The organism is Bacillus sp. EB106-04-02-XG92, from assembly GCF_058791995.1.
Window position 1 is genome coordinate 288,357 of the sequence record NZ_JBYTEA010000001.1, and the last position, 113,945, is coordinate 402,301.

Annotated in this window: 131 protein-coding genes, 1 pseudogene and 3 riboswitches (2 of these 135 cut by a window edge); of the genes and pseudogenes, 44 read left to right on the top strand and 88 right to left on the bottom strand. The window is 35.1% G+C overall.

Going from position 1 to position 113,945, the window contains the following annotated elements; genetic code table 11:
- From ccpC to AC3WVA_RS01425, 6 genes are all read right to left on the bottom strand, one after another.
- Positions 1-545: the 5' portion of a transcriptional regulator CcpC gene (gene ccpC, locus AC3WVA_RS01400; RefSeq protein WP_048530725.1), read on the bottom strand. The gene continues 340 nt to the left of window position 1, outside the view; 545 of the gene's 885 nt are visible here — the first part of the coding sequence; its start codon is at positions 543-545; its stop codon lies off the left edge, out of view.
- 142 nt (positions 546-687) lie between these two features.
- Positions 688-1,131, bottom strand: a complete 444-nt coding sequence (gene cbpB, locus AC3WVA_RS01405) for a cyclic-di-AMP-binding protein CbpB (protein WP_166688101.1) — start codon at positions 1,129-1,131, stop codon at positions 688-690.
- A 170-nt stretch (positions 1,132-1,301) separates the two neighbouring features.
- On the bottom strand, positions 1,302-1,493 hold the full coding sequence (abbA, locus tag AC3WVA_RS01410) for an antirepressor AbbA (RefSeq protein ID WP_000817794.1): 192 nt from the start codon (positions 1,491-1,493) through the stop codon (positions 1,302-1,304).
- A gap of 107 nt (positions 1,494-1,600) precedes the next feature.
- A complete protein-coding gene (locus tag AC3WVA_RS01415) occupies positions 1,601-2,119 on the bottom strand; it encodes a ribonuclease H-like YkuK family protein (protein WP_000896650.1) in 519 nt (172 codons plus the stop codon).
- A gap of 74 nt (positions 2,120-2,193) precedes the next feature.
- Positions 2,194-2,343, bottom strand: a complete 150-nt coding sequence (locus tag AC3WVA_RS01420) for a hypothetical protein (RefSeq protein WP_048530729.1) — start codon at positions 2,341-2,343, stop codon at positions 2,194-2,196.
- Between the two features lie 216 nt (positions 2,344-2,559).
- Complete coding sequence (locus tag AC3WVA_RS01425) at positions 2,560-2,796, bottom strand: YkuJ family protein (protein WP_000055151.1); 237 nt, start codon at positions 2,794-2,796, stop codon at positions 2,560-2,562.
- Between the two features lie 233 nt (positions 2,797-3,029).
- Here AC3WVA_RS01425 and AC3WVA_RS01430 point away from each other — a divergent pair, with 233 nt between their 5' ends.
- A complete protein-coding gene (locus AC3WVA_RS01430) occupies positions 3,030-3,266 on the top strand; it encodes a glutaredoxin family protein (protein WP_048530732.1) in 237 nt (78 codons plus the stop codon).
- A gap of 113 nt (positions 3,267-3,379) precedes the next feature.
- On the opposite strand, the gene AC3WVA_RS01435 is transcribed toward AC3WVA_RS01430, so the two are convergent.
- The 3 genes from AC3WVA_RS01435 to fadH form a co-directional block, all read right to left on the bottom strand.
- A complete protein-coding gene (locus tag AC3WVA_RS01435; protein WP_492321760.1) occupies positions 3,380-3,868 on the bottom strand; it encodes a DUF3993 domain-containing protein in 489 nt (162 codons plus the stop codon).
- Between the two features lie 182 nt (positions 3,869-4,050).
- A complete protein-coding gene (locus tag AC3WVA_RS01440; RefSeq protein WP_048530741.1) occupies positions 4,051-5,268 on the bottom strand; it encodes an EAL domain-containing protein in 1,218 nt (405 codons plus the stop codon).
- Positions 5,269-5,523: 255 nt separating this feature from the next.
- On the bottom strand, positions 5,524-6,288 hold the full coding sequence (gene fadH, locus AC3WVA_RS01445; RefSeq protein ID WP_048530742.1) for a 2,4-dienoyl-CoA reductase: 765 nt from the start codon (positions 6,286-6,288) through the stop codon (positions 5,524-5,526).
- 230 nt (positions 6,289-6,518) lie between these two features.
- On the opposite strand from fadH, the gene AC3WVA_RS01450 reads away from it, so the two are divergent.
- Positions 6,519-7,376, top strand: a complete 858-nt coding sequence (locus tag AC3WVA_RS01450) for a metallophosphoesterase (protein ID WP_098344964.1) — start codon at positions 6,519-6,521, stop codon at positions 7,374-7,376.
- A gap of 96 nt (positions 7,377-7,472) precedes the next feature.
- On the top strand, positions 7,473-7,709 hold the full coding sequence (locus AC3WVA_RS01455; protein ID WP_048530745.1) for a hypothetical protein: 237 nt from the start codon (positions 7,473-7,475) through the stop codon (positions 7,707-7,709).
- 159 nt (positions 7,710-7,868) lie between these two features.
- Here AC3WVA_RS01455 and AC3WVA_RS01460 read toward each other — a convergent pair whose 3' ends face one another.
- Together AC3WVA_RS01460 and ppx are read right to left on the bottom strand one after the other, a co-directional pair.
- Positions 7,869-9,977, bottom strand: coding sequence for a polyphosphate kinase (locus AC3WVA_RS01460; protein WP_048530747.1), 2,109 nt, complete (start codon positions 9,975-9,977; stop codon positions 7,869-7,871).
- A 108-nt stretch (positions 9,978-10,085) separates the two neighbouring features.
- Positions 10,086-11,624 (bottom strand): exopolyphosphatase, encoded by a 1,539-nt coding sequence (gene ppx, locus AC3WVA_RS01465; RefSeq protein WP_071758746.1) that lies wholly within the window; start codon positions 11,622-11,624, stop codon positions 10,086-10,088.
- A gap of 177 nt (positions 11,625-11,801) precedes the next feature.
- Here ppx and AC3WVA_RS01470 point away from each other — a divergent pair, with 177 nt between their 5' ends.
- The gene (locus tag AC3WVA_RS01470) at positions 11,802-12,260 is read left to right on the top strand and encodes a YkyB family protein (RefSeq protein WP_000804864.1); all 459 of its coding nucleotides are present in this window, start codon (positions 11,802-11,804) and stop codon (positions 12,258-12,260) included.
- Between the two features lie 31 nt (positions 12,261-12,291).
- Here AC3WVA_RS01470 and AC3WVA_RS01475 read toward each other — a convergent pair whose 3' ends face one another.
- Positions 12,292-12,954 (bottom strand): YkyA family protein, encoded by a 663-nt coding sequence (locus tag AC3WVA_RS01475; protein WP_098344963.1) that lies wholly within the window; start codon positions 12,952-12,954, stop codon positions 12,292-12,294.
- A gap of 643 nt (positions 12,955-13,597) precedes the next feature.
- Complete coding sequence (locus tag AC3WVA_RS01480; RefSeq protein ID WP_098344962.1) at positions 13,598-14,239, bottom strand: diguanylate cyclase domain-containing protein; 642 nt, start codon at positions 14,237-14,239, stop codon at positions 13,598-13,600.
- A 164-nt stretch (positions 14,240-14,403) separates the two neighbouring features.
- Here AC3WVA_RS01480 and AC3WVA_RS01485 point away from each other — a divergent pair, with 164 nt between their 5' ends.
- Positions 14,404-14,637, top strand: a complete 234-nt coding sequence (locus AC3WVA_RS01485) for a phage holin (protein ID WP_098344961.1) — start codon at positions 14,404-14,406, stop codon at positions 14,635-14,637.
- 32 nt (positions 14,638-14,669) lie between these two features.
- Here AC3WVA_RS01485 and AC3WVA_RS01490 read toward each other — a convergent pair whose 3' ends face one another.
- Positions 14,670-15,170 carry a hypothetical protein gene (locus tag AC3WVA_RS01490; RefSeq protein ID WP_098344960.1) on the bottom strand — a complete coding sequence of 167 codons (501 nt, stop codon included), beginning with the start codon at positions 15,168-15,170 and terminating at the stop codon, positions 14,670-14,672.
- A 403-nt stretch (positions 15,171-15,573) separates the two neighbouring features.
- Here AC3WVA_RS01490 and AC3WVA_RS01495 point away from each other — a divergent pair, with 403 nt between their 5' ends.
- The 4 genes and pseudogenes from AC3WVA_RS01495 to AC3WVA_RS01510 all read left to right on the top strand — a co-directional run bounded on the left by AC3WVA_RS01495 (position 15,574) and on the right by AC3WVA_RS01510 (position 19,482).
- Positions 15,574-17,115: an MDR family MFS transporter gene (locus tag AC3WVA_RS01495; protein ID WP_048530759.1), complete on the top strand. Its 1,542-nt coding sequence runs from the start codon at positions 15,574-15,576 to the stop codon at positions 17,113-17,115.
- A gap of 199 nt (positions 17,116-17,314) precedes the next feature.
- Positions 17,315-17,578, top strand: a pseudogene (locus tag AC3WVA_RS01500) (MerR family DNA-binding transcriptional regulator).
- Complete coding sequence (locus AC3WVA_RS01505) at positions 17,575-18,732, top strand: RNA-guided endonuclease InsQ/TnpB family protein (RefSeq protein WP_098344958.1); 1,158 nt, start codon at positions 17,575-17,577, stop codon at positions 18,730-18,732. The pseudogene AC3WVA_RS01500 and the gene AC3WVA_RS01505 overlap by 4 nt, the downstream one beginning before the upstream one ends.
- Before the next feature lie 159 nt (positions 18,733-18,891).
- A complete protein-coding gene (locus tag AC3WVA_RS01510) occupies positions 18,892-19,482 on the top strand; it encodes a PadR family transcriptional regulator (RefSeq protein ID WP_098344957.1) in 591 nt (196 codons plus the stop codon).
- 150 nt (positions 19,483-19,632) lie between these two features.
- Here AC3WVA_RS01510 and AC3WVA_RS01515 read toward each other — a convergent pair whose 3' ends face one another.
- Positions 19,633-20,064 (bottom strand): NUDIX hydrolase, encoded by a 432-nt coding sequence (locus tag AC3WVA_RS01515; RefSeq protein WP_098344956.1) that lies wholly within the window; start codon positions 20,062-20,064, stop codon positions 19,633-19,635.
- Between the two features lie 330 nt (positions 20,065-20,394).
- A riboswitch (cobalamin riboswitch) is annotated at positions 20,395-20,582 on the top strand.
- Between the two features lie 128 nt (positions 20,583-20,710).
- Between AC3WVA_RS01515 and metE the strand changes: the two genes are divergently transcribed.
- The gene (metE, locus tag AC3WVA_RS01520; protein WP_098344955.1) at positions 20,711-22,999 is read left to right on the top strand and encodes a 5-methyltetrahydropteroyltriglutamate--homocysteine S-methyltransferase; all 2,289 of its coding nucleotides are present in this window, start codon (positions 20,711-20,713) and stop codon (positions 22,997-22,999) included.
- Between the two features lie 37 nt (positions 23,000-23,036).
- Here metE and comJ read toward each other — a convergent pair whose 3' ends face one another.
- The gene (gene comJ, locus AC3WVA_RS01525; protein ID WP_098344954.1) at positions 23,037-23,426 is read right to left on the bottom strand and encodes a competence protein ComJ; all 390 of its coding nucleotides are present in this window, start codon (positions 23,424-23,426) and stop codon (positions 23,037-23,039) included.
- A 35-nt stretch (positions 23,427-23,461) separates the two neighbouring features.
- On the bottom strand, positions 23,462-23,896 hold the full coding sequence (gene nucA / locus AC3WVA_RS01530; protein WP_000811502.1) for a DNA-entry nuclease: 435 nt from the start codon (positions 23,894-23,896) through the stop codon (positions 23,462-23,464).
- A gap of 236 nt (positions 23,897-24,132) precedes the next feature.
- On the opposite strand from nucA, the gene AC3WVA_RS01535 reads away from it, so the two are divergent.
- The gene (locus AC3WVA_RS01535; RefSeq protein WP_000388464.1) at positions 24,133-24,882 is read left to right on the top strand and encodes a DUF3967 domain-containing protein; all 750 of its coding nucleotides are present in this window, start codon (positions 24,133-24,135) and stop codon (positions 24,880-24,882) included.
- 53 nt (positions 24,883-24,935) lie between these two features.
- Here the strand turns inward: AC3WVA_RS01535 and kinB are convergent, their stop codons facing one another.
- Positions 24,936-26,210 (bottom strand): sporulation sensor histidine kinase KinB, encoded by a 1,275-nt coding sequence (kinB, locus tag AC3WVA_RS01540; protein WP_048530774.1) that lies wholly within the window; start codon positions 26,208-26,210, stop codon positions 24,936-24,938.
- Positions 26,211-26,518: 308 nt separating this feature from the next.
- Here kinB and AC3WVA_RS01545 point away from each other — a divergent pair, with 308 nt between their 5' ends.
- Both AC3WVA_RS01545 and AC3WVA_RS01550 read left to right on the top strand, forming a co-directional pair.
- Positions 26,519-26,719 (top strand): hypothetical protein, encoded by a 201-nt coding sequence (locus tag AC3WVA_RS01545; protein ID WP_000929281.1) that lies wholly within the window; start codon positions 26,519-26,521, stop codon positions 26,717-26,719.
- Between the two features lie 122 nt (positions 26,720-26,841).
- Positions 26,842-28,005 (top strand): aminotransferase A, encoded by a 1,164-nt coding sequence (locus AC3WVA_RS01550; RefSeq protein WP_048530776.1) that lies wholly within the window; start codon positions 26,842-26,844, stop codon positions 28,003-28,005.
- A gap of 15 nt (positions 28,006-28,020) precedes the next feature.
- Here the strand turns inward: AC3WVA_RS01550 and malR are convergent, their stop codons facing one another.
- The 4 genes from malR to AC3WVA_RS01570 all read right to left on the bottom strand — a co-directional run bounded on the left by malR (position 28,021) and on the right by AC3WVA_RS01570 (position 32,796).
- Complete coding sequence (malR, locus tag AC3WVA_RS01555) at positions 28,021-29,043, bottom strand: maltose operon transcriptional repressor MalR (protein WP_098344952.1); 1,023 nt, start codon at positions 29,041-29,043, stop codon at positions 28,021-28,023.
- A 283-nt stretch (positions 29,044-29,326) separates the two neighbouring features.
- Positions 29,327-30,169, bottom strand: a complete 843-nt coding sequence (malD, locus tag AC3WVA_RS01560; RefSeq protein ID WP_001022608.1) for a maltosaccharide ABC transporter permease MalD — start codon at positions 30,167-30,169, stop codon at positions 29,327-29,329.
- Entirely contained in the window at positions 30,170-31,471 is a 1,302-nt protein-coding gene (gene malC, locus AC3WVA_RS01565; protein WP_001194989.1) for a maltosaccharide ABC transporter permease MalC, read from the bottom strand.
- Positions 31,472-31,536: 65 nt separating this feature from the next.
- Positions 31,537-32,796, bottom strand: coding sequence for an extracellular solute-binding protein (locus AC3WVA_RS01570; RefSeq protein WP_048530782.1), 1,260 nt, complete (start codon positions 32,794-32,796; stop codon positions 31,537-31,539).
- Positions 32,797-33,119: 323 nt separating this feature from the next.
- On the opposite strand from AC3WVA_RS01570, the gene AC3WVA_RS01575 reads away from it, so the two are divergent.
- A complete protein-coding gene (locus AC3WVA_RS01575) occupies positions 33,120-34,880 on the top strand; it encodes an alpha-glycosidase (protein WP_492321761.1) in 1,761 nt (586 codons plus the stop codon).
- Between the two features lie 40 nt (positions 34,881-34,920).
- Here AC3WVA_RS01575 and malL read toward each other — a convergent pair whose 3' ends face one another.
- Positions 34,921-36,597 (bottom strand): oligo-1,6-glucosidase, encoded by a 1,677-nt coding sequence (gene malL, locus AC3WVA_RS01580; protein ID WP_071757365.1) that lies wholly within the window; start codon positions 36,595-36,597, stop codon positions 34,921-34,923.
- A 260-nt stretch (positions 36,598-36,857) separates the two neighbouring features.
- On the opposite strand from malL, the gene AC3WVA_RS01585 reads away from it, so the two are divergent.
- Positions 36,858-37,958, top strand: a complete 1,101-nt coding sequence (locus AC3WVA_RS01585; RefSeq protein ID WP_098344950.1) for an ABC transporter ATP-binding protein — start codon at positions 36,858-36,860, stop codon at positions 37,956-37,958.
- Between the two features lie 65 nt (positions 37,959-38,023).
- On the opposite strand, the gene AC3WVA_RS01590 is transcribed toward AC3WVA_RS01585, so the two are convergent.
- From AC3WVA_RS01590 to AC3WVA_RS01600, 3 genes are all read right to left on the bottom strand, one after another.
- Complete coding sequence (locus AC3WVA_RS01590; RefSeq protein ID WP_098344949.1) at positions 38,024-38,533, bottom strand: SDR family NAD(P)-dependent oxidoreductase; 510 nt, start codon at positions 38,531-38,533, stop codon at positions 38,024-38,026.
- A gap of 64 nt (positions 38,534-38,597) precedes the next feature.
- Complete coding sequence (locus AC3WVA_RS01595; RefSeq protein ID WP_016077287.1) at positions 38,598-38,696, bottom strand: hypothetical protein; 99 nt, start codon at positions 38,694-38,696, stop codon at positions 38,598-38,600.
- 157 nt (positions 38,697-38,853) lie between these two features.
- Positions 38,854-39,309, bottom strand: a complete 456-nt coding sequence (locus AC3WVA_RS01600; protein WP_048530793.1) for an RDD family protein — start codon at positions 39,307-39,309, stop codon at positions 38,854-38,856.
- Between the two features lie 132 nt (positions 39,310-39,441).
- Here AC3WVA_RS01600 and AC3WVA_RS01605 point away from each other — a divergent pair, with 132 nt between their 5' ends.
- Positions 39,442-39,873 carry a DUF3997 domain-containing protein gene (locus AC3WVA_RS01605; RefSeq protein ID WP_048530795.1) on the top strand — a complete coding sequence of 144 codons (432 nt, stop codon included), beginning with the start codon at positions 39,442-39,444 and terminating at the stop codon, positions 39,871-39,873.
- A gap of 46 nt (positions 39,874-39,919) precedes the next feature.
- Here AC3WVA_RS01605 and AC3WVA_RS01610 read toward each other — a convergent pair whose 3' ends face one another.
- Positions 39,920-40,684, bottom strand: coding sequence for a hypothetical protein (locus tag AC3WVA_RS01610; protein WP_048530797.1), 765 nt, complete (start codon positions 40,682-40,684; stop codon positions 39,920-39,922).
- A 36-nt stretch (positions 40,685-40,720) separates the two neighbouring features.
- On the bottom strand, positions 40,721-41,449 hold the full coding sequence (locus tag AC3WVA_RS01615) for a DUF4184 family protein (protein ID WP_098344948.1): 729 nt from the start codon (positions 41,447-41,449) through the stop codon (positions 40,721-40,723).
- 214 nt (positions 41,450-41,663) lie between these two features.
- Between AC3WVA_RS01615 and AC3WVA_RS01620 the strand changes: the two genes are divergently transcribed.
- Positions 41,664-42,389: an AAA family ATPase gene (locus tag AC3WVA_RS01620; RefSeq protein WP_098519966.1), complete on the top strand. Its 726-nt coding sequence runs from the start codon at positions 41,664-41,666 to the stop codon at positions 42,387-42,389.
- A gap of 85 nt (positions 42,390-42,474) precedes the next feature.
- Here AC3WVA_RS01620 and AC3WVA_RS01625 read toward each other — a convergent pair whose 3' ends face one another.
- The 3 genes from AC3WVA_RS01625 to AC3WVA_RS01635 form a co-directional block, all read right to left on the bottom strand.
- The gene (locus AC3WVA_RS01625; RefSeq protein ID WP_048530803.1) at positions 42,475-43,650 is read right to left on the bottom strand and encodes an acetyl-CoA C-acetyltransferase; all 1,176 of its coding nucleotides are present in this window, start codon (positions 43,648-43,650) and stop codon (positions 42,475-42,477) included.
- A gap of 139 nt (positions 43,651-43,789) precedes the next feature.
- Positions 43,790-44,239 (bottom strand): NUDIX hydrolase, encoded by a 450-nt coding sequence (locus AC3WVA_RS01630; RefSeq protein WP_048530805.1) that lies wholly within the window; start codon positions 44,237-44,239, stop codon positions 43,790-43,792.
- A gap of 110 nt (positions 44,240-44,349) precedes the next feature.
- On the bottom strand, positions 44,350-44,643 hold the full coding sequence (locus AC3WVA_RS01635) for a DUF3928 family protein (protein WP_048530807.1): 294 nt from the start codon (positions 44,641-44,643) through the stop codon (positions 44,350-44,352).
- Between the two features lie 160 nt (positions 44,644-44,803).
- Here AC3WVA_RS01635 and AC3WVA_RS01640 point away from each other — a divergent pair, with 160 nt between their 5' ends.
- Positions 44,804-45,421, top strand: a complete 618-nt coding sequence (locus AC3WVA_RS01640) for an ImmA/IrrE family metallo-endopeptidase (protein WP_048530810.1) — start codon at positions 44,804-44,806, stop codon at positions 45,419-45,421.
- Positions 45,422-45,436: 15 nt separating this feature from the next.
- On the opposite strand, the gene AC3WVA_RS01645 is transcribed toward AC3WVA_RS01640, so the two are convergent.
- Genes AC3WVA_RS01645 through AC3WVA_RS01660 form a run of 4 tightly spaced genes read right to left on the bottom strand, consistent with a single transcriptional unit; the run spans position 45,437 to position 47,662 of the window.
- The gene (locus AC3WVA_RS01645; protein WP_098519967.1) at positions 45,437-45,736 is read right to left on the bottom strand and encodes a DNA-binding protein; all 300 of its coding nucleotides are present in this window, start codon (positions 45,734-45,736) and stop codon (positions 45,437-45,439) included.
- A 51-nt stretch (positions 45,737-45,787) separates the two neighbouring features.
- A complete protein-coding gene (locus tag AC3WVA_RS01650) occupies positions 45,788-46,549 on the bottom strand; it encodes a DUF1129 domain-containing protein (RefSeq protein ID WP_071757359.1) in 762 nt (253 codons plus the stop codon).
- Between the two features lie 13 nt (positions 46,550-46,562).
- The gene (locus AC3WVA_RS01655; RefSeq protein WP_098344944.1) at positions 46,563-47,330 is read right to left on the bottom strand and encodes a DUF1129 domain-containing protein; all 768 of its coding nucleotides are present in this window, start codon (positions 47,328-47,330) and stop codon (positions 46,563-46,565) included.
- Entirely contained in the window at positions 47,330-47,662 is a 333-nt protein-coding gene (locus tag AC3WVA_RS01660) for a PadR family transcriptional regulator (protein ID WP_002111568.1), read from the bottom strand. The genes AC3WVA_RS01655 and AC3WVA_RS01660 overlap by 1 nt, the downstream gene beginning before the upstream one ends.
- Before the next feature lie 194 nt (positions 47,663-47,856).
- Between AC3WVA_RS01660 and AC3WVA_RS01665 the strand changes: the two genes are divergently transcribed.
- Entirely contained in the window at positions 47,857-48,633 is a 777-nt protein-coding gene (locus AC3WVA_RS01665; protein WP_048530820.1) for a 3-hydroxybutyrate dehydrogenase, read from the top strand.
- Between the two features lie 54 nt (positions 48,634-48,687).
- Here AC3WVA_RS01665 and AC3WVA_RS01670 read toward each other — a convergent pair whose 3' ends face one another.
- From AC3WVA_RS01670 to AC3WVA_RS01685, 4 genes are all read right to left on the bottom strand, one after another.
- Positions 48,688-48,825, bottom strand: a complete 138-nt coding sequence (locus tag AC3WVA_RS01670; RefSeq protein ID WP_000393345.1) for a YvrJ family protein — start codon at positions 48,823-48,825, stop codon at positions 48,688-48,690.
- A gap of 66 nt (positions 48,826-48,891) precedes the next feature.
- On the bottom strand, positions 48,892-49,953 hold the full coding sequence (gene mtnA / locus AC3WVA_RS01675; protein ID WP_098519968.1) for an S-methyl-5-thioribose-1-phosphate isomerase: 1,062 nt from the start codon (positions 49,951-49,953) through the stop codon (positions 48,892-48,894).
- On the bottom strand, positions 49,950-51,131 hold the full coding sequence (mtnK, locus tag AC3WVA_RS01680) for an S-methyl-5-thioribose kinase (RefSeq protein ID WP_098344942.1): 1,182 nt from the start codon (positions 51,129-51,131) through the stop codon (positions 49,950-49,952). Before mtnK ends, mtnA begins: the two co-directional genes overlap by 4 nt.
- A 90-nt stretch (positions 51,132-51,221) precedes the next feature.
- Positions 51,222-51,363, bottom strand: a riboswitch (SAM riboswitch).
- Between the two features lie 71 nt (positions 51,364-51,434).
- Positions 51,435-52,298, bottom strand: a complete 864-nt coding sequence (locus AC3WVA_RS01685; RefSeq protein WP_048530826.1) for a carbon-nitrogen family hydrolase — start codon at positions 52,296-52,298, stop codon at positions 51,435-51,437.
- Between the two features lie 14 nt (positions 52,299-52,312).
- Here AC3WVA_RS01685 and AC3WVA_RS01690 point away from each other — a divergent pair, with 14 nt between their 5' ends.
- The 6 genes from AC3WVA_RS01690 to AC3WVA_RS01715 all read left to right on the top strand — a co-directional run bounded on the left by AC3WVA_RS01690 (position 52,313) and on the right by AC3WVA_RS01715 (position 57,308).
- A complete protein-coding gene (locus AC3WVA_RS01690; protein WP_098344941.1) occupies positions 52,313-53,491 on the top strand; it encodes a pyridoxal phosphate-dependent aminotransferase in 1,179 nt (392 codons plus the stop codon).
- A 64-nt stretch (positions 53,492-53,555) separates the two neighbouring features.
- Positions 53,556-53,661, top strand: a riboswitch (SAM riboswitch).
- Positions 53,662-53,725: 64 nt separating this feature from the next.
- Entirely contained in the window at positions 53,726-54,970 is a 1,245-nt protein-coding gene (gene mtnW / locus AC3WVA_RS01695) for a 2,3-diketo-5-methylthiopentyl-1-phosphate enolase (protein ID WP_098344940.1), read from the top strand.
- Positions 54,967-55,626 carry a 2-hydroxy-3-keto-5-methylthiopentenyl-1-phosphate phosphatase gene (mtnX, locus tag AC3WVA_RS01700; RefSeq protein ID WP_071757355.1) on the top strand — a complete coding sequence of 220 codons (660 nt, stop codon included), beginning with the start codon at positions 54,967-54,969 and terminating at the stop codon, positions 55,624-55,626. The genes mtnW and mtnX overlap by 4 nt, the downstream gene beginning before the upstream one ends.
- Positions 55,623-56,261 carry a methylthioribulose 1-phosphate dehydratase gene (locus AC3WVA_RS01705; RefSeq protein WP_098344938.1) on the top strand — a complete coding sequence of 213 codons (639 nt, stop codon included), beginning with the start codon at positions 55,623-55,625 and terminating at the stop codon, positions 56,259-56,261. Before mtnX ends, AC3WVA_RS01705 begins: the two co-directional genes overlap by 4 nt.
- Positions 56,239-56,751, top strand: a complete 513-nt coding sequence (locus tag AC3WVA_RS01710) for a 1,2-dihydroxy-3-keto-5-methylthiopentene dioxygenase (protein WP_071757353.1) — start codon at positions 56,239-56,241, stop codon at positions 56,749-56,751. Before AC3WVA_RS01705 ends, AC3WVA_RS01710 begins: the two co-directional genes overlap by 23 nt.
- A 281-nt stretch (positions 56,752-57,032) precedes the next feature.
- Positions 57,033-57,308 carry a hypothetical protein gene (locus AC3WVA_RS01715; protein ID WP_048530837.1) on the top strand — a complete coding sequence of 92 codons (276 nt, stop codon included), beginning with the start codon at positions 57,033-57,035 and terminating at the stop codon, positions 57,306-57,308.
- Positions 57,309-57,358: 50 nt separating this feature from the next.
- Here AC3WVA_RS01715 and AC3WVA_RS01720 read toward each other — a convergent pair whose 3' ends face one another.
- From AC3WVA_RS01720 to AC3WVA_RS01735, 4 genes are all read right to left on the bottom strand, one after another.
- The gene (locus AC3WVA_RS01720) at positions 57,359-57,691 is read right to left on the bottom strand and encodes a DUF3909 family protein (RefSeq protein ID WP_098344937.1); all 333 of its coding nucleotides are present in this window, start codon (positions 57,689-57,691) and stop codon (positions 57,359-57,361) included.
- 5 nt (positions 57,692-57,696) lie between these two features.
- On the bottom strand, positions 57,697-58,575 hold the full coding sequence (locus tag AC3WVA_RS01725; protein ID WP_098344936.1) for an NAD(P)-dependent oxidoreductase: 879 nt from the start codon (positions 58,573-58,575) through the stop codon (positions 57,697-57,699).
- 4 nt (positions 58,576-58,579) lie between these two features.
- A complete protein-coding gene (locus AC3WVA_RS01730; protein ID WP_128974954.1) occupies positions 58,580-59,716 on the bottom strand; it encodes a serine hydrolase in 1,137 nt (378 codons plus the stop codon).
- Between the two features lie 90 nt (positions 59,717-59,806).
- Complete coding sequence (locus tag AC3WVA_RS01735) at positions 59,807-61,099, bottom strand: GGDEF domain-containing protein (protein ID WP_048530843.1); 1,293 nt, start codon at positions 61,097-61,099, stop codon at positions 59,807-59,809.
- Between the two features lie 331 nt (positions 61,100-61,430).
- On the opposite strand from AC3WVA_RS01735, the gene AC3WVA_RS01740 reads away from it, so the two are divergent.
- From AC3WVA_RS01740 to AC3WVA_RS01750, 3 genes are all read left to right on the top strand, one after another.
- Complete coding sequence (locus AC3WVA_RS01740; protein WP_048530845.1) at positions 61,431-62,048, top strand: nitroreductase family protein; 618 nt, start codon at positions 61,431-61,433, stop codon at positions 62,046-62,048.
- Positions 62,049-62,338: 290 nt separating this feature from the next.
- Positions 62,339-62,557 carry a hypothetical protein gene (locus AC3WVA_RS01745; protein ID WP_000100487.1) on the top strand — a complete coding sequence of 73 codons (219 nt, stop codon included), beginning with the start codon at positions 62,339-62,341 and terminating at the stop codon, positions 62,555-62,557.
- Positions 62,558-62,753: 196 nt separating this feature from the next.
- Entirely contained in the window at positions 62,754-63,125 is a 372-nt protein-coding gene (locus AC3WVA_RS01750; RefSeq protein WP_071757349.1) for a DUF3915 domain-containing protein, read from the top strand.
- Positions 63,126-63,222: 97 nt separating this feature from the next.
- On the opposite strand, the gene ptsP is transcribed toward AC3WVA_RS01750, so the two are convergent.
- The 4 genes from ptsP to glcT all read right to left on the bottom strand — a co-directional run bounded on the left by ptsP (position 63,223) and on the right by glcT (position 68,585).
- Positions 63,223-64,935, bottom strand: a complete 1,713-nt coding sequence (gene ptsP / locus AC3WVA_RS01755) for a phosphoenolpyruvate--protein phosphotransferase (protein WP_000174207.1) — start codon at positions 64,933-64,935, stop codon at positions 63,223-63,225.
- Positions 64,935-65,198 carry a phosphocarrier protein HPr gene (gene ptsH, locus AC3WVA_RS01760; RefSeq protein ID WP_000411080.1) on the bottom strand — a complete coding sequence of 88 codons (264 nt, stop codon included), beginning with the start codon at positions 65,196-65,198 and terminating at the stop codon, positions 64,935-64,937. The genes ptsP and ptsH overlap by 1 nt, the downstream gene beginning before the upstream one ends.
- A 135-nt stretch (positions 65,199-65,333) precedes the next feature.
- Positions 65,334-67,397 (bottom strand): PTS glucose transporter subunit IIABC, encoded by a 2,064-nt coding sequence (gene ptsG, locus AC3WVA_RS01765; RefSeq protein WP_098344935.1) that lies wholly within the window; start codon positions 67,395-67,397, stop codon positions 65,334-65,336.
- 339 nt (positions 67,398-67,736) lie between these two features.
- Positions 67,737-68,585 (bottom strand): glucose PTS transporter transcription antiterminator GlcT, encoded by an 849-nt coding sequence (gene glcT, locus AC3WVA_RS01770; protein WP_048530854.1) that lies wholly within the window; start codon positions 68,583-68,585, stop codon positions 67,737-67,739.
- A gap of 165 nt (positions 68,586-68,750) precedes the next feature.
- Here glcT and AC3WVA_RS01775 point away from each other — a divergent pair, with 165 nt between their 5' ends.
- The gene (locus AC3WVA_RS01775) at positions 68,751-69,557 is read left to right on the top strand and encodes an HAD family hydrolase (protein ID WP_098344934.1); all 807 of its coding nucleotides are present in this window, start codon (positions 68,751-68,753) and stop codon (positions 69,555-69,557) included.
- Between the two features lie 70 nt (positions 69,558-69,627).
- Here AC3WVA_RS01775 and phnF read toward each other — a convergent pair whose 3' ends face one another.
- The 6 genes from phnF to AC3WVA_RS01805 form a co-directional block, all read right to left on the bottom strand.
- On the bottom strand, positions 69,628-70,359 hold the full coding sequence (gene phnF / locus AC3WVA_RS01780; protein ID WP_002194085.1) for a phosphonate metabolism transcriptional regulator PhnF: 732 nt from the start codon (positions 70,357-70,359) through the stop codon (positions 69,628-69,630).
- Positions 70,289-71,077, bottom strand: a complete 789-nt coding sequence (gene nagB, locus AC3WVA_RS01785) for a glucosamine-6-phosphate deaminase (RefSeq protein ID WP_048530857.1) — start codon at positions 71,075-71,077, stop codon at positions 70,289-70,291. The genes phnF and nagB overlap by 71 nt, the downstream gene beginning before the upstream one ends.
- Positions 71,078-71,081: 4 nt before the next feature.
- Positions 71,082-72,224, bottom strand: a complete 1,143-nt coding sequence (nagA, locus tag AC3WVA_RS01790) for an N-acetylglucosamine-6-phosphate deacetylase (RefSeq protein WP_016086448.1) — start codon at positions 72,222-72,224, stop codon at positions 71,082-71,084.
- 208 nt (positions 72,225-72,432) lie between these two features.
- Positions 72,433-73,335 carry a ComEC/Rec2 family competence protein gene (locus AC3WVA_RS01795; protein WP_048530859.1) on the bottom strand — a complete coding sequence of 301 codons (903 nt, stop codon included), beginning with the start codon at positions 73,333-73,335 and terminating at the stop codon, positions 72,433-72,435.
- Between the two features lie 79 nt (positions 73,336-73,414).
- Complete coding sequence (gene scpB, locus AC3WVA_RS01800; protein WP_048530861.1) at positions 73,415-73,987, bottom strand: segregation/condensation protein ScpB; 573 nt, start codon at positions 73,985-73,987, stop codon at positions 73,415-73,417.
- A gap of 157 nt (positions 73,988-74,144) precedes the next feature.
- Positions 74,145-74,888, bottom strand: a complete 744-nt coding sequence (locus tag AC3WVA_RS01805) for a segregation/condensation protein A (RefSeq protein ID WP_048530863.1) — start codon at positions 74,886-74,888, stop codon at positions 74,145-74,147.
- 169 nt (positions 74,889-75,057) lie between these two features.
- Between AC3WVA_RS01805 and AC3WVA_RS01810 the strand changes: the two genes are divergently transcribed.
- Positions 75,058-75,153, top strand: coding sequence for a YjcZ family sporulation protein (locus AC3WVA_RS01810; protein WP_000510194.1), 96 nt, complete (start codon positions 75,058-75,060; stop codon positions 75,151-75,153).
- A 97-nt stretch (positions 75,154-75,250) separates the two neighbouring features.
- On the top strand, positions 75,251-75,769 hold the full coding sequence (locus AC3WVA_RS01815) for a DUF309 domain-containing protein (protein ID WP_098344933.1): 519 nt from the start codon (positions 75,251-75,253) through the stop codon (positions 75,767-75,769).
- 20 nt (positions 75,770-75,789) lie between these two features.
- Here AC3WVA_RS01815 and ribT read toward each other — a convergent pair whose 3' ends face one another.
- The 3 genes from ribT to AC3WVA_RS01830 form a co-directional block, all read right to left on the bottom strand.
- Entirely contained in the window at positions 75,790-76,158 is a 369-nt protein-coding gene (gene ribT, locus AC3WVA_RS01820; RefSeq protein ID WP_000908396.1) for a GNAT family N-acetyltransferase RibT, read from the bottom strand.
- A gap of 67 nt (positions 76,159-76,225) precedes the next feature.
- Positions 76,226-76,408, bottom strand: a complete 183-nt coding sequence (locus tag AC3WVA_RS01825; protein WP_087956828.1) for a hypothetical protein — start codon at positions 76,406-76,408, stop codon at positions 76,226-76,228.
- A gap of 219 nt (positions 76,409-76,627) precedes the next feature.
- Entirely contained in the window at positions 76,628-77,065 is a 438-nt protein-coding gene (locus tag AC3WVA_RS01830; protein WP_048530868.1) for a peptidylprolyl isomerase, read from the bottom strand.
- Positions 77,066-77,252: 187 nt separating this feature from the next.
- Between AC3WVA_RS01830 and AC3WVA_RS01835 the strand changes: the two genes are divergently transcribed.
- A complete protein-coding gene (locus AC3WVA_RS01835) occupies positions 77,253-78,119 on the top strand; it encodes a DUF1002 domain-containing protein (RefSeq protein WP_098344932.1) in 867 nt (288 codons plus the stop codon).
- 30 nt (positions 78,120-78,149) lie between these two features.
- Here AC3WVA_RS01835 and AC3WVA_RS01840 read toward each other — a convergent pair whose 3' ends face one another.
- From AC3WVA_RS01840 to dacF, 14 genes are all read right to left on the bottom strand, one after another.
- Positions 78,150-78,953 (bottom strand): Cof-type HAD-IIB family hydrolase, encoded by an 804-nt coding sequence (locus AC3WVA_RS01840; RefSeq protein WP_048530872.1) that lies wholly within the window; start codon positions 78,951-78,953, stop codon positions 78,150-78,152.
- A 96-nt stretch (positions 78,954-79,049) separates the two neighbouring features.
- Positions 79,050-80,522, bottom strand: coding sequence for a spore germination protein SpoVAF (gene spoVAF / locus AC3WVA_RS01845; RefSeq protein WP_071757342.1), 1,473 nt, complete (start codon positions 80,520-80,522; stop codon positions 79,050-79,052).
- Positions 80,509-81,078: a stage V sporulation protein SpoVABEA gene (spoVAEA, locus tag AC3WVA_RS01850; RefSeq protein ID WP_048530877.1), complete on the bottom strand. Its 570-nt coding sequence runs from the start codon at positions 81,076-81,078 to the stop codon at positions 80,509-80,511. The genes spoVAF and spoVAEA overlap by 14 nt, the downstream gene beginning before the upstream one ends.
- A 5-nt stretch (positions 81,079-81,083) precedes the next feature.
- Positions 81,084-81,434, bottom strand: coding sequence for a stage V sporulation protein AE (gene spoVAE / locus AC3WVA_RS01855; RefSeq protein ID WP_048530879.1), 351 nt, complete (start codon positions 81,432-81,434; stop codon positions 81,084-81,086).
- 3 nt (positions 81,435-81,437) lie between these two features.
- Entirely contained in the window at positions 81,438-82,454 is a 1,017-nt protein-coding gene (gene spoVAD / locus AC3WVA_RS01860) for a stage V sporulation protein AD (RefSeq protein ID WP_048530881.1), read from the bottom strand.
- A gap of 13 nt (positions 82,455-82,467) precedes the next feature.
- Complete coding sequence (gene spoVAC / locus AC3WVA_RS01865; RefSeq protein ID WP_071757341.1) at positions 82,468-82,926, bottom strand: stage V sporulation protein AC; 459 nt, start codon at positions 82,924-82,926, stop codon at positions 82,468-82,470.
- 14 nt (positions 82,927-82,940) lie between these two features.
- The gene (gene spoVAB / locus AC3WVA_RS01870; RefSeq protein WP_000572939.1) at positions 82,941-83,357 is read right to left on the bottom strand and encodes a stage V sporulation protein SpoVAB; all 417 of its coding nucleotides are present in this window, start codon (positions 83,355-83,357) and stop codon (positions 82,941-82,943) included.
- Positions 83,350-83,970, bottom strand: a complete 621-nt coding sequence (locus AC3WVA_RS01875) for a stage V sporulation protein AA (protein ID WP_048530885.1) — start codon at positions 83,968-83,970, stop codon at positions 83,350-83,352. Before AC3WVA_RS01875 ends, spoVAB begins: the two co-directional genes overlap by 8 nt.
- Positions 83,971-84,086: 116 nt before the next feature.
- Positions 84,087-84,185 (bottom strand): methionine/alanine import family NSS transporter small subunit, encoded by a 99-nt coding sequence (locus AC3WVA_RS01880; protein ID WP_000016826.1) that lies wholly within the window; start codon positions 84,183-84,185, stop codon positions 84,087-84,089.
- The gene (locus tag AC3WVA_RS01885) at positions 84,185-85,711 is read right to left on the bottom strand and encodes a sodium-dependent transporter (protein WP_098313540.1); all 1,527 of its coding nucleotides are present in this window, start codon (positions 85,709-85,711) and stop codon (positions 84,185-84,187) included. The genes AC3WVA_RS01880 and AC3WVA_RS01885 overlap by 1 nt, the downstream gene beginning before the upstream one ends.
- A gap of 137 nt (positions 85,712-85,848) precedes the next feature.
- Positions 85,849-86,607, bottom strand: coding sequence for an RNA polymerase sporulation sigma factor SigF (gene sigF, locus AC3WVA_RS01890; protein WP_000350734.1), 759 nt, complete (start codon positions 86,605-86,607; stop codon positions 85,849-85,851).
- Between the two features lie 12 nt (positions 86,608-86,619).
- Positions 86,620-87,060, bottom strand: coding sequence for an anti-sigma F factor (gene spoIIAB, locus AC3WVA_RS01895; protein WP_001243399.1), 441 nt, complete (start codon positions 87,058-87,060; stop codon positions 86,620-86,622).
- Positions 87,061-87,411: an anti-sigma F factor antagonist gene (gene spoIIAA, locus AC3WVA_RS01900; protein ID WP_048530890.1), complete on the bottom strand. Its 351-nt coding sequence runs from the start codon at positions 87,409-87,411 to the stop codon at positions 87,061-87,063.
- Positions 87,412-87,582: 171 nt separating this feature from the next.
- Positions 87,583-88,773, bottom strand: coding sequence for a serine-type D-Ala-D-Ala carboxypeptidase DacF (dacF, locus tag AC3WVA_RS01905; RefSeq protein ID WP_000831992.1), 1,191 nt, complete (start codon positions 88,771-88,773; stop codon positions 87,583-87,585).
- A 166-nt stretch (positions 88,774-88,939) separates the two neighbouring features.
- On the opposite strand from dacF, the gene AC3WVA_RS01910 reads away from it, so the two are divergent.
- Genes AC3WVA_RS01910 through AC3WVA_RS01925 form a run of 4 tightly spaced genes read left to right on the top strand, consistent with a single transcriptional unit; the run spans position 88,940 to position 92,337 of the window.
- Complete coding sequence (locus AC3WVA_RS01910; protein ID WP_000548032.1) at positions 88,940-89,359, top strand: GntR family transcriptional regulator; 420 nt, start codon at positions 88,940-88,942, stop codon at positions 89,357-89,359.
- Positions 89,325-90,206, top strand: coding sequence for an ABC transporter ATP-binding protein (locus tag AC3WVA_RS01915; RefSeq protein ID WP_098344931.1), 882 nt, complete (start codon positions 89,325-89,327; stop codon positions 90,204-90,206). The genes AC3WVA_RS01910 and AC3WVA_RS01915 overlap by 35 nt, the downstream gene beginning before the upstream one ends.
- Positions 90,196-91,260, top strand: coding sequence for an ABC-2 transporter permease (locus AC3WVA_RS01920; RefSeq protein WP_098344930.1), 1,065 nt, complete (start codon positions 90,196-90,198; stop codon positions 91,258-91,260). Before AC3WVA_RS01915 ends, AC3WVA_RS01920 begins: the two co-directional genes overlap by 11 nt.
- Before the next feature lie 12 nt (positions 91,261-91,272).
- A complete protein-coding gene (locus AC3WVA_RS01925) occupies positions 91,273-92,337 on the top strand; it encodes an ABC transporter permease (protein WP_098519971.1) in 1,065 nt (354 codons plus the stop codon).
- 24 nt (positions 92,338-92,361) lie between these two features.
- On the opposite strand, the gene AC3WVA_RS01930 is transcribed toward AC3WVA_RS01925, so the two are convergent.
- On the bottom strand, positions 92,362-92,907 hold the full coding sequence (locus AC3WVA_RS01930) for a hypothetical protein (RefSeq protein WP_048530901.1): 546 nt from the start codon (positions 92,905-92,907) through the stop codon (positions 92,362-92,364).
- A 102-nt stretch (positions 92,908-93,009) separates the two neighbouring features.
- Positions 93,010-93,429 (bottom strand): MarR family winged helix-turn-helix transcriptional regulator, encoded by a 420-nt coding sequence (locus AC3WVA_RS01935; RefSeq protein ID WP_001003309.1) that lies wholly within the window; start codon positions 93,427-93,429, stop codon positions 93,010-93,012.
- 159 nt (positions 93,430-93,588) lie between these two features.
- On the opposite strand from AC3WVA_RS01935, the gene AC3WVA_RS01940 reads away from it, so the two are divergent.
- Positions 93,589-94,260, top strand: coding sequence for an SIMPL domain-containing protein (locus tag AC3WVA_RS01940; protein WP_048530903.1), 672 nt, complete (start codon positions 93,589-93,591; stop codon positions 94,258-94,260).
- A 134-nt stretch (positions 94,261-94,394) separates the two neighbouring features.
- On the top strand, positions 94,395-95,684 hold the full coding sequence (locus AC3WVA_RS01945; RefSeq protein ID WP_048530905.1) for an NCS2 family permease: 1,290 nt from the start codon (positions 94,395-94,397) through the stop codon (positions 95,682-95,684).
- A 34-nt stretch (positions 95,685-95,718) separates the two neighbouring features.
- On the opposite strand, the gene corA is transcribed toward AC3WVA_RS01945, so the two are convergent.
- From corA to spoIIM, 9 genes are all read right to left on the bottom strand, one after another.
- Positions 95,719-96,681: a magnesium/cobalt transporter CorA gene (gene corA, locus AC3WVA_RS01950; RefSeq protein ID WP_048531869.1), complete on the bottom strand. Its 963-nt coding sequence runs from the start codon at positions 96,679-96,681 to the stop codon at positions 95,719-95,721.
- Positions 96,682-96,743: 62 nt separating this feature from the next.
- On the bottom strand, positions 96,744-98,048 hold the full coding sequence (locus AC3WVA_RS01955; RefSeq protein ID WP_098344928.1) for a pyrimidine-nucleoside phosphorylase: 1,305 nt from the start codon (positions 98,046-98,048) through the stop codon (positions 96,744-96,746).
- 7 nt (positions 98,049-98,055) lie between these two features.
- A complete protein-coding gene (locus tag AC3WVA_RS01960; protein WP_001078446.1) occupies positions 98,056-98,877 on the bottom strand; it encodes a purine-nucleoside phosphorylase in 822 nt (273 codons plus the stop codon).
- 12 nt (positions 98,878-98,889) lie between these two features.
- On the bottom strand, positions 98,890-100,074 hold the full coding sequence (gene deoB / locus AC3WVA_RS01965; protein WP_098344927.1) for a phosphopentomutase: 1,185 nt from the start codon (positions 100,072-100,074) through the stop codon (positions 98,890-98,892).
- Between the two features lie 400 nt (positions 100,075-100,474).
- Positions 100,475-101,218 carry a FixH family protein gene (locus AC3WVA_RS01970; protein WP_141539410.1) on the bottom strand — a complete coding sequence of 248 codons (744 nt, stop codon included), beginning with the start codon at positions 101,216-101,218 and terminating at the stop codon, positions 100,475-100,477.
- Between the two features lie 144 nt (positions 101,219-101,362).
- Positions 101,363-102,253 (bottom strand): site-specific tyrosine recombinase XerD, encoded by an 891-nt coding sequence (gene xerD / locus AC3WVA_RS01975; RefSeq protein ID WP_048530913.1) that lies wholly within the window; start codon positions 102,251-102,253, stop codon positions 101,363-101,365.
- 6 nt (positions 102,254-102,259) lie between these two features.
- Complete coding sequence (locus tag AC3WVA_RS01980) at positions 102,260-102,490, bottom strand: YqzK family protein (protein ID WP_001250432.1); 231 nt, start codon at positions 102,488-102,490, stop codon at positions 102,260-102,262.
- Between the two features lie 103 nt (positions 102,491-102,593).
- Positions 102,594-103,049 carry a ferric iron uptake transcriptional regulator gene (gene fur, locus AC3WVA_RS01985; RefSeq protein WP_000392655.1) on the bottom strand — a complete coding sequence of 152 codons (456 nt, stop codon included), beginning with the start codon at positions 103,047-103,049 and terminating at the stop codon, positions 102,594-102,596.
- A 106-nt stretch (positions 103,050-103,155) separates the two neighbouring features.
- On the bottom strand, positions 103,156-103,773 hold the full coding sequence (spoIIM, locus tag AC3WVA_RS01990) for a stage II sporulation protein M (protein WP_229200852.1): 618 nt from the start codon (positions 103,771-103,773) through the stop codon (positions 103,156-103,158).
- A 154-nt stretch (positions 103,774-103,927) separates the two neighbouring features.
- Here spoIIM and AC3WVA_RS01995 point away from each other — a divergent pair, with 154 nt between their 5' ends.
- Complete coding sequence (locus AC3WVA_RS01995; RefSeq protein WP_048530917.1) at positions 103,928-104,479, top strand: GNAT family N-acetyltransferase; 552 nt, start codon at positions 103,928-103,930, stop codon at positions 104,477-104,479.
- Between the two features lie 24 nt (positions 104,480-104,503).
- Here AC3WVA_RS01995 and AC3WVA_RS02000 read toward each other — a convergent pair whose 3' ends face one another.
- Entirely contained in the window at positions 104,504-105,043 is a 540-nt protein-coding gene (locus AC3WVA_RS02000; RefSeq protein WP_048530920.1) for an NUDIX hydrolase, read from the bottom strand.
- A 74-nt stretch (positions 105,044-105,117) separates the two neighbouring features.
- On the opposite strand from AC3WVA_RS02000, the gene mciZ reads away from it, so the two are divergent.
- Together mciZ and lolS are read left to right on the top strand one after the other, a co-directional pair.
- Positions 105,118-105,246: a Z-ring formation inhibitor MciZ gene (gene mciZ / locus AC3WVA_RS02005; protein ID WP_000870298.1), complete on the top strand. Its 129-nt coding sequence runs from the start codon at positions 105,118-105,120 to the stop codon at positions 105,244-105,246.
- A gap of 53 nt (positions 105,247-105,299) precedes the next feature.
- Positions 105,300-106,214, top strand: a complete 915-nt coding sequence (gene lolS, locus AC3WVA_RS02010) for an aldo/keto reductase (RefSeq protein ID WP_098519972.1) — start codon at positions 105,300-105,302, stop codon at positions 106,212-106,214.
- Between the two features lie 29 nt (positions 106,215-106,243).
- On the opposite strand, the gene AC3WVA_RS02015 is transcribed toward lolS, so the two are convergent.
- The 3 genes from AC3WVA_RS02015 to AC3WVA_RS02025 all read right to left on the bottom strand — a co-directional run bounded on the left by AC3WVA_RS02015 (position 106,244) and on the right by AC3WVA_RS02025 (position 108,049).
- Positions 106,244-107,071: an aldo/keto reductase gene (locus AC3WVA_RS02015; RefSeq protein ID WP_098344925.1), complete on the bottom strand. Its 828-nt coding sequence runs from the start codon at positions 107,069-107,071 to the stop codon at positions 106,244-106,246.
- Positions 107,072-107,192: 121 nt separating this feature from the next.
- Entirely contained in the window at positions 107,193-107,717 is a 525-nt protein-coding gene (locus AC3WVA_RS02020) for a GrpB family protein (RefSeq protein WP_492321762.1), read from the bottom strand.
- A 68-nt stretch (positions 107,718-107,785) separates the two neighbouring features.
- Positions 107,786-108,049 carry a YqkE family protein gene (locus AC3WVA_RS02025; protein WP_048530931.1) on the bottom strand — a complete coding sequence of 88 codons (264 nt, stop codon included), beginning with the start codon at positions 108,047-108,049 and terminating at the stop codon, positions 107,786-107,788.
- A 200-nt stretch (positions 108,050-108,249) separates the two neighbouring features.
- Between AC3WVA_RS02025 and AC3WVA_RS02030 the strand changes: the two genes are divergently transcribed.
- Complete coding sequence (locus AC3WVA_RS02030) at positions 108,250-109,839, top strand: bifunctional metallophosphatase/5'-nucleotidase (protein WP_098344923.1); 1,590 nt, start codon at positions 108,250-108,252, stop codon at positions 109,837-109,839.
- An 83-nt stretch (positions 109,840-109,922) separates the two neighbouring features.
- On the opposite strand, the gene AC3WVA_RS02035 is transcribed toward AC3WVA_RS02030, so the two are convergent.
- The gene (locus AC3WVA_RS02035) at positions 109,923-110,375 is read right to left on the bottom strand and encodes a ribbon-helix-helix domain-containing protein (RefSeq protein ID WP_048530935.1); all 453 of its coding nucleotides are present in this window, start codon (positions 110,373-110,375) and stop codon (positions 109,923-109,925) included.
- A gap of 121 nt (positions 110,376-110,496) precedes the next feature.
- Between AC3WVA_RS02035 and AC3WVA_RS02040 the strand changes: the two genes are divergently transcribed.
- Positions 110,497-111,498: an alpha/beta fold hydrolase gene (locus AC3WVA_RS02040; RefSeq protein ID WP_048530936.1), complete on the top strand. Its 1,002-nt coding sequence runs from the start codon at positions 110,497-110,499 to the stop codon at positions 111,496-111,498.
- A 128-nt stretch (positions 111,499-111,626) separates the two neighbouring features.
- A complete protein-coding gene (locus tag AC3WVA_RS02045; RefSeq protein ID WP_098344922.1) occupies positions 111,627-112,946 on the top strand; it encodes a Na+/H+ antiporter family protein in 1,320 nt (439 codons plus the stop codon).
- A gap of 23 nt (positions 112,947-112,969) precedes the next feature.
- On the opposite strand, the gene AC3WVA_RS02050 is transcribed toward AC3WVA_RS02045, so the two are convergent.
- Positions 112,970-113,833 carry a LacI family DNA-binding transcriptional regulator gene (locus AC3WVA_RS02050; protein ID WP_098344921.1) on the bottom strand — a complete coding sequence of 288 codons (864 nt, stop codon included), beginning with the start codon at positions 113,831-113,833 and terminating at the stop codon, positions 112,970-112,972.
- Positions 113,834-113,932: 99 nt separating this feature from the next.
- Positions 113,933-113,945: the 3' end of a GNAT family N-acetyltransferase gene (locus AC3WVA_RS02055; RefSeq protein WP_098344920.1), read on the bottom strand. The gene runs 470 nt beyond the window's last position; 13 of the gene's 483 nt are visible here — the last part of the coding sequence; its start codon lies beyond the right edge, outside the window; it ends in the stop codon at positions 113,933-113,935.

Consider the following 113,945-nt stretch of genomic DNA (forward strand, 5'->3'; position numbering starts at 1 on the left):
TCTTTTATTTCTTTATCCACTAAATAAAGTTCATCTTCAAATAATTGTTGCTTCTGACCTTTATATTCTTGTGTTCCCCTTAATATAGCAACATGAACATCTCCTTCATAAAACTGCTTTTGTACTTCACTACTCCAGCCAGTAAACAGTGATATTTTCACAGAAGGATATTTATGCACGAACTTCTTCAAAACAGGAGGAAGCCAATATTGACCAATAACTGATGCAACAGCTATTTTTAACGTTCCGTGAGTTTCTGTTCTAAAAATAGCTAACTCACTTTTAATATCCTCTTCCTTTTGTAGCATTTCTTTTGCATAATTTGCGACTTTTTCCCCTTCAGGTGTAATTGTCAATCCTTTTTGCGAACGAATAAAAAACTTCATTCCCCATTGTTTCTCCATAGATTGTAATCGTTGACTAAGCGCAGGTTGTGAAACAAATAAACGTTCCGCCGCTTTTCTCATATTTGATTCCTGTGCTAACACAACCATCATTTGAAAATCATCAATTTGCAACTTTCTCCCTCTTTCCTTAGCTTCCATACACCTTATCTCAACAAGCTTTTCATCCTTAATTTAAACACATACTCTTATATTTTTTATCTTTTTAAATATAATACATACACAACTGATATGCACGAAAAAAAAGTGACTTCTCCGCTTCTATGAAGTCACTTTTCTCACATTATCGATTATGTTGTCTTACTTTTTTATTCAACAATTTTAAAATCGCTCGACGTGTTAAAATCCCCTCAAAATATCCCTCTTCATTGACAGCGCAAATAAAAGGATGATCAATTGTCATTTCTAATGCTTTTGCAAAGGAATCTTCTAACTTAAGAACTGGAATATCTTCCTTCATCACCTGTTCTACCTTCATTTCTTCAAGTCTTTCAAACTCAATGCGCTCTAACCCTAACATACCGTCTAAAATCATAGCAGTACTAATTAACCCATGTAATTTGTACATCGGGTCTAAAACAGGTATCGCCGAATATCCAGATTTCACAAGTACGAGTAAAGCATGCTCTAAACCATTCCCTATTTGGACGTGTGCTACTTTTTCGGATGAAATCATTAAATCTTTCACAAAAATTTGTTGAAACTCGTCTTTTGGAATACTAATCATATTACATCCCCCATTTTCCCTTTTTCCTACTTATAATCACCGGCTCTATTCACATTTTATGACAGCGTTTTCATATTATTATTTTGTCCTTACATTATTTCAGGAAAAAACAAAATTACACAGCTATTTTAGCATACAACACAAAAAAAAGACTACCATTCCGGTAGCGCTTAATACCCTTTATTTTTTAATCTGTAAAATAACCTTGTGATTTTTTTATATTGCATCACATCTGTCTTTTTTAAACCATTCTCAATATCTGTAAGTTCCACAGCTAAAATTTCACTCGCATAATTTTGCTGAAATAAAATATCTAGTAACAAACTTTCCTCTTCTTCTGTTAAAACAAATTCCCTTTTCATATACCCCTCTCCTTATACTCGCATCGTTACTCCTATTATATAAAATTTTCAGCCTATTTAATAGATGTAATATTCAGTTTTTAGTGAAAGATATATAAAAATTGTTATTATTTCGTATATCGATTTGCATAACTAAACGCCGCATATGCATCTGGCTTAATTTTTGCCGTTAATCCCATCGCTTGAATTTTCGCTGTCATATCTAGAATAAATTCTTTTGTTAAGCCATCATTTCCGATATCCAAGTGAATTTCCATTATAAATCCAGCCCCATCTTGAGCATATGGATGCAATAAATCCCATATTGTTTGTATATGATTGGGAGTAAATAAGCAGGCGATTTCTTGACTAAACTGTGTTTCTAAATATATCTTCTCACGTAAAGTTGCTGGCTTATCTTTTACTGATTGATGGTGTAAACATCCCCAGGCTCCTTTTCCGACGCGATGAATATGAATTGCCGTAATAAATCTCGTATCCTTTTGATGTGCTTGTGAGTCTGTCCCAATGGATAAGCGATATAAATTTCGTGGATCCTTTTCAATGAAATTACAAATACGGGTAAAGACCATATCAAAATTTAAATGTCTCTCTGAAACATTATAAAATTTATGTTCACCGGCCATATAGTCACGTCCTTTCAATTAGACAGACTTTTCGTATTCTCATTGTATGGGACAAAAATAGAAATTATAACTTCCTATCCTTTATTCGTTTCAATATTCCGAATTACATACTGGCAAACTTGGCACGTATAAATTACATTTTGATTTGATTGAGCCGTTAATACATGAATAATCTCAGCAGCATTGTGACAATTAGGACAAATGACAACTGGTAAACGTTCCATACAACACACCTCCTCATTATGTTTATCTCCCTATTTACTATCCGTAAATACCAAATTGGTGATAGCTACTAATCAGTATAGAAATAAGAATCTCTACTGATTACAATTTCACTTTATTACCATTGTAGGAAAAATGAAAAATCCCTATACATATATGTTAAAAAGTAATAGAACTAAAAAAGGTGTTGCCGTATGGCAACACCTTTTTTATATGTATCAAGAAATGATATCGTAAATCTCAATTGCAACCATGTCGATATTATCGAATTGATACACTTGAGGTTTTTCACCTTGTTGATACACTTCTAACTCATACATTTCACTTTTATCGAAAAATTTCACGCTACATTTGCGCTCACCGTTCACTTCAAAATAGCGTTGTGCTACTTCACCGCTTTCAGCTTGTTCTTGTAGACTAACAAGTCGAGTTAAAATTCCTTGGAGTAGAGACATGAAATCTCTCCTTTCTCTGATCTTCCTACCAATAGGTTTTACAGCTATACTCATTCTATCCGTCATAACAGAAAAAATGTTCCACACTCTAGGATAAAGGTTATTGGCCAGAAACTCAACTAAAAATTTGTCGAAATACGAAGGAAAAAACAGAAAGAACATCTTTTCCCTTCTTTATTGCGATTTTTATACTGGAAGAATATAATAAAAAACAGTAAAAAGGAGGAATTACAATGAAAAAAATTGAGGTTTACACACAACCTGATTGTCCGCCATGTGTCATTGTGAAAGAATTTTTAAAACATAATAACGTTGTATACGAAGAATTTGACGTAAAAAAAGACGCCGCTGCACGCAATCGTCTTTTATATGACTATGATTCTTATTCAACTCCAACGGTTGTAATTGACGGAGAAGTTGTTGCTGGTTTTCAAATTGAAAAATTACAACAACTTCTCAATCTAGAGTAGGAATAGGTAAAGACCTATTCCTATTCTTATCCCGCTATTTTTTTGGAAGTAAACATCCAATTGTGGCGGGTTAATAATTAGGTGATATGTCCCCTACTAAGGAAAGTTTCACTTTATAATTGTTGTAACCTTTTTATTTCACTTAAAAGTTCTTGGCTTTCATGATATCCAGCCATTTTCCATTTCCCTTGATCTCTTTGCAATGTTACAATTTGATATTGTCCACTTTTCGCCCGCTCATATACATATAAAATTTTATGCTCTTCATCATATGACATTTTCGTTTCTGAATTAAAAGAAAATGGCGCTTCTTTTGCTGGAAGTAAATATTCACCACTTTGTTTATCACTTCTACTATTTTCATCTGTAAATACTTGAAGGAAATTCTCTGTAAAATACGGTGATAACGTTTCTATCATCTTATTCATCGGCAAATGCTTCCCACGAAGTGAAAATTGGGTTTCATAGCCCTTTTGTATCGTTGTATACACTTCTTTCCGATCGACTTTCACTTCCTCTTTTCCTAAAACAGTTGTAACACTATAACCAACTAGAAAGGCAACGCATACAAATAGAACTAACCATATTCCATATTTCCTCATTTTTTCACCTTCCTTTTAAGAAAACTTGTCTTTGTAGTATTCATTGTAACAATGATTATGCAAAGAAAGAGCTCATTTCGTTCGTAAAATCTTTACAACGATAGACAGCATTTTTAGCACCATTTTCACTATTACCAATTTATGATAAAAACAAACAAAAAATGCACGAATCTCTTCGTGCATTAAAATAAAACATCTTCTTCATATAAATATTCATACGATAAATCTATAAATAAAAAGTTTTCATCATCAATCGGGAAAGAAAATGTTCGTACCATCTCACCGGTTTCAATATCAGCATATAAATCTGAAAGTCTCGCCTTATTCTCAAAACGCATTTTCATAATATTTTCTAGAAAATACGGACGCCAACTCCAGTTCTTCATATAATACTCAGGCATCACAATCCATTCCCCATCTTTTTTCATAACGTTTCCTGATTGTTGAAAACCATCTTCGTTACAAATAAATATGCGAAAACTACATTGTGATACACTTTGACTAAATTGTAATAACCAATCATTTATATCTTCATTCTTTTTCTGTTTCACTAAAACATCACCGATTCGGTCACGTAACATTTCTGTTAAATTATAAATTTTTTGTAACTTCTTCTTCTCATGTTGAATGAATTGATGACACTCATTACCAAGTCGTTCTTTCAAAACGTTCGTTTCAATAAAATCAGGTAAGCATTCTTTCAAATAATTCCCTTGATAGTATCTACCACCGTTTTTCCAAGCGTATTGCAATTGGTAAAAAGCATCTATTTCTTCATATAACAATGTTGCACCAATTCTTCTAGCAAGTAATGATAAAGAATATAAAATATCTTGATAAGATTGTAAAAGTGCGGTTTGCCTTAAGTTTGTTAAATCTACTTTTAAAATGTCCGGTGCTAACACGCTAATACGTTCTAAATTACTTGTACCCGTTCCGACTTTATTAATCGAAATTTGAATACCATATGTACGATAATACATAAGCAAATGATTAAATTGCTCTATATCTTCTTTACATTCATGTTCTGTAATCTCTAAAACAATGTGTTTCAAATTTAAACCTTGCTCTTCATACATCAATAAAAGTTGCAGTAAACTTTCATCATCATCATTCATTAATACGTTCGCATTCCGATGTATAAATAATAATAGTTTTTGATCACTTTCCAAATAACGATTTAAAGCTTTTTCTACTATAATGTTATCCGCTTCCAGTTGAAACTCACTTGGAATAGAATCATCATGAAAGAAAGAAGCTAAACTTTGTATGCCCTCTTCTGTTTGAATACGCCCTACTACTTCATATCCAATTACAGTATGCTCATCAGCACTAAAAATAGCTTGATAATAAGGAAGGACTTTATCCAAGTTACTCATTACATCTAATGCATCTATCAACGTGCTTCCCTCCCTTTACTTTTCAAAAATTATAACATGATATTTACGGAAAAATAATAAAAAATCCCTTCAGTTTTCCTGAAGGGATTAGAGGGGTAAAATGCTAAGGGGAATTAGCAATTCTACTATGAAGAAAAAAGAGGTCTTAAATATAACTTATATATGACCTCTTGTAAACACTTTTCTTTCATATGTCACAATTCCGTCACATTTAACCGTCGAAAAATGAATCAAACATTCATTTTCTTATCCCTTTTAAAATGGATATTGATGTAAATGTTGTCCTCCATCCATTGTCATGCAAGTTCCATTTATGTAAGCAGCTTCATCTGAACATAAATAATAAGCTAGACCTGCAATTTCTTCTGGCGTACCCAGTCTTCCAAGCGGAACACTTTGTATCGTACGCTTAGCCATTTCTTCTGAAATCCATAATTTATCAGCACCGCCCGTACGTTCAATTGGTCCTGGTGCGATCGCGTTAACTCGTATTCCATATTTACGTCCCCACTCAACAGCGAGTGTCTTCGTCATTGCTAATACTCCAGCCTTTGCTGCAGCTGAATGAATAACTCCCGGACCTGCATCCCATGCATATGTTGCTACCATGTTAATGATATTTCCTTTTATACCTTTTTCAATCCAGTATTTCCCGACAGCATGGCTGCAATAAAATGTACCGTTTAATACAATATTAATGACTGAATTCCAGCCATTCACGGATAAATCTTCAGCTGGACAAATAAAGTTTCCAGCTGCATTGTTTATTAAAACATCAATTCGACCAAACTTCTCATCAATCTGTTCAATCATTTTCTGAATATCGTCCGGATTTCTTACATCCATTTGCACAGGTAATATTTGCCCTGGAAATTGTTCAATTTCCAACTTTGTTTCCTCAAGCTTTTCCTTTGTACGTCCTGTAATAACAACTCGTGCCCCTTCTTTTGCAAAACGAGTCGCCATTCCTTTTCCCATTCCGCTCGATCCACCTGTTATAATAACTACCTTTTCTTTCACATACATCCCCTCCAAAAAATGAATACACATTCATTTTATCATTTTATTTAATAGAAATCTTTATATTTTTAAACTTTTCTGATATTTTAACGTAAAGAGGTTTCTATTCATTCATTTTTTCGTAATATATACTACTTTTTTATTATTTAAAATATATTTTAAATAAACTGAAAGGAGATTTGAGTAACCTATAAATGCAACATAAGTTAAATAGGTGTACTCATATTTTTATGAAGAAAATTACAAGAAGAAATTTTTTAAAAACTGGTATACGCACTTGTTTATATTCATTTATAACCACTAGTATCGGATACTATTATGCTAAATATATTGAGCCTCATTTACTTTCTATTACAGAACATACACTACACTCAAAACTCATACCAAAAAGCTTTCATGGTATGAAGATTCTTCAATTTAGCGATTTACATCTCGGATACTATTTCTCTCTTCACCATTTATCTCAAATCGTTTCTAAAATTAATGCTGTAAAACCCGATATCGTCCTTTTTACCGGTGATCTCATTGATAATTATCAAACATATACTGACACTCCTTTCGTTGCATCTATTTTAAAAAATATACAAGCACCCTTCGGTAAATTTTCTATTTATGGTAACCATGATCACGGCGGATATGGAACAGAGTACTACGAACACATTATGCGCGAATCTGGATTTGAACTGTTACTAAATAGCGAAAAGAAAATTCGTCTAATAGATAATAGTGAAATTTCAATTTTCGGTCTTGATGATATACTACTAGGCAAACCAAAAATAGAGGAGACACTACATCACGCGAAGCAAAATACTTATAACATTGTTCTTGTTCACGAGCCAGATATCGCACCCAAAATTTCTCAATATCCAGTTAACTTACAGCTTTCTGGTCATAGCCATGGTGGACAAGTACAAATTCCCTTTTTAGGCGCAATTATTACCCCATCACTTGCTAAAAACTATGTAGAAGGTTTCTATACGATTGAAGATTTAATTCTCTATGTCAATCGAGGCCTTGGAAGAACACGCGTCCCATTCCGATTTATGTCAAAACCTGAAATTACGATTTTCACACTTCAACATTCGTAATAATCCGCCTATTTTCTTACATAACCTTTCTTGTACGCGCTCATCCATGTTTCATTTACCATATGATAAAAGTGAGTCCAATAAAGGAGGTTTGTCATGTATCCATATTATCAACCAATCCCAGTCCGTTCAGCACCTATTGGTCCAGTAGGCGACTCACGCTTTTTTCCGTTTTTTGGCGTCCCATTTCTAGCTGGTATTGCTGGCGGACTACTCGGCGGAGCATTAGCTTTCGGTCCTAGACCGTATTATCCACCATATCCACCACCTTTCCCACCGCCAGCACCTTATCCTTGTTATGGTGGACCTTGTCAACAACCATTCTATTATTAATGTACCGTAACAATTCTGCTAATGTTATTTCCTTTCTTAACCGATTCATGATCCATTAACATGCTTATAATAAAAAGTATTCTCTCTACGCATCCTTTATAATAAGTAGAGAACAAAGTAAAAAACCTCTTAAAAAAGAGGTTTTTTACCTTGTTCTCATTATTCAGCATCCGTGTTTTGATACGCCATCTTAAATAACTTCACTTGGCTATCAATCTCTTCTGCACCATTATTAATAACATAATAATAGTCACCGTCTTTATTTTGTTCACGCGTTTTCACATTATCAGCTAAAGTCAGCTGTAAAATCGCCTTAATTCTCGCCTTCATTTCAATATCTAATATTGGGAAAGAAATTTCTACCCGCTTCTCCATATTTCGCGTCATCCAGTCAGCTGAAGATAAGTATATTTTCTCTTCTCCATTATGGTGGAAATAATAAATGCGGCTATGTTCTAAATACCTCCCAACAACACTAACGACACGAATATTTTCACTTACATTTGGAATACCAGGCCTTAAACAACATGTTCCTCGAACGATGAGCTCTACCTTTACTCCAGCTTGTGAAGCTTCATACATTTTTTTTATTAACGGTTTATCTGTTAATGAATTCATCTTGGCGATAATATATCCATTTCCATATTGTCTATGATAACGAATTTCTTCATCTATTAAATCGATAAATTGCTCTCTTATATCAAATGGTGCAACCGATAAGTGATGAAAATGTGGCTTTGTTGTATAACCACTCAAATAATTAAAGAAATTTGTTGCATCAACCCCAAAGTCTTTTCGTGATGTAATATACCCGAAATCAGTATATAACTTTGCTGTTGCATCATTATAATTTCCAGTCCCGAGATGTACGAACCTTTCGATTTTTCCGTTTTTTCTTCTTACAACTAGCGTAATCTTACTATGTGTTTTCAAATGACTTACACCGTAAATAACGTGACAGCCTGCCTTTTCTAACTCTTTAGCCCAATGTACATTATTTTCTTCATCAAACCTTGCCTTTAATTCAACTAATACCGTCACTTGTTTTCCTTTTTCAGCGGCTACCTTTAATGCCTGAATAATCGGCGAATCCCCACTTACTCGATATAAGGTTTGTTTAATTGCAAGTACATTCGGATCGTCTGCTGCATCACGCACAAAATCAACTACTGGCTGAAACGACTCAAACGGATGATGTAATAAAATATCATGCTCAATTGCTTTTTCAAATACATCTTCCGCATCCCCTAAGTCTTGAGGTCGTTGCGGAATAAGAGCCGGATATACTAAATGTTCATATAATGGAGCTAGTTTTTTATATAAAGAGAAGAGACATGTTAAATCTAGCGGTCCATCCATTATATATACATCTTCATCTTTTACTTCCAACACCTCATATAATAATGCTAATACTCTTTCATCAATATGCTCTTTGCCAACTTCTAAACGTACAGCAGCTCCCCACTTACGCTTTTTTAATTCTTTTTCAATTACTTTTAATAAATCTCTTGCACCTTCTTCATGAATCGTTAAATCCGCATTGCGTGTAATACGGAAACGAGTAACAGATGATACTTTATATCCAGTGAATAATTTATGAGTAAAACCACTAATTACATCTTCTAATAAAATAAATTTATGCTTTTGCCCTTCGCTCGGCAAAAATATGAAACGTTCAAGTAATGAAGGAACTTGTACAATTCCTAATTTCGTGCGGTTTTCTTCCTCAACTTGTTTCTCATCATATAAAAGTGTAGCTAAATTCAAACTTTTATTTAATAACATTGGAAATGGACGATAGGCATCGATAGCTACAGGTGTTAAGACCGGGAAAATTTGTTCATCAAAATACTCTTCTATAAATTCTCTCTGTTCTTTCGTCAAATCCTGGAATGTTAAACGCTCAATTCCCTCTAGCTCCAGCGCTGGCAATACATAATTTTTAAACGTATCATATTGTACAGTCATTAATTCGTGGGCCTTTATCGCAATTTTATTTAATTGCTTTTTAGGTGTTAAGCCAGCCTTATTTTCTGGTTGGTTAAACCCAGCACTTACTTGATCCTTCAATCCTGCTACGCGCACCATAAAGAATTCATCTAAATTTGAGCTAAAAATGCTAATAAACTTTAATCTTTCCAAGAGCGGATTCGTTTCATCCTGTGCTTCTTGTAGTACACGTTCATTAAATGCTAACCAACTTAACTCTCGATTGTTATAATAAGCTGTATCATTTAAATTTACTATGTTCCCCTTAGATAATTCCATTCTCTTCACACTTCCCCTTGAAACTTTTTTACTATAATTTAGTTACTTTCATTTTAGCAAATTACAATATTATAAAGTGTAAATTTTTCGTAAAGACATCCGTACAACTTAGTGTTTTGATTCGAAGAATAAGTTAATAGTTGTTTTCAATACTCTTTCCAGCTGCTTTTTTTGCTTTTCAGCTTGCACTTTTTCCGCTAATGCCGCTTGCTCACATACAATTTTAAATGTTAATCCTTCTTTACTTTCTGTTATAGATATCGATTCAACAAGCGATCTTTTTCTTATATTTAGAGCTGCTGAAAATTGTAAAACAGCTCCTAATAGGCGAATTTTTTTTTGTTCATTTTTATCAAACCATCCTTCAAACGGGGACAAATGTTGTTTGAATAACATTTTTGATTTATAAGACGCAATAAGGGCTAATCTAACTCGATCTTTATGCATCATACCATCAATTGTTTTATTCGCTAATAAATAAAACGTATGTAAGCGGCTCGCTTCATCGTCTATATATTTTCCTATATTAAATACTTTCGCTGCTTGCTGGAATACTTCCCAGTCTTTTTCTGACATAGAAATGAGCCCTGTTTCTTCAAGCTGTTGACAAATGATTCTTCCATGTTTAATAAGCTGCATTACAAATTCCATATCCATTTCATATTCATGTGATAATAAATATAAACTTTCTTCGACTACATTCGGATAATATGAAATCCCCAAATCTTTTGTCAACTCTTCATAGAAAACACCTTCTCGTAATCCTTTTCTACTCAATACAAATGCTGGTGCCTCTATAACATTAACAAGTGTATGAAATACTTCGACTGCTGGAATAATTGTATCTGCTCGATCTTTTGCCAATCCTTCTAATTTTTGAAGCTCCATGAACGACAATACTTCCAATTCTTCTTTCACATTTTTAATATCTTCTTCTTTCATCTTGTATAAATGTACCCCTGCTATCGGATAACAAATTAAATTTTGATGGATTTTCACTAAGTTCCTCGCACTACCACCAATTGCAATAAGAGGCAATTTCTTGTCAATTAACCATGGTAATGTTCGAAATTGATATTCTAAGTACGTTTGAATCTTTTCCAACTCTTCTTCAGTAGGTATATTCTCTTTAATAAATTGTTGCTTTAAAGAAAGTGCTCCAAAAGGAAAGCTATGATACTCTAAAATCTCTCTATTTCGAAAGTATGTAACTTCCGTACTTCCTCCACCAATATCTACTGTAAGTCCCTCAGTGAACGAAGTTGAATTCATAACTGCTAAATAGCCGTAACGTGCTTCTTCATATTCTGATAATACTCTAAGAGTAAAGTCTGTTTGTCCTTCAACAAGTTTTTTAATTTCCTCTTGATTCTCAGCCTGCCTAATTGTTGCTGTTGCGACACAAAGTACATGATGCAACTGGTGGAATCGTGTACTTTCTTGAAATTGAAATAATGTCTGTAACAATACCTCTATTCCTTCTTTAATCAACATACCATCGACTAAGTAGTTCCTTAACCGAGCAACCACTTTCGTATTTTCAATTTCCTTATAAAAACCTCCGTTTTGCTTTTCATAAATAACTAAACGCATTGTATTAGACCCAATATCTATAATGGCATATTGCTGTTTTAATATTTCTTTCAAACTTCTCACTCTTTCATTATCAAATTTCTAAAACACATTCTATTACTATTATACAAAATAGTTGTTTTTTGTAACAATATTGCTTTAATATTGAAAATATATACAATCACTTTTTGCATATAATAAAAATCACTTTTATTTATGGTATAATAATGAAAAATTGAAAGGAGATTCAATATGAAACCTTCACAACCACAATCTCAATTACAAAACCAACATTCTATTAATCGACTAGCTCAATCTATTTTCGTTGTGAATCGTCATGCTAAAGCTGCAACTAATCCGAAGTATTTATACTGGTTAAAAAAGACGGCTTTAGAACGCTTAATTGCTGAAAAAAAAGCTATTAAAGAAGGATTACATTTTTCTAGAAATCCACGTTTTAGCCAACAACAATCCGATGTTCTTATACGTTTAGGTGATTATTTTTTCCATATTCCTCCTACCAAAGAAGATTTTCGAATCCTACCACACCTTGGCCATCTTGAATCCTCCTATCGAAATCCGAAAACAACCTTATCTTTAACAGTAGCAAAAAAGACACTTCAAGATTACATTGGTCCTGAAGCACTGAAACAAGAAAAAAAATTAAGTGAACCTGTCCCGTGGTATAGTCGTACGTATACAAAAAAATAAAACAGTTTGGCCCATTGTAGGCCAAACTGTTTTATTTTTTCTCTTCTTTAATTTTAATATTTGCTTGTTTATAAAAAGCTATTTTTTCTGTATTATAAGACTTCGTAAATTCATTAAACTTGTCTTTTTCTGATTCAATATCTTTATAAGACTGATTTACTGTTTTTACTTTTTCACTAATATCTTTTAATTTTGTACCTTTATCTTGTAGCATTGTATATAATTCTTTTTCTTGTTTTAACGATTTACTATAGCTATCATACATCTTGTTAAATGAATCATGTCGTTTCTCATATGTGCTTTTCACTTTATCCGCTTGATCTTTTAATTTCTTATCTTCAATTTTTTTCACATATTTATCTGCTGACTTCACTTCTTCTTGTGCCTTATTTAAAGATTCTTTTTCTTTTGTAAGCACCTTTTCTCGTTCATCTGTATTTTTCACTGCTTTGTTCAGTTTTTCCTTAACAGTTTGATTATTATCTTTTCCTTCTTGAACGATCTGGCTATATAATTCTTGTCCCTCTTTTTCTAAAGTTTCAAGTTTCTTTGCATCTTCAAATATTGTTTTTTCTTGCTTTGCAGCATTTTCAAACGCAACATATAATTCTTCTTCTGGTTTCGGCCCAAAACAACCGGCTAATAAAGTCATTGATAATGCAGTTACAATTACTAATTTACTATACTTCAACATCTTTTTCCTCCTACTTATATACGATCATCGTGTAAAAAGCTATGAAATTATTTATCCTTTTATTAACTCCATACTCGCACCTTTTTTTACGAAAATCATTCATATTGTTTATAATGCTTGTACAAATTGTATTACTCAAAATTACACTTTCGAACTAAATAGCAGTTTCATCTCTACCTTTTAATTGGCACTTTTTAAAACCTGTTTATACTATGTATTACATAAAAGTACAACGGAATTCATCACAGCCATAATAATTTGGAGAACAACAGTAATAATTCACCTCATAAAAGATGGTCGTTGTTCTGTCACGTCTATCATTCTATCATTCCCTTTCCGCTTTCTATCAAATAATCTCTTTGTTCATTTTACACAGTGTAAATGTCATCTTGCAACAACTTACAATTATTCTTGTCATTCCCTAAAAAGGAAAAGTGTAGAGCATGCTTTCCTCTACACTTTAAAAATGAAACACATTGTGCAAAATGCATTGACACATCCATCATAATTATATGCTTATTCCATATATTTTTAAAGACTTTTATTACAATAAAAGTTATTTTTGTAATAAAAGTCAAAAGAATGTTACATTCAAAAACTTCTTCATATCATATTTCTTTAAATCAAAGTTTCACTGATTTCCTTACAAACCCCTATGCTGATACAATTGGTTTTGTGCTTTTCTTAACAATTCTTCAAAAGTTTTTCCTTCTATTGGATAACTAGCAGCTCCAAATAATAAATCCATACTTAACAAGCCATTTTCTATTTCACTTTCAATATTTTTCATTAATCGGTTTGTTATTGTCGACTTTTCACGTCCGTTATCAATTGCCACAATTACATACTTATTTTCATCCCACTTAGTAACGACATCCCCTTTACGGATTGTCTTTACAATCGTACTCTCCAATTTTTGGACTAACACCTCCAGTTTTTTTTCTTGCACTGTATCTTTTAGTTCTTTCCATTCTTTCACAGAAAGAATGTACACTGTAATATTATGAGCATCCCGCTCTGATAAAGCAGCTACTTTCTCAAAGAAATCAACTACAAAATCATTACTCGCCATTCCCCCTACTTCCGCATCTGTATTCTCATTCGCTCTTTTATCATACCAATGTCCAAAATAATAGCTGAGTACCATTTGCAATATATAAATAGTAAAGACGGTATAAAATGATCGCGAATCCAGTTTTGTAATTACATCTTGAAGCGCAATCCATTCTGTAACCGCCACTGTATTCCCAAGTAATAATCCACTGATTTTCCCTTTATGTTTCATACTTCTCCTCCCTTCTATACCAATATATGCTTCTATAACAATTATGTTTTTCTACAAAATAAAAAATGTACATATTGAGTGTACATTTCCGCTTAAGCTTGTCTACCATCTCTATTCTATTTCATATATATACTATATATCGTTTTAGAAAGGTGGTGAGCGATATGCTGCAAAAAGAAAATCTATCAGATATTATGCGTTTACTAGCCGGTTTTCTGTTATCGTTAAAATTACTATTTAATTCTTTCGATGTAAACTTTATTTCAAACGATCAAATAGACGCTATTGTAAATGTTGCTTCCTTTCTGTTCATTCTATATTTTGGTTATACAAATAATTATGTAGGTAAAAAAGGAATCGAGCAAAAAAAAGTACTCAAAAAGCACAACCTTCACTAAAAAAAGGAACCTTTCATATAGGTTCCTTTTTTTCATTGTCGCACAACAACTTCATTTGTTTGCAGTGGACCATATGATACTCCGTTAGATTGAAATGTATATGTAGCCTGAAACAATGCGTTTTTGAGTGCTTTATCTTTATTTGCTTTTATTTTACAAATTAATTCTACCTTTTCATTCGGTAATAAATTATCGATTCGCCACCTTACAAGTTGGAATAGAAACTCACTTATCCCCTTATCTGCCTTTAACGAATTGGGGATGTATGCAAAATAATCGCGAATCATATGACTTACTACAACTCGTGAAATCATTTCTATTCCTTTATTTTCAACTTCAATTCCAATAATAAGTATGTCGTTTACATCATAGGTCAGTTCATATGAAAATTTTTCTTTATACATACTACGGATTTGCAATGTAACTGCTACATTAGGACATTCATTTTCCTTTTTTGAGCCATCAATCCATAATACCGGTTGTAGCGGTATTGAACGCCTTCCTTGATCCGAAATTCGTTTCCATATTTTCATAATAATATTCACCCCATTTCAGATGCATCATTCATACGACCTTATTCTGCCTCTCTACCCAATACAAACGATATATAGTTATTGCTCTTCCTTTTATCCTATTCGACAATGTAAAGAAAAAACCATTTTTCATCTGCTAACAGAAGGTATTCTTACTGAAATATTTTTTTACAATTTCCTTCATTGACTTTATACCAATATTAAGTATTACTCACTCTTTCGCAGTCCATACAACAGAATATTTTGACGGATGAAAAAGTTTGCCTTTTAGTCAAATTTGACTATAATATTCTTTATGGCTTGTGCACTTGTGTAAATTGATTTGAAAGAACGATCCTTTACATTTTTATGCGCTGCACTCAAAACTTAATATAGTTTACTTATTTTTAAAGGAGGGTTATATTTGGAATCTCAATTATCAAAAAAAGACTCCAACAAGACAAAATTTGTTGTTGCTGGTTTACTACTTGGTATTTTAATGGCGGCAATGGATAATACAATTGTTGCAACAGCAATGGCAACGATCGTTGGAGACCTAGGAGGATTTGACAAGTTCGTATGGGTCACATCTGCATATATGGTAGCAACAATGGCAGGTATGCCTATATTCGGGAAACTTTCTGATATGTACGGACGGAAACGTTTTTATATCGGTGGCCTCATTCTTTTCTTATTCGGTTCTGCACTTTGCGGAACAGCATCTAGTATTGAGCAGTTAAGTATTTATAGAGCAATTCAAGGGATTGGCGGGGGCGCTCTTATGCCTATTGCCTTCACAATTATGTACGATATATTCCCACCAGAAAAACGTGGAAAAATGACAGGACTATTCGGTGCTGTTTTCGGGACATCTAGTGTGTTCGGTCCCTTATTAGGTGCTTATATTACAGACTATATAAGTTGGCACTGGGTCTTCTATATTAATATTCCATTAGGGCTTATCTCCTTCTTCTTCATTACTAAATACTATAGTGAGTCTCTAGAATTTAGAAAACAAAAAATTGATTGGGCTGGCGCTATTACGCTTGTTATTAGTATCGTTTGCTTAATGTTCGCCTTAGAACTTGGTGGTAAAGAATACGCATGGAATTCCACTGTAATTATCGGTTTATTTACAACAGTTGTTATTATGCTCATTATTTTCTTCTTCGTAGAACGAAAAGCAACGGAGCCTATCATTTCTTTCCATCTCTTTAAAAAACCTTTATTCGCAGCTAGCCAAGGCGTTGCCTTTTTCTATGGTGCCGCTTTTATTATCTGTACAGTTTATATTCCAATCTTCGTTCAAGGTGTTCTCGGCGGTTCAGCCTCCAATGCTGGATTAATTTTAACACCTATGATGGTTGGCTCTGTAATTGGAAGTCAAACAGGTGGACAGTTAGCTTCTCGAACAAGTTATCGTAACATTATGATGGCATCTGGAGTTTTCTTCGTTCTTGGTATTTATTTACTAAGCACTTTAACAATGGACACACCTCGCCTACTCGTAACACTATTTATGGTTCTCGCTGGACTTGGCGTTGGTTTCTCGTTCTCAGTTTTAAGTATGTCTTCGATTCACAAATTAGAAATGAGAGACCGTGGTTCTGCTACATCAACAAATTCATTCTTCCGTTCACTCGGTATGACACTTGGTGTAACAATTTTCGGTACCATTCAAAATCATATTTTTACTAATAAACTAAATACTCTCTTCCCTCCTGAACTAGCTAAATTAGCTCCAAAGAGTGGAGACACCAGTTTCTTATTATCACAAGGTGCTACCGAGAAGATGCCACCTGAAATATTAACTGGTATTAAAGAGGCTCTAGCTACATCTATTGCCAGCACATTCTTTTGGGCACTGATCCCGGCTGTACTAAGTATTATTTGTATTTTACTTATGGGAAATGAACGACTATTTACAGGTCCAAAAACGAAACAAAAACAAAAGCAAGTAAGTTAGTATAGAAAAAAGAAACGGCATACCCTTTATGAAAAAGGGTATGCCGTTTATAATATATAAAGTAAATCTTTGATTAGTAAGGAACCATTCCCACTGGTTATTATCCCTCACCAATCGGGATAAAGTTTCTATATACAGGAGAAAGAAACAGTAAACAAAAACATAGACAAAAGTGTGCATATATAGCAAAAAAGTAATTATGAAACAATATAAACCAAAAGAATTTTCAGAAATGCTTAATGTCTCTGTTAAGACATTACAAAGGTGAGACAATCAAGGTGTTTTACCTGCTTACCGAAACCAAAAAGGAAGAAGATATTCTACAGAAGAACAGTATAAGGAATATATGGGTATTCAAGAAGAACTTGTTCAGGATTTAATATCTATCATTCATGTATTTAGCTGTAGAATATATGGGTTGAGAAAATACAAAAAGAAAATGTCGGAGGATGAAGACTTATGAAAAGAGCATATTTAATAGAAATCAAACCGACAACTGAACAAGTTAGTAAAATCTGTCAAACTATTGGGGTGTGTCGATATGTATATAACCTGTATATCTCTAAAAATAAAGAGGCATATGAGTCGGAGGGGAAATTTCTTAGTGGCTATGACTTTTCCAAATGGCTGAACAATATTCATACAAAAGAGTGTGACCAGTGGATTAAAGAAGTGTCGAGCAAAGCGGTAAAACAAGCGATTATGAATGGAGATAAGGCTTTTAAGCGGTTTTTTAAAGGTTTATCTAAGTTTCCACGATATAAAAAAAAGAGGAAGCAAGATGTGAAGTGCTACTTTCCGAAAAACAACAAAACAGATTGGACAATAGAAAGACATAGAGTCAAAGTTCCTACAATTGGTTGGGTAAGGTTAAAAGAATATGGATATATCCCTAAAAATGCAACTGTAAAAAGTGGCACAGTATATCAAAGAGCAGGAAGATATTTTGTATCTGTACTTTGCGAATTGGAAGAAATGGCAACAAAGTTAGCACTCAATAAAATAGGTCTAGGGATTGATTTAGGAGTGAAGGATTTTGCTACACGTAGCGATGGTATCGTTCATGAAAACATCAACAAAACAATAAAAGTAAAAAAGATAGAAAAACGGTTAAAACGTGAACAACGCTCTTTAGCACGTAAATTTGAAAATCTAAAAAAGAGAGGTGAAAAATCTGTTACTAATAAAAGAGTGAATATAGATAAAAATGTTCTTAGAGTGCAAAAGTTGCATGCTCGATTAGCGAATATTCGAATAGAGTATGTAAAGTCTATTGTAACGAATGTGGTGAAAACCAAGCCAACGTTTATTACAGTGGAAGATTTGAATGTGAAAGGTATGATGAAGAATAAACATTTATCTAAAACAATTGCCAAGCAGTCTTTTTTTGCTTTTAAAACGTGGCTTTTGACGAAATGTGAGGAATATGGAATTGAATTACGCCAAGTAGACCGGTTTTATCCATCGTCAAAGTTATGCTCATGTTGCAGTCAAAAGAAAGCGGATTTAAAGCTATCTGACCGAGTATATACATGTGAATGTGGCAATGTAATGGATAGAGATTTGAACGCAGCGATTAACCTTTTACAAGCAAAAGAATATGCAATACTAACGTAAATAGATTGTATATATGTACGGTGGGCTACATCGGAATTTACGCCTGTGGAGTGTCACAGCAAACTGTAGTAGCAAGTGATTAGCGAAGCAGGGCACGTAGAAGCAGGAATACTCTAAGAATATACATTTGTCTATATTTTTAGTAGCAGTTGAGACAGAATGAGCATGAAATTAGTCATTCTCGGTTTGCTACTCGAAGGGGATAAACATCCATATGAAGTGCAACACATCATGAAAGAAAGACAAATGGATTGTTATATTAAATATGCAAAAGGATCCCTTTACTACGCCTTCGAGCAATTAGAAAAGCAAGGTGCAATTCGTATTACCACAATTGTTCGAGATACGAATAGACCAGATAAAACAATCTTTCATATAACAGAAGAAGGTAAACGGTTATTTCACACGTTACTATTAAAACAATTCGAGGCAAAAAATCAAATATATAAACCCATTTATTCAGCACTCTCTTTTGCTCAGTTTGGTGATGAACAAGAGTTAGTTCCCATTTTAGAAAAAAAGAAAAATGATACCATTCAATATTTACATAAAATGCAAACTATTTATGAGTGTAACAAAGGACAAATTCCACGTGCACAACTATATATTTTACAAAGCGTTATTGAACATATTATAGTTGAATTGCAATGGTTAAACACCCTTCTTACAGATGCAGTTGCAGGGCGACTTTCAGAAATTGATATAGATGAAGAGTACACTTATAAAGAAGAAACTGTAAAAAAACGATAAAGTTATTTCATTTTAAACCTAAAACAAACATCCCCGTCTTAATTTAGGACGGGGATGTTTGTTTTATTTTCGCTATAAGATACTTCACTGCAATCAAAAATATAACAAGGATTTATTCGTCACTGGCGTCCCATAATGGAAGATTCCTCCTTAAAACTCTATATAAAAAGGTTGTTGTTTTTCATCCAAACTATATTCAATTCTTTGTCTGAAATTCATAAAACTCACCATTTCCAGCGCCTGCTCTATAGGATAGAATCCTACTTCCAAACTTTCTGGCGTAGTCGTTAATTTACCTCCAACTGGTCTAGCTAAAAACAACGTATTACATATTGAATGGTTCACATTTTGAAATACTCCACAAAATTTTAAAACCTCAATATCAATACCCGTTTCCTCTTTAGTCTCCCTTATTGCAGCATCTTTCAAAGACTCTCCTTCTTCAACTTGTCCACCTGGCATTTCCCATCCTCTTCTAGGTCCTTTAATTAATAAGATTTCATTTTGTTCATTCATTACAATTGTCGCTGCTGAAACTATATGTTTTGGCGGTGAATATATATTTTGTGTACTTTGTTCCAATTGAAATTCCCCATTTCTATAAACTTAGTTTATGTATCTTTATACAGAAACCTTGTTCTTTCTTGTGATAACTTACTATTTCAAAATGAACCATCCAATTCCCTTCCTTATTCTAAAATATGGACGGATTTTCAAATAACATAACTAGCATCTTATCTCTGTACAAGTACATTCTTCTTTGTATGTTTAATCGCGATTCACCTCTAAATTAATCCGAATAGTATTAATATTCAAAATAAAAAACTTTAGAATTTTCTTGTTTTAAAACAGTAGACAAAATTCCAAAAATTGTGTTAGAATTTGTTTCAATATCATATCGCTTGTTAACTTCCTTTCAAAAGGAAAATAGGTACACGAAAATTTCTTTTCGTGTTTAAAAGGGAAGATTGGTGAAACTCCAACACGGTCCCGCCACTGTAAATGCTGAGATTTCTTTTCTATGCCACTGTGAAAACGGGAAGGTAAAAGAAATTATATGAAGCATAAGTCAGGAGACCTGCCTGTTTTAACAACACTGATAGATTCACGGATGATGATGAGGTGTTAAAACAAAAAGGAAGGCTTATTTTCTATGCCTTTGTGCTTTTTGTTATAGGTATTTCCTAGTAAACGGAAATGCTTACTTTCAATTAGGGAGGAATTTGAAATGGCAATTCAAACAAGTAATTTAGGTTATCCACGTATCGGACTACAAAGAGAGTGGAAAAAAACATTGGAAGCTTTTTGGTCCAATAAAATCGATGAAGAACAATTTTTAAATACGATGAAAGAAATTCGCCTTCAACACGTTAAAGTACAGCAAGAAAAAGGGATTGAACTCATTCCAATTGGCGACTTTACATATTATGATCACGTTTTGGATACTGCTTATATGCTAGGATTTATCCCATCACGTTTTTCTGAGTTTACATCTTACCTTGATGTATATTTCGCAATGGCCCGTGGCTCTAAAGATCACGTAGCTTCCGAAATGACAAAATGGTTTAACACAAACTATCACTATATCGTTCCTGAATATGAAGAGGGATTACAAATCTCTTTAAAAGATAATCGTCCACTTCGCTTATATGAAGAGGCAAAACAAGAATTAGGAGTAGATGGAAAGCCTGTTATTTTAGGACCATATACTTTCTTGAAATTAGCTAAAGGTTATACACAAGAACAATTCGCGACTATTTTAAAACAATTAGTTGCACCATACGTACAACTGCTTTCAGAACTACATGCAGCTGGTGCACAAGTCATTCAAGTTGATGAACCGATTTTCGCTTCTTTAACGAAAGAAGAAATTCAACAAGCAAAAGAAATTTATGAAGCTATTCGTAAAGAAGTTCCAAATGCGACTCTTCTTTTACAAACATATTTTGATAGTGTAGAAGAAAACTATGAAGAAATCATTACATTCCCTGTATCTGGTATTGGATTAGATTTCGTTCATGGTAAAGAAGGTAACCTACATGCTATTTCAAAATATGGATTCCCAGCTGATAAAACTTTAGCTGTCGGTTGTATAGATGGCCGTAACATTTGGAGAGCTGACCTTGATGAAGTTCTTACGTTATTTACAACGTTACAAAAACAAGTCCAAACGAAAGATTTCATCGTTCAGCCTTCTTGTAGCTTATTGCATACACCAATCGATAAAACAGAAGAAACTCACTTATCGACTGAGCTATTTGACGCGTTAGCATTTGCAAATCAAAAATTAGAAGAGTTAGTTCTTATTCGTTCCGCTCTGACTCAAGGTACAGAAAGCATTAGTAAGGAGCTAGAAACATACCGAAATGTACATCATACAATTCGGTCATCTGCCGCACGTAACCGAGAAGATGTTAAAGCAGCACGAACAGCACTAAAAGAAGAAGATTTCTCACGTCCTCTTCCATTTGAAAAACGATACGAATTACAACAGGTTGCCCTAAAGTTACCGTTGTTACCAACAACAACAATCGGTAGCTTCCCGCAAACAACTGAAGTTCGTCAAACGCGAAAAGAATGGCGTAACGGTGTTATTTCAAATGAACAATATGAACAATTTATTGAAAAAGAGACAGAAAAATGGATTCGTTACCAAGAAGAAATTGGTCTTGATGTCCTTGTACATGGTGAATTTGAAAGAACTGACATGGTCGAATATTTTGGTGAACGCCTTGCTGGTTTCTCATTCACTAAAAACGGTTGGGTACAATCATACGGTTCCCGCTGCGTAAAACCACCTGTTATTTATGGTGATGTAGCCTTTATTAATGGAATGACTATTAAGGAAACTGTTTATGCACAAAGCTTAACAGAGAAAGTTGTAAAAGGAATGTTAACTGGACCTGTTACAATTTTAAATTGGTCCTTCGTTCGAAATGATATTCCAAGAAAAGAAGTTTCGTATCAAATTGCATTAGCTCTTCGTCACGAAATTGAACTACTTGAATCTTCGGGGATTCGAGTGATCCAAGTCGATGAGCCAGCACTTCGTGAAGGAATGCCGTTAAAAGAAAAAGATTGGGACGCTTATATTACATGGGCAGTACAATCCTTCCTTTTAGCAACTTCTTCTGTAGCAAATGAAACACAAATTCATACTCATATGTGTTACAGTAACTTCGAAGATATTGTGGATGCGATTCGCGCATTAGATGCAGATGTGATTTCTATCGAAACATCAAGAAGTCACGGTGAATTTATTGATACATTAAAACATACAACATATGAAAAAGGCATCGGTCTAGGTGTATATGATATTCATAGTCCACGTGTACCGAGTAAAGATGAAATGTATAAGATCGTAGAACAATCTCTACAAGTATGCGATCCTAAATATTTCTGGATTAATCCTGATTGTGGGTTAAAAACGAGAAGAACAGAAGAAGTTATTCCGGCTTTAGAGCACATGGTGCAAGCAGCGAAAGATGCTCGTTCCCTTCTAAAAACAAACGCATAACAAAAATGGGTTATCCTTGTTGAGGATAACCCATTTTTTATTCTTTACTTTCAAAAAAGAATTCATATTGTATTTTATATAATTCATCATCCGTTGGTTCATCAAGAGGCGTTGCTTGTAATACAACCGTATACTCACCATTTGGAATAGGGATTTGAAATTTTTTTGAAAGAATACTTGTTACAACGATACATTCATTTTCAACTGTAAACGGAACTGTAACGGTTCTAATCACTTCTTCTTTCTCAATATGTTTCCCGCAGGTCACTTTTACTTCACAAGTATAATCAGAAAGTGCTTCAAAAATAACAGTTCCATCCGCCTTCGCATAACCTCTTTCAAAATCTTCATTCGTCCAGTCAACGTAAGGCTGATCCCCGTCATAGTTCATCAACATTAATTGCGAATACGAAATTGTTAACTCCATAGTTCCCTTCTCCTTCATTATGAAATATGCAACTACTACTTTACGTCAAACTTCACACGCGTACCATCTGGGTATTTATCTAACTTATTTCCTACCCAAGAGCCTGCTCCGCGGTTATCTGCTGGACTTATATATTCAATATGTGCTCCTTTTCCGCCTTCTTTACACATCGCCATTGGCCATTCATCACGATCATATCCTTTTTTTGATGGGTATGGGGCTAACGATAATTTTCTTCTATCCGCAGCGCCACCACGGTCGATTGTACAAACTTCTGAATGCCCTTCTTTTATCGCATCCGTAATATGTTTTCCTGTCTCTGGATATCGCTCTTTCGGAAATTCTAGAACTTGATCATACGCATTTGTTTTTTTGATACTTGTTTCCTCTGGAACAAGTACTTCATACACCGCTACTACAATAGAAAGAATTGCAATAATTGAAATGATAATACCTTTTAATTGCTTCATGTATACCTCCATGATTCTACCAGTTTCTTTTCCTCCGTTATTATAACAAACTTCTCCTGTATATGTTTTCAGACATTATTTTAGCTCTTCTTCGCCATTCCGCCAAAAACTCTCATTTTTCTTCATCTTTTCACTAATGCTGTAGAAAACTAATAACCTTCCGACATTCTTTTTCAAAGGAAGTCCTCATAAAAGATTGAAATGGTATATACGATACTTTTTGGGGAGGAAAGATTATGGAAGCTACCTATAAAACGAAAGATGTCACGAATAAAACAGGCATCCCAAAACATATAGTTCGCAAATATAGTCAACTGTTAGAGGAACACGGTTATATGATTTCCAAAACAGCTGATGCTCGTATTTATAAACTGGATGATTTAAAACTATTGAAATCTATACATGAAAGAGCTGCTACATTGCAAGAAGATATTTCAGAAACGATACCAATTATTTTAAAAGAGAAAGAGGCCCCACCTGTACCAGTTATACAAGATAAGCAAGAAATACAACCGAAAGAAAAAGAAGATGGGCGTAACTTCGAGGAGTTCATGTTAAAGCTTGAAATGCTCGCGCAATTAAATGAAGCAATTATTCATCAAAATTCTACCCTTATTACCCAAAATCGTTTAAAAGATGAAAAGCTAGATGAATTGATGCAACAAGTTTATGTAAAAGAAGGCTCTCAAGAAAAAATGCTACAAGAGTTAGTAGATCATGCCGCTCAAACAGATGCCCTGCAAAAAGAAAAGATGGACTTATTAATGAATCATATGTATAAACGAGAATCTAAGCAAGAAGAAAAGATGAATAAACTCGTAAATCAAATTTATAATAAAGACAGCAATCGTGATGCACAACTTATGCAAGTAATTCGCGAAATTCAAGAAACAAAAAGATTAGTAGCCGCATCAAAAGAACAAAGCTTTTTCCAATCATTTAGAAGTTTATTTAGCCGAACAAAACAAGAAAAAACAACTGAATAATATAATAGATTTTTTCTAATATAAAATAAAAAGTTACCTTCCAACGGTAACTTTTATTCCTTATTTCTTACAGCTGGTAATATAATAATCGCTTCAGTCCCTTTCCCACTTTCACTTTTATATTCCAGTGTACCATTATGCGCTTGTAAAATACTAAATGTAACCATAAGCCCTAATCCTGTCCCTTTTTCTTTTAAAGAATAATACGGTTGTCCTAACCTTGCTAACTGTTCTTTCGTCATTCCAACACCACTATCTTTAACTCTTATTACAATCGTTTCATCTTTTTGCATAGCCGTTACTTTTAAATACCCTTTATTTCCTTGAATTGCTTCAATACCATTTTTAACAACATTCATAATCGCTTGCTTCAATTTTGTCTTATCACCGATCGTATAAAGACTTTCTGAAATCTCAACTTGCAAATATACACCTTGCATCGCTGCAAATGATGACATAAGAGTTGTCATTTCTATTAATTGAGCTGATAAGCAAATATGTTCTTTCTTCTCAATTTGTGGCCTTGCTAAATTCAAATAATCTGAAATAATTTGTTCTGCCCGGTCCAATTCAGCTAATACGAGACGCATATAATCCTTATTCTTCACATCTTCTGTACTTTCTAGCAATTGAATAAAACCACGAACAACGGTGAGCGGGTTTCGAACCTCATGTGCAACACTTGCTGCTAACTCACTTACAATATTAAGCTTTTCTGACTTTTGCATCTCTGTACGCAGTATTGCATTTTCATTTAAATATTCTGTTAAGTACACCTGAAATACCATTGTCATGACCATAATAAGCGAAGCAAATATATATCCGCTATATACGTGGGAAACATACGGTGTGAACCCCGTTTCTAACAGAACGTTAATCATGCCGATCACTAAAGAAACAAGTACGTACAATGATGAAATCATAAATGCCAAAATTAGCTTCTTATCCCTTGAAAATAACGACCATTTCTTTGATAAAAATAATGGAACTATCAATAGAAATATTACTTCTATGACTGGAAGAAGGTTTATTCCTTTTAGCGTCCATTCATATGCAACAAAAATAACGGCCGGGATTAAACCAACAATCCCACCATATAGAAAACCACTAACAATCGGGATTGGATGAAAGTTATACCCACAAACATCACCAAAACAAATAGAGTATGTCATGGAGAGAACGAGTGTAATGCTAGATAAAAACATAATAAAGTAGCGGTTCGGCTTCGGAGGCATTTCTTGATAACGATTTAAACGAATCGCTTCATATAAAAATAGTGGCAAAATTATGATGGCAATTTGGATCATTAAATCACGGATAAGCTCCATAGCCTCTCATCCCCTATATGTATTTTGATATGATTATATCATTTTACAGACGCATTTGTTGTAAGATTTTGATTTTTCTTAACATATTTGTTAATTCTTTGTTAACAACGCATAATAATTGTTACAGATTTTCGAAATGAATGTAAACCCTGTACCAAATTTCTACCTGGCAGTATACAATGAATACGGATTACAAAGAAAATAAAAAATACTTCATGAGACGGACAACTATAGCAAAATACAGCATATAATCCATACTATCTATGTTTACAAATAGTGATCATTATTTTAGTAGGAGGAAGATAAATATGGCGGGTACTACGCTTGTTTTAAAAGAAGAAAATTTGGTCGTTCTAGAGAATGTTGAAAAATCAGTATATGAAGAGTTGCAGCATAAAACAGGAGATGAAAATTGCACATGTGCTGTGAACGAATCAGTTGTTCACCTCGGCAAAGTATCCTCTGTACTTTGGAATGAAGATGAAATAGATTGGGAGTACGGATATTAAAAGTCGCTTGCAGCGGCTTTTTTTCTATTATCCCTCCCTTTCTCCCTAACATATACGCAAGCGAAATTATAGAAAATATGTTAAAATGAACTTAATTTTCAAACGGAAGAAAGGGAGATACAATGGAACAATTCATTAATCCTAGAGTGAAGGACATCCAAATTTCTGGAATCCGTCAATTCTCTAACATGATTCAAAACTATGATAATCTTATCTCTTTAACAATTGGACAACCTGATTTTCCTACACCTTCTCTCGTAAAAGAAGCGGCAAAAAGGGCCATTACAGAAAATTATACGAGCTATACACATAACGCTGGTTTATTAGAATTACGCAAGGCAGCTTGTGACTTTGTAAAAGATAACTACGATTTACATTATTCACCTGAAAACGAAACCATCGTTACAATCGGTGCCAGTGAAGCGATTGATGTCGCATTCCGGACGATTTTAGAGCCAGGAACAGAAGTCATTTTACCTGCCCCTATCTATCCAGGATACGAGCCGATTATTCGATTATGCGGCGCAACACCTATTTTTATCGATGTTCGTGAAACTGGCTTCCGCTTAACAGCTGAAGCACTAGAGAATGCTATTACAGAAAAAACAAGATGCGTCGTACTGCCGTATCCTTCTAATCCAACTGGTGTAACTTTATCAAAAGAAGAACTACAAGATATTGTAGATGTTTTAAAAGATAAAAACATTTTCGTCCTTTCTGATGAAATTTATAGCGAACTTGTATATGAACAAAAGCATACATCTATTGCCCATTTCCCAGAAATGCGTGAAAAGACGATCGTCATTAACGGTTTATCAAAATCTCATTCTATGACTGGCTGGCGTATCGGTTTATTATTCGCACCAAGCTATTTAGCAGGACATATATTAAAAGTCCATCAGTACAACGTAACGTGCGCTACTTCAATCGCTCAGTACGCTGCAATTGAAGCATTAACAGCTGCTAAAGATGCACCAAAAATGATGCGTCATCAATACAAAAAACGCCGTGATTACGTATATAATAGACTCATTCAAATGGGATTAACAGTTGAGAAGCCAACAGGTGCATTTTACTTATTCCCATATGTTGGCCATTTAACATCGTCATCATTTGATTTTGCACTTGATCTTGTGAAAGAAGCTGGACTTGCCGTCGTTCCTGGAACAGCATTCTCTGAATATGGTGAAGGCTACCTTCGCTTATCCTATGCATATAGTATCGAAACTTTAAAAGAAGGCTGTGACCGTTTAGAAGCCTTTCTACAACAAAAAGCTAAGAGTTAAACTCTTAGCTTTTTGTTATGCATGATGGTCGCAAGTTTGACGCTTCAGTAATTTATGCGGAATAATGATACACTTTGCTGTAGACTCTGCATTCTCTACTTTATCAACTAAAGCTTTTGCAGCTTCATATCCTAGCTGATATATATTCACATCAACTGTTGAAAGTGGCGGACTCGCAATTTCTGATAATAAAGCATTATTAAAGCTTACAATAGAAACATCCTTCGGTACAACAAATCCTTTTTTAGAAAGTGCACTTAACACACCAAGTCCAATTAAGTCATCCGTTGCCATAATTGCAGTTGGCGGTTGCTTCAGCCCCATTAATTCCTCCACGGCTTGCTGACCACTTTCTCTTGAAAAATCAAAATGTAAAATATACTCTTTTGGTAATACAATGTCTGCTAATTTTAAAGCATCACTCATACCAGACAAACGATCTCTCGTTACAAGCAGATCGGATCCACCGCCGATGAACGCGATTTGTTTATGACCTAATGAAATCAAATATTCAGCTACTTCTCTTGCCGCTGTATAATTGTCATTATCTACATATGTAATTTCATCTTTTCGATCATATGGTTTTCCAATTAAAACAAACGGGAAATTTTGTTTATGCAAATATTGAATAATCCGGTCATTCTCTCTTGAATATAAAAGAATAATGCCACCAATTTGGCGTCCCTGCACCATCTTTACAACACCATTAAAAATCTCATCTTCCGTTTCACCTGTCGACATATAAAGTGCATACCCTTCCACATGTGCAAATGAACTAATTCCTCTTATAACTTCTGGGAAAAACGGATTTTGAAAAGCTTTACTTGCAGAACTTGGCATAACAAGGCCAAGTGTTTTTGTTGTTTGGTTAGCTAGGTTTCTTGCGTTTAAATTGGGATGATACCCGAGTTCACTCATTACTTTCCGAACACGACGCTTTGTTTTTTCACTTATACTTGGATTATCAGCAATTACACGAGAAACGGTAGATGGTGCTACATTCGCCTTCTTCGCCACATCTTTAATTGTAACTGTCATAAAAATCCCCCTCCTCTCACTTCTCTGTCATTTTTTATATATTTTTAATCTTGCACCCGTTGCAAGTAATAGGAGAAGTCATAAACTTTCATTGATTCTATCTTGCAAAACCTATCATATTCTCCCTCTCCATGTATTGTAAGGGATATAGCTCTTTTTTCCTATACTATAATATACTATTTATTTCACTTCTTTTCATATGTGATGTCAAATCTCTTTTCATCTCCCTATAAAGTTTTTTATAGGGAGATGAAAAGAAAAATGGGACGTAATGTCCCATTTTTCATCCTTTCGTACCTCCAGCAGTTAAACCAGAGATAAAATATTTTTGTAGTGATAGGAATAAGATTGAAATTGGGATTGCAATCAATACTGACCCCGCTGCAAACGTTGTAAATTCATTACCAAATTTCTTTGCTACCATTTCATATAACCCAACTGCTAACGTATAATTTTCTGGTGTGCGCAAAATAATACTCGCTAAAATGAAATCTGTAAATGGACCGATGAAAGTGAATAACGCTACAACTGCTACAATTGGCTTTGCAAGTGGCATAATGATTTGCCAAAAAATACGGAAATGTCCTGCTCCATCCATACGAGCTGACTCATCCAATTCTTTCGGAATCGTATCAAAGTACCCTTTCATAAGCCATGTATTCATTGGAATTGCTCCGCCGACATAAATTAAAATTAATGCAAGGTGCGTATCAATTAATCCTGTTAACTGCGCTAATACGTATAAAGCGATTAACGCTGCAAAGTTTGGAATCATTTGCAGAATTAAAAATGTTAATAAACCATTTTTTCTTCCAACAAAACGATATCTCGAAAATGCATAAGCAGTAAAACTAATTGCTAACACCGAGAAAATCATCGTTAAAACACTTACTTTTAATGTGTTTTTATACCATAGTAAATAATTACTATTCTCTAAATCTAATAACTTACGATAATGATCTAACGTTGCATTTTGTGGAATAATACTTGATCCAGATAAACTATCACCCGGATTAAACGATGAGCCAATAATCCATAATAACGGATAGAAAATGATGGCACACATTACGAAAATTACGAGATAACTTAATGAGAGACGTAACATCTTTTGTCTTTTAATATTCATTTACATCATATCCTCTTCTTGGAATGATTTTGTTCTCTTAAATTGCCATAACGCAACTGTAATAACGATTAACGATAATATCATTGTAAGAGCTGCTGCTTTCCCGTACTGCGCCGAAGTCATCGTTAACTTATAAATCCATGAAATTAAAATATCTGTTCCACCCGCGTCTTGTCCAGCTACAGCAGGACCTCCGCCGTTAAATAGATAGATGATACTAAAGTTATTAAAGTTAAACGTATATTGCGTAATTAATATTGGTGCTGTTGCATATAAAACAAGTGGCAATGTAATTTTACGAAACTGTTGCCAAGCTGTAGCCCCATCAACTGTAGCTGCTTCGTATAATTCTCCTGGAATCGATTGCAGTATACCTGTCGTCATTGCAAAGACGAACGGGAACCCAAGCCACGTTTGAATCATAATTAAAGCAATCTTCGCCCAAAATGGATCTGTCATCCAAGCAATCTTTTCAATTCCGAATAAAGCTAATACTTGATTGTTAATTGCTCCAAATGTTTCATTAAACATACCAGAGAAAACAAGAATAGATACGAATGCTGGAACTGCCCACGGTAAAATGAAGATTGTTCGAATAATCGCCTTCCCTTTAATACCAGGCTGGTTTACGATAATTGCTAAGAAAATACCAAGTGCAACTTGTAATGTCGTTGCAACGAATGTCCAAATGACAGTCCAAGAAAATACACTTAAAAATGTCTCTCTCCACATCGGTAATGTAAAGATATCAATAAAGTTTTTAAATCCTACCCAATCTACTAATTTAGCTGGAGGAGAATGATATAAATCATAGTTCGTAAATCCAATTAAAATTACGAAGATGATTGGAAATACAACTACAAAGATAAGTAATAGAAAACCTGGTGAAACCATTAAATATGGAAAACCTTGATCTAGTAAATTACGGTATTGCTCTTTTACAGAGTTTAAAGGTGTTCCTATATCACGTTTCTTCCCGTTTTGGTATGCATCATATAAATTAAATGCATATATTCCGAGTCCAAACACAATGACGATGAGTGCCAAGATTCCTTCTACTAATAGAAAGACAGAATGGTCACGTGGAACTTCTGTACCAAGCGTTACAATTCCCCATAATCCCATATTTAATAAATCAGCAAAGGCTACAATAAATGAACCTGTTAATACTAGAAAAATAAGACCTTTTACAAATTGCTTATTATACATTTGGCCCACGCCTGGAATGATAGATAACATGGTTGCCATTTTCCTATGCTTTGAACCGTTTAAACCATTTGCTGGTTCCATAGATGTTTGCATGTTCCTTCCCCCTTTTTTCTGGGAGAGAATTCGTGCCCCCTCATATTAGAGGCACGAATTTCACCTTATTTTTTCTTACTATGATTTGCCTCAATATTACCTTTAATTTGCTTCACTGCATTATCAAGTGCTGCTTTTGGTGCCTCTTTTTCCGTAACAACTAATTGAAGCGCATCTCCAGCTGGTTTCCATACTTCTTGCATTTCTGGAATGTTCGGCATTGGAATTCCATTTTCAGATTGTGTTGCAACTGCTTTTGCAGCTTCATTATCTTTAATAATTGGATCTTCCATTACTGCTTTTACTGGAGGAATTTCTTTCGTTTTCTCAAATCGAATTTTTGCGTTCTCTTCATTTGTTACCCATTCAGTAAACTTTGTAGCTAAATCATTTTGTTTAGAGAAACTTGTTACATGCCATCCTTTAACCCCAACAAATGTTTTCATTGGTTGACCGTTTGGTAATTTTGGCATTGGAGCAACGCCATAATCAATTCCGTTCTTTTCCATCGCTTGGAATGCCCATGGACCATTCATGATAGATGCTGCTTTTCCTTCGTTAAATAGTCCATCCGCAGCAGGTCCACCCGATTCACCGATAATACCTTTCGGGAATAACTTTTCTTTGTACCATTTTTGAAGATATTCAGCACCTTGTACTGCTCCGCTATTATTTAATCCAACATCACTTGCATTTGGCTTTCCATCTTTTTCACCAAACACATAACCACCCATACCTGCCATGAATGCATTAGCAAAATAGAAGTTATCTCCTAGTGTTAAAAATCCGTACTTGCCATCTTTCGTAAATTCTTTTGAGAAGTTAAACAGCTCGTCCATCGTTTCTGGTGCTTTTGGCATTAATTTTTTATTGTAAATAAAGATTGGTGTCTCAATTGCTTTCGGTAAACCATATAATTTCCCGTTATATGTCTGTGCTGCTATTGATGAATCAGTAAATTTACTCTTTACAGCATCATCAGCTTTCACTTCAGAAAGTAACCCTTCTGTTACTGCGTTTCCGATTTGATCATGTGGCAATGTTACAACGTCTGGTCCAGTCCCCGCTGGTCCATCAAGACGTAACTTCTTCACTTGATCTGTCATTTGCATTTCAACAACTTTTACTTTTACTTTATATTTTTCCTCAAAGCTTTTCACTGCTGGTTCTAAACCAACACCTTTTTTATCATCTTCCCAAACGAGAAGATCGTAATCTTTGTTTGCTTTACTTTCTTCTTTTTTCCCTGAATCTTTCGGTCCACATGCAGATAACATACCAATTGATAATGCTGAAACCGTTAATAATGATAATGCTTTCTTCATCCCAAAAACCTCCCTAAATTGTATATGTACCTTACCATTTGAAAACGTTTGCATTGAATAGTTTAATAGAAGCGCAAACAATATCTCAATTTATGAAAACGTTTGCGCTATTTGTCTATCATTATACATTCTTTTATTCATTTTGCAAATATTAATTTTAAAATATTATTCCTACACTCTTTATACATTGACTTTATATGAAATGAATACTACTCTTATAAGCAATATTAAAGCTATGTAAAAAGCAATCGTTTGCGACATATGCTTTATTATTATACTTAAGGGAACAATATGCATAGAGATATTAAAGGGGGATTTTCTATATGCTCAAAGAAGCCATTTATCATAGGCCAAAAGATAATTATGCATACGCTTACGATGAAAAAACGATTCACATCCGAATACGTACGAAAAGAGATGATGTTCAAAGCGCCACTCTTATTTATGGTGATCCTTATGATTGGAAAGACGGGAAATGGATTACATCAAGTACACCGATGAAAAAAACTGGTTCTACTGCATTGTTTGATTTTTGGTCCATTTCCATCGAACCAAAATTTAAGCGCTTACGTTACGGATTTGAATTACAAGCGGAGACAGAAACACTTATTTATGCAGAGCGAGGATTTTTTTCCAACATTCCAAATGATGACGTTGGTAACTTTTTTTGTTTCCCATTTATTCATGCACATGATGTATTCAAAGCACCTTCCTGGATTAAAGATACTGTTTGGTATCAAATTTTCCCGGAACGGTTCGCTAATGGAGATCTGGCACTAAATCCAGAAAACACCCTTCCTTGGGGCAGCGCTGAGCCAACTCCAACTAATTTCTTCGGGGGAGATTTTGCTGGTATTATTCAAAACCTTGATTACCTTGTGAAGCTTGGAATTTCAGGAATATATTTCACCCCTATTTTCAAAGCACATTCCAATCATAAATATGACACAATTGACTACATGGAAATCGATCCGCAATTTGGCACTAAAGAAACGTTCAAAGAACTCGTTCAGGCATGTCATACACATGGTATAAAAGTAATGCTCGATGCCGTATTTAATCATAGCGGATACTTTTTCGATAAATTTCAAGATGTACTAAAAAATGGTGAGCAGTCAGTATATAAAGAATGGTTCCATATTCATGAGTTCCCAATTCGAACTGAGCCACTTCCAAATTATGATACTTTCGCATTTACACCATTTATGCCTAAATTAAATACAGCACACCCTGATGTAAAAGAGTATTTACTTGAAGTAGGGCGTTATTGGGTAAGAGAGTTCAACATAGACGGTTGGCGCCTTGATGTAGCAAATGAAGTCGACCATAGCTTTTGGAGAGAATTCCGAAGTGAGATAAAGGCATTAAATTCTGAAGTATATATTTTAGGAGAAATTTGGCACGATGCACTTCCATGGCTACAAGGAGATCAATTTGATGCTGTAATGAGCTATCCCGTTACAAATGCTCTACTGTCTTACTTTGCTAACGATTCCATTAAAGCAAATGAATTTATGAAAAAAATTACAGAATCTCTACATTCCTACTCTATGAATGTAAATGAAGCAGCATTTCATTTATTAGACAGCCATGATACACCAAGAATATTGACAACATGTAACGGAGATAAAAATAAGTTAAAGTTACTTTATGTATTCCACCTTTCTTTCATCGGCTCTCCTTGCATTTATTACGGAGACGAAATTGGTATGGACGGCGGTATGGATCCAGATTGTCGCAAATGTATGGTTTGGGATACGAAAGAACAAGATCATCTATTATTTACACATATACAAACATTAATTTCATTACGAAAGCAATATAAAGCATTTGGAGGACATGGTACTTTCCAATTTATTGAAGCGAATGATGAATATAATTATATTTCTTATACGAAAACGTATGAAGATGAAACAATCTTTTTCGTTTTAAATCCGACTAACAGTGACATTACAGCTTCACTCCCTCTCCATGTTACTAGAAAGAAAATCATTAATATTTATACTAACGAAGAATTTTCAGCTGAAGCAAGTGTATTACAAGTTACACTTCCTCCATATGGATTCTCCATATTAAAATGGTAATCAAAAAATCCTTATACCGAAGTGGTATAAGGATTTTTTCTTATTTCAATTTGAATACCATTGCTTCATACGGACGTAATGTCATGTTTTCTATCGACCCACTCACTACGTCGTAATTGTGTATGAATAACTCTGCCTCACTATAACTAATGTCCTCAGGTAATTCAAACACACATTCTTCCGCAGTAAAGTTTGCAATAACAAGAAGTTTTTCTTCTCCATATGTTCTTACGTATGCAAAAATAGAAGGATCATTCTCTAATATTAAATCATATGATCCATACACAATAATCTCATTATTTTTACGTAGCTCAATTAATTTTTTATAGTAATAAAAAATTGAATCTTTAGTTTGAATCGCTTGTTTCACATTGATTTCTTTGTAATTAGGATTTACCGTAATCCAAGGCTCACCTGTTGTGAATCCAGCATGATCTTCATCATCCCACTGCATCGGTGTCCTAGCATTATCTCGCCCTTTTATATAGATAGACTGCATCACTTTCTCTATATCTTCACCGTGCTCTAAAACTTTTTCCTTATACATATTTAATGTTTCAATATCTCGATATTCATCAATCGATTCGAATCGAACGTTCGTCATTCCGATTTCTTCCCCTTGATAAATATACGGTGTCCCTTTCATCATATGAAGCACCGTTGCTAACATTTTCGCAGATTCAATGCGATACGTTTCATCATTACCAAAACGAGATACAACGCGCGGCTGATCATGGTTATTCCAATACAGACTATTCCAGCCCGTATGCTCTAACGCTTTTTGCCACTTCGTTAAATTTTCTTTTAAAGTAAGGAGTGAACATGGTTTTACATCCCATTTTCCGCCTTCTCCTGAGTCTAAATCCATATGTTCAAATTGGAATACCATCTGCAGTTCTTTTCGTTCTTCCCCAGTATACAATTTTGCTTCTTCTGTCGTTACACCAGGCATTTCACCAACCGTCATAATATCATAATGAGACAATACTTCTTCATTCATTTCATGTAAATATTTATGAATGTTTGGACCATTCATAAAATGCTTATGACCTGAAACATATCCCTCTTCTTCTGTTTCAACAGCTGGTAATCCCTCTTCTTTAGAAATAAAATTAATAACATCCATACGGAAGCCATCAATTCCTTTCTCTAACCAAAACTTCATCATTTCATAAACATCTTGTCTTACCTTTTCATTATCCCAATTTAAATCTGGCTGTTTTTTAGAAAACAGATGTAAATAATATTCATCTGTCATTTCATCATACTGCCATGCCGATCCACTAAAAGCTGCTCCCCAGTTATTCGGCTCTTTTCCTTCTTTTCCAGGACGCCACATATAGTAATCTCTATATTTATTATCTTTTGATTTACGTGATTCAATAAACCAATTATGTTCATCAGAAGTATGATTAACAACTAAGTCCATCATAAGTTTCATATTACGTTCATGCATTTCATGTAATAGCTCATCCCAATCTTCCATTGTTCCGAACTCATTCATAATTTTACAATAATCACTTATATCATAACCATTATCGTCATTTGGAGATTCATAGACTGGCGATAACCAGATTACATCAATCCCTAATTCTTTTAAGTAATCTAGCTTTGAAATAATACCACGAAGATCCCCAATGCCATCACCGTTACTATCCATAAAGCTACGAGGATAAATTTGATATACTACACTTTCTTTCCACCACTGTTTTTCCATTATGCTACCCCATTTCATTAATAATTCGATTTTCTTTTTTAAGGCGCAAACGTTTTCATTAATGAATGATAACAGATTCTATCTTAATTTAAAATAGCGCTTACAACTTTTATTCTTATTTTTCTAAGAAAACATACGAAAATTACTAATATCCCTCTCATGTATGAAAACGTTTTATTTTTTTGTTTATTTTTTGAATCTATTAGTTTATAATGAACTCAAAGAAAACGTTTGCATAATTATTTCTAGGAGGAAATACCATGGCAGAACTGAAATTAGAAAACATTTATAAAATATATGATAATAACGTAACAGCTGTAACAGACTTCAATTTACACATTCAAGATAAAGAGTTTATCGTATTTGTCGGTCCTTCTGGATGCGGAAAATCTACAACATTAAGAATGGTTGCTGGACTTGAAGATATTTCAAAAGGAGCGTTTTCAATTGATGGTAAGCTAATGAATGATGTCCCTCCAAAAGATCGCGATATCGCAATGGTCTTCCAAAACTATGCTCTATATCCACATATGAGTGTGTATGATAATATGGCATTTGGATTAAAACTTAGAAAAATACCAAAAGATGAAATCGATCGTCGTGTGAAAGATGCAGCAAAAATTTTAGGACTGGAACAATATTTAAATAGAAAACCAAAAGCATTATCCGGTGGACAACGTCAACGTGTTGCATTAGGGAGAGCAATCGTTCGAGACGCGAAAGTGTTCTTAATGGATGAGCCTTTATCTAACTTAGACGCTAAATTACGTGTTGCAATGCGCTCAGAAATTTCTAAGTTACACCATCGCCTTGGAACGACAACAATCTATGTAACACATGATCAAACTGAAGCAATGACAATGGCTTCTCGTCTTGTTGTTATGAAAGACGGAAAAATTCAACAAATTGGAACTCCAAAAGAAGTATATGAAACACCTGAAAACATTTTTGTTGGTGGATTTATCGGCTCTCCAGCGATGAATTTCTTCCGTGGTAAATTAACTGAAACCGATTTCGTTATAGACAATGCAATAAAAATTAAAGTAACTGAAGGCAAAATGAAGATGTTACGTGAACAAGGCTATGTAAATAAAGATATTGTTTTAGGTATTCGTCCTGAAGACATTCATGATGAACTATTATTTTTAGAAGCTTCACAATCTACTGCCTTTACAACAAAAATCGAAGTTGCTGAATTGTTAGGTGCTGAATCTATTTTATATATGAAACTGGGAGATCAAGATTTTGCAGCACGTGTTGATGCAAGACATACATTTTCACCTGGTGATCAAATTAAATTAGCATTTGATATAAATAAAGCGCATTTCTTTGATAGTCAAACTGAACAACGTATTCGTTAAAAAATAATTTTTCCTATATCACATACAAAAAAACCGTCCACATATTTTGAGGGCGGTTTTCATTATTATACGAGGGTTTCTACTGTATGAAATGATTGTCCTTTCGTGCCAATAATACCGAAAATCGGTAAGTCACTCAGCACCACTTCTTCTTGCTGTTTCATAAAAGATGACGTTAATTGTTTTATCTCTATCCATACGTCATTAATACAAAGTACATTGGAATCGTTCTCTTGTTGGCGTGAAAAAATAGAATCTATTTTATATAAACCTGCATTTTGAAAAAGCATATCAATGCGACTAAATGCATTCAAAGTAATGCTGATTACGCGTTGCCAATCTCCTTGTTTGTCCATATCATAGGATACAAAAAGTGCTTCTCCGCCTAGATTCGTAATTTCCTCCACTGTTGCTTGTCCACTTTCTTGATCAATGTCCGTCACAATTACTTTTGCGCCTTGTTTAGCCAACAAAAGAGCTGTATTACGTCCAATACCGATGCCACCGCCAGTTACGATGGCAACTTTTCCTGCAAGCTTCATTTTCATTACCCCTTCTATAAGTCTTACCGTTATTCAGTATACTGCTTTATGAGATTAATCCGCAAGCAAGAAAAGTTGCTCACTTATTTGTAAGCGGTTACTTTTTTATTCCTTCTTTTTTCCTACTATTACGCTGATCGAAAACTAAACCGATGAAAATTAAAATCCCCCAAAAGATTACACTCCCTCCAGTCATTTCAATTTCCCCCTTATTATATAAAGATATTATTTTAATCATTATAACATTTACTTAATTTTCAATCTATTAAACCAAAAATGATATTATTTCATAAATTGTATTTGTATAACAAAAAAAGACCTTCTTATTTTAAGAATAAAAAGGTCCTTTTTCATTATACAAGACTTATCACTTTCGTTTTTGTAATTAAATCCTGAAAACCACAATTATCTTTGCGGAATAACATCATATATACGTTACATAATATTGGAATTCCAAGTAGTAATATGTTCGGTAATAACAATACAAAAAATCGTATCGTTAATGTTTGTAATGTTAACTTTTCACTCTTCAATGAAATTAATTTTATTCTCGTTACCTTTTTACCAAGTGTTACACCGTTCCAAATAAAGGGTACTAAAATAAAATATATCGCCATTAATATAAAAACTACTGCGAGATCATATCTATAATCGCCAAAACTAATATTAAAGCGATCAAAAATAGCACTATAATTTCCAGTCATAATAGCTACTACTGCACCATACATAACCGAGATTAAAAACATGTCAATTAGGGAAGCACCTATACGGTTCATTACAAGCGCTGGACGATGCATCTTTAACTTCATTTTTATGTCGACTCCTTCATATCCTTCTTTACCCGTCTCATCGTACCACTTCTAAAAAACATTGTAAACTAGCGTTTCTCTTACTTTTCTTGTACAATGTGTTACAACAGCATTGTAAAGGAGGTTCCCATATTGAAAAAATGGATAATCCTATTCGTCGCATTTCTATTAGCCGGTTGTGCTGGAAATACAAATCATATAACTTATACGATTAGCGATGAATACGAACTCATACGTACTTCTGGAAATGCATTTGAACTTTTCCCATCGCAAGATGCTGTCTATGCCACACAATACATTCCTGCAAAAGTTACAGACATAGCCTGGGATGATAAATACATTATTGCAAAACAAACTGAGGAAAAGTCAGATCCGAATAACCCTGACGGAGCAATTGCAAATAAAAAAAGTGAGCATTATTGGATTATTGACGTAAAGCATAATAAACGTTTTGGTCCCTATAATGAAAAGCAATTTAATGAACAAAAAGATGCGTTTAAAATTAAGGTGCCTTTTCAAAGTGTAGATTCATACATAGAAGAACAGAAAAAACAGTCAGCATAGTATTTTAAGTGCTGACTGTTTTTTCTTGCATATATTTAAAAACAACTTACTCAGAAAGTGAGATATTAAAAGTTTGTGGCTCTTTTACAACATCTTGCGTTTCTGCATCTGCTGCGATTACATTATCTGTTGTAAATTTAATATCCTTTACCTTTTCTTTTCCATCATCAAGTATTAGGCCGATAATACCATCTCTTGTTTCACCAGGCTTGTAGTCTTCCCTTGATACATTTTTTGTACCAACGAGCGTATCTTCATCATATAAAAAGTTTTGAGTTGCTACTTTAAAATGTTGCTTATCATTAATGGCAACATCATTCATAGAGAAAAATTGCATATTTTTATTCCCGGTATTTTCTACCTTATATGTAATTTCAACGTAACGAATCGTATCACTAATCTCTGTTCCACTTAGCGATGCATATAACTCTGCATCTTCTTGACTTACTTTATCTCCTAATCTACGCTTTACCTCTTCAGGAGTTAATGCCGTATATACTTTTAATGTATCTTTTGCATCTTTACTCATCTGTGATAAAGAGATTACTTTCACACCTTGTACGTGAATTTTCATTGGTGCTACTTCAAATGTTTGATTCACCGTATGAATCTGCTCTAACTTAAAAGTACCCCAACCTGTTTCTTTCACTTTTTGTCCTACTTTTTTCAGCTCACGCCCGCCATATTCTTTTGTTTCAGGAATAGATTCTTTCTTCTTCGGTTCAACTTTCTTTTCTTCTTGATGGAAGCAACCACTTAACATAAGAAGAAAACTACATAAAACAAAAATATTTTTCCATGCTTTCATCATATAATTTCTCCTAACACTATCATTCATTAATATTAATTAGTCCTTTGCTTTGTAAACTATAGAAACAATGAGCAGTCCACAAAACGAACTTGTCAGTCCAGATACTATTATACCCCCTATTTGGAAAATATGAAAATAGGGATCTGCGAACGCGTGAACGACAAATATAAGAACTGCCACAATGATTGCCGAAATCCAATACTTCCTTTTTTCTGAAGCTATCATAATATCTTTCCCTGTGTCATCTTTATACTTCCATAGTACGTACAATAGCAATAATAAACCAATACATGTACTCCCGTGTTGCATATATTTATACACTGGAATACTATGAAATTCTCTTTGTAAAAATGGTATTTTTATAACGAAGTAGCCCGTATTATGAGTAAACGCATCCCAAACGACATGCGTGAGCATACCAAATAAAGCAGAGTAGCAAAATACAAAGGAATCCTTCCATGTATGAAGCCCCCACTTCTTATCTACTGCATATGTATAGTAGCCAGCAAACGGTTTAGGTAAATGTGTTATAAACGGCTTTTTTAAAATGTAATGATACATATATGCGAGCAGAAATACAAGTGGTAAATTTAAATACAAGAACCCAAGCCATGTATGCCCAATAACACCATACGGTCTAAAGTGTAAAAAATATTCAAAATCAGGCGCCATACTCCCTAATATAAGAGCCGTTACTGAAATATATTTGGACTGCTTTTTCACAAAAGGAAGGACTGCTGCTGGATGCGCAAATGTAAATGGCATGTTTTGACTCCTTTTTATAATTACAATAGATTACATACTATCATAACGACATGAATAATCTCCATGCAATATTTATTTTCACATTGGAATATGATAGTTTAAATGATATAATCCACATGAAATATTCAGAAAATAAGAAGGACTCATGTGCCATTAACAATGGTATTTGCTACTTTTTTAGAATCAAAATCCGTTATGAATTGAGGTTTATATATTGATTGACGTACCCTTTTTAAAAAATGTCACATTAAAAAAAGAAAATATCCCTAGTTTTTCCGCATATCCTTACTGTCTACCCGCTATCCGAACATTACAATCATTAGCTTTCCACCCAAATGTAACATTCATTATTGGAGAAAATGGAACGGGTAAATCAACATTACTCGAAGCAATTGCAATTGCTTTAGGTTTTAACGCAGAAGGTGGAACGAAAAACTTCCGCTTTAGTACAAACGATTCACATTCATCTTTACATGAATACCTTCGAATTTCCAAAAGTTTCAATACACCAAACGACGGTTTCTTTCTTCGTGCTGAATCATTTTATAACGTTGCTTCTTATATTGATGAAATAGATGCTATAAAATCTTATGGCGGTGTTTCACTTCACGAACAATCCCATGGTGAATCATTCTTTTCATTATTTATGAATCGTTTTTCAGGACAAGGTTTATACATTTTAGATGAGCCTGAGGCAGCTTTATCACCAATGAGACAACTTTCCATGCTTATGCGAATGCATGAACTAGCGGAACAAGGTTCACAATTTGTTATCGCGACGCATTCTCCTATTTTAATGGCTTACCCTGAATCCACTATATACGCTTTAACACAAGAAGGAATTCACGAATCCGCCTTAGAAGAAACTGAGCATTACCAAACGACAAAACTTTTCTTTGAAAATCGTGATCGATTATTTCATCATTTATTTGATTCGTGAACTATTCACTATTCAGCAAGGCTTGAGGAAGAAGAATTCTTTCGGTAAATTCGTTAAAAAAAGAAGCAGCGATTGCTGCTTCTTTTTATAGTGCTTCTATAAATAGTGCTACCCCAATACCGCCGCCGACGCATAGAGAGGCAATTCCTTTTTCTAACCCGCGTCTCTTCAATTCATGAATTAAACTTACAGTAATACGAGCTCCTGTACAACCGATTGGATGCCCAAGTCCTACACCACTACCGTTTACATTCACTTTTTCACGATCTAAACCTAGTTCTTTCTCTACAGCTAAGTATTGCGCAGCGAAAGCTTCATTAATTTCCAGTAAATCCGCATCTTCTAATGACCAATCTACTTTTTCTAATCCTTTACGAATTGCTGGCGCTGGTCCAATACCCATAATTTTTGGGTCTACTCCAGCTACTGAATATCCAACAATTCTAGCTAACGGTTGTAAGCCTTTTTCTTTCGCTTTTTCTTCGCTCATTAATACTAGAACCGCGCTTCCGTCATTCAGGCCAGATGCATTACCTGCAGTTACTGAACCGCCTTTACGGAAAGCTGGTTTTAATCCAGCTAATTTTTCTGCTGTAATATCAGCACGTGGATGTTCATCCTTTGAAAATACTACTTCTTTTCTACGTTCTTTTATTGTAATAGGAACAATTTGATCGTCAAAGTATCCAGACTCGATTGCCTTCAGTGCCAATGTATGACTGCGAAGAGCAACTTCATCTTGTTCCTCTCTTGTAATTTCATATTGTTCAACTAAATTTTCCGCTGTTTCCCCCATCATAATATGATGGATTGGATCTTCTAACACTTCCCACACCGTATCACGAATTTCTCCGTGCTGTAGACGTTGTCCCCAGCGGTGTTGTTTCAATGCATAAGGGCTTGAACTCATTGCTTCTACTCCACCTGCAATTACAACATCACTTACACCTAATTGAATTTGCATTGCAGCTGACATAATTGCTTGCATACCTGAAGAACATTGGCGTTGGATTGTATATCCTGTAACTGTGTCAGGAAATCCTGCCGCTAATGCAGCTGTTCTTGCCGTATTTGCTTCATCAGTTCTTTGAATACAATGACCTAAAATCACTTCATCAACTTCGTGTGGTTCTACCCCGCCTCGTTTTACAGCTTCCTGAAGTACAGGAACAGCTAATTCTACTGGCGTTACATTTTTTAGCGCTCCCCCAAAAGTTCCAATTGGCGAACGAACTGCAGCTGTAATAACAACATTATGCATTTTGCACTTGCCCCTCTCTTATGTACCCTAGTCAGTTTTTAGGTGAAATTCCATAAGATGTATATCTATAACTATAATACTATAAACATACTAAAAAATCAAAATATTTAATATAATAAAAATAGAAGGAATTACCCTTCTATTCTGTTAATGCATATAAAAATTTTTTTAAAATTTTCTCTGTCGTTTCATTCAATTTTGGTAACTTGTCTACCGGAAAATATTGAAGCTTCAATCCCTCATGATCAAGCCTTAATTCTCCACTTACATGATGCCCCTGATACAGATGAATGACATTAAAAATTTCATCCCCATTAGGATAACGGAAATATACTTCTTTTCCTGAAAGGACACCAAGAAATTGCATAATTTTTGCTTGTAACCCCGTCTCTTCGAATAATTCTCGGCGAGCAGTTTCTTCCGTCGTTTCTCCTAGTTCCATCGCGCCGCCAGGTACACCCCAATCATATGTATCTGAACGATATTGAAGCAATACTTCTTGATGATCATTTAATATAATGACTGCTGACCCAACGAGAATAAGTGGCCTTGTCCCAACGACTTTGCGTAACTCTTCAATATACCCCAATATGTAAACTCTCCTTTCCTCACCCTCCCTTATCATAACAAAATTTTTCTCCTTTTGTTGATGTAATTTCCAAGAAAAAAAAGGAAGCTTTCGCCTCCTTTTTCCCATTTCTATTTCTTAAAACTTTCATATTTTACAACTTCAAAAGCTTCTTCAATTTCATCATTACGATAATGGACATATGTAAATCGCCCTAATTCTATTAATCTTGCTATTTCTTGTAACGCTTTCTGTTGCTCATATGTTTCTTCCAGCTTAATATGTACATAAAATTTCATCAACGGATGTTCATATAAAGGTTCTCCCACCTCAACATATACATCTTCAACCCCTTGTACCACGCTTACATAACTTGCAAATTGATAAAGAGCTTCTCTGTCTGAAACGATTTTTAATGTATACATATATTCTCCCCCTTTTCTTTACTATATCAAAAAGATGATCACACTACGTTAAAGAACTATGAAATTTTTTCGACTTGTAATAAACAAGGCTTTTATCCATACATAGGGTCTTTTCTCAACATATATTATAGGAAGAATTTTTTCAGTTGAGGTGTTCCTTATGGATCCATACGTCAATATATGTATTTGCATTACTCCAGGCGCCAACATTTCTGATGACCGTATCGCAAAAGATTTAGCAGTTGCAGAGTCAATTTGGCACCCCATTACATTTCAAATTAAAGAAGTAATTATTTTAAATGAACTTTTTCGTTTTTCTGACCGTGAAATTAGTTATAAAAACTCTATTCAAAGCCAGGAAAAATTAGCATCCTTTTTCCAAACGTGTGTAAATGAAGCTCCTGAATGCGATCTTTACATTTGTTATATTGGCAGTGATTATTTCAAAGAAACAGCAGTAATTGCCTGTGCTTACTCTTTAGCAAAACAACAGCAACTTACTGGTTATATCGTGTTAACAAATTCAGCTGCTCCTATGAAAAATATATATACGCTCGCTCACGAAATAGGTCATATTTTATTTACAAGACGTGTTCACGGAAAACTTACTCACGCAGATCCTCATTCCCCAACTGGCTCAGAGCACCATCCTTCTCCAACAAATCTTATGTATCCTATCGTACCTCGTCCTGAAAATGTCCATATTCAATCCCTATTAACAAACGAACAAAAAGCACTCTCTTTACAAAGTTCTTTATTGCAAAGAAAAAAACAGTAACAATCTTGTTACTGTTTAAAACAACTTATTCAAATCCATAAACCAAAGCCCGGCTGCTAGAAATAAAAATAAGCAACTAAATATAAACGTAATCCCTCTAAAAATCCCTATATAATATTTCTTTGGAAATAATTTTTTGCATATCCAGAGCAGCCCTTTTCCTATTAAACCGGAGAACAAAACATAACCCGATGTGTCATCTAATAAAGTATCGAAATAATCATCGTGTACCTTTTTCGAAAAGGTATTATATAGCCCCAAAATCGTTAAACCTAAAAATATAGTAGACAATATACCTAGAAATATACTTTGCATGTTTGTTCCCCCCTTAATAAAAAATCCAGTTCGTTCACTAGTAATATAAAACTAACTTACTCTTTTTCTCTCTTCAATTTTTAAAGACCATCTCATTAATCCATATATACTTCCATACATAAGTAATATCTTTGCAATTCCCCAAAATACATTTTTTTCTTCTAATCCTTTAAATATAAACATAATCGCTAAAGGAACAATTAGTACCAAAACCCCCATCCAACCAAGGACATATACTTCTCCAACGAAAAGTAATAAAAAGATACTTGCTGCTAATATATATGTTTGCATTGTCGACAATTGCAAAATAGGTGTACCGTACCATTTATCAACAAACATCAATAATACTAATAATAGAATGGGAACCATTACTATTATGTAAATAATCCCGAACTCTACAAATTTATTTTTAAAAGAAGACATTCTAAACGCAACAATGGTTCCAATAATTGTAATGATTAAGACGATAGGATAGCCAATTAACTGTATATTCGTTAGTGTAAATTGCTGATTTGGATTATTAAATAAAATATGAGTTAATATCCAATACCCGCCAATACCAATTATCATAGCAAGAATACTCTTTATACTCCCGCCTTTATCCTTTTCCATCTCTTTCGCTAATTCTTCCGCATATTCTTTTGGTGAATCGCCAAATATATCACTTACCGTCTTTCCCTCTTTCTCACCTTCTATTAAATGAAGTTCTGCATCTTCTAGAAAGGCGTCCACATCTTCTTCTTTTATTCCTTTTGTTATTAAATACACTTTCGTATCGATTAAAAACTTTTCTCCTTCTTTAGAAATTTGCATGGTAATCCCTCCCTCATTTAACCGCTTCTCTTCTATTCGTCTTCATCATAATTTCAAGGAAGATTAAAATAAACAAACTTCCGTATAAACATATAATTTGAAATAACATTGGCACGAGATCTTCTGATGTAAATGTTTTAAACAGTAACATAATCGAAAGTGGAATAATTAAATATAAGTTTTTAAACCATCCATCAAAATACATATTTACCGCTACTGTAATGATAAAAATACCACCAGCTAATAAATAACTTTGCATTTGAGTGAATATAAACATTTTTGTAGGATATATCACATCTAGTACTGTAATAACTCCCATTAAAAACATTGGCGCTATCATAACTAAAAACCACATAGAAAACCACGTTTTTGAAAAACTTGTTACAAAAGTCATTTTACGAAGTAGAAAATTAGGACCTATCACAACTAAAATCAATGACAAACTATACCCAACGCACTGAATAAGTGACATCTGTAATAATCCGTTATTCACTATTAGAATAGAAGCAATAATCCAAAGCGATACGATATTCATTACTGTAAAACCAATTTGCTTCCACGTTTCCTGTCTATCTCTTTCCACCACTTTTACAAGTTCATTTGCATATTCTTTCGGTGAGCTTCCGAAAACATCTTCTACACTTTTCCCATCACTCTCACCCTCAATTAAATGAAGTTCTGCATCTTCTATAAAATTTTCAATATCGTTTTCTTTCACACCCTTTGCCGTTAAAAATAATCTCATATCTAATAAAAACTTTCGTGCTTCACTTGATAGCATTATTTTTTTCGCCCCTTCCCTTCAAGTAGACGCTCTACACTACTTTGCATCGCTTCCCATCGATCCATAAATTCATCAAGTGCTTCCTCGCCTTTTTCTGTTAATGTATAATATTTTCGCTTTGGGCCAGATGGAGATTCCTTCATTACACTTGTTATTAGCCCTTCCTTTTGCATTCGTATTAATAACGGATAAATACTTCCTTCACTCGCCATTGTAAAGCCATACTTCGCTAGCTTTTCACTCATTTCATAACCGTATATTTCACCTTCAGAAATAATAGCAAGTAAGCATCCTTCTAAAATTCCTTTCAGCATTTGACTTGTCGACATAATTCAAATCCTCCCACTATCTTGTTTTACAAGATAGATAAGCGTAAGTATCTTGCTTTACAAAATAGTATAACAGAGACTATTTGTAAAGCAAGATAGCTAACAATATTTTTCCAAGTCTTTGCAGGATTTTTATTATCCACTCTCTAAATAGAGCAATATGAGAACTTTATTACGAAGGGATGTTTTTCATCATGGTTACAAATCGAGTTGTTTTTTTAACAGGCGCTGCAAGTGGTATTGGTTATGAAATGGGAAACGCTTTTGCAAAAGAAGGTGCAAAAGTCGTTATTACCGATCGCCTTGAAGAACGGGCAAAAGAAGCTGCTGAACAATTGCAAAAAGAAGGCTACCAAGCTATTGGTTTAAAATGTGACGTTACATCTGAAGAAGAAATTGCAGCTGCAATTTCTCAAACAGTTAATCATTTCGGTTCATTACATATATTAATTAACAACGCAGGCATGCAACACGTTTCACCAATTGAAGATTTTCCAACTGAAAAGTTCGAATTACTTATTAAAATTATGCAAATCGCCCCTTTTATCGCAATAAAGCATGCCTTCCCAATCATGAAAAAGCAAAAGTACGGTCGTATTATTAATGTCGCATCCATTAATGGTCTCGTTGGATTTGCAGGGAAATCTGCCTACAATAGTGCGAAACATGGCGTAATTGGATTAACAAAAGTTGCCGCTTTAGAAGGCGCTACTCACGGAATTACCGTTAACGCGCTTTGTCCTGGTTATGTCGATACTCCTCTTGTACGTAATCAACTACAAGATTTAGCTACGACACGAAATGTACCACTTGAAAATGTGTTAGAGGATGTCATTTATCCACTTGTACCACAAAAACGCTTATTACAAGTACAAGAAATCGCGGATTATGCTATATTTTTAGCGAGCGAAAAAGCGAAAGGTATAACTGGTCAAGCTGTCGTTATCGATGGTGGTTATACTGCTCAATAAAAAATAAAGTTTGCTCACGAAGAGCAAACTTTATTTTTTATTGCGAGGATCTTCCTACTTTAGTAATTGTTTAGGGAGTTTCTCGATTGCAACAATTACCCCATCTAATTTACTTTCAATACGGTGGAGTAAATATAATGTTACAACAATCGGAAACCCTACATTACCTACCATCCTGATCCACTCTTCCATCTTTCTCTCCTCCTTTCATTATATAAATAAGAGAAAAGAAAACATTTAGGCATAAAAAACAAGCTATTATGTATTAGCTTGTCTTTCAAATAATGATGCAATTTCCTGTTCATAATCTCCTCGTATAATACCTTTCTCGGTAATAATACCTGTAATTAATTCGTTTGGTGTTACGTCAAATGCAGGATTATAAACATCTGTTCCAATTGGTGCCACTTGTTTCCCAAAAATTTTCGTAACTTCTGTTTCGTCTCTTTCTTCAATAACTATTTCAGCGCCTGTTTGTTTCGTAATATCAAATGTCGATAGCGGAGCTGCAACGTAGAACGGGATATCGAAATATTTTGCTAATATAGCTAAATTCATTGTTCCGATTTTATTTGCCGTATCTCCATTTGCGACAATTCGGTCCGCACCTACAATAATCGCGTTGATTTCCTTCGTTTGAATAGCATGCGCTGCCGCATTATCTGTAATAAGTGTTACATCAATATTTACCTGTTTCAATTCCCAAGTCGTTAAACGCCCGCCTTGTAAAACCGGTCTCGTTTCACACGCATACGCATGTAACCGTACACCTTTTTCTTTCCCAATATAAAACGGCGCTAATGCAGTACCATATCTAGCAGTTGCGATACTGCCAGCGTTACAAATTGTTAAAATGTTATCACCGTCTTTAAAACATGATAACGCATGTTCTCCAATACTCCGGCATACCGCCTCTTCTTCTTGTTGAATGCGAAGCGCTTCTTCTTCTAATATTTTTTGTGCTTCTTTTATTGTAGTAATTTCTCGAATCGATTCTCTCATGCGATCGATTGCCCAAAATAAATTAACTGCTGTCGGGCGTGACGTCCCTAAATAATTACAATCTCTATTAAACTTCTTTTGAAATTCTTCAATATGTAAAGTAGTATATTTTTTTGATGCAAGCGCCAAGCCAAATGCAGCTACAATTCCAATTGCAGGTGCTCCTCTTACTTCTAGCATAACAATACTTTTCCATACCTCTTCAATCGTCGTTAATGTTTTGTATTCTGTGCTATGCGGTAGCTTTGTTTGATTTAATACTGCAATGGCATCACCTTTCCAACTGACAGACCTCGGAATAGTAACAATTGTACTCATGCTTTTACCCCTCCAGAAACTGTCTGTTGAAATAATGTTCGGAACAGTTGAATATCGGCGTTCTTAGATTCATATTGTATTAGTTCTTTACCTAAAGATAGCGCTTGTTTCTTCGCTTGAATTCTCGTTTCTTTATTTGCTATTTCATCTAAATCCGCTACATGCGCTAATCCAATTGTTCTGCGGATAAGTTCACATCCAGCAAATCCAACGGCATCCGTAAAAATATTTTGCAAAATAATCGGCAACCATTGTTTCTCTTTCGTATATGCTTCTACACCTTCTCCAATCCATAACTTCGTAAAAGCTTCTACAAAATAACTCCATGTTTTCTCAATATGGAAAAATAGCACATTTCTTTTTTCCTCTTCACGTGATAACGCATTTAATAATAAATTTGCAATAAATTGACCAAGATCAAATCCAAATGGGCCATATGTTGCAAATTCCGGATCAATCACTTTCGTTTCAGAAGGCGATGAAAAAATACTACCAGTATGTAAATCACCATGAATAAGCGCTTCTTTTCTCGTTAAAAATTTATATTTATACTGTGCGACTTTTAACTTTAAAGTTTTGTCACTCCACAATTCATCAACCGCTAGTTGTAACTCTGGCTCATAATCATTCGTATCGTAATGACCGAACGGATCTGTAAACACTAAATCCTCTGTAATTTTGCAAAGGTCTGGGTTTACAAATGTACCTTCTAGTACTCTTTTCTCTTCTGACTCTAATCCGAAATCTGAAGTATAAAATAAAACATGTGCTAGAAAACGACCAATATGTTGGGATAAAAGCGGATATTCTTCTCCATCTATGAATCCTTTTCTAGCAATTGTTAGCCTTGATAAGTCTTCTATTACTGTTACTGCTAACTCTTCATCATGACTGTACACTACCGGCACGTATTCCGGCACATACTTCGCAAAAATTTGTAATGCTTTACTTTCAATCGTCGCCCTTTTTATAGATAACGGCCAGCTCTCACCAACTACTTTCGCATATGGCAATGCTTGTTTTAGTATAATAGACTTCTCTCCATCACCTAATTTGAACACGTAATTTAAATTTCCATCTCCAATTTCATGACAAACTACATTTGCTTTCTTTTCAAAATAACCGTTTTCTTTCGCATATTGTATAGCTGTCGTTTCAGTCAATGAATAATATCCCATCGTCTTCTCCCCCTTTTTTAATTCAGAGGTTTTTCTAACACAGAAAAACCTCTTTCCACTAAGAAAGAGGTTTGAAGTTTATCTTCTCCCCTCTTATCTGCCAGAAAGTAAACTTTCTGCTGGAATTAGCACCGTGCCTTTTGGCGTAAATAAACGCCCCATTTCACAATGGTATTACGGTCGGTTGCTGGGCTTCATCGGGCCAAATCCCTCCACCTGCTCTTGATAAGAGTTATATAATTTTTTGAATTTTTAACTTTATGTTGAAGACTATACCAAGAATAAAAATCACTTGTCAACATTTTATTTGTATAATTCTGGACGACGATCTGCAAAAACTGGAATTCCTTTGCGTACTTCTTTAATTTTCTCAAAATGAAGCTCTCCAAATAAAATGGATTCTTCTTCATTCGCTTCTACAACAACTTCTCCCCAAGGATCGACAATTACAGAATGCCCAGCAAACTCATTATTCGGATCCTTTCCTGCCCTATTACATGCAACAACATAACATTGATTTTCAATTGCTCTTGCTTGCAATAGTAAACGCCAATGTGCTAAACGAACTAATGGCCATTCTGCTACAACAAATAAAACTTTTGCACCTTTAGCAGTATGAACGCGCATCCATTCTGGAAAACGAATGTCATAACAAATTGTGCCGGCACACTCTACATCATCTAGCTTAAATTCACCTGTACTATTTCCAGCTATTAAATATTTATGTTCATCCATAAGCTGAAATAAATGCACTTTACTATATTCATTGACTAGTTCTCCTTCCTTGTTTATAACATACATTGTATTTGTAACACCTTGTTTTGTTTGCTTGGCAATAGAACCACCGACAATATGTACACCATATTGTTTCGACCATTCTTTCAATTTTTCTTTCGTTTCCAATCCATCCCTATCTGCAATTTCAGAGAGTCTCGTTAAATCATATCCTGTTGTCCATAGTTCTGGTAAGACAATAACATCTGGTCTTTCCTTCATCGCTTCGCTTATTTTATTTTTAGCATTCTCAATATTTTTTTCTACATCTCCAAAGACAATGTCCATTTGAATACATGCGACTTTCATTTTGTCAGCCCCATTCATAATTTTTTCTTTACAAAATACTGGAAAGATTATATCATTTGTCACTAGAATTGTAACAACTTTCAAAAGAGGTGGAAAGTATGAAATTTTTTCAACCTTCTGAGATAGTAACATCATTGCCGACACAATTTTTCGCTTCACTTGTTGCAAAAGTTAACAAAGTCGTAGCAGCTGGTCACGATGTTATTAATCTAGGTCAAGGTAATCCAGATCAACCAACACCGCAGCATATCGTAAAAGCTTTACAAGATGCTGCAGAAAAGACCGTTCATCATAAATATCCGCCATTTCGCGGACATGAAAGTTTAAAAGAAGCCGTGGCAACATTCTATCAACGTGAATATGATGTAGTAGTAAATCCAAAAACAGAAGTTGCTATTTTGTTTGGCGGAAAAGCTGGATTAGTAGAATTACCAGTTTGCTTTACAAACCCTGGTGATACGATTCTCGTTCCCGATCCAGGCTATCCAGATTATTTATCAGGTGTTGCTTTAGCAAAAGCACAATTTGAAACAATGCCACTACTTGCAGAAAATAATTTTTTACCAGATTATACGAAAATTGATGACTCTACCGCTGAACGTGCAAAGTTAATGTTTTTAAACTATCCAAATAATCCTACTGGTGCTACTGCATCAAAAGAATTCTTTGAAGAAACCATTGATTTTGCTAATGAACATAATATATTAGTTGTTCATGATTTTGCTTACGGTGCTATTGGATTTGATGGTCAAAAGCCCGTGAGTTTCTTACAAACAGACGGTGCCAAAGATACAGGAATTGAAATTTATACTCTATCGAAAACTTTCAATATGGCTGGATGGCGTATCGCTTTTGCAGTAGGGAATGAAAGTGTCATTGAAACCATTAACTTATTACAAGATCATATGTATGTTAGTATTTTTGGTGCCGTTCAAGATGCAGCACGCGAAGCGCTATTAAGTTCGCAATCTTGCGTCGTAGAACTTGTTAATCGTTATGAATCTCGCAGGAATGCTCTTATAGAAGCTTGTCATGCAATCGGTTGGAATGTTGACATTCCAACGGGCTCATTTTTTGCATGGCTTCCTGTACCAGAAGGATATACCTCTGAACAATTTTCTAATATTTTACTAGAAAAAGCACACGTTGCAGTTGCTCCTGGTGTTGGATTTGGTGAGCATGGCGAAGGGTATGTCCGCGTTGGTCTCTTGCATACAGAAGATAGATTACGAGAAGCCATTACTCGAATTGATAAATTAAATTTTTTCAAAAAGTAATTGACAACATGAAAAATATCTGACAAAATTCAGTTATCTTAAAAATTTAAACATTTCTAAATACTTCTTATCAAGAGCAGGTGGAGGGACGAGCCCGACGAAACCCGGCAACCGATCTACAATTGTAGACACGGTGCTAATTCTCGCAGCATTATGCTGACAGATAAGGAGCTGGTTGTAAAAAAACCTCTCCTTAGCTGAGAGGTTTTTTTATTTAACTAGGAGGTTTTAACAATGAGCGGAATTATAGCGACGTATTTAATCCATGATGATTCACATAACTTAGAAAAAAAAGCTGAGCAAATTGCACTCGGTTTAACAATTGGCTCTTGGACTCATTTGCCACATTTATTGCAAGAACAATTAAAACAGCATAAAGGCAACGTCATTCATGTTGAGGAATTAACTGAACAAGAACATACCAATTCGTATTTACGTAAAAAAGTAAAACGCGGGATTATTAAAATCGAATATCCATTATTAAATTTCAGTCCAGATTTACCAGCAATTTTAACAACTACATTCGGAAAGCTATCACTTGATGGCGAAGTGAAATTAATTGACTTAAACTTTTCAGACGAGTTAAAAAAACATTTTCCTGGCCCGAAGTTCGGCATAGATGGTATTCGAAACCTTTTACAAGTACATGAGCGTCCTCTTTTAATGAGTATTTTTAAAGGGATGATTGGACGAAATATTGGGTATTTAAAAACGCAATTACGCGATCAAGCAAGTGGTGGTGTAGATATCGTAAAAGATGATGAAATATTATTTGAGAATACATTAACACCACTTACGAAACGCATCACATCTGGAAAAGAAGTTTTACAATCCGTATATGAAACATACGGGCATAAAACGTTATATGCCGTAAATTTAACAGGACGAACTTTTGATTTAAAAGAAAATGCGAAACGTGCAGTGCAAGCTGGCGCTGATATTCTATTGTTTAACGTATTTGCTTACGGACTAGATGTACTACAATCACTTGCAGAAGATGACGAAATCCCAGTTCCTATTATGGCACACCCTGCTGTAAGTGGCGCTTACTCAGCATCCAAGTTATATGGAGTTTCATCTCCATTATTACTCGGCAAGCTACTACGTTACGCTGGCGCTGACTTTTCATTATTCCCATCTCCATACGGGAGTGTTGCGCTAGAAAAAGAAGAAGCTCTTGCTATCTCAAAATATTTAACTGAAGATGACGCATTTTTCAAGAAGAGTTTTTCTGTTCCGTCTGCTGGTATTCACCCTGGTTTCGTTCCCTTTATCGTAAGAGATTTTGGTAAAGATGTTGTGATTAACGCTGGCGGCGGGATACACGGACATCCGAATGGGGCGCAGGGAGGCGGTAAAGCTTTCCGTACTGCGATTGATGCTACTTTGCAAAATATACCTCTCCATGAAGTAGATGACATAAATTTGCATAGTGCACTACAAATATGGGGAAATCCCTCTCATGAGGTGAAATTATGAGTATTCAAGTATTTTGTGATTTCGATGGCACGATTACAAATAATGATAACATTATGTCCATTATGGAAAAATTCGCACCACCAGAAGCTGAAGAAGTAAAGAATAGAATATTATCACAAGAGCTATCTATTCAAGAAGGTGTTTCTCAATTATTTCAATTAATACCTACTAATCTACACGATGATATTATTCAATTTTTAATAGAGACTGCTGAAATCCGTAGTGGTTTTCATGAATTTATACAATTTGTAAATGAGAATAACATTTCTTTTTATGTTATATCAGGTGGAATGGATTTCTTCGTCTATCCACTCTTACAAGGAATCATTCCAAAAGAGCACATTTACTGTAATGAAACTGATTTTTCAAGTGAATACATTACCGTTAAATGGCCTCACCCTTGTGATCATCACTGTCAAAACCATTGCGGATTATGCAAATCATCTTTAATCCGTAAATTAAGTGATACGAATGACTTCCATATTGTAATTGGAGATTCCATTACTGATTTACAAGCTGCGAAACAAGCAGATAAAGTATTTGCTCGCGACTTCCTTATTACAAAGTGTGAAGAAAATCATATCGCTTATACACCTTTTGAAACATTTCACGATGTTCAATATGCATTAAAACATTTGTTGGAGGTGAAATTATGAAACAACTTTTTCGTCAATGGTATGACTTAAGCGAGATTAAAAAAGAATTAACAATACGAAATTGGTTTCCTGCAACGAGTGGTAATATTTCTATAAAGGTTAGTCATGAACCACTCACTTTTCTCATTACAGCAAGTGGTAAAGATAAAACAAAAACTACTCCAGATGATTTTCTATTAGTAGATCATCTAGGGGTTCCCGTATTAGAGACTGAGTTACGTCCTTCAGCAGAAACAATATTGCATACACATATTTATAACAATACGAACGCCGGATGCGTACTTCATGTTCATACAACTGATAACAATGTCATCACAAATTTATATAGTGATGCAGTCACCCTTCAAAATCAAGAAATTATTAAAGCTCTCGATATTTGGGAAGAAGGCGCAACAATTAACATTCCTATTATCGAAAACCATGCTCATATCCCAACGCTTGGTGAAAACTTCCGAAAGCATATACAAGGCGATTCGGGAGCAGTATTAATCCGTAACCATGGTATTACCGTATGGGGCCGAGATAGCTTTGATGCAAAGAAAAGATTAGAAGCTTATGAGTTTTTATTCCAATTTCATATAAAACTATTATCAATTCAAGGAGGCGTTTCTAATGGCGCAAATTCGTATTCATGAAGTAAATACTCGCATTGAAAATGAAATGGAAGTATGTAAATTTCTACAAGAGGAAGGTGTTTTATATGAGAAATGGAACATCTCTAAACTTCCTACTCATTTAAGTGAAAATTATTCTTTAACAGATGAAAACAAAGCTGAAATATTAGCTGTGTTTTCAAAGGAAATCGCTGATGTTTCAGCGCGCCGAGGTTATAAAGCACATGATGTAATTTCACTTTCAAATAGCACACCTAACCTTGACGAATTATTAATTAATTTCCAAAAAGAACACCATCATACTGATGATGAAGTTCGCTTTATTGTTAGTGGTCATGGCATCTTTGCCATTGAAGGAAAAGATGGCAAATTCTTTGACGTCGAACTTGAGCCAGGCGATCTCATATCTGTTCCTGAAAATGCGAGACATTATTTTACCTTGCAAGATGATCGTCAAGTTGTAGCTATTCGTATTTTTGTTACAACTGAAGGCTGGGTTCCAATCTATTAAGGTAGTCAGTTGAATAAAAGGACTTGGATCCCCTTTTCCAACCTTTTATTCACTCTACATATATACATCCTCCTATGGAACAGGCTTATTTCAAAAATGAAATAAGCCTGATTTTTTATTTTCTCAAACATATGAGTCCTTCTATTTTCCAAGTGAATTTTTAACATTTTTTGAACATTTATTGAACTTTTTTTGAATTTTTTCTGAAAATTCTGTTTTGTATATGATATACTACAATTAAATAAAAAGGAAAAGAATATGGCAAACAGAGGGGGAGAATCATGAGTTTACTTATCGCACTTATACTAGGGGTTACATGTGGAGCACTTCCTGTTATTTTAGGAGCTATTATGGAGGAGTTAGAGGTTGGTGTTTTAGGTTTTGTCGCATCTTGTGTAAGCGCTTTATTTTTTGGTTTATTCGGTGCTATTCCTGTTTCAATTCTCTGTGCATTTTATATAATACGCCATGCTCGTACAAAACAATTTGGTCCTAATCACACCGCGCAAGTGATTCCATTCCCAATTGAACGATGCCGCCGGGCTTCTAGCTTATAATTATAAAATGAAATATACCTAAATAAATAAAAGTCCTCACATGAGGACTTTTATTTATTTTCTTCTAGAAATTGAAATAATTCTTGTAAATGCAGGGCATCTTCACTATAGATAACAGATACGTGGCTTATACCGTCAATCTCTGCTTCCATATAAAGGTCCACTCCATCTCGATCATATTTCAATGCCAAATAAAATTCCATTTCTTCCAGCATCTTTTTTGAAGTTCGAATAACGTAATGCCCTTTTTCATCTTTTCCATATTCGAATTCCGGTTCAAAATCATATTTTTGTTTAAAAGCTTCTTTTTGCTTTTCATTAATTTGTATACAAGTTGCTCGTTGCACAGCATCAACCATCTCATCAAATTTTTGAAGATCCATTTCATTTACCCCCTTATGTATTTTTTGTATAACACTTGTGTTCCGCTATTCTCTTCCCCATCTTTTATTAGCTCTTCATACAATTGCTTCGCCAAGCTTAAACCCGGTACTGGTAATTGCAATTTTTCAGCCTCATCTAAAGCAATCTTCATATCTTTCATAAAATGCTTTACATAAAACCCTGGTTCAAAATCTCCCTTTAACATTCGAGGAGCTAAATTACTCAATGACCAGCTACCTGCTGCTCCCGTTGAAATACTCTCTAATACTTTATCGGGATCTAATCCAGCCTTTTTCGCATAAGCAACAGCTTCACATACTCCAATCATATTAGAAGCAATCGCAATTTGATTGCACATTTTTGTATGTTGTCCACTTCCAGCTGGCCCTTGCAACTGAATATTTGTTCCTAGTTTTTCAAATAACGGTAAACATTTTTCATATATTTCTTTCTCTCCGCCGACCATAATTGCGAGTCTTGCTTCTTTCGCACCAACGTCTCCTCCAGATACAGGTGCATCTAACGTATATACATTCTTACTTTTACCAGTGTCATTAATACGTTTTGCCAATGTTGGTGTAGATGTCGTGAAATCAATCGCTATCGTGCCTTCATTTGCATTCTCCAAAATTCCATCTATTCCAAAGTACACTTCTTCTACATCATGTGGATATCCAACCATAGTCATTACAACATCAACTTGCTTTACTAACTCTTTCGGTGTATCACACCAATTTGCACCATCTTGCACTAAAGAGTCTGTTTTCGCTTTTGTTCTATTATATACATATACTTTATAGCCGTCTTGCATTAAATGACGCACCATACTTTTTCCCATTACACCAATACCGATGAAACCTATTGATACATTTTTACGTTCCATTTTCTCATCCCCTTTGTTCTAATAAATCATTTACCATCTTTCGAAACTCATTATTAAAATCATCATCTATACTATTTTTCACATTTGAAAATAAAATAACAAAAGTGCCTTTTTCTTTATTAAAATTATTGAAAGTGTTCCAACCAGATAGTACACCATGATTATGAAAATAATCCGGATATATGTAAAAACTAAATGCATATTTTCGTTCTGTTGAAGGTGAAAACATCGCTTGTATACTTTGTTCAGAAAGAAGTTTCCCATTTATAATCGCTTCGTCTAACTTCTTCATATCACCAACTGTCGTATACATCTCACCGCATCCGTATAACCAATCCATTAACAATTTTTGTGCAGGTTCAAGTACATTCTCTTTCTTTACATATCCTTTAGTAAAATGCTGATCTCCCTGAGCCATATTGCCCATACCAGATTCATGCATTTCTGCTTTAGTAAATATATTTTCTTTTATGTAATCTCCTAAAGGCTTTTTTGATATGCTTTCTATAATATAGGCAAGCACCATATAATTATAATCTGTATATCTCCAACCTGCGCCTGGTGGAAATTCTAATTTTTGGCTTCCAATCCAATTTACTAAGTTTATACGAGAAGTAGCATTCACTTTCCCTTTTCCGCTTTCTGGTAAACCTGATGTGTGTGTTAACAAATGATATAAAGTAATATTTTTATCTACTGGAAAAGATGGAATATATTTATTTACATTATCTTGAATATTTAGCTTCCCTTGATCCTGCATCTGTAAAATAGATGTAGCCACAACTGTTTTCGTAATAGAACCGATACGATATTTTGTTTGAGGCGTATTCTCTATCTTATTTTGAACATCAGCATACCCATATCCTTTATTTAATATAACATGCTCTTTATTTGTTACTAAAACCGTTCCATTAAATTGCTTTCCTATTAAATATTGATCTAACTTTTGAGATATACTAGCATAATCAATTTGCTGTCCTTCTTTTTTTTCTATATTCTCTTGTACTTCGGATTCAATAGTAGGACTCACCTTAGTTGTTAATACGGTACTTTCCTTTATATTCGGATTATAGAAAAAATAGTATACGCCACCACAAACTACAGCGGACAGCGAAGCCATCGTCATTATTTTTTTTATCATGTTGCTCCTCCATAATTCCTTCGTTCAATATCCCCCTCACATTCTATTATCGAACAATAAAAAAAAATCGCAACAATTTGTTGCGAAAAATCACTTTTTTTCTTTTCTATATACGCACACTTGATTTTTCCCATTTTTTTTCGCTTCATACAATGCAATATCCGCTCGTTGCATTAATTCTTCTCTTGTAATCCCTTTTTCATATAATGCAACTCCAAAACTCGCTGTTAATTTCGAGATTCCTGAGAATTGCTTTGTTTCAATGAAAAATCGTAATGATTCCGCAACCTGAAATGCTTCTTTTTCTACGGTATTCGTTACTAAAATAATAAATTCTTCTCCGCCCCACCTAGCAAATACATGTTGCTCCTCCACTTTAGATTTCATAAGCTCTGCAAGCTGAATTAATGCTAAGTCACCAAAATCATGGCCATACGTGTCATTTACTGCTTTAAAATTATCTATATCAAATAAAATAAGTGCTATGTTTTCATTATTACGCATCGCATTATCCCATTCTGACTCTAGTATTTGTTGGAACTTCAAACGATTATAAATCTCTGTTAATGAGTCTATCATAGCGAGCCTTTCTTGTTCTTGATAGATTTCATCTAATTCTGTAATCTCTGTACACTTCACAATAAATCTTGATAAATCTTCTGGCAATGGTGTCGCACGCAATAAAAAAGTTGACACTTCCCCTTCATAGTTGGACATCTTAATTCTTCTATCATATGATAATGTATCATCTAACCATGTTATATCATGAGTTGTTGAATAGTATCCATTCTCTCTAATAAAATGTTCAGCAAATACTAAATGTTGCTCACGATAGGCAAACAAATTTTCATATCCGAAAAACTCTAAAAAATTTGTATTACAATCAACAATCTCATCGTCTTCTACTATGAATAATAGATCATTTCGAAAATCAAACATCGTTTGAAGTAGTTCTTGTTGCAAACTTACTTGTCGCACTAAAGAAAGCTGATACAAACTTTTATTCACTTCCTCTAACACCATTTGTGGAGTAACAGGGGCTATTACAATATTACGTATCCCTAACGTAAGCACATCTGTAAACTCACTTGTTATTTGTTGATCCCAAATGACAATAAACGTACTCTGTGGACTATACATATTCTTTATATATTTTATTTGAGAAAAATCTGTTACATACATAATTACAATATGTGGCTTAGTCCTCTGAAACAACAATTCTCCTTCTTCAAAACTATTTGCTATAAACATACATTTTGGATGGATATTTTCTATCGTTTGTTGATGTGTACATCCATTTTCTATATAAAGGACATTTAACTCAAGATCTTGTAATACATTTTGGAAAACCGTATTCTCTAATAAAAAATGTAGTATGTTCATCACTAGTCTTCACTCACTTCATATATCTTGTTCTACTGAATTCCTCACAAACATTTTATAAAAGACTGTTCTCTAAAAACTTTAATGAGTGAGGGATCCATGTTAACAAGCTAATTGAGAATGTTATCTTCGCTTTTTCACTCTATAAATTCCTTTTTTAGTGTATGATTATAGGAATTGTATCGTTTGTATGAATGCCCTAGCTTCCACTTTAAAACTTGACAATTAAAATAAATATATTATATTCTTAAATTCGACAACTTACGAAATGTAAGTACAATATATTACATGTATTTTTTCATTATTTGATATGTAATTTGGAGGATATATAATGACAAACGATAACTTTTTTAATGTTCTATATGAACGCACATCTACACGTGCATTCAACCCTGAGAAAGAAATTTCATCTACAGAGTTACACGAGATTTTAAAGGGAGCTGCTCAAGCACCTTCTGCTTGGAACTTGCAGCACTGGAAATTCCTTGTATTCCAAGGTGACGATGTACAGAAACGATTACATCCAATTGCTTATAACCAGCAACAAATTCTTGATGCTTCTGCTGTAGTCGCTATTTTAGGTGATTTAGAAGCTTATAAAAACGTTGAACCAGTTTATGGTCCAATTGTAGAACAAGGATTTATGAAAGAAGAAGCAAAAGAGCGCTTAGCTAAAAATATTGAGTCTGCATATGCTCGTGAGCAATTCCCAAGAGATGCAGCCTTCTCAAATGCATCTTTAGCAGCAATGCAACTTATGCTTGCAGCTAAAGCAACTGGCTGGGATACTTGCGCTATTGGTGGTTTCAACCCACAAGCACTTACAGAAGAATTTAATGTTTCATCTCGCTACGTACCAATTATGCTTATTACAATTGGTGAATCAACTTTAAAAGGCCATCCTGCACCACGAATGAGCGTAGAGCAAGTGAGTGAATGGGCAAAATAATAAAGTGAACCTGCAATCAATGTGAGGGTCTTACTGCCTATTAATACGGAATAAAAAAGAAACGAAGGTAATTTCATTACCTTCGTTTCTTTTTCTTCTGTCACACATCCGTAATATTACAATGTACGATTCGACATCTACACATAAAAAAATAGTAAAATTTATGCTATTTTCATATGCACAAATGACGTTTTGTGTCGAAATTTGTTAAAGTATCGAAATATAACCGTGTGTTTTTGTTACAATTATGATACAATGATAACAAATAGATAACAAGAGAGGGATTTTCATTGAGCTCATACGGAAGCTTTATTGCACTTTTATGTTACATAGTAACTGTACTGCTTCTATATTTTATTGGGGATGCTGCTAATATTTCAGTATTACAATTTCCTAAAGAAGAAGCGTTCCAATTAGAATCAGAAAAACATACTGCACGATCCATCGTACCACTACTCCTAGCTCTTCCTGTATATATCATCGTTTTATATAAAAGCAAAAAAGTGTAAAGGCTACCTATTTCATTCATTTCGGTGGTCTTTACATTTTTTTGTGATATCTATCCTATTTTAAACATCATCCCGTAGTAAACACCCAGCTAGTCATTTAAAATGAGAAAATCCCCTAGAAAAAATTCCACTCTCTGTCCAGTCACTCACTACCGAACTTACATAGATTATAAGTGTGAAGGGGGTGATGAGGATTATGTTTGGATCATTTGGATGCTGTGATAACTTTAGAGACTGTCATCATCATGAAAGAGAGTGTGACCGTCGTGACCATCGCGAGAAAGAGAGAGAGGTAAAACCACAACAACCAGCTGTATGTAACGTACTTGCTAGCATTTCAGTTGGAACAGAGCTTTCTCTATTAAGCGTTAAAGGTGTTGGATCTTTCCACAATGTGATTTTTGAAGGTTTCTGTAACGGTGTTGCTCTTTTCTCTGCTTTAGCTCGTAATAACAATGACAAAGATAATAAAGACGACAACAAAGATGATAAGCACAATCAAAACCGAAATACTTTTACTGGTATTTTACGTGTATGCCCAACTGATATCGTTGCTATCGCTATCTAGTTCTGTGTCTTATCCTCTATAGTAAGAAAACAAGATTTACTGTTCTCATAGAAAAAACCTGAGACCGATTTCAAATCGACTCAGGTTTTTTTATTACTTATATGCTTTTAACTAGTTCAACAACTTCTTCAGCAGTTGACATCATTAATGCTTTTTCTGCTAATGTTTCCATTTCTGCTTTTGACAACTTGCTTAGTTGTGTTCTTGCAGGAAGAATAGATGTTGCACTCATACTGAACTCATCTAAACCTAATCCTAATAATAATGGGATAGCAAGTGAATCTCCCGCCATCTCACCACACATACCAGCCCATTTGCCTTCTTTATGAGCAGCATCGATAACCATTTTTACAAGACGTAAAATAGATGGGTTATATGGTTGGTATAAGTAAGATACTTGTTCGTTCATACGGTCTGCAGCCATTGTGTATTGGATTAAATCATTTGTTCCAATAGAGAAGAAATCAACTTCTTTTGCGAATTGATCTGCTAATACTGCCGAAGCTGGGATTTCAACCATCATACCAACTTCAATAGAATCAGAAACAGTTGTACCCGCTTCTACAAGTTTCGCTTTCTCTTCTAACAAGATTGCTTTCGCTTGACGGAACTCATCAAGAGTTGCAATCATTGGGAACATAATTTTTAAATTACCGTATACGCTAGCACGAAGTAATGCACGAAGTTGTGTACGGAACACATCTTGCTCATCAAGACATAAGCGAATTGCACGGTATCCTAAGAATGGGTTCATTTCTTTTGGTAAATGTAAGTATGGAAGCTCTTTATCTCCACCGATATCAAGTGTACGAACAACAACAGGTTGACCTTCTTTTACACCTTCAAGAACTGCTTTATACGCTTCGAACTGCTCTTCTTCTGTTGGAAGATTGTCACGGCCCATGTATAAGAATTCTGTACGGTATAAACCAACGCCTTCTCCGCCATTATCGATAATACCTTGTACATCATTTGGTGTTCCGATATTTGCAACAAGCTCAACGTGATGTCCATCACTTGTTACAGTAGCTTGGTCTTTTAATTTTGCCCATTCAGCTTTTTGCTCTTCAAATTTCGCTTTCTTTTCTTCAAACGAGCGAAGAGTTTCTTCTGATGGATTTACAATTACTTCTCCATCTAAACCATCGATGATTACGATATCGCCGTTTTGGATTTTCTCCATAACAACTTTCGTACCAACAACAGCTGGAATTTCCATAGAACGAGCCATAATCGCAGAGTGAGATGTACGTCCACCGATATCAGTTGTAAAACCTTTTGCATACTTACGGTTTAACTGAGCTGTATCAGATGGTGTTAAATCTTCAGCAATGATGATTACTTCTTCAGAAATTGTACCTGGATTTGAGAAGTTAATGCCTAGTAAATGTGCAAGAACACGTTTTGTTACGTCACGAATGTCCGCAGCACGTTCTTTCATATATTCGTTATCCATGTTTTCAAACATAGAAATAAACATTGATGCAACTTCATCCATTGCAAATTCAGCATTTACTTTTTCGCTATTTACTTTATCTTTTACTGGGTTTACTAGTTCTGGATCATTTAACACTAATAAATGTGCTTCAAAGATCGCAGCTTTGTCAGCACCCAGCTCAGCAAAAGCGTGGTCCTTAATAGCTTCTAATTCAGTTTTTGCTTTCTCAAGCGCAGCGTCTAAGCGTGCAATTTCTGCAGCTTCGTTTGTAATTGATTTCTTTTCGATGTTAAATTCAGGATTCTCAAGTCTGAAAGCCTTTGCAATAGCAATCCCACTTGATGCAGCGATCCCTTGAATGTTAAGAGTCATTATTCTCCTAATCCTTCGTTTTTCATAGTTTCTTCGATAGCTGCTAGTGCTTGAGCTGCATCATCACCATTTGCAGTGATTTTAATTTCTGCGTTTTGTTGAATGCCTAAAGACATAACGCCCATGATTGATTTTAAGTTAACGTTCTTTCCGTTATACTCTAAGTTAATGTCAGAACCAAATTTGCTTGCAGTGTTTACAAGTAGAGTTGCTGGACGAGCATGAATTCCTGAGTCGCTAGTTACTTTAAAGATTTTTTCCATGATAATTTATCTCCTTTAAATTACAGTATTTTTTAGTTGTATAGACGTGAGTACTACATCATCTATTGTATATAATAGGCGATGTTCGGTCAACCACATCGCCTATTATAATTATAAACATTTTGCGTCAAATTCCTATTGAATGTCAATAATAGCGTTTTCGCCCTTCTTAACATTTCCATCTTTTTTCAATTCGACTTGTTGCCCTTGTTGTAAATTCGTAAAGACAATTGGTGTAATGATAGATGGTGCATTTTCTTTTACAAATGCAAGATCTACTTTTAATAATGGTTGTCCTTGTTTCACTTTGTCGCCTTGTGCTACAAGTGCTTCAAAACCTTCACCATTTAATTTTACTGTATCAATACCAAAGTGGATTAAAATTTCTTTTCCGCCTTCAGATTGAATACCAATCGCATGCCTTGTAGGGAATACGTTAACGATCTCACCGTTAACTGGAGAAACTACTGTTCCTTCTGTTGGCTCGATTGCAAATCCGTCTCCCATCATTTTTCCTGAGAATACTTGATCAGGTACTTCTGTAATCGGTAAGATTTTTCCTTCAATTGGTGAAACGATTGTTTCGTTTTCATCAACTTTTTGAGGAGCTTCTTCTACTTTTACAGGCTCTTCTTTTTCAACATGAGGTGTACGACCTGACATAATATCATGAATTTGTGATTTTAACGTGTCAGATTTCGGTCCGAAAATAGCTTGAATGTTATTTCCAACTTCAAGTACACCAGCTGCCCCAAGCTCTTTTAAGCGATCTTTGTTTACATTCTTTTGTTCGTTAACTTGAACACGTAAACGAGTAATACAAGCGTCTAAAGAAGCAATGTTTTCTTTACCACCAAGTGCAACTAATACTTCACGTGGAAGTTCACCAGCTTCTGCTTTTCCTGCGCCGTCATTCGCATTTGCTACTTCACGACCCGGTGTTTTTAAATTCCATTTACGGATTGCAAAGCGGAATCCGAAGTAGTAAATAACTGCTAGTACAAGACCAACAATAATTACCCACCACCATGCTGTACGGCCTGGTAGTACACCGAATAGCATAAAGTCGATTAAACCACCAGAGAATGTCATACCAATTTTAACACCTAAAATTTGCATTGTCATAAATGATAGACCAGCGAATACGGCGTGAATTCCGAATAATACTGGTGCTACGAATAAGAATGAAAATTCAAGTGGTTCTGTAATACCTGTTAAGAAAGATGTTAATGCAGCAGAACCTAAAATACCAGCTGCTAATTTTTTATTTTCTGGACGTGCTTCGTGGTACATTGCTAATGCTGCTGCTGGAAGACCGAACATCATGAACGGATACTTACCAGTTGTAAATGTACCTGCTGTTAATTCTACACCGTCTTTTAACTGTGCCATAAAGATTTTTTGGTCACCACGGATTAATTCGCCAGCTGCATTTGTATACTGACCGAATTCGAACCAGAACGGTGAATAGAAAATGTGATGTAATCCAAATGGAATTAATGAGCGTTCAATTAAACCAAATATGAATGCTGCTATCGTTCTATTTGCATCAATCATTTGATGTGAGAACGTATTTAAGCCACCTTGAATGTATGGCCAAATGAAGCACATGATAATACCTACTACTAAAGAGAATGTTGCAGTTGCGATCGGTACGAAACGCTTACCTGCGAAGAAACCTAAGTATGATGGTAATTCAATATTGAAGTATTTATTGTAGCAATATGCCGCCACTATACCGACGATAATACCACCAAATACTCCCGTTTGTAGCGTTGGAATTCCTAATACGTTTGCATATGCTGGATCTGCAAATCCAATTTTTACTGGGTCTGCCCCAGAACTTGTTACTTTCACTAGCTTATCTACTTCTAAGAACACACTCATCGTTTTGTTCATAATTAAGTAGCCGACGAATGCTGCTAAACCAGCTACTCCGTCTCCACCAGCTAAACCAATTGCTACCCCAACTGCGAATAATAATGCAAGGTTAGCGAAAATAATATCACCAGATTGTTCCATAATTTTTGCTACCATTACGAACCAATCTGCTTTTAAAGCAGGAATAACATTTGTTAACTGTGGATTTTGAAATGCATTACCAAATCCAAGTAAAATACCTGCTGCCGGTAAAATCGCTACTGGAAGCATTAACGCTTTTCCGACTTTTTGAAGAACACCAAAGATCTTCTTAAACATGGAAACCCTTCCTCTCTTATCTATATTGATACCTTCCGACAAACGCCAAAAAGACATGAGGAAAAAAAGATAGAACGATAGCTATACAAAGGGTAGTATATCCCTTTCTCAAGCTTACATTCCTTACTTTTCTCCACTCATGCCTGATCGAATCAGTAACACGTGTCAAAAATAGGTTTACGTATAAGTTCACTATAATTAAGGCAAACGTTTTCGTTATTTACCTTAATGTGTTTGTCGAAATTTGTATAACTTTGCAATAGTTATTATACATAACTATTGTAAGCGATTCAATCATTTTTTTTAACGTTTTCATTTTAGACAAAAATATATGTCTTTTTACACATGCTCTGCTTTCACTAAGCGCTGCAAATGCATCGTTAAATATATGCTCTCTGCTTCATAAACAGGAAGTTGCAATTCTTTTTGCATGACCTTAACTAGCTTCCAAGCTAAATTATAACAGACGGGATATTCCGCCTTTAATAAATCAGCAAAACTCTGTGATTCCTCTACTTTCTCCCCTTTTTTCACCCGTTCAATAGCATATTGCAAATGACGGATAAGGCGTAAATAGTGGATACTTTCTTGATCTAATGTAATTTGTAAGTTTGTCTCAATTAAAGATACAAGCTGTGCAATGAGACGGGAGTTTTGATTAACTGAAGATAAATCTGAATTTGTAAGTGAACTGTAAATATGGAGTGCAATAAACCCAACTTCTCCTTCTGGCAATGTAATTTGCAAACGAGAATTTAAAAGGTCTACAACACCTTCAGCAATTTCATATTCCTCTGGATAGAGCATTTTCGTTTCAACTAAAAAAGGATTATCAATGGTAAGTCCTTGTTTTAACCGCTTAATCGCAAAAGAAATATGATCTGTTAAAGCGATATGAATATGTTCATTCAATGGTGATTTTGCTTTTTCTTGAATATAGAACATAATATCATTCATTAATTCAATTAATTTTTCACTCACATGTGGCACTAACAGTTTATATTGTTCACGGTCACGTTCATTTTTTAAAACAAACATTTTTTCAATTTGTTCTTGCTCCAATACGTCTTTTGCTTTTTTCCCAAAACCAATTCCTTTACCAATCACTACTACTTCCTCGTGTTCAGGATGGCTAGCAATGATGACATTATTATTTAAAACTTTTTTAATTTCTAGATAATTACTCATATAACACCACCCTCGTACTTAAATAGCCTGCTTTTATGTTACAGAATATTCTTCTTTGTCGTCAATGTAAAACATCTACCATTTCATAAAAATTCATTTTTTAGACATGTTTATATATGATGCGTATAATGTAAGAGCAACTGTACATAGAAAGGAGATAACAACATGATTAAAATGTTTGTAAGTGATATCGATGGTACAATGATGCAACACGGAGGATTAATTGACGAACAGGATATTGCAGCACTTCGCAGTCTTGCTGAGCAAAATGTTATTCTTTGTTTCGCTTCTGGCCGACTTGATAACGAAATTGCAGACTTAATGAAAGCTGTAAATACAAATTTCCACCGTATTAGCGTAAATGGTGTTTTCGTATACACGCACGAAAACAAGCAACTATTATCAGCAACATTCGATTCGAGTATTCTACCTGATCTATTAGCAATGACAAATGAAGATCCTTATTTTCGTTATGTAAGTGATGAACATAATTATTACATTGAAGAGAAAACACCATTTATTCATGAACTGGAACAACAAGTAACGATGACTTCCGTTGAAGAACCGCATCTATTAGAAAAGATTGATGATACTATTTTCCCAAATAAAATCTCTGTCGGCGGAACAAAGGAAAGTTTACAACTTCTTCAGAAAAAAATTGACGAAAAATTCCATGGAAAAGTTAGTACCTTCATTTCAGCAGAACAATGTTTAGATGTAATGCCACCTAATATTAGTAAAGGTTCTGCTATTTCTGTTTTATTAAAAGAGTTTCAATTACAACCAGAGGAAATTGCTTGCATAGGAGATTCTTATAATGATATTCCAATGTTTTCTTTAACTCCTCACAGTTTTGCTATGTCTCAAGCTGATGAAGCAGTAAAAGAACACGCTCACTATGTAGTAAATACAGTTAAAGATGCTGTTAAACATGTAATTGCTCATAATAAAAATACGACTCACTCCTTGTAAGGATGAGTCGTATTTTTTCTTTACATGTTAAACAATTTGACATTTACTGTACTTCACAAACTGAAATATATTATTTATTACGTGCGATGTTTGTAATAAATTTATAACGATCCCCACGATAAATACATTTCACGTACTCTAACGGTACTTCACCTTCTGAATATGACCATTGACGCATTACAAGTACTGGCGCCTTTTTAGGAATATGCAGATGTTCGGCTTCATTATCCGTTGCAATTGAAGCTTCAATTGATTGAGTAGCGCTAACAAGTTTAAAGCCCAGTTTTTTCTCTAAATGTTCATATAAAGATTGTTGCAATATTTCTTCGTTAATATCTTTTACAAGAGCTGGCGACAAATATGTCGTCTCAAAAGCAATCGGTTCATCATCAGCTAAGCGAATACGCCTCACTTCATAAACCGACTCTCCCTCCTGTATTCTCAGCCGGTCTGCTATTTTCGCAGTAGCTGGAACGAGGCGGAAACTTAATAATTGACTACTTGGGTTCATCCCACGAGAAATCATGTCTTCTGTGAATCCTGTCATTCCTTGCAATTTTTGTTCCACTTTCGGAAGTTGGACAAACGTACCGATTCCACGTTTCCGATATAAATAACCTTGTTCCACTAAATTATTAATCGCCTGTCTGATTGTCATACGACTCACTTCGAACTTATCGCAAAGTTCATTCTCAGATGGGATTTTATCTCCCGGCTTCCATTCGCCGTCCTCAATTAGCTGTTTCACCCACTCTTGAATCTGATAATAGATCGGAAATGGTGAATACTTGTCGATGTTCATCAGCAATCGCCTCACTGCATAAAGATAGAGCTTCTTGATCAGCGATTACGGTTACATTCGGATGACGTTGTAAAACTGTAGCAGGACACGCTTCACTATATTCACCTTGCAATAATTCTTTAACAGCTTCTGCCTTTTTAGCACCCATAGCAACAAGTAGAATTTGTTTCGCTTTCATAATGCTTCCAATTCCCATTGTAATTGCATGAGTTGGCACATCTTCTTCTTTCTCGAAGAAGCGAAGGTTTGCTTGGCGTGTAGATTCTGTTAATTCAACAATGTTTGTTGGAGAATTAAACGGTGTCCCTGGCTCGTTAAATCCGATGTGACCGTTTTCACCGATTCCAAGAATCTGTAGGTCAACTGGGTTAGCAGCTAGAATGCCCTCATAACGTTTGCACTCTTCCTCTAAATCACTTGCCATCCCGTTTGGTACATAAGTTTGTTTAAATGGAAGATGATCAAACAACTGTTCTTGCATGAAATAATGATAGCTGTTTTTATCTTCATGTGGTAAATTTACGTACTCATCTAAGTTTACAGTGGTTACACGGCTTGTATCAAGTTTATTTTTTCGCATTTCTGCATAAATACCTAATGGAGAGCTTCCTGTAGCCATTCCTAATGTTGGATTTTCTTTTGTTTTTACAACTTCTTCAATTAATTTATAACCTGCTTCTGCTAGTTCTTCTGGAGTTTTTACAACAAGAATATTCATTTAATTACTTCCCTTCCTTCATATGAATTCCTAAACGAACCGTATCATATACATGTAAATCCTCATTCATCACAACAAAGTCTGCATCTTTTCCTACCGCTAACGCACCTTTATTATTTAATCCAAACTCTTCTGCCTGGTTAACTGATGTCATTAGTACTGCATCTTCGATTGAACAACCTGTAAATTCAATTACATTTCGGAAAGCTTGATCCATTTTTAGAATACTACCAGCTAACGTTCCATCTTCTAATCGAGCACTACCATCTTTTACATGTACAGGCTGTCCGCCAAGCTCATATAATCCATCTTCAAGACCTTTTGCACGCATTGCGTCAGTAATAACACTTACTTTTTTCGGGCCTTTTAATTTATATGCTAATTTCACCATATCAGGGTGAATGTGAATACCATCTGTAATTACTTCAACCATTACATCTGGATTTAATAACACATGACCAACAACTCCTGGTTCACGGTGATGTAATCCACGCATTTGATTGTATAAGTGCGTTGCATGTGTAATGTTTCTATTTTTTAGTTGTGCATCAATTGCATCTGTATGTCCCATTGTGCCAACAACACCAGTTTCAGCAAGATACTGCTCAAACTCTAACGCACCCTCTTCTTCAGGTGCATATGTTACTAATTTAATTAAATTCCCGCTTGCTTCCTGCCATTGTTTAAATTGTTCAATATTCGCAGGAACAATATGTTCAAGTGGTTGTGCACCTGCACGTTTTTTTGAAACATACGGTCCTTCTAAATGAATATATTCGAAATGTGCTCCTTTTTCTTTCGCTTCCTTCGCAGCATGTAATGCCGCTTCGATTGCTTCTGGAGCTTGTGTCATTGTTGTTGGGAAGTAAGTTGTAACTCCTTCTTTTAACATTTCTTTACCTAGAGTTACTAACCCATCGCTATTTGCATCCATCGCATCAATATCGTATCCACCATGAATATGAACATCAATCATACCTGGAATCACAATTTTCCCTGCTGCATCTAAAACCGCTTCATTTTCTTGTGATACATATTGAGCCATCAAACCAATTTCTTTAATTGTTTCTGCGTAACGAATAAATCCGTTTTCCACTACTTCTTGACCTGTATAAATTTTGGCATTGATGACAACTTGCGTTTTCATTTTCATCGATCCTTTCCCATGAAATACCTACTTGTTATTATTACCTTATTCGCCTAATTCCATCTTAATATATGCACGAGTAGTTGTCTATACATTCGAATAAAATTTCCTCTTTGTTTAACAAAAAGGAAGCTTAGTACATCTCTCGCAATTATAATATATGTTATTCATTTTTTCCAAAAAGGAACAATATCATCTATCGTATACATCACTTAAGTAATGGCATTAATCCGCTAGACCCAATTGTAATATGTTCACCGTCTGTTTCCATTTCTACAGTACGTCTATTTGTTCCATACATCATTATACCATGCTGTTTTAATCGTCTCACTACACTTTGGTGCGGATGTCCATACGGATTTTTGCTCCCATATGAAAGAATCGCGAACTGTGGTTCTACCTTCTTTAGAAACATTTCACTTGTTGAAGTATAGGAGCCGTGATGTCCCACCTTTAATACATCTGCATGTACATCAAATTGCTTTAATATTTCAGTTTCCGTCCGCACATCCGCATCACCCATTAATAAAAAATCTGCTTTTCCGTATCGTACCTTTAACACAATTGAAGATTCATTATTTTCATCTTTTGATTTCCCATTATTTAATACTTGTATGGATACATGCGGATCTAGCGGGATGTATTGTCCTTCTTTTACTGAAACGAAAGGAATCCCTCTTTTTTTAATATGATTCCGATACGTATGATAAGTAAAAGAACTATATGTTTTTCCGCTATCTAATATAAGTGAAACCGGCATTTGCTCTACAATCGGAATGAGCCCTCCTATATGATCCATATCAGGATGAGTACTAACGATAGCATCTAAATGATTAATCCCTTTTTCAATTAGTTTTTGGATGATAACCTCACCAGCTTCATAAGGTCCCCCATCAATTAACATCGTTTGTCCATTTGGTAATATAATAAGTGTTGCATCACCTTGCCCTACTTTTAAGAAACTCACTTTCATTTTACCAAAATGTTGCCGCTGCATATGTATTGGAGACGCAGTATGAATAGACATCATATACCTTTTGGCCGATGCACTATTTAAAGAAAAGCATAACAAAACAGAAACTAACAATAAAATACTTCGCATACCTTTCATAACTCGTCTCCTTTTTTTCAATTAGTATGGCACGGTATATAATTGATATACAAAAAAAGCTTAGCAAAATGCTAAGCTTTTATTTCGATATCTCTTGTAAAGAACCGAAGAATAAATCCGCTTCATTCATTTGTTCGTTTTCTTCAGAAAGCGGAGGTAAATCATCTAATGTTTTCAATCCAAACGTGTCCAAAAATTCTTTCGTTGTTCCATATAAAATAGGACGCCCAGGTCCTTCTGCTCTTCCCATTTCTTTTATAAGCAAGTGTGAAACTAACGTTTGTAACGCCTTATCGGTTTTTACCCCTCTAATCTCTTCCATTTCTGTTCTTGTGATTGGTTGACGGTATGCAACAATCGCTAACGTTTCTAGAGCAGCCTGAGAGAGTGAAGCAGCTGTTGGGATGTCTATTAATTTTTGATAATACGACGCATGTTCTTTCTTTGTAGCAAAACGATATACTTTTGCATACTGTACAATTTGCAAACCGCGGTGTGCACTTTCACATTCTTTTTGCATTTCTTCTAAAATATCGATTACTTCGTTTCCTTCAATTTCAAGGACTTTCGCTATTTGTTCTGGATAAATTCCTTCATCACCAGAAACAAATAAAAGCCCTTCAATGATTGATTTCTGTTCTGTTCTATCCATTTTACGAGCTCCTTCCTTCTATTTCTCCATAAAAACACACATCAAAAAACCGAATCACAATCAATGCGTTCGGTTCAATATTTTTTCTCTTGTTCCAAACGATACATTCAAACTTAGCATGAGATATAATTTGTCTATCCCATTTTTCATACTAGATCTATGCTGATTTAATAGAGCTTGATACGAAAATTTCGTCAAAATTATGTTCTTGTTCAATTATGATTTGTTGATTTTTCATCAGCTCAAGAACCGCTAAAAATGTTACAACCATTATTTCTCGTTCATCATCAACAAATAAATCATAAAAACTTTGACGACCACCTTGTATTTCTAACTGCTTTAAAATATCAGTCATGCGCTGTTCAATTGGTATTTCTTGACGAGTAATACGTGTTGTTACAGGTTTCTTTGCTTTTTTTCGGCGCATTAATTTTTGAAACGCCGCTAGCATATCATATAACGTAACATCAAGAGGCAAGTTCGTCTCCTCTTCTTGTTGCAACGATGTAAAATCAATTGGCGGACGTGTATATAGCTGTGCTCTTTCTTGTTCTCTTTCTTTTAGCTCAGTAGCAACTTGCTTATATTTCTTATATTCAATTAACCTCTCCATCAATTCTTGACGAGGATCATCTATAAAGTCATCACCGTTATCAAGTACATCTTCTTCATGTTTCGGCAACAACATTTTACTTTTAATTTGTAATAACGTTGCAGCCATTACTAAATACTCACTTGCAACATCTAATTGTAGTTCTTTCATCGTGTGAACATAAGATAAATATTGCTCTGTAATTTCCGCTACAGGAATATTATATATGTCAATTTCATAACGATGTATTAAATGTAACAATAAATCTAAAGGCCCTTCAAAAGCCTCTACTTTAAAATTATACTGCACAAAGCATCCCACCACATTTTTTCTATAACAACATAAGTATAGAGCATACTCATGTTCTATCCAACCTTTTTAAGAAATTTAATTAAAAATAGACCGATGCCTATGTCATCATGCCCACCACTTCATATGATAACAGTGTAGTAAGAACAATGTAGGAGGTCAAAAAACTATGGGTCACGTTGATTGCGGTTTTAGCGGTGGGTTCGCATTACTTGTTGTATTGTTTATTTTACTAATTATTGTAGGGGCAGCTTGCTTCTGCTAATATGAACAATAACGACTAGGGAAAACTCCCTAGTCGTTTATTGTTCATATTTCTATGATACACTTGTATTTATAACCGTTAAACAGAGGTGAAGAACATGTATCCTACCGAATACATACAATTTTTAATTCATTTTCACGGAGATTATGATTATTTTGAATGCCACGAAATACTAGAAGAATATTGGAAAGAAAAACCAAGAGGAAATCGTGACAATTACTTAGTCGGCCTCATTCAAATTGCAGTTTCTTTATACCATCAAAGACGCTCTAACTGGAATGGCTCAGAGAAGATGATGAAAAGCGCCATAACGATTTTAGAAAAAAACAGTGCACCTTTACAACGTTTAGGAATAAATGCTACACAACTTCTATTCTTACTCAAGGATAGATTACAATCTATACAGAAAGAAGAAGGTTTTACACCGTTATTTTTACCATTATCAGATACAGCATTAGAACAGCACTGCATGGAATTATGTCAGAATCAAAACCTCCCTTGGAAAGATGTAAATGCTAATTCTAGTGAATATATCATACATAAGCACACATTACGTGATCGAACAGAGGTCATTGCTGAACGAAATGAGCAATTACAAAAAAGAAAGCAGAGATAATAAACTACTTATCTCTGCTTTCACGAATGTATATTTTGTTCAAGCTCTTTACACTTTTTGCAAAAACTTGCTGTTTGCTCATTTCCGCAAATTGTAAACTCAAGAAATTTACTCTTTAACTCTTGTACCATCTTCGTCCCAATACCCATATGACGGTGAGATGGGTTCACACTCAAATGCTGAATTTCCAAAACTTGATTCTCTTTTTTTACAATCCCCATTATCCCAACAAAATCTTCATTTTGTTTCCACAAATACAATTGCCAATCATCCTTTGCTTCATAATCTTTCATAGTCAATTGTAATGTTTTCACATCTTTTTCCGTTGGCATAAATGAAAGAAGCCCCATTGCAATCTTTTCATAACTTTTTTTAAAACGAATTAACATAACCCTTATCCCTTCTTACAAAAGTTACAAACTATTAATCCCCTCAACCACTCTTTTCATATCACATTCATTTTACAATATTTTCAACAGAGTGAGAAGGGCTTAAAACAACTTGATAATCATACAAAGCAAAAAGAAGAAAGTCAAATATATGTTTCAGTACTATTTTTCCTAAGTAGATAAAAGAAAAAACACTGTTATATGAAAGTGAAAAGAAACATCCACCGCTCATTATTACTTCACGATTCATCACATGAGAGCAAATGAATTCTAGCAATATGAATGTAAAAAAATATTTATTGAAACATGTAATCTAATGTATTCTATGTAATTTGTTAATTTTTTGTTCTCATAAGCAACATATTTTCACTGCAATAACAGTACTACTTGTATCATGTACTGTAAATGACATACACATTCCTATTAAAAAAAGCAAAAAAGAGAGCAATCGCTCTCTTTTCTCATTACCTTATTCTTCCCAAACTTTAACTTCTTTCATTACATCACCTTGACGCATGTTTAATACTGCTTCAATACCGCTTGTTGCTTTACCGAATACAGTATGTACACCATCTAAATGCGGTTGTGGCTCATGAACGATAAAGAATTGGCTACCACCTGTATTACGGCCAGCATGAGCCATAGAAAGTGATCCTACAAGGTGTCTATGAGGATTTCCATCAGTTTCACATGGGATAGAGTAACCTGGGCCACCTGCACCTGTTCCTGTTGGATCTCCACCTTGGCTTACGAAGCCAGGAATAACACGGTGGAATGTCACACCATCATAAAATCCTTGCTCTGCTAGTTTTTTAAAGTTTTCTACTGTTTTTGGTGCCTCTTCTGGGAAAAATTCTAAATCGATTTTTTCACCATTTTCCATTAATATGTATCCTAAAGTTTTCATACGTATATGTCTCCTTTCAACTATCTCAGCACTATATTACCACATTCATGACTAGAAACAAAAAGAATCCGACAATCTACATACTTGTTTTTTGAAATGTGGAAAAAGCTAGGTGACAAATAAGAAATATATACTATAATAACTGTGTTGCCCGAAAATTTTAGAAAGAGAAAGGGAGCGATTTTTCGTGAAAACGAAATTACTAGCTCTGCTATTAGCTGTAACGGTATTTATGATGCCAACAGCTTCGTTTGCAGACATCATCGAAGGAGAATCAATTGTTACACTAGGAGAAAACTTGTCTGAACAACAAAAACAAGATCTGTTAAAAGAAATGAACGCACCGAAAGATGCTACAATCATTACTGTGTCTAATGCGGAAGAACATAAATTTCTAGAAGGGATTGTTCCAAAAGCGCAAATTGGTACGAGAGCAATTTCCTCTTCTATGATCACATATACAAAGCCAGGTTCTGGCCTTATTGTACGTTCAAAAAACATTAATTCGATAACAGATGCAATGTACACAAACGCACTTATTACAGCAGGTGTGAAAGATGCAGAAATTCAAATTACTGCACCTTTTAAAGTTTCAGGAACCGCTGCTTTAACAGGTTTAATGAAAGCCTATGAAACAACATCGAACAAAGCAATTCCTGAGGAAGTAAAAAAAGTAGCCAATGAAGAAATGGTGCAAACAGCCGAGCTCGGTGATAAAATTGGTGAAGAAAAAGCAGTTCAACTTGTTGCAAAAATTAAAGAAGAGATTGCCAAAGAGCAGCCAAAAACGACTGAAGATTTACGTTCATTAATTAAAAAAATTGCGGATCAACTTGGTATTACATTAACGGATGAACAGTTAGATAACTTAGTTGCGCTATTTGATAAAATGAAAAATCTTAATATCGATTGGAATCAAGTTGGCAGTCAGTTAAATAAAGCAAAAGAACACGTTTCTGCCTTTTTAGGATCTGAAGAAGGGCAAGGTTTCCTAGATAAAGTGAAAGATTTCTTCTCAAGTATCATTGATTTTGTTAAATCGTTATTCAAATAAAAAGAAGCTCGTCAGTGACGAGCTTCTTTTTTATACAAGTAACGGCAATTTCATAACAGCTTCTTCGACCGAACGAACAATATGATTTGCCTTCTCCTTCACATATGGATGAGCATGATGGAGAGTAAAGGAATGCGGGGTTACATCAAACATAGAAATATCATTGAAGGAATCTCCAATGCATGCAACTTCATTTGCCTCAATTTGCAAATGTTCCATTAGTCGCCTTAAAGCACTCCCCTTACTTACTCCCCTTGGCATAATGTCAACATAGCGTTTACCAGACATAAAAACTTCCGCTTCGCTCTGAAATGTATCTCGTAATTCTTGATCTAATGCTGCAATTGTCTCTTCTTCCCCAAAAACAAACAATTTCGCAGGATGTACAGTCTTACCAAATTCCTCCTCTAATGCTTCTATCTCAGCAATATGCACACCCATATATGTTTCAAAATTATGATGATGTTCATTCTTTCTTTTTGTATATCGTTGCTCATTTGCACAAACAATATCTGCTAGTCCCTTTTTATGGATATATCGATATATTTCCTGGGCAATCCCATCTTCAAAACTTGATTCATGAAATATTTTTCCATCTGGTAGTAACATTGTTGCTCCATTTAAACTAGTTGTGTAATACGGGAATGCAAACCTATTTACAACTTCATCAATTCGATGAGTAAAGCGGCCAGAGGCAAAACAAATATTTGTCCCTTTTTCAGCTAACCAACAAAGTGCACGTTCATCTTCTTTTTGCATATGATTCACATTGTAAACGAGCGTATCATCTAAATCACTTACAAATAATTTAATCATGTCCTCTTCCCCTTCCATACACAATATCTACTCTAAGTGTACACAAAAAATGTTTGATTTTTGTTAAAAAACAATAAATTTTTGCTAAAAAAATAAACGGGTGTATACTCCCGTTTATTTTTGTCTTCTTACATTTTGAGGTTTTACAATACTTGGGCGTACTTTTAAACTAGACATCGTTGGACGGAGTAGAATTTTTGTTAATGCGCCCCAATCAAATGGTAAAAACGGCCATAAATACGGTGTTTGTAAACTTTTTATAGACGTTAAAAATAAAATTAATATCGTCATTCCAACTACAAATCCCATTTCATGAAATATCCCTGTCAAAATAATGACAAATAGCTTCCCGATTTTATTCCCAAGCCCTAGTTCATAACTCGGTGTTGCATATGCTCCAATCATAGAAACTGCTACGTATAAAATTACTTCTGGTACAAATAAACCTACATCAATTGCTATTTGACCAATTAATATGGCGGAAATTAATCCTGCTGCAGATGATAATGATGTCGGTGTATGAATGGCAGCCATCCTTAAAAATTCAAGTCCAATTTCAGCCATCAAAATTTGTAATAAAATTGGTAAATGCGTCATCTTGTTTGGTCCAATGAAAGCAAGACTTTCTGGTAAAAGAGTTGGATCAAATACAAAAACTAACCAAAATGGTAATAAGAACAGCGAAAATATAACACCTAAAAAACGTACCCAACGTAAAAATGTACCTACAGCTGGATTTTGTCTAAACTCTTCTGCATGCTGTAAATGATGAAAATATGTTGTTGGAGTAATCATAGCACTCGGTGATGTATCAACAAGTACTAGCACGTGTCCTTCTAGTAGATGATTTGCCGCTACATCTGGTCTTTCTGTGTATCGAATAAGCGGGAAGGGATTATAGCCTTGTTTAACTACAAATTCCTCTATCGTTTTATCCGCCATCGTAATCCCGTCTACTTCAATGTTATTTAATTCTTGTTTTATAATCTTAACTAAATCCGGATTTGCAACATCTTGTACATATGTAATGCAAATATCCGTTTGTGATCGATCTCCTACTCGAATCATTTCATTTCGAAGACGTGGGTCACGTATCCTTCTACGAATTAATGCTGTATTTACAACGATATTTTCAACAAATCCATCCCTTGCACCACGTACTACCTTTTCTGTATCTGGTTCTGTTGGTGTTCGTCCTGGATAACTACGAACATCTATCGCAAAAGCTTCCGTTTCTCCTTCCACAAATATAATAATGAGTCCTGATAATACTTGAAGCATTACCTCATCCATCGTTTTCACTTTACTTACTTGTTGATGAATTAAACGATTCTCTAAAAGCTTCACTGTATCTTCTTCTACATCTCTTATTTCATTTGTATCCACCGCTTCTTCTAAAATAGGGATAATATAATTTGTATCACAAAGTCCGTTTACAAATAACACACCAATTTCTTTATTTAAAATTTGAAATTTACGAATACCAACATCGTATGTAACACCCAGTCCAGCTGTTTGCTTTAAGTAATTTTCATTATCACTTATGAAAGATGAAATAGGGATTTCTACTTTTTTAGGCTTCGTCATAAAAACCACTCCTTTCCAAAATTAACTGAATTGCTTTTTTAGTAATTGGTGATCCTCTCTCCCATTCATCATTTCCACACATCTTACCAATATCACCAATTCCAACGATGACAGGAACATTCAAATCGTCTAAACAATAAATTGTATCTCCGCTAATTCTGCCAATTTCACCATCTGGAAGTCCAAATTTATCAACACCATATTCCGTTAAGTTCCCATTCCGATCTACATTTACATCTACGCGTGCCCATTCCCAATGATGTGTATTAGACGCTACTGCCAAAATCCCAAGTACATCAATTTGTTTATGCGTAGCTACATATTTTAAAGCTTTTTCACCAGATCCTTCTCCAATAAATCCGCTGTCATCAAACATGACAAATACAGGGTCATATGGCGTTTGCATAATAAGCTCAACAACTTTCTTCCCTGTCAATTTGGTTGGATTACTTTGTGACGCCGAAATACACCTTCCCCCAAATTCCTTCGTTAAAAGCTCAATTGTTCGCTTTGCATATTCATCTCCATCTGTGACCAAAATAACCCTTCGTCTCATTTGATTTATCCTTTCGGTTTACATATAATTGCTACAAAAAATGAAAATAATATCGCTGCAGAAATGCCTGCAGACGTTAAACTAAACATACCTATACCAATCCCTATATATCCGTGTTTTTCTGCCGCATGCATTGCTCCGTGTAATAGGGAATGTCCAAAACTTGTAATAGGAACTGTCGCACCAGCACCAGCAAACTTTATGAGCTTATCGTACAATCCGAATCCATCTAACACTGCTCCTATGACTACAAAGGTAGCCATCAAATGGGCTGGTGTTAACTTTGCGAAATCTAATAATATTTGTCCAATGACACAAATAACGCCTCCTACAAGAAATGCATATATAAAATCCACAATTCACTCTCCCTTCACTCTCTCAAATACGACACCATGCGCAATCGTTGGAATTGTTTCTTTCTGCTGCATCATCATCGGACTTAATAACGCGCCAGTAGCAACAACAAAAATTCGTTGTAAGTTCCCTTTTTGCATCTCTCTTAATAAATGACCATATGTGACAACAGCTGAACAAGCACAACCACTACCACCGGCAAATACTTCTTCTTGACCGGAATTATAAATCATTAATCCGCAATCATTATATATATGCCCAATATCATAACCTTCTTCTAGCAACAGTTGTTTCGCGATTGGTGTCCCAATAGCTGATAAATCACCGGTAACAATCAAATCATAATCATTGGCACTTCTCTTCAAATCTTCAAAGTGTTGCTGAATTGTATGAGCAGCAGCAGGGGCCATCGCCGACCCCATATCTAAAGGATTCGCAATTCCTAAATCTTGTACTTTTCCAATCGTAGCTGCCGTAATTTTAATGGCACTTTTTTCTTTACTAATTAATATGGATCCCGCACCTGTAACAGTGGAATTTGCTGTTCCTGGTTTTTGTCCTCCATACTCGGTTGGATAACGAAACTGTCTTTCAGCCGTTGCATTATGACTACTTACCGTCGCTAAAACACGATTTGCAAATCCACCGTCAATAAAGGCTGATCCGACCGCTAAAGTCTCCATCGACGTCGCACAAGCGCTAAACATGCCTAAAAAGGGAATCCCCCACTTACGCGCAACATAATTTGCTGTCACTGTTTGATTTAATAAATCACCCGCTAAAAAGAAATCAATTTGTGATGTTTTTACATTTCCTTTTTCCAAAACTTGTTGAATCGAATCTGACATTAATCTTCGTTCAGCAAGCTCCCAGTTTTCCTCTCCGCAATGTAAATCATCATATGAAATATCAAAATCCTTTCCAAGAGGGCCTTCGGCTTCTTTTGGACCGACAGCAGTACCGGTTGCATTCACATAAATATCATTTTGAAATACCCACGTTTGTTTTCCTGTCAACCTCATATTAGCCCCTCCTTTAAGACATAAAAATTTTAAACGTATATCTTATTAACCCAATAATATATGCTCCAACGACCCCGAAAACGATAACACTTCCCGCTAGCTTAAACATGTTTGTAGCAATCCCTAGCACAATGCCTTCACTCTTATGTTCTAGCGCAGCGCTCGCCATAGAATTCGCAAATCCTGTAACAGGTACGGCCGATCCAGCTCCAGCAAATTGACCGATTTTATCATATACACCACAACCTGTTAAAATCGCCGATAATAATACAAGAGTTGCAACCGTTGGGTTTCCTGCCTCTTGTTCACTAAAATGAAAATAATGTATATAAAATTTCATCAATACTTCCCCGATTGTACAAATGAGTCCACCTACCAAAAATGCTTTAACGCAATTTATGAAATAATTTGGTTTCGGATGGTACTCCTTCACTTTATTTACGTAATCATCCTTTAGTTTTCGCCCTGTCATTTATATATCGCCTCCTACTTTACGAAATAAATCCAGTGAAACAACGAGCCTATTACTTTCCCAAGTACAAGAGCAACGAGTAAAACAACAATCTTCCCCTCTACCCCTACTCGTTTCGCTAAAATAGGTAAAACATTTAATACTTCTGTTAATGCTGCTGCCAGCATTCCAATAAATGTGCCACAAAATATACCTAATATAACAAGCCAATATTGCGATGTTTGAAATGTAATGTTTTTCAAACTACACCAAGCCCCTGTTAACGTACCTGCAATAACCGCCCACTCAAAATATTGAATGTGCTTTCCACTTCTCGTTAATTGAGCTAGCCGAGGGATTATACCAAGTACAGCTAAAAATGCGACATATCCGCTACCTACTGCAATTCCTCCCGCTAAACCAATTAGAATAACAAATCCAGACTCAATCATCGGCAATTTGTTTCATATTGTCCTTGTTTTCATGAACAATTACATATTGGTCAAGTGATTGCTGGTATTGGAACATCTCCACTTCTAACGGACTCGGCTCTTCATTAATTCGCTTTTGAAATACATGATTAAAAAATAAGACCATACCTAACCCAAGACCTAATGAATACGGAATTTGAAATAAAAGTGGTTGTGCCTTAAATTCTCCCGTAATCATGTAATATAACCGTTGGTGCACTTGTTGCATACTTACATCTTCATGAAAATAAATGATCGCAAGAGCCGCTCCAATGAAAAGTAATAACCATACAAGTCCGAAGAAAATCGGATGTACTTTCTTTTTTTCATATATAATTTCAACAAGAGTTTGTCCAGAACCGAGTAAATTAATTTGTATATCGGCCGCTTTCCTTTGAATAACCTCAATTATTTTCATAACATCAATTACAACGTGCGTCTTATCATGCGCTGTTATTTTGTAAACTATCTCATCCTGTAACGACTGAACTACAAGAGCATCTCCTGCAAGTTGAGCAACATCACTCAGCTTTACTTCATACGTAGGAGAAACTTTTAATCGATTACGCATTTTAATATAAATTGTTTGTTCCAATTTTCACTCACCTCTTCACTCTTCCTCGTAGTTGTAGTATGGTTATTGAATTTTTTTCTAATACAATTTTTTCATAAAAAAACATCTGTACCATTTCGGTACAGATGTTTTTTTGTTTATGCCTTTTTCTTAAATAAATTTGCAATACTTAATGCGAGTCCTCCCCAAATGACTACAATACCAATAACCATCATCATAATCGCTGATCCACTCATTATGAAACACCCCGATCTTTCCATTCTTTTTCAAGCTTAGCAGAATCTGAATGTATTTGTGCATCCCATTTCTTTAGACTAATGATTAGCGCAACGATAAGGAACGCTGCTGCAATTGACCAACCATACGTTACGACAAACTCTGTTGGATAATCTCCGTAGTTCTTTTTAATATTTTGGATTGTACCATCAATTAACATGTATCCTAACATAAGCGGAGTAATAACGAGTAAACTTACTCTCCAAAAAGTGCCTAACTTAATATCAGATACGAAGTTTGCGTGATTTTGATAAACTGGTAAACGGCGTAAAATGAGCCCTATTGTAACAACTTCCGCTAATGCAATTGTAATTAATCCGAAGTTATTAGCGAAATAATCAACAACATCTAGGAACATAAGCCCGCCACGTGTTGCAAAAACAAGAGAAACGAGTACGAGAAGCGTCCCCATAATTCCAATTGTTTTTTGGCGGCTTAAACTAAACTTTTCAGATACGGCAGCAAAACATACTTCTGCAAGTGAAATGAGAGATGTAATACCAGCAACCGTTAATGATAAGAAAAATAATACGCCAAATAACGGTGACATCGGTAATTCATTAATAATTTGTGGGAACACTACGAACGCAAGTCCTACACCAGCACTTGCTACTTTATCAACTGGTACTCCCATATTGTTTGCCATAAATCCAAGAGCTGCAAAGACCCCAATCCCTGCTAATAATTCAAAACCTGAGTTTGCAAAACCAGTAATAAAGGCGTTATTTGTTGTATCCGAATTTTTTGGTAAATAACTAGAATACGTAATCATAATTCCAAATGCTAAAGATAAGCTAAAGAAAATTTGGCCGTAAGCAGCAAGCCATACTTTCCCATCAAAAATACGACTCCAATCTGGTTTAAAGAATGCATCTAATCCTTGCATCGCGCCTTCCATCGTTACTGCACGAACTACGATAATAAGGAACATAACAACTAGTAATGGAATGAAAATGCGGTTAACAACTTCAATTCCTTTTTTCACTCCCTTGAACGCAACGCCAAGCACAATTATCCAAACGAGAGCTAATGGAATTAATACTTCCGGTACGAGTCCTCCAAACTGCCCTGGCTTATCTGCAACATGCAAATACTCCTTAAATAAAAATGATTGCGTGTCTTTCCCCCATGCTCCAGTAATTGCAAAATACGTATATGAAATAGACCAAGCAATAATTACTGCATAATATGTTGAAACGATAAACGTTACACACATTTGCCACCATCCGATGAATTCAGCACGTGGACTAATACGGAAGAATGTAAGTGGCGCGGAACCACGGTGACGATGCCCAAGAGCAAATTCAAACGCCAACAATGAAATACCAGTCGTTAATAATGCGAATAAGTAAGGTAAAAAGAATGCGCCTCCCCCATTTTCATACGCTGTATAAGGAAAACGCCATATGTTTCCTAATCCAACGGCAGAGCCGACTGCTGCGAAAATAAATCCAGCCCTCGTTCCCCATTGTTGCCTCGTTTCCATATTCCCTTCCCCCTTTGTGACAAGTTCATACTTGGATTATATTTTAATTTTACTGAATTATAAATAAATTCTGTTAATTTTTACGAAAGTTTACAATCTCCTCCTATTACATCCATAAAAAAAGACCGAATAGATAGCTATTCATCTATTCGATCTTTCATCTGTTTTAATATTTTCTTTTCAAGTCTTGAAACTTGTACTTGTGAAATACCTATACGCTCTGCTACTTCTGATTGGGTTTGATCTTTATAGTAGCGTAAATATACAATTAAACGTTCTCGCTCATCTAGTTCTCTAATTGCTTCTTTTAAAGCAATTTTATCAAACCATTTCGTTTCAGATTGATCAGCAATTTGATCTAAAATAGTGATTGGATCCCCGTCGTTTTCATACACCGTTTCATGTATGGATGAAGGAGCACGACTCGCTTCTTGCGCAAGAACGACTTCCTCTGGCGTTAGTTCTAACGCTTCAGCTACTTCATTAATAGTTGGAGCCCTTCCGAATTCTTTCGAAAGCTCGTCTCTCATCTTCCGAATTTTATTTCCTGTTTCTTTTAAAGATCTACTTACTTTCACTGATCCATCATCACGTAAAAATCGTTGTATTTCCCCAATAATCATTGGAACTGCATATGTTGAAAATTTCACGTCGAAAGATAAATCAAATTTATCTACCGATTTTAAGAGCCCAATACATCCAATTTGAAATAAATCGTCTGGTTCGTATCCTCGATTAAGAAAACGCTGCACAACCGACCATACGAGACGCATATTACTTTGAACGATTGTATCTCTCGCTTGTTGATCTCCATCTTGACTTTGTTGAATTAACGCTTTTAGCTCGTGGTCCTTTAACTGAGGTTTCTTCTTCTCATTTTTGACCTCTATGTCCATAGGCTATTCTCCTTAATTGCATAGAGCGTTACTATTTGATAAGTATTTTGTCAAATGGATTGTTGTCCCGAAAGATTCGTTTGAAATAACTTCTACTTCATCCATAAAATTTTCCATGATAGTAAATCCCATTCCGGAACGCTCTAATTCAGGTTTAGTTGTAAAAAGGGGTTGTCTCGCTTCATCTAAATCAAAGATGCCAATCCCTTCATCTCGAATCGTGAGTTTCACCATTGCTTCTTCCAAAATTACAGAAATATAAACAACACCTTCTGCATTTCCTTCGTACCCATGAATAATTGCATTTGTAACTGCTTCTGACACAACTGTTTTAATCTCTGTAAGTTCTTCCATCGTTGGGTCTAGTTGCGCAATGAAAGCAGCTACCGTAACACGAGCGAACGATTCATTTTGACTCAATGCTGAAAATTGAAGGTTCATTTCATTTCTCATTTATGCCACCCCCAACGTCGCGAGCGCATGCGCTTCACTTTCTTCTAAACGAACAATTTTAAATAAGCCCGACATTTCAAATAAACGTTTAACAGGCGGTGAAATTGCACAAACAACCATTTCTCCACCTAATCCCTTTACATGCTTATATCGGCCTAATATAACCCCTAAACCAGAACTATCCATAAACGATAAGTTCTCTAGGCTCAAAACAATATGATGAACACCACGTGTCTCAATCATATCCGTTACTTTTGTTCGCAACTCTTCAGCAGTATGATGATCTAATTCACCCGCTAGTCTCACACATAGGACGTCACGTTTTACTTCTAATTGCATGGAAAGACTCACACGATTTCCTCCTTATGCTCAAACTTTACTCATTTTACATACATAAAGATTTTCGTGATACAACATAAGAATCCTTCCTACTGACAAAAGAAGAACTATTTCGCCATAAAGTGAAACCATTCAGCAATTATTTACTTACATACGAATAGAAAAGCGGCAAAATATTTGCCGCTATTTTGATGTTGAAAACATCCCAAAACTTCTTTTAAATAACTCCCACCAGCTCGCTGCAGCAACATCTTCTTTTGCTACAATTGTTTGTTTTAGTAAAACATCTTTATCTTTTTTAATAACAAGTGTACCAAGTGCATCGCCCTTTTTAATTGGCGCTTTCACTTTCTTTTCAGCAATTACTTCTTGCTTTACTTTGTCCATATTTTCGCCCTTCTTCATAAGAAGGGACACATTGTCTGACGCAACTAAATCTACTTTTTCTTTTTTCCCTTTTCCTACTTGGACAGTCTTAATTTTTTCGCCTCGTGTATACAATTTTTTTGTCATATATTGACCAAATGCGTAGTCAAGAAGCTTCGTTACTTGATTGTTCCGTTCTTTCGATGTAGGTGCTCCCATAACAACTGAAATAACACGCATCCCATTCTTTTCAGCCGATGCTGTTAAACAATATTTCGCTTCTGTCGTAAAGCCCGTTTTCACACCATCTACTCCAGGATAAAAACGTACTAACTTATTCGTATTAACGAGCCAAAATTTCTTATCCGTATCTTCACGTAAATAGTCTTCGTATTTACCTGTGTATTTGCGAATAAGTGGGTATTTCATCAATTCTTTCGCCATTATAGCCATATCATTCGCTGTAGAATAATGGTCTTTAGCCGGAAGACCTGTTGGATTTTGAAAATGAGTATTTTTCAGTCCTAAGTCTTTCGCTTTTTTGTTCATCATATTTACAAAACCTTCTTCTGAACCAGCGATATGCTCCGCTACTGCAACAGACGCATCATTTCCTGATGCGATTGCAATCCCCTTTAGCATTTCATTTACAGTCATCTCTTCTCCAGGCTCTAAAAAGATTTGTGATCCACCCATTGAAGCCGCATGCTCACTTGCTCTCACTTTATCGGTCAGTTTTAGTTTTCCTTTTTCAACTTGTTCCATAATTAATAGCATTGTCATAATCTTCGTCATACTAGCAGGCGGTAACTTCTCATTTGGATTTTTATCAAACAAAACTTTACCTGTATCTTGTTCAATTACAATTGCTGATGACGCTTGTTCCGCTAACTTCGGTGTTGTTTCTTCTGTTTTCTCCTGCTTCGTTTTTTCAGATTGTGCGAAACTAACTGAAGTACCAGAAAGCAATAACATGAAACAAACAAGTATTCCAAAAACTCGCTTCATGACTAACCCTCCATTCTATATCAGACCTATTTTTTCCAATTTACTATTTTTTAATACCATATTTTTCTAATATTTTCAGTTGACAAATATATTACTCACCTATATTGTATTAAGTGTATTACACATAGTAGCACACTTAATACAAGCCAGAAAGGAGACATTGCTCTTGCATATTCAACTTGATCCAAGAAGCAACACTCCGATATGGGAACAAATTGTTCAAAATATAAAAGAACTCGTATTGAAAAACATGTTAGCTCCAAGTGACAAACTACCTTCTGTACGCGAACTCGCTTCTTTACTCGTTATAAATCCAAATACAGTGAGTAAAGCGTATCAAGAATTAGAGCGACAAGGGATTATTGAAACATTACGAGGAAAAGGAACATTTGTATCCCAATCGATCACCCCAACATTAGACGAAAGGAAAATCGCTATGGTTGAAAAGCAATTTCATCAATTACTATTAGAAGCCTCTTATCTTGGTGTTACGAAAGATAAAATTCATGATTGGATAGATTCATACTACAAAGAGATTGGAGGAAATGCGGATGCTGAAAGTGACAAGCTTGAAGAAAACGATTGATAATCAAACGATTTTAGATGATGTTTCTTTTACATTACAAAGAGGAAGTATTATCGGATTACTTGGAAGAAACGGTGCGGGGAAAACAACTTTATTACGAACGATGGTCGGTATTTTAGACCCTGATGCAGGGACTGTTACATATGAAGATACAAACATTCATCAGTGTCCTGAAATAAAGCAAAAAATCGTATATGTCCCTGATTCTACTAACATACTGAACGGATATACGGTAAAAGAAATTGTAAAGTTTTATAAAGAAGTTTATAACGCATTTGATGAAGCATATTTCTATGAACTGTTAGAACGTTTTAACTTACCAAACAAACGAATTCGTAGTTATTCAAAAGGCATGAAAGCACTACTTGCCATCATTTTAGCCGTTTCTACAAAAGCAGAATATATCATTTTAGATGAACCGACAAACGGACTTGACCCTATCGTGAAAAGACAAATTTTACAGTTTCTCATTGGAGAAGTTGCAGAAAAAGAGATTACCATTTTCATCTCCACTCACCATTTAGATGAAGTAGAACAAATTGCAGATACAATTATTATATTAAAAGGCCATACTATCTCGTCTATTACATCACTAGACGATGCAAAATCCCGATTTGCAAAAATTCAAGTAGCTTACGAACGTTCATTACCTCAAAAGCTAGAAAACTTAAGCAATATTAAAATATTAAATCAAACAGGAAAAGTATTTACAATCTTAATTGAGGGAAATGTAGCTACAACACTGGAGAAGTTTTATAAAGAACAACCTATACTCATTGAAGAATTAACAATGTCACTTGAAGATGTCTTCGTTACGACACTGGAGGAGGATGGGTATGTTTCATAAGGCGTTGTGGATGTGGAATTGGAAACGCGGGAAATATGCTGTGTTGCTATTCTTCTTTAGTTCCCTTTATCTTCTATCTCTCGGATACTATAGAAGTGCTCAGATGGAACTCGATAAATATTACGAATTACAAGAAAAAGGGAAACAGTATTATTATTTTTATACCTTTTCTTCAGGAGAAGGTAATAGTTTTTGGTTAACTCTTCTTATCATTGCTTTAGCTTGCTTATTGATAGGTTGGGAACGTAGTAACCAATCTAATACACTACTTATGACGATGCCGTTTAAAAGAAAAGATGTTTTCTTATCGAAATGGGCTTTCGGTTCATTTTGTATTGTGAGCTCATTACTTATAAATTGGATTCTTATGTATGTTATTTATAGAACAACTATTCATTTTGATTATCAATCATTTAGTCCATTTCACCGATACTTTCTTTATGCGATTGTTTCTTATGTTGCAGTATATACAGCTGCACTTTGCATCGGTACTTTTACTGGAAGCATTGTTTCCCAGGTTGTTTTTTGTATTCCGTGGCTACTAATGGGACTTACATTTATTCCACTAGTTTACACTTTTACACTAAACCATTTAGAGGCTACCGATACTAAAAATAATAAATTAGATCAACAACTATATGAAATCAATCAAAAAACAAATATAGTTGCACCAATATATCGCTTTTCTATTGATTATAACTATGATCCAGAATACCGAAAGCAGGACAACGATCCAACTACTTTAAGAAATCCAGTATCTCATAAATATTATTCAGCCAAATCAATGTTAGTCCCTATTTTCTATACAATATTTTATTTACTAATTGGGACATATTTATATATGCGGTCACCAAATGAAAATAGTCAAAAGATATTTATTTTCCAAAAACATTTAAAAATATGGATATGGGGGACAACCATTTACTTTGCATTACTAGGTGGCTATAAAATAAATCAATTTTATTTCTTACCTAACTACTATATCAGTTTGTTTCTCGCTGGAATCATTACTTATGTTGTATTATCACGCCTAACAAATTATAAAGTTTTTTAAAGGAGAGATCCTATGTTTCAAAAAGCACTATGGCTAAGAACATATCAACAAAGTAAATATGTTGTATGGTTATTTTGGCTCGCCAGCTTCTATACTTTGTCATATAAATACTATATGACTTCTATTCAACAGCAACACTTTCTAAATGACAATAAAAAATGGAACTATATATATCATTATCACTTTGATTTAACACTTCTAGATCCTGTCATGCTGTTAGGTAGTTTGCTAATCGTTCTAGCTTGTACGTTAATTGGATGGGAAAGACAAAATAACGCTAACGACTTGTTATGGTCTATGCCCTTCAAACGTTCACATCTTTATATAACAAAATGGTTATTTGGAATCTGTAATATCGCCGCTGTTGTCGTTTTAAACTGGGGACTATTTGCTATTATGAAAAAGTTGACTTTTCATAATAAATATCAAGTATTCTCCCCTTTTCATAGTTACTTTATATACATGTTAATTGTATTAATTGCTATTTATACACTCGCATTATGCGTAGGAACAATAACTGGAAATATTATCTCACAAGGATTTCTCACTGTCGTTATATTCATCTTCCCATTATTGCTTCCACCACTTATATCAGGAGTCATCGCTGTTCACTCGAATGTCGACTTTCATGAGAAGAATGGCCGTATACATGATGTTATGGAAAACATACGTATTTCTAGTCCAGCAGAAGATTTTACTATTAACTTTAATTACGATCCACAAAGCGCTTATACTGATCAAAATGGAGTACGTCATAACGAGCCAAACTTTACAAAGATTCCACCGGTCAAAACATTGATTGGACCTATTGTACATATCCTTATGTTATTACCACTCGGTATATATTTATATGCCCGTTCAGTCAATGAGCGAAATGGTAACTACTTATTATATCCAAAACTACAAAAAGTAGTATTGGCTTGTGCAATTTTCTTTGGTGGTACCATTGGAGGTTTAATGTTAAGTGGCGCGCAGTCATTGTCCAGCTTTTACATCGGATTTTTAGTGACTAGTTTCCTTACATATTTCTTCCTACCAAAAATATTAAAATGGAAAGTCTCTTGGAATTTCAAATAAAATAACCTCCTCTAGATGAGGAGGTTATTTCACATTCTCTCTTCTTTTCCCATACTCTTTTTCTTGCTTCGTTCCAAACCCGTCACCATTTGCCACAATTTGATCTGTTGGGGCAACTATGCTTTCAGCAATTCTCCATTCTCCTCCTTGTTGAATAAACACTTGCATAAAATAATTCATGCCATTTAACTGATACGGATTTTCTTTTTTCACTTCGTAACGCGCTGCAACATAATACACTTGCACATTCTCAGCTTCAAACTTAGAAATATATTGCGATAATCTTGGGATATACTGGGATGCTTTCTGCAGTGGCAGCTGTTTTACTTTTACAAGAGAAGACTTTGTTACATTACTGATCGTATCTTCATGCCGAATGTTATCACTATGATGAAATAAAATAGCATTCTGCATTGAACGAATCCATAGTTTTGAATATAAAACAGGTTGCTTATTTGAAATATGTTGTAATTCTTTTTGAACGACTTGAAGGGGCGTAGCGGCATCTGCGAATTGATTAAAGCAGAAAAAACTTCCCATCATAATGAAAAGCATAGAAATACGTTTCATAATTTTTCACTCCGATTCTTTTTAATTAAAGTATTGGAGTTTCAAAATGTTTTTATTCAAAAGAAAAAGGATAGGAAAGCTTTCGCTTCCTATCCTCATTTATTATAATACGCGGCCAAATAGCTCTAATACCATTTCGATCTCTTGGTCGCTCCAACCTTTAAATCTCTCTTTATAATATTCTTTACGCACAGCTTCAAGTTTTTCAGTTACTTCTCTTCCGTGTTCTGTAATTTCTAAGTACACGATACGACGGTCTGAATTTGAACGCTTTCTTTCTACAAACCCTTTTCGTACGAGACGATCAGTAACGGCTGTAATATGACTGGAGGTTACGTTTACTTCACTCGCAATTTGCGAAGCCATCTGTGGACTTTTTAAAAATAAAGCGCGTAATACAGAAAATTCATTGTATGGCATATGTTCTGCAAAACGTGTATTAATATCATTTTGTAATAAACGTATCATCTTTCGAAATGATCCGGATAATTCTAAAATCAGTGTTTCTCTTTTTTCGTTCACTAGCCTCGTCCCTTTTTTATCATATTTACACATATTATAATCTATAAATACCTATGTTGTATATGCTTTCTTCCCTCAACATTCTCATTTATGTAACTTTTTTCATATAAATTTCTTTTTTGTTCACACATATACATATAAAAAGGATGGTGATGGAAAATGCAGGGTGGAATAAATCCTTATTTACACAACGTACGCACAGCTAATACTGGTAAAGAAGCGACTATTACTGTACAAGGTGAAGGTGTTGTCAAAGCAAAACCCAATGTTGTTATATTAACACTTGGCATTCGAACTGATAGTAAAAATGTGAAACAAGCGCAAGAAGAAAATGCAGTGCAATCAAAACAATTGCTGGATGCACTTAAACAGCTTGGTATTGCTGATAAAGATATAGAAACGATTTCTTATACGATCACTCCTCAATACGAGTATGTAAATGATAAAGCGTTACTACAAGGATACCGTGTGGAACATTTGTATGAAATTACCGTTTTAAATGTACAAAAAGCAGGGGAAGTATATGATATAGCCGTTTCAAATGGAGCAAACTTAGCAAAAGGTTTACGTTTTCGAATATCTCACCCAAATAAATATTATGAGCAAGCTCTCATTCAAGCTCTACAACAAGCGGTAGAAAAAGCTCGTGCTATTGCGGGTACATACAATTTAAACATTAATCCTGTTCCACTCTCATTCGTTGAAGAATCTGCTCAATTACCACGAGAAGTTGCGTCCTTTGCTACTTTACATGCACAAGCAGCTCCTCCCATTCAATCGGGAGAATTAGAAATCATTTCAACAATACGAGCGATTTTTACGTATTTATAAATAATCTTATTTATAAGTAAACGTTATCATTTTCCTTGTTGTAAAAACATGATGTTCTGATATAATAAAGGACGGTGAGCTCTTACGAAAGAGATATCACGGGTGGGAGAGGGATATGAAAAAGAAGGTTTAACATGAAAGGAATACTTGAAAGAACATTTAAATTAGGTTTACACGAAACATCACCAAAACAAGAAGTTTTAGCTGGAGTTACGTCATTTTTCACGATTGTATATATTATGATTGTAAATGCATCCATTTTATCCGATGCTGGCATTCCTCTTGAAGCTGGAATTTTAGCAACTGTTTTCAGTTCATTTGTCGGATGTCTGCTCATGGCATTTTGGGCAAATGCACCTGCTATTCTTGTACCTGGTATGGGTGTAAATGCATTCTTCACGTACACTGCTGTGCATACGCTCGGATTATCTTGGCAGGAAGCATTAGCAGCTGTCTTCATCTCTGGTATTATTTTTGCAATTGCTGCGTTTACACCAATCGCTCGCGTGCTTTCAGTATCGATTCCAAAGTCATTAAAGGAAGCTATTACTGTCGGCATCGGATTATTTTTAGCATTTATCGGATTGCAAAAAGGTGGTTTAGTCGTTTCGAATCCAAATACTGCTGTTGCAATGGGTAAATTAAGTAACCCTGTCGTTCTTGCGACCGTGCTTACTCTTATCGTTGCACTTGTATTATTTATTCGTAACGTACGTGGAAACTTTTTATGGACGATTGCAATAGGAACTGGTATTGCATGGCTATTTGGTCTTGTTGATACAAGTCAAATCGGAAATAGTTCATTCTCACTTGCTAATTACGGCGATGTGTTTGGAGCTATGTCATTTGGCAAACTTTCTTCCTTACCGTTTTGGATTGCAACATTCTCCTTAAGCATGGTGCTTATTTTTGAGAACATGGGACTTCTGCACGGTTTATTAGAAGATGACCGTAAATTCCCACGTGCTTACCAAGCCAATGCAATTTCAGCAATGACATGTGGTCTATTTGGCACAAGCCCTACCGTATCAACAGTAGAGAGTGCCGCAGGTATTACTGCAGGCGGAAAGACAGGTCTGACGTCTATCGTTACAGGGTTGTTATTCTTTGCATCACTGTTTGCACTACCGTTTGTCAAACTAATTCCTGATAGTGCCATTGCACCAATCTTAATTATTATTGGCGGCCTGATGATTACAAGCATTCAACAAATTCCTCTGAACGATTTTTCAGAAGGATTTCCAGCGTTCTTAATTATCGTCATGATCCCGCTCACATATAGTATCGCTGATGGCATTGCGTTCGGATTTATTGCTTATCCTATCTTAAAAGTTGCTCTTGGAAAGCGTAAAGAAGTCGCACCGTCCATGTATATCATTACATGCTTATTCTTGGCCATGTTCGTATTACATGCTATCGGTTAAGTAAAAACACCGAGGAATTTTCCTCGGTGTTTTTTTACTTAAACCATCCTTTTTTATAAAACCAAGCCATCATGCCGCCGCCAATTAGTGCCATAATAAGTAGACAAATAAAATAACTATATTGTCCACCAAGCTCTGGCATATGCGTAAAGTTCATTCCGTATACGCCCGCAATAAATGTTAATGGCATGAAAATAGTCGAGAATACAGTTAATGTTTTCATAATGTTATTCATATGATGTGAGTTTAATGAAAAATAGCTATCTCGAATATCTGCCGTTAATTCCCGGCTTGCTTCAATCATTTCTGTCAGTTTAAGCAAATGATCATGTATATCTTTAAAGTAAATTTCATGATCACTTATACCGTAAAAACGAGTCGAATTTAAAATACGATACAATAAATCACGCATCGGAATAATTGTACGCCTTAGCTTCGATAAATCTGCACGTATATCAAATACTTCTTCTAGTACACTTCCTGCTGTCTCACCCGTTAAATTATCATCAATTGCATTTAAATGATCCTCAATGTAATATACAGGCGCAAAATAGTCGTCTACAATTTGATCGATAATAGTATGTGCTACATGCAAAGGACTATTTTTAATACGCTTCTTTTCTCCAAGGGTTTTCCATACTCTTTCGATTGCATTGTTATGAGAAAAGTGGAAAGAAACAATATAACGATCACTAATAAATAAATCGATTTCATGCGGTTCTAATCCATCCTCACCAAATGCATGAAGAACTAAAAAGTTATATCCATCATAAAAATCAACTTTTGGCCTCTGTACATATTCTATACAGTCTTCAATTGCAAGGGGATGGAACTTAAAATGATCTTGCAAAATGTATGTATACTCTTCTTTCGTTGGCTTATATAAATCTAGCCAATACCATACAATATGGTCTTTCTTTGTTTCTTCTAACGAAACATCATATAATACTTCATCTGCTTTTGTTATTGCACAAATTCTAATCATAATTTCACCCATTATTATTATAAACAAAAAATAGCAAAAAAAGCCAAGGAGAAATACTCCCTGGCCCTTCTTTATTATTCAGTAACGATGCCGTGCACTAATATCGGTGCATCTACATGTTCTTTAGAGATCTTCATGTTCTCATAAATTTTTGCTTTTACATCTTCCACATTTTCACGGTTTGCGTAGATTGTAACAAGGGATTCACCTTTTTTCACGCTGTCCCCTACTTTTTTGCGAAGCATTAAGCCAACTGCTAAATCAATCTCAGATTCCTTCGTCGCACGTCCTGCTCCTAAAAGCATTGCTGCTGTTCCAATTTCATCTGCAACGATTTCTGATACATAACCGTCTTCCTTTGCTTCTACTTCAATTTTAAACTGTGCTTGTGGTAATTTAGAAGGATCATCAACAACTGATGCATCGCCGCCTTGCGCTGATAAGAACGTTTTAAATGATTCTAGCGCTTTACCGTTGTTCATTACTTCAATTAATTTCTCACGTGCATCTTCTAAAGATGAAGCTTGTCCAGCAAGGTATACCATTTGACTTCCAAGTGTTAAACATAACTCTTCTAAATCTTTTGGTCCTTTACCTTGTAATGTATCAATTGCTTCTTGTACCTCAAGTGCATTACCAATCGCCTCACCAAGTGGTTGACTCATATCAGAAATAACAGCCATCGTATTACGGCCAACGTTATTACCAATGCGCACCATTGCTTCCGCTAAACGTTTTGCATCTTCATCTGTTTTCATAAATGCACCTGCTCCCGTTTTCACATCAAGAACAATTGCATCTGCACCAGCAGCAATTTTTTTACTCATAATGGAGCTTGCAATAAGCGGAATTGAGTTTACTGTTGCTGTTACATCACGAAGTGCATACAATTTTTTATCCGCAGGCGTTAAGTTTCCACTTTGACCAATAACTGCGATTTTGTTTTCATTCACAAGACGCATAAATTCAGCATTTTCAATTTCAACATGGAATCCTGGAACTGCTTCTAATTTATCGATTGTACCACCAGTATGTCCTAGACCACGTCCAGACATTTTTGCAACCGGTACACCTAAAGCGGCTACTAATGGACCTAATACAAGTGTTGTTGTATCACCAACGCCACCTGTTGAGTGCTTATCTACTTTTACTCCTTCAATAGCTGATAAGTCGATTGTATCACCGCTATTTACCATTGCCATCGTTAAATCAGCACGTTCTTGATCGTTCATATCTTGGAAGAAAATTGCCATTGCAAGTGAACTTACTTGATAATCAGGAATATCACCATTCGTATATCCTTCAACAATAAAGTTAATTTCTTCTGTCGTTAATGCATGTCCGTCACGTTTTTTTGCAATTAGGTCCACCATTCTCATTGTGAGGTCACCCCTTCATTTGTTTTACGATTGCTTTTACTAATGCTAAGAAATTAGCTTTAACACGTTCTGTCGTTTCGATTACTTCATCGTGGTGAAGCGGTTGATCTAAAATACCAGCTGCCATATTTGAAATACAAGAAATACCAAGTACTTTCATACCAGCATGACGCGCTACAATTACTTCAGGTACTGTTGACATACCAACTGCATCTCCGCCAAGTGTACGAAGCATACGAATTTCAGCAGGTGTTTCGTATACAGGACCTGTCATTCCAACGTATACACCTTCTTGTACTTTAATATTTAGGTCCGCTGCAACTTGTTTTGCCATTTCGCGAAGCTCTACTGTATATGATGTAGACATATCAGGGAAACGTACACCCATTTCAGAATCATTTGGTCCGATTAATGGGTTTGTCCCCATGAAGTTAATGTGATCTGAAATTAACATAAGATCGCCTGGTTCGAATGATGTATTCACACCACCAGCTGCATTTGTTACAACAACTGTTTCTACACCTAGTTCCTTCATAACACGAACTGGGAATGTTACTTTTTGCATGTCGTATCCTTCATAGAAGTGGAAACGTCCTTGCATTGCTACTACTGTTACACCCTGAAGTGTACCGAATACTAGTTGACCTGCATGACCTTCTACAGTTGATACTGGGAATTCAGGGATTTCACTGTAAGGTACTGTTACTGCGTTCTCGATTTCATCCGCTAATACACCTAGTCCAGATCCAAGGATTAGTCCTACTTGTGGTGTCTCTTGAAATTTCTCTTTTAAGTATGAAGCTGATTTTGTAATAAGTTCACGATTCATTTGTTTATCCCCCTATTTTTTTAGCTCGTTTAAGAAGCTTGTTCCGTATTCTGGCATTTTCACACCGAAGTTCTCTGCTACAGTTGCACCAATATCAGCAAATGTTTGACGAAGTGGTAACTCTTGTCCGCCTTCTTTCATGCTTGGGCTATATGCTAATAAAGGTACATATTCACGTGTATGGTCAGTACCGTGGTGAACTGGATCGTTACCGTGGTCTGCTGTAATTAATAATAAATCATCTTCTTTTAGTTTTTCGAATACTTCTGGAAGACGTGCATCATATTCCTGCAATGCTTCTCCGTATCCTTGTGGATCACGGCGGTGACCGAATAGTGCATCAAAGTCAACTAAGTTTAAGAAGCTAAGACCTGTAAAGTTCATATTTAATGTATCTACAAGCTTATCCATTCCATCCATGTTCGACTTCGTACGAAGCGATTCAGTTACCCCTTCACCATCATAGATGTCAGAGATTTTACCGATAGCAATCACATCATAATCACTATCTTTTAATTCATTCATTACTGTACGGCCGAATGGTTTTAATGCATAGTCATGACGGTTCGGTGTACGAGTAAAGTTTCCAGGCTCACCAACGAATGGACGAGCGATAACACGGCCTACCATGTACTTCTCGTCTAACGTTAATTCACGTGCAATTTTACAAATTTTATATAACTCATCAAGCGGCACTACTTCTTCGTGTGCTGCGATTTGCAGAACGCTATCAGCAGAAGTGTAAACGATTAAAGAACCTGTTTCCATTTGTTCTTGACCAAGTTCATCAAGAATCTCAGTTCCAGAAGCTGGTTTATTACCGATAATTTTACGGCCTGTTTTTTCTTCTAATTCATCAAGTAACTCTTTCGGGAATCCTTCAGGGAACACTTGGAATGGTGTATCAATGTAAAGACCCATGATTTCCCAGTGACCTGTCATTGTATCTTTACCAGTAGATTTCTCTTGCATTTTTGTATAATATCCAAGTGGTTTTTCTACTTTAGAGATACCTTTCATTTCACGAATGTTACCAAGACCTAATTTCACCATGTTAGGCATTTGTAACCCATTCATATGTTCAGCAATGTGACCAATTGTGTCAGATCCTAAATCACCAAATTGTTCAGCATCTGGTGCTTCACCGATTCCAACAGAATCCATTACGACTAGGAATATACGTTTATATTTATTCATAACTGCGACCTCCTATAAGTTCAGTTCTACTTCTTGTAGTATGTTCAAAACGCTATAAAGTGAAACTGTTCTCCATAAGAATTATCTTTCGTTCTCATTATCAAACAGTACTTCTTTAAATGATTTTCTAACCTATTTCGTTTACTTTAAAACGACTCAAAAACATTTCTAGTTTTTTCTAAGTCAGATGTCAGACATCTGATACTGATATCATAACATGTTTACGCTTTCTTTTTAATACATTTTCGTAGAATTTCTCATTTTCTTCACACTTCTATTGTAATCCATTATGCAAAGAAGTGCTAATGATTTTATAATTTATTTCTTTATATAAAGTGAAATTTTAATCTCGCCGCAAAGAATGAGATAAAAATAAAAAGTAGCTCTAATGAGCTACTTTTTATTTTACTTCTACTGTTTCTTCTTTATGTTCATGTAGTTCGCCTTTTTTAACATGAACTTTCACTTTGTAAGAACCGTTTTCTTTGAAAGTATGTTTCGTTTCATACTCTCCTTTATTTCCTTCTTTCGCTGGAATAAATTCGTGTTTTTCAACACCATCTTTCCAAATTTCAAGTTGGACTTCAGCACCAGTTAATGCTTCTTCTTTTTGTTTTAAGTGAACTTTCATTGTTGATTCAGCATTTGCTTTTATGTCACCAGCCATAAGGTGGATCATTGTATCGCTTTTATGATCGCCATGTCCTGCACCGTGATCACTATTTTCTTTTTTCGCATCTTCTATTTTCGCATTCCCTACAGCCACTTTTACTTCTGGCATAACATGCATTTCACGTGCATTTGTGTGAGCGATAATATGGTATACTCCGTCCGTCTCGAACGTTTTCTCGACAGCATAAACACCTTTTCCTTTATGCTTACCATCTAACATTTCATGCTTTTCGTCGCCAGCTTTCCAAATTTCAAACTTTACATCATCAGCATCCGTTACCTTTTCTTTTCCTTGTGTAACAAGTGCTTGTACTTCTGTTTTTTCACCAGGTTTAATTTCCTTCGGATTTGTTTGAACTGCTACTTTTACAGCTTCTAGTTTCTGTTCTTTTTTCGGTTCTTCTTTGTTTGTATTACAGCCAGCCAATGCTAGCATCGCGATAAATAAAGTCATAATAAGTTTTTTCATCATCATTTCCTCCTTCATACCTTATTTAGTATAGAGGAAATACATTGTAATATTCTAGTCTTCTGCTGAAAACAATGTACGAAATGTTTGTGAAGTTTCTGTGAAATACCATCGCCTTTTGAATCTATGAAAAAAAGAGCATAGTATCTATGCTCTCGGATGAAACTGTTTATATACATCTTTTAATCTAGTTTTTGAAACATGCGTATAAATTTGTGTCGTTGAAATATCTGCATGTCCAAGCATTTCTTGCACAGCGCGCAAGTCTGCTCCATTTTCTAATAAATGCGTAGCGAAAGAATGGCGCAACGTATGAGGTGTAAGCTCTTTTTCAATATTTGCTTCTTTCGCTAATCGTTTTAAAATTTTCCAAAAACCTTGTCTTGATAATCGATTCCCATGATGGTTTAAAAAGAGTGCATCTACTACTTTTTTACCCATCAGTTCTCTTCTTGCCTTTTCAATATACTTTTGAATCGCTTCCGTCGCTAAACTTCCTAGTGGAATAATTCTTTCTTTATTCCCTTTCCCTATGCAACGAACGAATCCCATTGTTAAATGTACATCTTCTAAATTTAAGGCAATTAATTCCGAAACACGAAGCCCTGTTGCATACAGTAACTCTAACATCGCTTTATCACGAACCCCAAAAGCACTCGTCATTTTTGGTGTCTGAAGTAACGCTTCTACTTCATCAACTGATAATACTTTCGGTAATTTCCGTTCCCCTTGAGGCGTCTCAATATGTACGGATGGATCGTGCTCTACCGCTCGTTCACGAAGTAAAAATTGATGGAACGAACGAATCGATGCAATATGACGTGCTAATGTTTTCGAAGATTTTCCGTTTTCTTTTAAGTGCTGCAGAAAATTAACAATGTGTAAGCGTGTCACTTCATGAAAGCTTTTCGCTTGTTCTACATTTTGCAAATACTTTACATAACTTTTCAAATCACGTTCATATGATACTACTGTATTTTTCGCTAGCCCTTTTTCGACAACCATATAATGAATAAAATCTTTTAATTGATCTTCCAATCTACACTACTCCCCATTTTCATAGAAAAACATCATTCTATTTACGAAAGCATCCTTTGCCGGCTCTTCATTCCCTGATACTTTTTCTACAGTCTCTTCTTTTGGCTTTTCATAACGATGATAGCTTTCATATTCTTCATTTATCCATAGTATAGCGAAATAAAACAAAATCGTACAACTTGTAAATAATAAAAATACTTTTATCCCATCAAAAGTTAATTTTAAAGCTCGGCGCATTGTAAATTCCTCCAAAATATAAGTTATTACAACATATGCCAAGCTTTCACCAATTTATACCTTATTCAAATAAAAAACCTCTTCCTAGTTAAATAGGAAAAGGTTATTTTTCATCCGTTTCATTTTCTTGACAATTTTTACAAATCCCATGGAATGTTAAACGATGATCCTTCACCTTAAAGCTCCAGTCATGTTCTACTTTCCTTTCCACTTCACCAAGTAAATCTTCTTGTATTTCTTGTACAGCACCACATTGTGTACAAATCAAATGATGGTGGAAACGCTGCGCACCTTCTTGGCGTAAGTCATAGCGTGAAACACCGTCTCCGAAGTTAATCTTATCGACAACTTTTAACTCAGATAATAGTTCTAAAGTTCGATAGACGGTTGCTAATCCGATCTCTGGCGACTTTTCTTTTACAAGGAGGTAAACATCTTCTGCGCTTAAATGATCTTCTTCATTTTCTAGCAGCACACGAACTGTTGCTTCACGTTGCGGTGTTAACTTGTAGCTCGCTGCATGTAATTGCTTCTTAATTCGTTCAATTCTTTCTTCCATTCGGTACTACTCCCTCCTCGCCACTCTTACACCATTATATCAGAAGAAGGGCTTCTGTCAAAAGAAAAACAATAAAAACAAATTGATAATTATTCTCATAAAGTATTTATTGTTTATTAATAGCCTCAACGACTTCTTTCATTAAAACTGGTGATGCATAAGCTTCTACACTAGAAGCAAGAGCTAGCACCGCTCCAATGATAAGAAAGAAGCATGTATAACGAATTAATAATGGTAATAGCGGCTCGGTTATTTTCCTTATAAATTGGTGCCTGATCATACGTAAAGAAAAGCTTGCTGCAATTGTTGTCATAACGAGAAATACTGGAATAATAATGAGATTTTGCGGCAATACAGAAACAAATGCTAATAATAATCCATTCCATCCATGCTGACTTACTAAAAAACCAACTGTAAATCCAACGACTACTCCTTTTACAAACAATAAAATAAAAATAAGTGGTAATCCAATAATTGAAATCCCCAAAATCCAAATAAATCCAATGTATTTTAATTGCGAAAAGTAACTTTCTCGAAACATTTCGCTTGCAATAGCAAATTCTCCTTTAGAAACTTGTCCAAAAAAGCGTTGTAAATAAAATGATAAATCTTGTTTTTGATTTAATTGTAGACTATTTACCAGTATGGCCCCAAATATGACTCCCATCAATAATAAAACAGCATTAAATATATATAATGAAGAGTTTTCCTGTATGTGAGACATTACACGGTCTTGCCAAGTTTTTCTCCACATTTTCCTTCCCTCCGTTCACACTCTTACTAAAAATGTATGAAAGAAAGACAAAAGTATGACGAATTAACATTGAAATTCCGCTCTACTTTGCTAAACTAAAAGTAGAGAATAGGAGGGATTTCTCTTGAAACCATTATTATTAGATTTTCCAACATTATTTCAAACTGAACGCTTACAAGTTCGTAAGCCATTTCCAGGTGATGGTGCAGAAGTGTATGAAGCAATCCAAGCTTCTCTAGAAGACTTAGTACCGTGGATGCCAATTAACGCTGAAACAGAAGAAAGTGCTGAAGAAATCGTTCGTAACGCTCACGGACAGTTTTTACTTCGTGAAACACTTGATTTTCACTTATACGATAAAGTATCGGGTACATTCATCGGAGCTATAACGCTCAAACCTGAAAACTGGGATATTCCAAAGTTTTCGCTTCACTTCTGGCTGCATAGCGCTTATACGAAACAAGGCTATATGACTGAAGCGATTAAAGGTGCTATTCAATTTGCCTTTGATAAGCTAAGTGCTAGAAGAGTTGAAATTCGTGTTGATGCAACAAATACAAATGCATGTAACCTAGCAGAACGTTTAGAATTCATTCTAGAAGGTACAATGGAAAATGATTTCATAGCACCAGATGGTAGCTTACGTGATGCACGCGTATACGCAAAAATCAATTAAAAAACACTCGCCTTTGGCGAGTGTTTATTTTTGTAGTTGTAAATATTGTACTGCAAACATCGTCTTCGCATCATGAATACGAAGATCTTTCATAAGAGTAATCGCTTCTTCTAACGATACTTCCATCAATTCCACAAACTCATCTTCATCTAACGCAGCTTTATTTTCTTTCTTCGTCAAACCTGTCGCTTTATATACATATAAAATTTCATCTGCAAATCCTGGAGATGTATAGAAAGAAGTAATAAGCTCCATATTTTCACATACATATCCCGTTTCCTCTTCTAATTCACGAACTGCTGTCACCTCAGGTTTTTCACCAGGTTCTAACTTGCCGGCCGGAATTTCTATGATCGCCTTTTCAAGCGCTTTACGATACTGCTCAACAAGCACGATTTTCCCCTCATCAGTAATAGCAATAATAGCAACTGCACCAGGGTGATTTACAATTTCACGTTTACTCATTGCTCCATTTGGTAATACTACATCATCAACACGAACTTTTATAACTCTACCATCAAAAATCGGTTCAGTTTTTACTGTTCTCTCTGCAAGATTACTCATACTACTTCATCTCCCTGTTCTATTTCCTATTCTTTCCTCATACATTTTACCACATTGAAAGGAGCGTGATAGAAATGAAAGTTTATATTTTACCAAATCGCGTCACTTTAGTCGGAAAAGCATGGCAAATTCGACATAAGCTAAAACAATATGGCAAAGAGTATACAACTGTACAAGAGTGGATTACAGCTAGTAAAAAGTAAAAGTTTGTCAACCTCTTTTCCCTTTCGTACAATAAGAGTAAGGAGGTTGACTTATGAAAAAACGTCAATTAGGAAACTCAGATTTATTTGTGACAGAAATGGGACTTGGCTGTATGTCTCTCGGTACATCTGAAGCAGAAGCTATGCGTATTATCGATGAAGCAATCGATTTAGGAATCAATTTTTTTGATACAGCGGATTTATATGATTATGGATTAAACGAAGAATTTGTTGGAAAAGCATTAAAAGGGAAACGAGATCAAATTGTTCTTACAACGAAGGTTGGAAATCGATGGACAGAAGAAAAAAACGGCTGGTCTTGGGATCCTTCTAAAAATTACATAAAAGCTGAAGTGAAAGAAAGTTTACGTAGACTTCAAACCGATTATATTGATTTATATCAACTTCATGGCGGGACGATTGAAGATCCTATAGATGAAACAATTGAAGCCTTTGAAGAATTAAAAAAAGAAGGTATCATTCGTCATTACGGTATTTCTTCTATACGTCCAAATGTCATCCGTGAGTATGCAAAACGTTCAAATATCGTTAGTGTACTTATGGAATATAGCCTTTTAAATCGTCGCCCCGAAGAATGGTTCCCACTTCTAAACGAACATCAAATTAGCGTCATTGCTCGTGGACCACTTGCAAAAGGAATTTTAACTGACAATAATGCAAGAAAGATAGAAAGGGTAAAAGAAAAGGATTACCTTTCTTATTCTTACGATGAATTATATGCGACACTCTCGGGTGTAAAAGAAATAACAAAAGAAAACTCCTTAACTGGAACAGCTATTCAATATTGCTTACATAGCGAAACTGTTGCAGCTGTTATACCTGGTGCAAGCTCTATTGAGCAATTGCAAGAAAATGTACAGGCTAGTACACAAGTAGATCTAACAACAGCAGAATATATACTTCTTCAGCAAATTGCTAAATGTGATACCTACACTTTACATCGTTAAAAAGACGCTACCATATTGGTAGCGTCTTTTTATAGCGTATCATATTTATCAGGATTCGTTCCTACATGTAAATTACGATTTAACGTATTAATTTGAGTCATCTCTTCTTCCATTAGTGAAAAATCAAAGATAGTAAAATTCTCCTTAATACGAGATGGTGTAACAGATTTAGGAATCGTTACTACCCCGCTTTGAATATCCCATCTTAATATAACTTGCGCAGGTGTTTTATCATATTTAGTAGCAATGGCCTGAATAATCGGGTGCTCGAATACTTCTCCGCCTCTCATTAATGGGCTCCATGCCTCCATTTGAATTTGCTCACCTTGGCAGAAATCACGCAATTCAAATTGCGCTAACATCGGATGAAGTTCCACTTGGTTTACCATCGGCTTCACCTTACAATTTGGTAATAACAGTTCTAAGTGATGTTTATGAAAATTAGAAACACCAATTGCACGCACTTTACCTTCTTCATACAGTTTTTCTAACGCTCGGTACGTATCGACATACTTCCCTCTTATTGGCCAATGTATTAAATATAAATCTACATAGTCCATTTGTAATTTCTTTAAGCTTTTTTCAAACGCAGCAAGTGTTTCCTCGTATCCTTGATCGTCGTTCCAAACTTTCGTTGTAATAAATATGTCTTTTCTTGGAATCCCTGATTCACGAACCGCCTCTCCGACACCGCTTTCATTTTCATATACAGTTGCTGTATCAATCGAACGGTATCCAACTTCTAACGCTGTTTTTACTGCTTGTTTTACTTCGTCGCCTTCTTTCGCTTTATAAACGCCTAGACCGATCATCGGCATTTTTACGCCATTATGAAGTGTAGTTGTTGGAATGTGCACAGTCGTCTCCCTTTCATTCTTACATTTTTTATAAGCCACCACTTTATTTGAACAAGATTCAAAGAAAAAGTCAAAACATATGTACAGTTTACATAATAATTTTATACACTAAAACGTGAACTCAATTATTCGCATTTCCTTCTCTCCATTCTTTCGCTTTTTCATCAACATTACGTACAAACTCAGTTTTTCCTTCCGAATATAACGTACCATCATATGTATACTTTTCAGCTAATTCTTTCTTTAAGGTTGCATATGCCTCAGCTTCTTCACAATGAGCCATCATATAATCACGAAATGCTAAATGCCTTACTATTTCAGGATTTCCTCTTTCAAAAACGTGTAAGTTATACGAGCGTTTTTCCTCAGTTCCATGAATAAAATAACGACGTCTTGAAATACCGTTTTCCCCTTTTGCGATATAGCCAAGCTCTATAAAACGTTCATTCCAGCTATCTACTCTATCGATACTCTCTACTTCCATAATCATATCTATAATTGGTTTCGCTGCCAGTCCTGGCACTGACGTACTTCCAATATGATGGACTTTCACATTTTCTGGCATCGCCGCTTTTAATCTCTCGGCCTCCATTTGAAATTTTTCGTTCCAATGATTTTCATGCGGAACAACTACAATTTTTCTCATGTAAACTCCCCTTTCCTTACAAGCTCGTCAAAAAAATGATCAGTGCTATTCACTGATCATTTTTTGTATTATTTAAAGTCTTTCCAAGTAAGGCTACTTTCACTTAACAGTTCTTCAAATGATTTATTCTTTTCACGTTCTTTTTGTTCTCTGCGCTTTCTTTCCAGTTCAGCTGCCTCTTTTTCTTCTTCTCTCACTTGCAATTCTTTCTTCTTATTCTTTAATTGCTGCATGAGTGAATCATTTAATTGATCACCTAGTGTAAGCGACTCTTTCTCTTGTTTATTCACTTGCGATTGTCTTTGCATTTGTCTTTGTTTCTTTTTCTTCATACTACTCACCTTTTACTTTTTTCTCCATTATAGTAGATACACAATGAACTCGACAATAAAAAAGGTTCTTTACTCTATTATTCACCTTTTGTAAATATGTTAATTTTTCGAAAAAACTAAATTTTTATATAGATATAATCCTATGAATCTATTAAAATTATGTCGTATGATGTCAGATTATAAAAAAGGAGAAATCAATTATGTGGAAAAAAATTATTCCTGCTGTTGCCGTTTTAAGCACCATTACTTTTTCAACCGTATTTGCCGCTCCCCCATCCCAGACTCCAGCTGAACAAAACCGCTACATAGACGTACAAATGCTTGGTATTAATGATTTCCATGGACAACTAGATACTGTTAAAAAAATTAATAACAAAGAAGCTGGTGGCGCTGATTACTTAGCTACTTATTTAAAAGAACGTAAACAGCAAAACCCGAATACACTTCTCGTACATGCTGGCGATATTGTCGGAGCTAGTCCACCAGTTTCAGCGTTATTACAAGACGAACCAACGATTGAATTTTTAAATGACTTAAAATTTGATGTTGGTACAATCGGAAACCACGAATTTGATGAAGGTATCGATGAAATGAAACGTCTCATTTACGGTGGATATCATGAGAAAACAGGTAATTTCAAGGGCGCAAATTTCCCTTATGTCGCTGCAAACTTCTATAACAAATCAACTGGCCGCTTATTTTTACCACCATTTACTGTAAAAATGGTAAATGGTGTTCCTGTAGGATTCATTGGCGTAGTTACAACTGATACACCAAATGTCGTGATGCCTACTATGCTTAAAAATGTACAGATCACTGATGAAGTAGAAGCAATTAATAAATCAACGCAACAATTAAAGCGTCTCGGTGTTAAATCCATCGTCGTCCTTGCCCATGTCGGCGGAACAACTGATGAATCTGGCGTGACAAATGGCGACCTTACTCGAATTGCAAACGAAACAGATCCGGAAGTTGATGTTATTTTCGGTGGACATAGTCACACGTATGTAAATGGTACTGTAAATAATAAACTAATCGTCCAAGCGAACTCTTACGGAACAGCTTTCTCAGACGTAGATGTAACAATTGATCGTAAAACAAAAGATATTGTAAAGAAAAAGGCTGAAGTCATTACAACATATCATGAAGGTGTGGAACCTGATAAACAAGTAAAACAAAAAATAGATCAATATAAAGAAAAAATCGCACCACTTGTAAATGAAGTGGTAGGTAAATCCACAGCATCTATTGACCGTAAACAAAATGATGCTGGTGAATCTACTCTTGGGAATGTAATTGCTGATGCACAGCGTCAAACGATGCAAGCTCAAATCGCACTTATGAACCCTGGTGGCATTCGAAATGACTTAGATGCTGGCGATATTACATGGGGCGAATTATACGGCATTCAACCTTTCGGAAACCAATTAATTAAAGTAGATTTAACAGGCCAAGATATTCGAGACATTTTAAACCAACAGTGGCAAAAAGGTACAACGCGCATGCTTCAAATTTCAGGTATTCAATATGCGTGGGATGCCAATAAGCCAAACGGTGAAAAAGTTACAAATATACGTTTAACAAACGGAGAAGAATTATCTCCATCTAAGACGTATAGCGTAGTTGCAAATGCTTTCTTAGCTTCTGGCGGTGATGGATTCGTATCATTTAAAAATGGTAAAAATGCAGAAACTGGTCCAAACGACTTTGAAGCGCTAGTCGATTACGTAAAACAATTAAAAGAACCAATTCAGCCCGTTATTGATGGAAGAATTCAAAAGGTTAATTAGGTAGTTCCCTAATATGCGATCCAGCTTTTTATTATAAAGGATACTCGTTCTTACAATGAACATAGTATCCTTTTCTTTAGTTATTAAAAATCATATTGTTGTAAAAATTGTTGTAGCGCCTCTTCTACAAGTTTAGATTTTTGAATTCCTTTCGATTCTGATAAAACGTCTAGTTTTGCTAATATTTCTTTATTAATAGAAAAGGTACGTTTCTTTTTCTCTGTACTTATACTCCTAATGGGCGCAATTACTTCTTCTCTCTTTCTTAATAACTCATAAATACTTTGTAATTGCTCATAAATTAATAATTGATAATCTATTGTCGCATATTGAAGGGCTGTCGCTTCTTGGAGTTGTAAGTGACGTGGTTCTTCTCCATCCCCTACAAATATACGTTTCTTCTGTTCTCCATCATATTCGTACCCAATCACTCTTAGTTTCTTCGATAATGTATACGGGCTTATTTCAAGACGTTTTGCTATAATAGCGATGGATTCACGTCTATTTAAACAATCTATAATTTCTCCAATCGTCACAATTTCCCTCCTCCCGTGTTGAAATGACACTAGTATGGTATGTTACAATGATTTTCTAACAGTATATGCAAAACGAATAGCCTGTGCGATTCATACGATTTCAGAAAAGGAGGTTTTCAATATGCTTTTTCGTAGCTATACCCCACAGTTTTATAATGAAAATAAACAAATCATTCCTAATAGTATTGCTACGATGGAAAGCGTTCTAATTAATGATCGAAAACAAACTCTCCTTATGCGCGGGCAAAACGTAGAGCAGCCTATTTTATTATGCTGTCATGGCGGACCGGGAATGGCACAAATTGGATTTATTCGGCATTTTCAGAAAGAATTGGAGAAACACTTCATCGTAATTAATTGGGATCAGCGTGGGGCAGGTAAATCCTTTTCAATGAAAGATTTCGGAGCAAATTTTACAATCGAACAATTCGTGTCCGATGCAAAAGAAGTGATTCAATATGTACTTAAAAAGTTCAATAAACAGAAACTATTTCTCGCCGGTCATTCTTGGGGAAGCATTATTGGGCTTAACATAGCACATCAATATCCACAGTATATCGAGGCTTACATCGGTATTGGACAGATTGTACATATGAAACAAAACGAAGAATTGCTATATCAGCATTTAATTCGTTCTGCCAAAAAACATGATCATAAAAAAGCATTAGCTTCTCTTTTAAAATTAGGAAAACCACCATTTTTAGATACGAGACGTCTCATTATTCAAAGAAAGTGGCTTGGTACATTCGGAGGAGCAATCCAAAATGGATCTTCCTTTTCTTTCATACGAAAAGGCTTCTTTTCCCCCGAATATACGCTATTAGATTGGTTCAAGTTTCTCGCAGGAAATTTAAAATCTGGCGTTTTATGGGAAGAAATGCTAACAATCGATTTCTTTTCTTCTATTTCAAGTTTATCTATCCCGGTTTATTTTTGTTCTGGTCGCTATGATTATCAAACTCCTTATGCACTCGTTCAGGAATATTGTGATGTGATAGAAGCGCCCATAAAAAAGATGATTTGGTTCCCAAATTCAGCACATTCTCCCGATTTAGAAGAGCCCGAATTATTCGCTCAATCTATACAATCCATTAAACAAGAGCTAACTTTTCAACATTATTAATAAAAGGCTCTTTTACATTTCATAGAAAACAATTTATAATAATATGTCGCAACTATGTATAAATATAGCAAGGCGCTTCATATTTACTTGCTTTAACACAATCAAATTTTGGGGAGATTACATTTATTATGAATGCTGTACTCGTCGCAGTAGCAGTTATGCTATTGCTTAGTTTGTTACGTGTCCAGGTCATTGTCGCCATCATTGTTGGAGCTTTAACAGGCGGAATTATCGGCGGACTCGGTATTTCAGAAACTATTAACACTTTTACAACTGGTCTTGGAAACAGTGCTCCAATCGCTTTAAGTTATGCAATGCTTGGCGGTTTCGCTATTTCCCTTTCCAAAACAGGACTTCCAGATGCCATGATTCAAACCGCATTAAAATGGATTGGCAATGAACAAGACACGAAAAAACAAGTTTATTCTAAAATACTTATTCTATTCATCATTTTAACGATGGCTTGTTTCTCACAAAATGTGATTCCTGTTCATATCGCTTTCATCCCCATCTTAATTCCAGCACTTTTAAAAGTATTAAATGAGCTGAAAGTGGATCGTAGACTTGTTACATGTATTATTACATTCGGATTGATTACTCCTTATATGTGGATTCCAGCAGGATTCGGAAAGATTTATCATGACGTATTGCAAACAAATGCTGCGCAAAGCGGTCTTACATTTGATGTCGCACTTATTCCAAAAGCAATGACTATTCCAGCAATCGGTATGATTTTCGGCTTATGTGTAGCGGTGTTCATTACGTACCGGAAACCTCGTACGTATGAAACAGAACAAATTCATACTACAGCAAATGAAATCGTTCCCTATACAAAACGCAGCATTACTTTCGGATTATTATCTATCATCGCTACATTAACTGTTCAATTAGCAACAGAATCCATGATTTTCGGTGCTTTAGCGGGGATTATCGTCTTATCAGTAAGTGGTAGTCTACCTCTTAAAGAAGCAGATGCGATATTAACTAGTGGAATGCGCATGATGTCCTTTATCGGTTTTGTTATGATCGCAGCCGCTGGATTTGGCGCTGTCCTTCGAAAAACAGGACATGTTGAATCTCTTGTACAAACGAGTGCACATATAATTGGAAATAATAAGCCGCTCGCTGCATTCCTTATGCTTGTGATTGGACTTCTCGTTACGATGGGAATTGGTTCATCCTTTTCAACCATCCCTATTTTAACAACAATTTTTGTCCCTCTTTGCATGCAGCTTGGATTTAGTCCAATGGCCACCATTGCAATTATCGGTACAGCCGGAGCGCTAGGCGATGCAGGATCTCCAGCATCAGATAGTACACTTGGACCAACATCTGGTTTAAATGCTGATGGTCAACACCATCATATATGGGATACTTGTGTACCAACTTTTCTGCATTATAATATACCGTTACTTATATTCGGCTTTATTGCCGCTATTACATTATAAAAGGTGCGTTTTATACGCACCTTTTACTTTTTTATTTTCCGTTTTAATTGTTGCAACGCTATTTTCCCATTTTCTTCGACACAACTTTCAATTTGCAGGAATGACGGACCTCCCCACTCACTATCTATACTCCCGTTCAGCCCAATAATTTTCAATTTATCCGGTATAGATATATTTAAATTCTTCGCTGCTCGACTTAACTCAAAAGTAATCTTATCACTTGAAGTTACAATTCCATCTATATACGGATAAGTTTGCAATAATGTAATAAACTGTTTATTCGTATACCCTTGTACACATACTTCTCGGTAAGAGACTCCTTCCTCCCAAACAGCGTCTAGAAATCCTGATACGTGCTCTTCCATTTCTTCACTATCTTCTCCCTCACCGAAATAAGCAAGAAAGTGACAGCCTTTTTCCTTTAATAAAGAAACCGCTCTTTGTCCACTTTCATAATAATTTGCATCGGATTTTTTTTCATCAATTACAACAAAGGGAATTGGCATTTCTCCTATACTTTTAAAAACGGATCTTGTCAAAATAACACCTGCAACGTTATTTACCTTCAACATATGTATGTATCTATCTTTATTCTCTATATTACAAACAATGGTTTGATATCCTTCTTTATATGCTATTTCCTCAATACAATGTAGCAAAGTGATGGTTGATGGTTCATATAAATTATCTACAAGTAATGCAATTATCGTTGAATTCTCTTTAAATAATGGCTTTGCTGTACTATTTGGCCTATAACGTAATTCCTCAATTGCTTCCTTTACTTGTTTTACTGTGTCTTCATGAACGTATCCTTTTTCATTCATAACTCGTGAAACGGTTGCGACTGAAACACCTGCCAATTTTGCAACATCACGTATAGTTGCCACATCGTCACCCCTTAATATGGTAATAGATTACAATTTTACGGTAACCTAAATTACAATATTCGTCAAGGTTAATAACTTATATTTCTGAAAATTGTTACATCATTTCACTAAA

Coding starts and splice junctions, on each gene's coding strand:
- comJ (WP_098344954.1), bottom strand. CDS start 23,426: ATGGAGTTAACAATTTCGTATTCGCAATTAATGTTGATGAACTATGAC.
- AC3WVA_RS01960 (WP_001078446.1), bottom strand. CDS start 98,877: ATGAATCGTGAACTTATTACAAAATCAGCTTCATACTTAAAAGAGAAA.
- AC3WVA_RS01460 (WP_048530747.1), bottom strand. CDS start 9,977: ATGGAATTATCTAAGGGGAACATAGTAAATTTAAATGATACAGCTTAT.
- spoVAB (WP_000572939.1), bottom strand. CDS start 83,357: ATGATTGAGTCTGGATTTGTTATTCTAATTGGTTTAGCGGGAGGAATT.
- dacF (WP_000831992.1), bottom strand. CDS start 88,773: ATGAAGCGAGTTTTTGGAATACTTGTTTGTTTCATGTTATTGCTTTCT.
- AC3WVA_RS01485 (WP_098344961.1), top strand. CDS start 14,404: ATGCTGCAAAAAGAAAATCTATCAGATATTATGCGTTTACTAGCCGGT.
- AC3WVA_RS01575 (WP_492321761.1), top strand. CDS start 33,120: ATGCTCAAAGAAGCCATTTATCATAGGCCAAAAGATAATTATGCATAC.
- AC3WVA_RS01715 (WP_048530837.1), top strand. CDS start 57,033: ATGAGTTTACTTATCGCACTTATACTAGGGGTTACATGTGGAGCACTT.
- AC3WVA_RS01670 (WP_000393345.1), bottom strand. CDS start 48,825: ATGGAAGAGTGGATCAGGATGGTAGGTAATGTAGGGTTTCCGATTGTT.
- AC3WVA_RS01915 (WP_098344931.1), top strand. CDS start 89,325: ATGCTGAAAGTGACAAGCTTGAAGAAAACGATTGATAATCAAACGATT.
- AC3WVA_RS01660 (WP_002111568.1), bottom strand. CDS start 47,662: ATGTCGACAAGTCAAATGCTGAAAGGAATTTTAGAAGGATGCTTACTT.
- mtnA (WP_098519968.1), bottom strand. CDS start 49,953: ATGAGTACAATTGTTACTATTCCGAGGTCTGTCAGTTGGAAAGGTGAT.
- ptsG (WP_098344935.1), bottom strand. CDS start 67,397: ATGTTTAAGAAGATCTTTGGTGTTCTTCAAAAAGTCGGAAAAGCGTTA.
- lolS (WP_098519972.1), top strand. CDS start 105,300: ATGAAAAAACGTCAATTAGGAAACTCAGATTTATTTGTGACAGAAATG.
- AC3WVA_RS01430 (WP_048530732.1), top strand. CDS start 3,030: ATGAAAAAAATTGAGGTTTACACACAACCTGATTGTCCGCCATGTGTC.
- AC3WVA_RS01585 (WP_098344950.1), top strand. CDS start 36,858: ATGGCAGAACTGAAATTAGAAAACATTTATAAAATATATGATAATAAC.
- spoVAD (WP_048530881.1), bottom strand. CDS start 82,454: ATGAGGTTGACAGGAAAACAAACGTGGGTATTTCAAAATGATATTTAT.
- AC3WVA_RS01810 (WP_000510194.1), top strand. CDS start 75,058: ATGGGTCACGTTGATTGCGGTTTTAGCGGTGGGTTCGCATTACTTGTT.
- sigF (WP_000350734.1), bottom strand. CDS start 86,607: ATGGACATAGAGGTCAAAAATGAGAAGAAGAAACCTCAGTTAAAGGAC.
- nagA (WP_016086448.1), bottom strand. CDS start 72,224: ATGAAAACGCAAGTTGTCATCAATGCCAAAATTTATACAGGTCAAGAA.
- AC3WVA_RS01690 (WP_098344941.1), top strand. CDS start 52,313: ATGAAATTTTTTCAACCTTCTGAGATAGTAACATCATTGCCGACACAA.
- AC3WVA_RS01830 (WP_048530868.1), bottom strand. CDS start 77,065: ATGAAAACTTTAGGATACATATTAATGGAAAATGGTGAAAAAATCGAT.
- AC3WVA_RS01750 (WP_071757349.1), top strand. CDS start 62,754: ATGTTTGGATCATTTGGATGCTGTGATAACTTTAGAGACTGTCATCAT.
- mtnW (WP_098344940.1), top strand. CDS start 53,726: ATGAGCGGAATTATAGCGACGTATTTAATCCATGATGATTCACATAAC.
- AC3WVA_RS01815 (WP_098344933.1), top strand. CDS start 75,251: ATGTATCCTACCGAATACATACAATTTTTAATTCATTTTCACGGAGAT.
- AC3WVA_RS01885 (WP_098313540.1), bottom strand. CDS start 85,711: ATGGAAACGAGGCAACAATGGGGAACGAGGGCTGGATTTATTTTCGCA.
- AC3WVA_RS01570 (WP_048530782.1), bottom strand. CDS start 32,796: ATGAAGAAAGCATTATCATTATTAACGGTTTCAGCATTATCAATTGGT.
- AC3WVA_RS01730 (WP_128974954.1), bottom strand. CDS start 59,716: ATGATAAAAAAAATAATGACGATGGCTTCGCTGTCCGCTGTAGTTTGT.
- AC3WVA_RS01725 (WP_098344936.1), bottom strand. CDS start 58,575: ATGGAACGTAAAAATGTATCAATAGGTTTCATCGGTATTGGTGTAATG.
- AC3WVA_RS01840 (WP_048530872.1), bottom strand. CDS start 78,953: ATGGAAGGGGAAGAGGACATGATTAAATTATTTGTAAGTGATTTAGAT.
- AC3WVA_RS01710 (WP_071757353.1), top strand. CDS start 56,239: ATGGCGCAAATTCGTATTCATGAAGTAAATACTCGCATTGAAAATGAA.
- phnF (WP_002194085.1), bottom strand. CDS start 70,359: ATGAACATCGACAAGTATTCACCATTTCCGATCTATTATCAGATTCAA.
- AC3WVA_RS01970 (WP_141539410.1), bottom strand. CDS start 101,218: ATGATGAAAAAACTTATTATGACTTTATTTATCGCGATGCTAGCATTG.
- AC3WVA_RS01545 (WP_000929281.1), top strand. CDS start 26,519: ATGGCGGGTACTACGCTTGTTTTAAAAGAAGAAAATTTGGTCGTTCTA.
- glcT (WP_048530854.1), bottom strand. CDS start 68,585: ATGAGTAATTATCTAGAAATTAAAAAAGTTTTAAATAATAATGTCATC.
- AC3WVA_RS01720 (WP_098344937.1), bottom strand. CDS start 57,691: ATGGATCTTCAAAAATTTGATGAGATGGTTGATGCTGTGCAACGAGCA.
- AC3WVA_RS01645 (WP_098519967.1), bottom strand. CDS start 45,736: ATGCAAAGTATATTTCTAGGTATATTGTCTACTATATTTTTAGGTTTA.
- AC3WVA_RS01665 (WP_048530820.1), top strand. CDS start 47,857: ATGGTTACAAATCGAGTTGTTTTTTTAACAGGCGCTGCAAGTGGTATT.
- scpB (WP_048530861.1), bottom strand. CDS start 73,987: ATGGATAGAACAGAACAGAAATCAATCATTGAAGGGCTTTTATTTGTT.
- fur (WP_000392655.1), bottom strand. CDS start 103,049: ATGGAAGAAAGAATTGAACGAATTAAGAAGCAATTACATGCAGCGAGC.
- cbpB (WP_166688101.1), bottom strand. CDS start 1,131: ATGATTAGTATTCCAAAAGACGAGTTTCAACAAATTTTTGTGAAAGAT.
- nucA (WP_000811502.1), bottom strand. CDS start 23,896: ATGAAGCAATTAAAAGGTATTATCATTTCAATTATTGCAATTCTTTCT.
- ptsH (WP_000411080.1), bottom strand. CDS start 65,198: ATGGAAAAAATCTTTAAAGTAACTAGCGACTCAGGAATTCATGCTCGT.
- AC3WVA_RS01475 (WP_098344963.1), bottom strand. CDS start 12,954: ATGTTGAAGTATAGTAAATTAGTAATTGTAACTGCATTATCAATGACT.
- kinB (WP_048530774.1), bottom strand. CDS start 26,210: ATGGAGCTTATCCGTGATTTAATGATCCAAATTGCCATCATAATTTTG.
- mciZ (WP_000870298.1), top strand. CDS start 105,118: ATGAAAGTTTATATTTTACCAAATCGCGTCACTTTAGTCGGAAAAGCA.
- malL (WP_071757365.1), bottom strand. CDS start 36,597: ATGGAAAAACAGTGGTGGAAAGAAAGTGTAGTATATCAAATTTATCCT.
- AC3WVA_RS01650 (WP_071757359.1), bottom strand. CDS start 46,549: ATGCAAATTTCTAAAGAAGGAGAAAAGTTTTTAATCGATACGAAAGTG.
- AC3WVA_RS01450 (WP_098344964.1), top strand. CDS start 6,519: ATGAAGAAAATTACAAGAAGAAATTTTTTAAAAACTGGTATACGCACT.
- nagB (WP_048530857.1), bottom strand. CDS start 71,077: ATGAATATTCTTGTTGTAAAAACTCCAGAAGAACTAGCAGAAGCAGGT.
- ribT (WP_000908396.1), bottom strand. CDS start 76,158: ATGTTAATTCGTTTTAAAAAAAGTTATGAAAAGATTGCAATGGGGCTT.
- AC3WVA_RS01610 (WP_048530797.1), bottom strand. CDS start 40,684: ATGATGAAAGCATGGAAAAATATTTTTGTTTTATGTAGTTTTCTTCTT.
- spoIIAB (WP_001243399.1), bottom strand. CDS start 87,060: ATGAGAAATGAAATGAACCTTCAATTTTCAGCATTGAGTCAAAATGAA.
- AC3WVA_RS01980 (WP_001250432.1), bottom strand. CDS start 102,490: ATGCGCCGAGCTTTAAAATTAACTTTTGATGGGATAAAAGTATTTTTA.
- AC3WVA_RS02045 (WP_098344922.1), top strand. CDS start 111,627: ATGAATGCTGTACTCGTCGCAGTAGCAGTTATGCTATTGCTTAGTTTG.
- AC3WVA_RS01600 (WP_048530793.1), bottom strand. CDS start 39,309: ATGAAGTTAAAGATGCATCGTCCAGCGCTTGTAATGAACCGTATAGGT.
- AC3WVA_RS01705 (WP_098344938.1), top strand. CDS start 55,623: ATGAAACAACTTTTTCGTCAATGGTATGACTTAAGCGAGATTAAAAAA.
- AC3WVA_RS01940 (WP_048530903.1), top strand. CDS start 93,589: ATGCAGGGTGGAATAAATCCTTATTTACACAACGTACGCACAGCTAAT.
- AC3WVA_RS01945 (WP_048530905.1), top strand. CDS start 94,395: ATGAAAGGAATACTTGAAAGAACATTTAAATTAGGTTTACACGAAACA.
- AC3WVA_RS01470 (WP_000804864.1), top strand. CDS start 11,802: ATGAAACCTTCACAACCACAATCTCAATTACAAAACCAACATTCTATT.
- AC3WVA_RS01925 (WP_098519971.1), top strand. CDS start 91,273: ATGTTTCAAAAAGCACTATGGCTAAGAACATATCAACAAAGTAAATAT.
- AC3WVA_RS01420 (WP_048530729.1), bottom strand. CDS start 2,343: ATGGAACGTTTACCAGTTGTCATTTGTCCTAATTGTCACAATGCTGCT.
- AC3WVA_RS01735 (WP_048530843.1), bottom strand. CDS start 61,099: ATGAACATACTACATTTTTTATTAGAGAATACGGTTTTCCAAAATGTA.
- metE (WP_098344955.1), top strand. CDS start 20,711: ATGGCAATTCAAACAAGTAATTTAGGTTATCCACGTATCGGACTACAA.
- AC3WVA_RS01510 (WP_098344957.1), top strand. CDS start 18,892: ATGAGCATGAAATTAGTCATTCTCGGTTTGCTACTCGAAGGGGATAAA.
- mtnK (WP_098344942.1), bottom strand. CDS start 51,131: ATGGGATATTATTCATTGACTGAAACGACAGCTATACAATATGCGAAA.
- malC (WP_001194989.1), bottom strand. CDS start 31,471: ATGCAAACATCTATGGAACCAGCAAATGGTTTAAACGGTTCAAAGCAT.
- spoVAF (WP_071757342.1), bottom strand. CDS start 80,522: ATGACGAAGCCTAAAAAAGTAGAAATCCCTATTTCATCTTTCATAAGT.
- corA (WP_048531869.1), bottom strand. CDS start 96,681: ATGGGTGAAATTATGATTAGAATTTGTGCAATAACAAAAGCAGATGAA.
- AC3WVA_RS01655 (WP_098344944.1), bottom strand. CDS start 47,330: ATGCTATCAAGTGAAGCACGAAAGTTTTTATTAGATATGAGATTATTT.
- mtnX (WP_071757355.1), top strand. CDS start 54,967: ATGAGTATTCAAGTATTTTGTGATTTCGATGGCACGATTACAAATAAT.
- AC3WVA_RS01635 (WP_048530807.1), bottom strand. CDS start 44,643: ATGTATACATTAAAAATCGTTTCAGACAGAGAAGCTCTTTATCAATTT.
- spoVAEA (WP_048530877.1), bottom strand. CDS start 81,078: ATGAGACGAAGGGTTATTTTGGTCACAGATGGAGATGAATATGCAAAG.
- AC3WVA_RS01740 (WP_048530845.1), top strand. CDS start 61,431: ATGACAAACGATAACTTTTTTAATGTTCTATATGAACGCACATCTACA.
- malR (WP_098344952.1), bottom strand. CDS start 29,043: ATGACAGTTACAATTAAAGATGTGGCGAAGAAGGCGAATGTAGCACCA.
- AC3WVA_RS01955 (WP_098344928.1), bottom strand. CDS start 98,048: ATGAGAATGGTGGACCTAATTGCAAAAAAACGTGACGGACATGCATTA.
- AC3WVA_RS02030 (WP_098344923.1), top strand. CDS start 108,250: ATGTGGAAAAAAATTATTCCTGCTGTTGCCGTTTTAAGCACCATTACT.
- AC3WVA_RS01490 (WP_098344960.1), bottom strand. CDS start 15,170: ATGAAAATATGGAAACGAATTTCGGATCAAGGAAGGCGTTCAATACCG.
- AC3WVA_RS01505 (WP_098344958.1), top strand. CDS start 17,575: ATGAAAAGAGCATATTTAATAGAAATCAAACCGACAACTGAACAAGTT.
- AC3WVA_RS01920 (WP_098344930.1), top strand. CDS start 90,196: ATGTTTCATAAGGCGTTGTGGATGTGGAATTGGAAACGCGGGAAATAT.
- AC3WVA_RS01880 (WP_000016826.1), bottom strand. CDS start 84,185: ATGAGTGGATCAGCGATTATGATGATGGTTATTGGTATTGTAGTCATT.
- AC3WVA_RS01435 (WP_492321760.1), bottom strand. CDS start 3,868: ATGAGGAAATATGGAATATGGTTAGTTCTATTTGTATGCGTTGCCTTT.
- AC3WVA_RS01775 (WP_098344934.1), top strand. CDS start 68,751: ATGATTAAAATGTTTGTAAGTGATATCGATGGTACAATGATGCAACAC.
- AC3WVA_RS01415 (WP_000896650.1), bottom strand. CDS start 2,119: ATGGCCGGTGAACATAAATTTTATAATGTTTCAGAGAGACATTTAAAT.
- malD (WP_001022608.1), bottom strand. CDS start 30,169: ATGAATATTAAAAGACAAAAGATGTTACGTCTCTCATTAAGTTATCTC.
- AC3WVA_RS01930 (WP_048530901.1), bottom strand. CDS start 92,907: ATGAAACGTATTTCTATGCTTTTCATTATGATGGGAAGTTTTTTCTGC.
- AC3WVA_RS01480 (WP_098344962.1), bottom strand. CDS start 14,239: ATGAAACATAAAGGGAAAATCAGTGGATTATTACTTGGGAATACAGTG.
- AC3WVA_RS01595 (WP_016077287.1), bottom strand. CDS start 38,696: ATGACTGGAGGGAGTGTAATCTTTTGGGGGATTTTAATTTTCATCGGT.
- AC3WVA_RS01425 (WP_000055151.1), bottom strand. CDS start 2,796: ATGTCTCTACTCCAAGGAATTTTAACTCGACTTGTTAGTCTACAAGAA.
- AC3WVA_RS01550 (WP_048530776.1), top strand. CDS start 26,842: ATGGAACAATTCATTAATCCTAGAGTGAAGGACATCCAAATTTCTGGA.
- spoIIM (WP_229200852.1), bottom strand. CDS start 103,773: ATGTCTCACATACAGGAAAACTCTTCATTATATATATTTAATGCTGTT.
- AC3WVA_RS02020 (WP_492321762.1), bottom strand. CDS start 107,717: ATGAGAAAAATTGTAGTTGTTCCGCATGAAAATCATTGGAACGAAAAA.
- AC3WVA_RS01625 (WP_048530803.1), bottom strand. CDS start 43,650: ATGCATAATGTTGTTATTACAGCTGCAGTTCGTTCGCCAATTGGAACT.
- ptsP (WP_000174207.1), bottom strand. CDS start 64,935: ATGACTCTTAACATTCAAGGGATCGCTGCATCAAGTGGGATTGCTATT.
- AC3WVA_RS02025 (WP_048530931.1), bottom strand. CDS start 108,049: ATGAAGAAAAAGAAACAAAGACAAATGCAAAGACAATCGCAAGTGAAT.
- AC3WVA_RS01615 (WP_098344948.1), bottom strand. CDS start 41,449: ATGCCATTTACATTTGCGCATCCAGCAGCAGTCCTTCCTTTTGTGAAA.
- AC3WVA_RS01455 (WP_048530745.1), top strand. CDS start 7,473: ATGTATCCATATTATCAACCAATCCCAGTCCGTTCAGCACCTATTGGT.
- AC3WVA_RS01825 (WP_087956828.1), bottom strand. CDS start 76,408: ATGAATCGTGAAGTAATAATGAGCGGTGGATGTTTCTTTTCACTTTCA.
- AC3WVA_RS02040 (WP_048530936.1), top strand. CDS start 110,497: ATGCTTTTTCGTAGCTATACCCCACAGTTTTATAATGAAAATAAACAA.
- abbA (WP_000817794.1), bottom strand. CDS start 1,493: ATGAAAAGGGAATTTGTTTTAACAGAAGAAGAGGAAAGTTTGTTACTA.
- AC3WVA_RS02000 (WP_048530920.1), bottom strand. CDS start 105,043: ATGAGTAATCTTGCAGAGAGAACAGTAAAAACTGAACCGATTTTTGAT.
- spoVAC (WP_071757341.1), bottom strand. CDS start 82,926: ATGACAGGGCGAAAACTAAAGGATGATTACGTAAATAAAGTGAAGGAG.
- deoB (WP_098344927.1), bottom strand. CDS start 100,074: ATGAATAAATATAAACGTATATTCCTAGTCGTAATGGATTCTGTTGGA.
- AC3WVA_RS01795 (WP_048530859.1), bottom strand. CDS start 73,335: ATGAAAGGTATGCGAAGTATTTTATTGTTAGTTTCTGTTTTGTTATGC.
- AC3WVA_RS01640 (WP_048530810.1), top strand. CDS start 44,804: ATGGATCCATACGTCAATATATGTATTTGCATTACTCCAGGCGCCAAC.
- AC3WVA_RS01535 (WP_000388464.1), top strand. CDS start 24,133: ATGGAAGCTACCTATAAAACGAAAGATGTCACGAATAAAACAGGCATC.